This is a genomic window from Burkholderia sp. SJZ089 (assembly GCF_007828315.1).
In the GTDB taxonomy this organism is placed as follows: Bacteria; Pseudomonadota; Gammaproteobacteria; order Burkholderiales; family Burkholderiaceae; genus Burkholderia; species Burkholderia gladioli.
Map to the genome: position 1 here is coordinate 1 of NZ_VIUM01000029.1, position 84,714 is coordinate 84,714.

The following is an 84,714-nucleotide window of genomic DNA, read 5'->3' on the forward strand; positions in this document are numbered from 1 at the left end:
TCGGGCATCCGCCTGGGTTCGCCGGCGATGACCACGCGCGGCTTTGGCGCGAAGGAAGCCGAGATCGTCGGCAACCTGATCGCCGACGTGCTGGAGGCGCCGGAGGACGCGGCGACGCTGGAACGCGTGCGTGGGCAGGTGACCGAGCTGACCCGGCGCTTCCCGGTTTACAGCGGTCGTTCGTAATCCTCTGCCAAACCGGCATGTCGCCGCGATTGACGGCGATATGCACGAGATCGCGCGCCGTCCCGGCCGTTATCGGCCGGGGCGGCGCGCCTGCGTTTGAGGATGGTCGGGCCGCAAGGACCCTGCCGCGAGTCGATCCGGACGACGCGCGGCGGCATCGATCGATCCGGATTCGACGAGGCGGCGAATGCGCGGCAGGAACCCGTTCGACATGCATCAGCTCCGTACCTGGCTGGATGATCTGGTGGCCTATCTCGATGCCGCGCACCGCGACCGTGACGATCTCGACGCGGTGCGCGACGCGCTGGGCTGCGAAATCGTGCCGGCGCAGCCGCCTGTCGAGGCGGCCGGCTTGCCGAGCGCCGATGCCTGGCTGGCCGAAGCGGTTGCGCGCGCAACCTCCGCCGACGCGAGGCTGGCCGCCATCGCGCAGGGCATCGCGCGGCTCGCGCCGTCGTTGCGCTGGTATCGACGGCCCACCGAGGCGCCCGATGTCGCGTTCGAGCACGGGCATGCCAATGCGATCGTGATCGGCGGCGCGGGGCTCGCGACGCTCGGCGGCCTGATCGTCGGAATCTCGCTGCTGGCGCCCGGGGTGGCCTATCCCGTGCATCGCCATCCGCCCGACGAGGTCTATGTGGTGCTGTCCGACGGGCAATGGTGGCGCGATGGCGCCGGCTGGTGGACGCCCGGCGCGGGTCAACTGGTGCTCAACGACGGCGGCGTGCTGCATTCGATGCGCGCCGGCGACGTGCCCTTGCTGGCCGTGTGGTTCCTGAGCGGCGCGACCGCCGGCGGCGTGCCGGGCCCGCTCGACGAGGCCTGAGCCCCGCGCTGCCTCCTCAAGCCGCCGATTCGGCGCGGATGAAGTCGATGAAGGCCCGCAGCGGCGCCGGCACGAGCCGCCGCCCCGGGTAGTAGAGAAACGGCCCCGAGAACGAATCCCACCACGGCTCGAGCACGCGCTCCAGCGCGCCGCTGTCGAAATGCGGCCGAAGCCAATCCTCGAACAGATAGACCAGGCCGGTGCCGGCCAGGGCCGCATCGACGCCAAGGTCGAAGGCCGCGCCCAGCTCCACCAGCAATTGCCCGGCCGGCTCGATGCGCAGCTTCTCGCCGTCGCGCACGAAATCCCAGGGCAACGTCGCGCGGCCCGGAAAGCGGCCGAGAATGCATTCGTGCTGCAGCAGTTCGCGCGGATGCGCCGGTCGCCCACGTCGATCGAGATAGGCCGGCGAGGCGCCCAGCGCCATGCGCTGCACGCGTGGGCCGATGGGCACCGCGATCATGTCCTGTTCGAGCCGTTCCTCGTAGCGGATGCCGGCATCGCAGCCGACCGCCAGCACGTCGACGAAGCTCTCGTCGGCGGCCACTTCCAGGCGGATATCGGGATAGGCGGCCAGGAAACGCGGCACGATCGCGGGCAGCACCAGGCGCGCGGCGCTGAGCGGCACGTTCAGGCGCAGCGTGCCGGCCGGCCGGTCGCGAAAGCCGTTGACCACGTCGAGCGCGGACTGCACCTCGTCGAGCGCCGGCGCGAGCCGCGACAGCAAGCGCGCGCCGGCCTCGGTCGGGGCCACGCTGCGCGTGGTGCGGTTCAGCAGACGCACGCCGAGCCGCGTCTCCAGGCGCCGCACCGCCTCGCTGAGGCCCGAGGCGCTGATGCCGGTCGCCTGCGCGGCGCCGCGAAAGCCGTTCGCGCGCGCCACCGCGACGAAGGCATGCAGATCGGATAAATCGGCACTCATTGTGCGCTCCTTCGTACAACCCGTTCGAATTATGCTGGCTTATCGAGACAATCGCCAGCGCGTAAGCTCGGCTTTCACTTCAAGGAGCAGCCAGATGAACGCCTCGTCCCAGACCCAGACCACCTACCCACTCGGCAGCCGCACGGTGCACCGGATCGGCTATGGCGCCATGCAGCTGGCCGGCCGCGCCGCCTTCGGGCCGCCCAAGGATCGCGCCGCGGCCATCGCGGTGCTGCGCGAGGCCGTCGAATCGGGCGTCGACCACATCGACACCAGTGATTATTACGGCCCCTATGTGACCAACGAGTTGATCCGCGAGGCGCTGCACCCCTATCGCGACGAGTTGGTGATCGTCACCAAGATCGGCGCGCGGCGTGACGACCAGGGGGGCTGGTTGCCGGCCTATTCGGCCGCCGAGCTCGAGAGCGCCGTGCACGACAACCTGCGCCGCCTGAAGCTCGACGTCATCGACGTGGTCAACCTGCGCATCATGTTCTCGGCGCTCGCGCCGACCGAGGGCTCGATCGAGGCGCAGTTGAGCGCGGTTGCCGAACTGCAGCGTCAGGGGCTGGTGCGGCACATCGGGCTCAGCAACGTCACGCGCGCGCAGGTGGAGGAGGGCCGGCGGCTCTGCGAGATCGTCTGCGTGCAGAATCACTACAACCTCGTGCATCGCGCCGACGATGCCCTGGTCGACGCGCTGGCCGCCGACGGCGTCGCCTACGTGCCGTTCTTCCCGCTCGGCGGCTTCTCGCCGCTGCAATCCTCGGTGCTCTCGGGCGTGGCCGAGCGCCTGGGCGCCACGCCGATGCAGGTGGCGCTGGCCTGGCTGCTGCGGCGCTCGCCGAACCTGCTGCTGATTCCGGGCACGTCGTCGCTCGCGCATCTGCGCGAAAACCTCGCGGCGCGGCAGTTGGTGCTGGACGACCAGGCGATGCGCGAACTGGGCGCGATCGCCGGCGCCTGAGCGATTTGCACCAATTGGTGAAAACCGTCGAAGTGCATTTTGACCCTGTATCCAGGCATCGAAATGCACTTTCGGCAGCGATCGAGCGGTTTTTCCCCCATCTCGCGCAATGCTCGCGAGACGCGCCCGATGATGCGCCAAGCCCTTGTTTTCAGGGCTTGCGGTGATATCCCGGCCGATTTTTCCGTGGATTTCGCCGCGCCTGCCGGGCCATTCCCAGATGCGCGGAACGCTCAGGTCGATTACAGTGTTCGGTTATCACGGCGGCGGGACGTTCCCGCCGTTCCCAAGAACACCAGGAGTCGACCACATGAGCACCGGCAGCACCCCGACTTTCCCGATCGAACGCCACCCGAATCCCACCTCCGCGGAAAAGCGCGCCGAGCTGCTCGCCAATCCCGGTTTCGGCAAGATCTTCACCGACTACATGGTGACGATCCAATACACCGAAGGCCAGGGCTGGCATGACGCGCGCATCGAGCCGCGCAAGGCGCTCGAAGTCGATCCGGCCATGCTCGTGCTGCATTACGCGCAGGAAATCTTCGAGGGCATGAAGGCCTATCCGCTGCCGGACGGCAAGATCGCCCTGTTCCGCCCCGAGCAGAACGCCAAGCGTTTCCGCAATTCGGCCCGTCGCCTGGCGATGGCCGAGCTGCCCGAGGAGCTGTTCGTCAACGCGGTGCGCGAGCTGGTGCGCCTCGAGCGCGACTGGATCCCGTCGGCCGAGGGCAGCGCGCTGTACCTGCGTCCGTTCATGATCGCCAACGAGGTGGTGCTGGGCGTGAAGCCCTCGGCGCGCTACCTGTTCTGCGTGGTGGCCACGCCGGTGGGCGCCTACTTCAAGGGCGACGCGTCGAAGGGCGTGGCGATCTGGGTGTCGGATGCCTACACGCGCGCGGCGCCCGGCGGCACCGGCGACGCGAAGTGCGGCGGCAACTACGCCGCGAGCCTGGCCGCGCAGGCCGAGGCCACGCGCGAGGGCTGCGACCAGGTGGTGTTCCTCGACGCGGTCGAGCGCAAGTGGATCGAGGAACTGGGCGGCATGAACGTGTTCTTCGTGTTCGAGGACGGCTCGCTGCAGACGCCCCCGCTGACCGGCACCATCCTGCCCGGCATCACGCGTGCGTCGCTGATCGATCTGGCGCGCGATCTCGGCTACACGGTGCGCGAGGAGCCGTATTCGATCGAGCAATGGGAAGCCGATGCGAAGAGCGGCAAGCTGGTCGAGGCGTTCGCCTGCGGCACGGCCGCCGTGGTGACCTCGATCGGGCAGGTGAAGGGCCGCAAGCACAACTTCACGATCGGCGACGGCAAGGCCGGCCCGGTGACCCAGCGCCTGAAGCAGAGCCTGGTCGGCATCCAGACCGGCCGCGAAGCGGACCAGCACGGCTGGGTGGATATCATCGGCTGATGCCGAATTTCGATTCGCGATTGCCGGATCGATGAAAAGAGGGTTACAGGTGTTTGGCCTGTAGCCCTTTTTTATTGCAGCGGAGCAGACTGTCTCAACTACGCCGCGCCACCAGTGCCGATACCGTCTGCGCCGCTTCCTGCAGCGGCTCCAGGAACTCCTTCACCATCTGCCGGGCGGTATGTCGCTGGGCATTCCCGCTGATGTTCATCGCCGCGATCACGCGGCCGCGCCGGTTGCGGATCGGCGCCGACAGCGAGATCAGCCCCGCCTCGAGTTCCTGGTCCACGATCGCCCAGCCCTGCTTGCGCACCGTCGCGATCTCGTCCTTGAGCGCGGCCGGGTCGGTGATGGTCCTGGGCGTGTGCGCCTGGATCGGGCTCAGTGCCAGCACCTCGTCGAGCGCGGCCTCGTCGAGCGAGGACAGCAGCACGCGCCCCATCGACGTACAGTACGCGGGCAGGCGGCTGCCGATCGACAGGTTGATCGTCATGATCTTGTGGGTCGGCACGCGCAGCACGTAGACGATCTCGGTACGGTCCAGCACCGCGGCCGAGCAGCTTTCATGGATGTGCGCCGACAGTTGCTCCATCACCGGCTCGGCCAGGTTCCAGAACGGCATCGAGGTGAGATAGGCGAAGCCGAGATCGAGGATCTTCGGCGTGAGCCGGAACAGCCGGCCGTCGGCCTCCACGTAACCGAGCGTCTGCAGGGTCAGCAGGATCCGCCGCGCCCCGGCGCGCGTGAGCCCGGTGGTGGCGGCCACCTCGGTCAGGGTCTGCTCCGGCCGCTGCGCGTCGAAGGCGCGAATCACCGCCAGTCCGCGCGCGAACGACTGGACGTAGGAGTCACCGGGTTTGGCCTGAAGATCGTCTGTACTCATGGGCTGGGGGAGGTTCGATGCAAGTGCGAAGAGTAGCGCATGGGGTCGGTTCAAGCCAAGGACGAAAGCCGGCCGCGAACTTGACAGGCTTGCACCCCCTCCCTATGATCGCAAAACAGTTCGATATTCGATCTTATGTTCGTATATAGAACATCTTCGGAGCCAGGCCGCGAGTTTTCCGGCCTGGCTCCCGTTCCATCCGAACGAAGTTCCGGAGACAACCATGACCGATGCATTCCTCTGCGACGCGATCCGTACCCCGATCGGGCGATACGGCGGCTCGCTGTCCAGCGTTCGTGCCGACGATCTCGGCGCCGTGCCGATCAAGGCGCTGATCGAGCGTAACCGCGATGTCGACTGGAGCGCGATCGACGACGTGATCTACGGCTGCGCCAACCAGGCCGGCGAAGACAACCGCAACGTCGCGCGCATGTCGGCGCTGCTGGGCGGCCTGCCGCAATCCGTGCCGGGTTCGACGGTCAATCGCCTGTGCGGTTCCGGCATGGACGCGATCGGCATCGCCGCGCGCGCGATCAAGTCGGGCGAGGCGGGCCTGATGATCGCGGGCGGCGTGGAGAGCATGAGCCGCGCGCCCTTCGTGATGGGCAAGGCCAGCAGCGCCTTCTCGCGCCAGGCCGAGATCTTCGACACGACCATCGGCTGGCGCTTCGTCAATCCGCTGATGAAGCAGCAATACGGCGTCGACTCGATGCCGGAGACGGGCGAGAACGTCGCCACCGACTACGGCGTGAGCCGCGCCGACCAGGATGCCTTCGCGCTGCGCAGCCAGCAGAAGGCGGCGCGCGCGCAGCAGGACGGCTCGCTGGCGCAGGAAATCGTCGCGGTCACGATCGCGCAGAAGAAGGGCGATCCGCTGGTGATCTCGCGCGACGAGCATCCGCGCGAGACCTCGCTGGAGGCGCTCGCCAAGCTCAAGGGCGTGGTGCGCCCCGACGGCACGGTGACGGCCGGCAATGCCTCGGGCGTCAACGACGGCGCCTGCGCGCTGCTGGTCGCCGACGAGGAGAACGCCAAGCGCCATGGCCTGGTGCCGCGCGCGCGCATCCTCGGCATCGCCACCGCGGGCGTCGCGCCGCGCGTGATGGGCATCGGCCCGGCGCCGGCCTCGCAGAAGCTGCTGGCGCGCCTGGGCATGAGCATCGACCAGTTCGACGTGATCGAGCTGAACGAAGCCTTCGCCTCGCAGGGCCTGGCGGTGCTGCGCATGCTCGGCGTGGCCGACGACGATCCCCGCGTCAACCCGAACGGCGGCGCGATCGCGCTGGGCCACCCGCTCGGCGCCTCGGGCGCGCGCCTGGTGACGACCGCGATGTACCAGTTGCATCGCACCCAGGGCCGTTACGCGCTGTGCACGATGTGCATCGGCGTCGGCCAGGGCATCGCGCTGGCCATCGAGCGCGTCTGAGCCGCGCGAAGCCGACCCCGCCGAACGGCGGAACGCCCGGAGCATCGGGCGTTCCGCCGTTTTTTCAGGTGCGCGGCGAGAGCGCCGGCCCTTCCAGATGAAGATCTTCCGGTTCGAGCGCGTACAGCGCCGGATCGGGCGAGGCGCTGGGCGTGAAGCCCAGCCGCAGGTAGAAATCGATGGTGCCTTGCGAGGGCGTGGCCGACACATAGAGCCGCGCCGCGCCCATCGCGAGCGCCTGCGCGGCGGCCTCGCGATAGAGCTGCTCGCCCAGCCCGCAGCCGCGCCAGTCGTGGCTCACATGCAGGAACTTCAGTTGCCGCAGCTCGCCGTTCGCGCCGAGCGGCCGGCTGTCGACGATCACCGCCGCGACCAGCCGCGCGCCGTCGAAGCTGCCCAGGCACCAGCCGCCGCGATCGTGGCAGTCGAGCAGGAGCGGCGTGTAGTGCTCGGCCTCGCCTTCGGGCCAGCCATCGACATCGTGGAATTCCGGCACCAACTGCAGCGCGCCGTCGCGCAGCACGTACATGTGGTGGATGATCTCGCGCCGGTCGATGGTCCAGACCAGGGGCAGCTCGTCGCGCGCCAGCAGGCGCCCGGCCAGCGCGTCGCGCTCGGCGCGGCTTCGGCGGTTCACGCCGCCGCCCGATGCGCGGCGATCGCGTACATCAGCGGCAGCCGCGGCATGCCGGCGGGCGGCACCATGCGATGCCCGTCCAGTTCCTCCATGTCGTCGAAGCCCTTCCAGCCGTTCGCGTAGGGATATTCGTCCAGGCTGTCGATCGCGAGCCCGGCCGCGACCAGCGCATTCACCACCTCGCCGATCCCCCACATGAATTCGTAGCTCGGATGCGGGTTCGCGAAATCGACCACGCCCGGCTGGTCGTGCCGCGCGCCGAGCCCCGTGCCGGAAGCCGCCACGTAATCGCCGACGCCGGCCGCCTCCAGGTTCGCCTCGCGCTTGAAATAGTCGTAGCCGGGTTTCCAGTGCGGATCGAAGTACAGCGCGAAGGGATGGAATTCGACCATCGCGAAGCGCCCGCCCGGTGCCAGCAGGCCGGCGATGCCCTGGGCCCAGGCGCGCAGGTCCGAGAGCCAGCAGATCGCGCCGTAGGAGGTGAACACGCGCTCGAAGCGCTCGCCGCGCGCGGCGGCCTCGGGCATCCAGTCGAGCACGTCGGCGCGCTCGAAGCGCGCGGGCAGGCTCGCGTCGGCCGACAGGCGCCGCGCGAAGTCGATCGCCTCGTCCGAGATATCGACGCCGGTCACCTGCGCGCCCAGGCGTGCCAGGCTCAGCGTGTCCTGCCCGGCATTGCATTGCAGGTGCAGCAGCCGCAAGCCGGCGATTTCACCCAGCAAGTCGAGTTCTTCCGGAAACAGCGTCGAGCCGCCATCGCGGAAAAAGGCCGCCTGATCGCCTTTATGGCTGTTATGCGCGACGGTTGCCGTATTCCAGGACAGCCGATTCAGCTCGTGCAGTTCTTTTTTCATGGGAATGATTCTGCGCTTGAAGGGATCGGTCACGCCGCATCCTTGTTATGGTTTTCTCAGGTGGCGCCATCCTCGCATTATTTGATCGAGATCATGTGGAGGACAGAATCGAATAATTTATTCGCCTGATGGGTAAGGTTTTCCGCCTGGCTGCCGACAAAAAAGAGATGAGCCCGCGGCCGTCGCCGGGCCGCGTCGATCGGCGCGGCGCCCGGCGCGCGGCGCGGGCCGCCAGGACCAACCGACCCAGAAAGAAGCCGCGGCGCCACGAGCGCCGTGCGCCGGAGCCCGCGAATGCGCAATAACCAGCCGGTCACGCAGCACGAATACGAATTTCCCGAAGACTCGACCCTGATGTCGACCACGCGCGCCGATGGCACGATCACCTACGCGAACGCGACCTTCGTGCAGGTCAGCGGTTTCACGCCCGAGGAGCTGGTGGGTTCGCCGCACAACATCGTGCGGCACCCCGACATGCCGCGCGAGGCCTTCGCCGACATGTGGGCCACCATCCAGGGCGGCGAGCCGTGGATGGCGCTGGTCAAGAACCGCCGCAAGAACGGCGATCACTACTGGGTGCGCGCCAATGCCGTGCCGCTGATGCGCAACGGCGAGCCGCAGGGCTACATGTCGGTGCGCACCAAGGCCACGCCCGAGGACATCGCGGCGGCCGAGGCGCTGTACCGCGACTTCCGCGAGGGCCGCGCGCGCGGCCGGCGCTTCCACAAGGGCGTGGTGATCCGCGGCGGGATCGGGCGGCTCGGCTCGCTGCTGAAGACCATGTCGGTGCGCACCCGCATGTACCTGCCGATGGCGGCGCTGGTGCCGGTGGTGACGGGCGGTGCCTGGGCCTCGGGCGTGACGGGCTGGCCGCTGGCCGGCGTGGCGGCCAGCACCGCGGTGGCGACGGGCCTGATCGTGGCCTGGCTCGATGCGCAGATCGCGCGGCCGCTGCGCGCGGTGCGCCGGCGCGCGCTGCGGGTGGCCACCGGCGAGAGCCGCGACGGCCCGGCCGTCACGCGCGTCGACGAGATCGGCATGACCCTGCGCACCATCGACCAGCTCGGGCTGATGTTCCGCTGGCTGGTGGACGACGTCAGCGAGCAGGTGCTGAACGTGCAGCGCGCCAGCAGCGAGATCGCGCAGGGCAACAACGACCTGAGCGCGCGCACCGAGCAGGCCGCCACGGCGGTCCAGCAGACCGCGTCCTCGATGGCGCAGATGACGGCCACCGTCTCCAGCAACGCCGCCACCGCCTCCCAGGCGAACCAGCTGGCGGTGTCGGCCAGCGACGCGGCCTCGCGCGGCGGTCACGCGGTCGGCGAGATCGTCGGCACCATGAACGAGATCACCGACAGCTCGCGCCGCATCTCCGACATCATCGGCGTGATCGACGGCATCGCCTTCCAGACCAATATCCTGGCGCTCAACGCCGCCGTCGAGGCGGCGCGCGCGGGCGAGCAGGGCCGCGGCTTCGCGGTGGTGGCGGGCGAGGTGCGCGCGCTCGCGCAGCGCAGCGCGAACGCGGCCAAGGAGATCAAGACCCTGATCGAGAACAGCGTCGAGCGCGTCGCCTCGGGCTCGCGCCGCGTCGACGACGCGGGCCGCACCATGGACGACCTGGTGGTGCAGGTCAAGCGCGTGGCCGACCTGATCGCCGAGATCAGCTCCTCGACCGCCGAGCAGAGCGTGGGCGTCGAGCAGGTCGACCGCGCCGTGGTCGACCTCGACAACATCACCCAGCAGAACGCGGCCCTGGTGGAGCAGAGCGCGGCCGCCTCGGAAAGCCTGCGTCAGCAGGCCACCTCGCTGGTCGACGCGGTCGGCGTGTTCCGCTGAGCGCCTGGGAGCCTCGCGCCCGGCGTGCGCGGCCGGGCGCCTCCCTTTCTCGATCGACCGCGCGCATCGAGACGAACCAGGGCGGATCGCGATGGCGACCTATCGGGACATACAGACTTACGTGAAGGAGCGCTACGGCATCGTCGCGCAAAGCGGCTGGATCGCGCATGTGAAGGAGCTCAACGGCTTGCCGATCAAGAGCCTGCGCAAGACCACGCGGCTCAAGCAGTGCCCGCAGCAGTGGCGCGGCGCGATCGAGGAGGCGATGCGCCATTTCGGCTGGCTCGGCTGAGTCGGCTCGAGGCGCGGCGCGCGCCCATGAAAAAACGCCTTCGCGGCGGCTGCCGCGAAGGCGTTTCGTCGTCCGGAGCACGACGGGCCCGCGCTCGGGCCCGGCTGTGTCTCACACCGCGAGACACAGATACTTGATCACCACGTAGTCGTCGATGCCGTAGTGCGAGCCCTCGCGGCCGAGGCCCGATTGCTTGACGCCGCCGAACGGCGCCACCTCGTTCGAGATCAGGCCGGTGTTGATGCCGACCATGCCGTACTCGAGCGCCTCGGCGACGCGCCAGACGCGGCCGATATCGCGGCTGTAGAAGTAGGCGGCCAGGCCGAACTCGGTGTCGTTCGCGAAGCCGATCACTTCCTCGTCGGAGGCGAAGCGGAACAGCGGCGCGAGCGGGCCGAAGGTTTCCTCCTTCGCGACCTTCATGTCGGGCGTCACGCCCGTCAGCACGGTCGGCTCGAAGAAGCCGTGGCCGAGCGCGTGGCGCTTGCCGCCCGTGGCGATGCTGGCGCCCTTGGCGAGCGCGTCCTCGATATGCGCCTCGACCTTCAGCACGGCGGCCTCGTTGATCAGCGGGCCCTGCATCACGCCGGCCTCGGTGCCGCGCCCGACCTTGAGCTTCTCGACCGCGGCCGCGAGCTTGGCGGCGAACGCGTCATAGACCTTGTCGTGCACGTAGAAACGATTGGTGCACACGCAGGTCTGGCCGCTGTTGCGGTACTTCGAGGCGATCGCGCCCTCGACGGCCGCGTCGAGATCGGCATCGTCGAACACGATGAAGGGCGCGTTGCCGCCCAGTTCGAGCGAGACCTTCTTGACGGTCGGCGCGCACTGCGCCATCAGCAGGCGGCCCACCGGCGTGGAGCCGGTGAACGAGAGCTTGCGCACCGTGGCATTGCCGGTCAGCTCGCCGCCGATCGCCTTCGGGTCGCCGGTGACCACGCTGAACACGCCGGCCGGCACGCCCGCGCGCTCGGCCAGCACGGCCAGCGCGAGCGCCGAGAACGGCGTGGCCTCGGCCGGCTTGACCACGATCGGGCAGCCCGCCGCCAGCGCCGGGCCGACCTTGCGGGTGATCATCGCGGCGGGGAAATTCCACGGCGTGATCGCGGCGCAGACGCCCACCGGCTCCTTGGTGACGACGATGCGCCTGTCGCCGGCCGGGGTCGGAATGGTGTCGCCATAGACGCGCTTGCCTTCCTCGGCGAACCACTCGATGAAGGAGGCGGCGTAGAGGATCTCGCCGCGGGCCTCGGCCAGCGGCTTGCCCTGCTCGGTGGTGAGGATCAGCGCGAGATCGTCGGCGTGCGCGAGCATCAGCTCGTACCACTTGCGCAGGATGGCGGCGCGCTCCTTGGCGGTACGGCGGCGCCAGGCCGGCCAGGCGGCGTTGGCCGCCTCGATGGCGCGGCGCGTCTCGGCCGCGCCGGCCAGCGGCACGCTGCCGAGCAGTTCGCCGTTGGCGGGGTTGCGGACTTCGAAGCTGGCGCCGTTGGCGGCGCCTTGCCATTCGCCGGCCAGGTAGATCTGCTGGCGCAACAGCGAGGGATCCTTCAGTGCTGCGGTGAATGCGATGCTCATGCCTTGCCTCTGGATGCGGATGCCGTTGCGATGCGGTGAACGGGACCCGCCGCGTTCACGGCGCAACGCGGCTGGTCGGGCGATGCCGGTGGACCTCAGGCGGCGACGCCGACGGTTTCCTTCAGCACTTCCTCGAGGATGCCGAGCGCCTCGTCGAACACGGCGTCCTGGATCGTCAGCGGGAACAGGAAGCGCACCACGTTCGAGTACACGCCGCACACCAGCAGCAACAGCCCGCGCTCGAGCGCGCGCGCCTGCACGCGCTTGGTGAAATCGGCATCGGGCTCCTGCGTGCCGGCCTTGAAGAACTCGACCGCGACCATCGCGCCCGGGCCGCGCACGTCGACGATCTGCGGTACCTCCGATTGCAGCGCCGAGAGCTTCGCCTTCAGCTTGTCGCCGAGCGCGGTGGCGCGCGCTTCCAGCTTTTCCTCGTCGATGATGTCGAGCACCGCGTGGGCCGCGGCCACCGCCAGCGGGTTGCCCGCGTAGGTGCCGCCCAGGCCGCCGGGCGCGGCCGCGTCCATCACGTCGGCGCGGCCGACCACGCCCGACAGCGGCATGCCGCCGGCCAGGCTCTTGGCCATGGTGGTCAGGTCCGGCAGCACGTCGTGGTGCTGCATCGCGAACAGCTTGCCGGTGCGCGCGAAGCCGGTCTGCACTTCATCGGCGATCAGCACGATGCCGTGTTCGTCGCAGATCTTGCGCAGGCCGCGCACGAAATCGGCCGGCGCCGCGTAGAAGCCGCCTTCGCCCTGCACCGGTTCGAAGATGATCGCGGCGACGCGCTTCGGATCGATGTCGGCCTTGAACAACATGTCGATCGCCTTCAGCGAATCGGCCACGCTGATGCCGTGCAGCGCGTTCGGATAGGGGGCGTGGAACACGTCGCCCGGGAACGGGCCGAAGTTCAGCTTGTAGGGGGCGACCTTGCCGGTCAGCGCCATGCCCATCATGGTGCGGCCATGGAAGCCGCCGGCGAAGGCGATCACGCCCGGCCGGCCGGTGAAGGCGCGCGCCATCTTGACGGCGTTCTCGACGGCCTCGGCGCCGGTGGTGAAGAAGGCCGCCTTCTTGGCCTGGCTGCCCGGCGCGCGGGCGATGATCTTCTCGGCCAGCTCGACGTAGGACGCGTAGGGGACGATCTGGTAGGCGGTATGCGTGAAGCACTCGAGCTGCTCGGCGATCGCCTTGACCAGCTTCGGATGACGGTGGCCGGTGTTCATCACGGCGATGCCGGCGGCGAAGTCGATGAAGCGGCGGCCCTCGACGTCCCACAGTTCGGCGTTCTCGGCGCGCGCGGCGTAGAAATCGCACATCACGCCAACGCCACGCGGCGTGGCGGCGTTCTTGCGGGCTTGCAGGTCGGCATTCTTCACGGGGATCTCCTTCCAGTCGGTCGATTCGGTTCGGTCAAGCGTTGAGGGCCGCGGGAGCGCGGCCGATGGAGACGACTATAATCAGATTTGGCTCTGAAAATCAGAGCCATTCCTGTAAATATCTAGGAGCCAATTTTGAGGGCGAGCGTTTTGTCGGATTGGCTGGCGCAGCGGCTGGTGCGCGGCGGCGGCGCGCAGCCGGTCTATCGGCAACTGCATCGGCTGCTGCAGCAGGCGATCCTGTCGCGGGAGTTGCCGGCCGGCACGCGCGTGCCCTCGTCGCGGCTGCTCGCCACCGAGCTGGGGATCGCGCGCAATACGGTCACCCAGGTCTACGAGCAACTGGTGCTGGAGGGTTACGTGAGCTCGGCGACCGGGCGCGGCACCTTCGTGGCCGATACCTCGCCCGACGAGATCGTCGGCGCGGCCGAGCGCGATGGAGTCGAGGGGGGCGGCCGGGCCGGCGCCGCGTCGCCCGATCCCGGCTGGCCGGGCGCGGCCGGGGCGAGGGAACGTGAGGCCGCGTCCGGGCTCGATCTCGGCCCGGCGCCCGATCCGGTCGCCGAAGCCGGCATCTCGCCCGCCGCGGCGTTGCGGCGCCCGCTGGCGCGCACGCTGTCCGCGCGCGGCGCGCGGCTGGTGGCCGGCGCCGGCGTCTCGAAACGGCAGGGCGGCGCCTTCATGCCGGGCGTGCCCGACGTGTCGCGCTTCCCGGCCCGGGTCTGGACCCGCCTGCACAACAAATACTGGCGCCGCCTGCGGCCCGACCTGCTGACCTACGCGCCGGGCGGCGGGCTCGCCTCGATGCGCGAGGCGCTGGCCGACTACCTGCGCACCTCGCGCTCGGTGCGCTGCTCGCCCGAGCAGATCGTGATCACCACCGGCATCCACCAGTCGATCGACCTGGCCACGCGCCTGCTGACCGATCCCGGCGACGTGATCTGGACCGAGGATCCCTGCTACTGGGGCGTGCGCAGCGTGCTGCACGTCTCGGGGCTGACCACGCGGCCGATCCCCGTCGACGAGGAAGGCATCGCGCCGAGCGCCGAGGATCTCGCCACGCCCCCCAGGCTGATGCTGGTCACCCCTTCGCACCAGTACCCGCTCGGCATGGTGATGAGCCTCGCGCGGCGGCGCATGCTGCTCGAATACGCGCGCCAGCACGGCGCCTGGATCATCGAGGACGACTACGACAGCGAATTCCGCTACGGCAGCCGGCCGCTGGCCTCGCTGCAGGGGCTCGACGGCAGCGGGCAGGTGATCTACGTGGGGAGCTTCGGCAAGACGCTGTTCCCGGGGCTGCGGGTGGGTTACCTGGTGGCGCCCGAGCCGCTGGCCGAAAGCTTCGCGACCGCCAGCGCCGAGCTGTATCGCGAGGGGCAACTGCTGCAGCAGGCGGTGCTGGCCGAATTCATCGCGGAAGGGCATTTCGTGTCGCATATCCGCAAGATGCGCGCGTTGTATGGCCTGCGGCGGCAGACGCTGCTCGACGTGCTGGGGCGCCGCTACGGCGATGCGCTGCCGGCAGTGGGCGGCGACGCGGGCCTGCACCTGGTGATGCGCCTGCCCGACGGCGCCGACGATCGCGCCGTGGCGCAGGCCGCGCTGGAGCGCAATATCGTGGTGCGCGCGCTGTCCGGCTATTACGCCGATCCGTCGCGCGCGGCGCCGGGGCTGCTGCTCGGCTACGCCTGCGTGCCCGAGGACGAGATCGGGCCGGCCTTCGAGACGCTGGCCGAGGCGATCGACGAGGTGGTGTTCGCGAAGCGGGGCGGCTAGCGCCGGCCGGCGCGGCTTTTTTCTCCCCGCGTGGAATAGCCGGGCCGGGTCGAACGTTCAGTGGGGGCGCCAGTACCGCGTCGCGCGACGCCGGCCGGCATCCGTCCCGCCCATTCATTCGATACGAGCCTCCCAGCATGAAGCCCTTCCTGTCCGCGCTGAAACCGATCCACGCCGCCTGCCTGATGGCCGGCCTCGCCGGGCTCGTCAGCCTGCCGGCGCTGGCCGACGTGAAGATCGGCGTGACCGTCTCGGCCACCGGCCCGGCCGCCTCGCTCGGCATTGCGCAGAAGAATACGATCGCGCTGCTGCCCAGGGAGATCGCCGGGCAGAAGATCGACTACATCGTGCTCGACGACGCCTCCGATCCCTCGCACGCGGTGCAGAACGCGCGCAAGCTCAGCAGCGAGGATCATGTCGACGCGCTGGTCGGCTCGACCATCGTGCCGAACTCGCTGGCGATGCTCGATATCGCCGCGCAGTCCGGCACGCCGATGATCGCGCTGGCCGCGGCCGCCTCGATCGTGGCGCCGATGGACGCCAAGCGCGGCTGGGCCTTCAAGACGCCGCAGAACGATGCGCTGATGGCCGGCGCGATCGTGCAGAACATGGTCGAGCATCATGTGAAGACGGTCGGCTTCATCGGCTTCGCGGATGCCTATGGCGAGAGCTGGCTCAACGAATTCGGCAAGGCGGCCGCGAAGGCCGGCATCCAGCTGGTCGCCAGCGAGCGCTACGCGCGCAACGACACCTCGGTCACCGGCCAGGTGCTGAAGATCGTCTCGCGCAATCCCGATGCGGTGCTGATCGCCGGCGCCGGCTCGCCGGCCGCGCTGCCGCAGAAGACGCTCAAGGAGCGCGGCTACAAGGGCCTCTACTACCAGACCCACGGCGTGGCGAACGGCGATTTCCTGCGCCTGTGCGGCAAGGATTGCGAAGGCACCTTCCTGCCGGCCGGCCCCTTGCTGGTGGCCGAGCAACTGCCCGATTCGAACCCCGTGAAGGCGAGCGCGCTGGTTTATCGGCGCGCCTATGACGGTGCCTATGGCGCGGGCAGCACCTCGACCTTCGGCGGCAATGCCTGGGATGCGGGCCTGTTGCTGCAGCAGGCGATTCCCGTCGCGCTGAAGCAGGGCCAGCCGGGTACCGCGGCGTTCCGCTCGGCGCTGCGCACCGCGCTCGAGAACACCAGGGATCTGCGGACTTCGCAGGGCGTCGTCAACATGACGCCGACCGATCACTCGGGCCTCGACGAGCGTGCGCGCGTGATGGTCGAGATCGTGGGCGGCGGCTGGCGGCTGGTGCCGAACTGATCGCCGATGTGATCGGTCTGTATCGCCGGTGGCGGGCGCGCTTCCTCATTTTGTTTCGCCATCGCGCCTGCCGATGGAATAGCCCGGTAGCCTGGCGCGTTACCCAAGTGTCACCGCTTGGGTGTCGCGACTGGCTTACGGACTCCTCATGGATTTGCTTACCTTGTGGCTCGGCATGATCGCCGTGCTGCTGCTGTTCGGACTGCTCATGTGGCTCAGGCCCGAATGGTTCCTGTCGACCATCTGGGTGCACCCGCCGCATCATCTCTGCGACGAGGCGATTTCGCATTTGTATGGAGAAGGAAAGCGAGGGGAGGCGGCCGCGGAGAATGCGGCTCATCTATCGTCGACGGACAATACAGAAATCGAAGTGGCCGCGGCGCGAGAAGCTGTCGCGGCGAATGCACTGGATAGGGAGCAGGTGTGTCCTTTGAACCAGGGCGCGATATCGCTGCGGAAGTCGCAGGTCGAGTAGCGTGCCTGGGTCACGGCTGAAGCAGGTTCATGGATCTCGCGCCGTGCCGAACCGATATCAGTGGGCGACGGTGAAGGTCATGCGAAGGCCCAGCGAGCGCAGGATCTTCTGCACGGTCTCATATCGAGGGTGAGCGCCAGGCGTCAGCGCCTTGTGCAAGGTGACCCGTCCAAGGCCGGCTTCCGACGCCACCTTGGTCATCCCGCGCGCGCGTGCGACAGCGGCCACGGCAGCAAGGAACACTGCGGGATCGGGATCCTCGGCCGCAACCGCGAGAAATTCCGCCACGGTTTCGTCATTGTCGAGATAGTCGGCCGCATCGAATTCGGCGTAATCGGGCATCGCTTACTCCTTCAGTTCGCGCGCCATCTGGAGCGCGCGCTTGATGTCTTTTTTCTGTGTAGATTTATCGCCACCGCAGAGAAGGACATAGACGATCTCGGCGCGACGGACATAGTAGATGCGATAACCCGGCCCGAAGTCGACCTTCATTTCGCGGACGCCTTCGCCTATCACGCGGTACTCGCCAAAATTGCCTAGCTGGGCACTGATCAGGCGTGCGGCGATTCGGGCTTTGCCGCGCTGATCACGCAGGCTGGAAAGCCAGTTTGTGAATTCACTGGAGCGCAGCAAAGTTACCATGCCGAAGTGTACCCAATTGGGTACACTTCGGCAAGTGACTAATCCTGTCGAGATTAGGACGAGCCGTTTTGCCGTTTGCTTGGGTAACAGCAGCAGACCGATCGGCTGTGTCTGACGCCGCCCTCAAGCCGCCACCGCCTCGCGCGTCCCCGCCGCTTCCCGCTCACCGCCCATCCGCGTCTCGACCAAGCCGATCAGCGCCACCAGCATCTGATTGACCGGTGTCGCCACCCCCAGCGCCGCGCCACGCCGCACGATCGCGCCGTTCAGATGCGCGATCTCGGTGGCGCGGCCGCGCGCGAAATCCTGCGCCATCGAGGAATACTGGCCGCCCGGGATAGTCCGACGAATGCGCGCGTACTGGCTGCCGGCATCGAGATCCATCCGCACGCCCTCGGCGCGGGCGACGGCCAGGCATTCGGCGAGCACGTCGCGCATCGCCTGCTCGGCCGCCGGCAGGGCGCTGACCGCGCCGAACGGCAGTTGCACCAGCGCCGAGATGGCGTTGTACGAGCAGTTCAGCACCAGCTTGTCCCACAAGGCCGCGGCCACGTCGGCGGAAACCCGGGTCGGCACGCCGGCTTGCTCGAAGCACCGCGCCACCGCCCCGCTGCCGGCGGCGGTCCCGATGATCAGGTCGCCGCGCCCGTGATGCCGGAGATGCCCGGCATCGGCCATCTCGCAGGCCACGTAGACAGCCGCGGCGATCGCGGGGCGGCCCAGCGCGGCCTCGAGGGTCGCCGCGTTGTCGATGCCGTTCTGCAGCGACACCACGACCGCCTCGCGTTTCAGGTGCGGGCGCAATGCCGCGGCCGCCTCGACGGTATCGTCCGATTTCACGCAGACCAGCACCAGATCGGCCTCGGCGGCCACCGCCGGATCGGTGCTCGCCCGCACCGGGACGCGCTCGTCGAAATGCGCGGATTCGAAGCGCAGGCCCTGCGCGCCGATCGCCTCGACATGCCGCGCTCGCCCGATCAGCACCACGTCCTGGCCGGCCCGCGCCAGCATCCCGCCATAGAAGCACCCCACGGCGCCCGCGCCCATCACCACTACCTTCATCCTTGCTCTCCAGGTTCGCGTTCGCGTCCTCGCGGACCGAAACTGCTGGAATGGTAGTGGCGCAGCACTGTACAGTTCAGCCAAAAGCTGTGCGATTCGGTGCCGTACGTGGCTCGAAACGCCAATTTTTTCAGTTGAATCGAGGAATGGAGCCAAATGAAGCTCGACAAGACCGATGTGACGATCCTCAACGCGCTGCAGCGCAACGCGCACGTGAAGGCGGCCGAACTGGCCGAGGAACTGTCGATCTCGCCCTCGCCGCTGTACCGGCGCATCCGCCTGCTCGAGGAGGCGGGCGTGATCAAGGACTACGTCGCAGTGCTCGACCAGGACAAGGTGGGTTATCCCGTCAACGCCTACGTGTCGGTGGCGGTGGAGAAGTCGGCCGATACGCTGGCGGCTTTCGAGCGCGTGATCCGCGGCTGCGACGAGGTGATGGAGTGCTACCTGATGACGGGCGCCTACGACTACATGATCCGCGTGGTCGCGAACGACATCCCGGGCATCGAGCGCTTCGTGATGTCCAGGCTGGCCACCATCGAGGGCGTGCGCGACGTCAGCACGGCGATCACGCTGCGCCGCGTGCAGTACAAGACGGGCTTGCCGGTGAAGGTGGTGGAGCGCTGAGCGCGCCGGGCCGCTGGATGGGCCGGCCTGCGTGCTACATCCGGATCAGCACGGCGCCCGCCACCACCATCGCGCAGGCCAGCAGGCGCCGCGGGGTGGGCTGCTCGCGCATGGCGAACCAGCCGATGCCGATCGCGAAGATCGAGCTGGTCTCGCGCAGCGCCGAGACGGTGGCCACAGGCAGGTAGCGGTAGGCCAGCGTGACGATCGCATAGGCGCCCAGCGCGCAGGTGCCGGCGGCCACGCCGCGCCAGAGCGTGGCGCTCGGCGCCAGCAGCGCGCGCGGGCCGCCGCGCAGCGCGCAGACCAGCGCGAACTGCGGCACGTTCCACAGCAGGTAGACCCAGCAGATATACGACAGCGAATTTCCGGCCAGGCGCACGCCGATGCCGTCCACCACCGAATACGCGGCGATGAACACGCCGGTCAGCACCGCATAGGGCACGCTCTCGCCGGACAGGCGCAGGCCGCGCCGCAGCGCCAGCGAGATGATGCCGCCGGAAACCAGGGCGATGCCGGCCAGCGCGAAGGCCGAGGGCCGTTCGCCGAGCGCGGCGAAGGCGAACAGCGCGACCAGCAGCGGGGAACTGCCGCGCGCGATCGGGTAGATCTGGCTGAATTCGCCGCTGCGATAGGCGCGCAGCAGGGCCACGCAATAGCCGATCTCGAGCAGGGCCGAGGCCGCGATGTAGGGCCACGCGGCCGCGGCCGGCGCCGGCAGCCACAGCGCGCCGGCCACCCCGGCGACGAGGTAGGGCACGGCCATCGTCCCGAGCTGGATCACGCGATCCTCGCTGACGTGCAGGAAGGCATTCCAGATCGCGTGCAGCAGCGCGGAGAACAGCACGAGGGCAACGAGCAGATGGTCCATGACGGCGGGAGGCGGGAGAGGAGCCGGAAACGAGGAGCCGGTTTGCCGGCCCGCAGGCCTGGTTGGAATTGCGGCAATCGGAGGCAAAATGCGGCAAGCCGTGGATTATCGCAGCATGCTCCCGGTTTCGCCAAGTGTCCGTTTCGTGACGCCCGGCGCGGGTCGCGCCCGCGTTCGCCGCGGATTGTCGATAATGGCGCTTTCCCAACCACGACCACCACACCCTCGCCATGAACTCGAACCCGCAATCGAATCAGCCGCCGCGCCTGACCAGCCTGTCGCACGGCGGCGGCTGCGGCTGCAAGATCGCACCGGGCGTGCTGGCCGACCTGCTCAAGCGCAATGCGCCGCCCGCGCTGTTCCCCGACCTGCTGGTCGGCACCGAGACCGCCGACGATGCCGCCGTCTACCGGCTCAACGACGAGCAGGCGATCGTCGCCACCACCGATTTCTTCATGCCGATCGTCGACGATCCCTACGACTTCGGCCGGATCGCCGCCACCAATGCGCTGTCCGACGTCTACGCGATGGGCGGCAAGCCGATCCTGGCGCTGGCCCTGGTCGGCATGCCGATCAACGTGTTGCCGCACGAGACCATCGCGGCGGTGCTCAAGGGCGGCGAGGCGGTCTGCGCCGAGGCGGGCATTCCCGTCGCGGGTGGCCATTCGATCGACTCGGTCGAGCCGATCTACGGGCTGGCCGCGCTGGGCCTGGTGCATCCGTCGCGCGTCAAGCGCAACGCGGGCGCGCGCGCCGGCGACGTGCTGGTGCTCGGCAAGCCGCTCGGCGTCGGCGTGCTGTCGGCCGCGCTGAAGAAGAACCAGCTCGACGCCGCCGGCTACGCGGCGATGATCGCGGCCACCACCAAGCTGAACCGGCCCGGCGCGGAGCTGGCCGCGCTGCCGGGCGTGCACGCGATGACCGACGTGACCGGTTTCGGCCTGCTCGGCCATGGGCTCGAGGTGGCGCGCGGCGCGGGGCTGACGGCGCGCGTGCGTTACGCCGCGCTGCCCTGGCTGGCCGGCGCCGAGGCGTTCGCCGAGGCCGGCGTGGTGACCGGCGCGTCGGGGCGCAACTGGGCCGCCTATGGCGCCGAGGTGCGGCTCGGCGAGGGCCTGCCCTCGATCGCGCAGGCCCTGCTGACCGATCCGCAAACCTCGGGCGGCCTGCTGGTCGCCTGCGCGCCAGACAGCGTCGACGAGGTGCTGGCCTGCTTCCACGCCGACGGTTTCGCGCAGGCGGCCGTGATCGGCGAACTGGTCGACGGCGCGCCGCGTATCGAGGTGACCTGAGGAGGTGCACTGAGGCGCTGAACTGAGCCGCCGGCACAGGTCGACGCCCATCGACGGGAGCCATCGCGGCTCCCGTTTTCATTGCGCCGGGCGCCCGGAAATTTGGCCGGCCGCGCGCGACCGATAGAATCGCAATCCTGTCGTACGAATTCGCGGCCGGTTCCGCCGGTTCCGCTCGCTCCGGCGTTCGCCGCTTCGGGCTTGCCGGCGGCGCGTGCCGCGTGTTCGCTACGCTTGTGGCCTGGCTGACGGCGACCTCGATCGCCGCGGGCCGCGTCGTGTCCCCGCGTCACGACGAAACCGACGCGCGCGCCATGCCGGAGGGCCCGGTGCGGTGCGCGCGCCTCGCATGTCGATAGCCGTTCTCACCACTCCATTCATAAGGAACGACGATGCTGACTCGCTCGATGATTTCCGCGGCCGTGTTCTCGCTGGCCGCCTGCGCCACGGTGCCTTCCGTCGCGCAGAACTCCGCCACCACCCAGGACGCGCAGGACGGCGCCGCCCACGCGGGCGGCACGCGCGCCCCCAAGGTGATGATCATCACCATGTTCGGGCCGGAAGGGCAGGCCTGGACCGATCGGATCGGCCCCTGGACGCCGGTCAAGGTGGAAGGCCTCTCGCCCGATTATCCGAACGTGCAGTGCAACCGCCAGGACGTCTGCGTGGTGACCACCGGCATGGGTTACGCGAACGCGGCGGCCACCATCATGGCGCTGAGCTTCTCGCCGAAGTTCGACCTGCGCCGCACCTACTTCCTCGTCTCGGGCATCGCCGGCGTCGATCCGGCCCAGGGCACGGTCGGCACGGCCGCCTGGTCGCATTACCTGGTCGACTTCAGCCTGCAATGGGAGCTCGACGCGCGCGAGATCCCGGCCGGCTGGAACACCGGTTATCTCGGCATCAATACCAAGAGCCCGAGCGACAAGCCGCCGCTCGACTACAAGACCGAGGTGTTCGAGCTGAATCCGAAGCTGACCGAGGCGGCCTATGCGCTGTCGCGCAACGTCACGCTGGCCGACAACGCGCAGGCCCAGGCCGCGCGCGCGAAGTTCGACGCGGCGCCGGCCAACCGGCCGCCGGCGGTGGTCCGCTGCGATACCTCGTCGGGCAATACCTGGTTCTCGGGCACGAAGCTCGGCGAGCGCGCGCGCCAGTGGACCAGGATCCTGACCGATGGCAAGGGTACGTACTGCATGACGGCCCAGGAAGACAACGCCACCTACGAGGCGCTCACGCGCGCGGCGGCCACCAGGCGGGTCGACCTCTCGCGCGTGGCGGTGCTGCGCACCGGCTCCGACTTCGATCGTCCGTACCCGGGCCAGACCAGCGTCGACAACCTGCTCAACTACGCGGACCAGGGCGGCTTCACGATCGCGACCGAGAACCTGTATCGCGCCGGCAATCCGCTGGTGCAGGACATCGTCACGCACTGGAACGAATGGCGCGACGGCGTGCCGGCACGCTGATCGCGGTGCTTCATCCGCGCTTGGCGCCTCGTTGAAAAGAATCGGGCCCAGCCTTCGCGCCTTCCCGAGGAGCGACGGCCGGGCCCGACGGGCACGAGGCGGTGAAACATCGACGGGCGGCCCGCGAAGGCCGCCCGTTTTTCATTGGCGTGTCACTTGCTCTCGTTGCCGCGCGGCTGCGCGCGGAACGGGATCCAGACCGGCGTGGTCTGGTCCCAGTGGTCGAGTTGCGACGGTTTCGGTTCGTTCGGGTTCATGATCGTGACCTCCTTCCGGTGACAGGGTTTGCCGGGGATGCGCGGCGCCTGGGCCGCGCGCGGCTGGTTTAGCGGTTGGCCGAGGCGAGTTCGCTCGACGGGGCACCCGATTCCGAATGGGCGGCGCGTTGTTGGGCGAGTTCGATGCCTTGCGGATACGAGGTGCTCTTGCGCAGCAGGGCCAGGGTGCCGTCGCGCTGGGCTTGGGCGAGTTCGGCGCGCACCTGGGCGCGGGTGAGCGGGGCTTGCGTGGTGTTCGCGTGCATGGCGGGCAGGTCGCCGTAGCTGCCTGCGCGGCCAATGCCGCCATCGGCAAAGGCGGAAGCGGCGGTGGCGGACAGCACGAGAGCGGCGGCGGTGAGGGCGAGGCGGTTCATGTTCAACTCCTTGGGGATTCGGGAGCGCTTCCGGTCCGGTTGCGCGATGGAGTGAAATTTAGGTGCGCGCGCAGCATCGATAAATAAGGCCGTCGCGAATTGAATTGTCGTCGTGCTGGAACAATCGATTTCCGCACTGCGAATAGGGTCAGGCAAAAGCCTTGTCCAGACTGGATTCTGGCGATTCCTGGCGAGCCGGCGCCGGCGGCCGTTTTCGAATTGATGCATTTGGAGCAATAGTGTGATGCTCCGAAGTCGACGATTCCATTGAGCGTGCTGCGTTGCAAAAATACATCGCATCCGAGAGGATCGTGCCCTCGAATGTGCGCCCGGCGCGGCCGCCGCAGGCGGTTTCCGGACGCGCGCCGTGTGTCCCGGCTGGTATCCGGTGCGCATGACGACCACTCGATACCGAACCGTCTCGCCCATTACGGGACAGCGCAGTCAGCCGATCGAAGGCATTGCCGGTTGTGCCGATTTCATCATCGTCGCCGGCAATTAGTCACAAGCCGCGAGGTTTTTGCGGGCGGATACTCGCTGCACCGATTCGACTTCCCCTTCGAGGAGACTGGAACATGACCCAATCCGCCAAGCACTGGAGCGGCGTATTCCCCGCCGTCAGCACGCAGTTCAAGCCCGATTTCTCGCTCGACCTCGAGGCCACGCATCGCGTGATGAGCCATCTCGTGAAGGACGGCGTGTCGGGGCTGGTGGTGTGCGGCACGGTGGGCGAGAACACCTCGATGACGGTGGCCGAGAAGATCTCGGTGATCGAGGCCGCGCGCGACGCCTCGGGCGGCCGCGTGCCGGTGATCGCCGGCGTGGCGGAATTCACCACCGAATTCGCCAGGCAGACCGTGCGCGCCGCGGCCAAGGCCGGCGTGGACGGCGTGATGGTGATGCCGGCGCTGGTCTACTCGGCCAAGACCCACGAGACGGCCGCGCATTTCCGCGCCGTCGCCACCAGCACCGACCTGCCGGTGATGGTCTACAACAATCCGCCGATCTACAAGAACGACGTCACGCCCGACGTGCTGATCGCGCTGCAGGATTGCGAAAACATCGTCTACTTCAAGGATTCCTCGGGCGATACGCGCCGCTTCATCGACATCCGCAACGCGGTCGGCGATCGCTTCGTGCTGTTCGCGGGCCTCGACGACGTGGTGGTCGAGAGCATCGCGGTGGGCGCCCAGGGCTGGGTGTCGGGCATGTCGAACGCGTTCCCGAAGGAAGGCGAGACGCTGTTCCGCCTGGCCATGCAGAAGCGCTTCGACGAGGCGCTCGCGCTGTATCGCTGGTTCATGCCGCTGCTGCACCTCGACGCGCGTCCCGACCTGGTCCAGTGCATCAAGCTGTGCGAGGAACTGCTGGGCCGCGGCAGCGCGATCACGCGTCCGCCGCGTCTCGCGCTCGAAGGCGAGGCGCTCGCGCATGTGAAGAAGATCGTCGCCGAGGCGCTCGCGAATCGCCCCGCGTTGCCCGACGTCGGCCTTTGAGCAGGACCTGAGCAGGACGGGGCGGCCCGCGCCGCGCGCGTGGCCCGCCTCGCCCGATCCGCCGCAGCCGGAACCGCTTCGACCGGCCGGGCCGCCACCCTGGCCCGGCTCTCTCCCTCCCGCGCCGCTTCGGCGCCCCGAGCACCGTGCGCATCGCCTGCGCGCGGCGCGGGCGTTCGTCCCTGCGTTTCGGTTGCGTGACCCGCCGTCCGGCGGGCGACGCGCCGGCGCGCACGACCGGACGGCCTACATGGCAGGAGACAGACAGATGGCACAAGGCAAATTCCAGCGGCAACTCTCGCTGACCGACCTGACCTTCATCGGGCTCGGCGCGATCTTCGGCTCGGGCTGGCTGTTCGCGGCCAGCCACGTGGCCAGCATCGCCGGGCCGGCCGGCATCTTCTCGTGGGTACTCGGCGGCTTCGCGGTGCTGCTGCTCGGCATCGTCTACTGCGAGCTCGGCGCCGCGCTGCCGCGCGCGGGCGGCGTGGTGCGCTACCCGGTGTTCTCGCACGGCCCGCTGCTCGGCTACCTGATGGGCTTCATCACGCTGATCGCGTTCTCCAGCCTGATCGCGATCGAGGTGGTGGCGGCGCGTCAGTACGCGGCCGCCTGGTTCCCGGCGCTCACCGTGCCTGGCTCGAACGCGCCGACCCCCCTCGGCTGGCTGCTGCAGTTCGCGCTGCTGTGCCTGTTCTTCCGGCTCAATTACTCGAGCGTGAAGACCTTCGCGACGGCCAACAACATCATCAGCCTGTTCAAGTTCGTGGTGCCGCTGGCGGTGATCGTGGTGCTGTTCGTGTTCTTCAAGCCGCGCAACCTGCAGGCGGCCGGCTTCGCGCCGTTCGGGCTGTCCGGCGTCGAGATGGCGGTGTCGGCGGGCGGGGTGATCTTCGCCTATCTCGGGCTCACGCCGATCATCTCGGTGGCCAGCGAGGTGCGCGATCCGCAGCGCACGATTCCCGTCGCGCTGATCCTCTCGGTGCTGCTCTCCACCCTGATCTACGTGCTGCTGCAACTGGCCTTCCTGGGCGGGATCCCGACCGACATGCTGGCCGGCGGCTGGGGCGGCATCGATCGCGCGTTCTCCTTGCCCTACCGCGATATCGCCACGGTGCTCGGGGTCGGCTGGCTGGCCTACATGGTGGTGGCCGACGCGATGATCTCGCCGAGCGGTTGCGGCAACATCTACATGAACGCGGCGCCGCGCGTGGTCTATGGCTGGGCCAAGACCGGCACCTTCTTCAGCGTCTTCACGCGCATCGACGAGGCCAGCGGAATCCCGCGCGCGGGGCTGTGGCTCACGCTCGCGCTCTCGGTGTTCTGGACCCTGCCGTTCCCTTCCTGGGACGTGCTGATCAACGTGGTGTCGGCGGCGCTGGTGCTCAGCTACGCGGTGGCGCCCGTCTCGGTGGCCGCGCTGCGCCGCACCGCGCCCGACCTGCCGCGGCCGTTTCGCGCCGGCGCCTTCGCCGTGCTGGGCCCGCTGTCCTTCATCGTCGCCGCGCTGATCGTCTACTGGTCGGGCTGGGGCACCGTCTCCTGGCTGCTCGGCCTGCAGATCCTGCTGTTCCTGGTCTACCTGGCCTGTCGCCGCTTCGTGCCGACCGAGCACATGAGCCTGGGCGAGCAGGTGCGTTCCTCGGCCTGGCTGATCGCGTTCTACGCGCTGATCATCCTCGCCTCCTACCTGGGCAGCTTCGGCGGGATCGGGGTGCTGGGCCACCCGGCCGATACGCTGGTGGTGGCGGCAATCGCGCTGCTGACCTACTACTGGGGCGCCGCCACCGGCGTGCCGGCCGCCAAGCTGCGGCTCGACAACGACGAGTGAGACGGGGGCCCGTGTTGATGCCCGCCGCGTTTCCCCTCTTGCCGCGTCGGCGTTTCCGGCCGTCGCGGCGCTTCTTTTTCGAGCGTGCCGTGGCACTGGCGCGCCGACAGTCCGCCGCGGCCGCCGCGGCACGCGAACAAGGCCGGCGCACGGCCTGGAGAGAGTCGATGAGTATTGCTGAGGAAGTGAGGTTGTCGCTCGACGAGGTCGACACGCTCGCGCGCCGGGTGCTGACGCGGCACGGCATGACCGAGCAGAACGCGCGCGCGATCGCCGCGGTGATCGTGCAGGGCCAGCGCGACGAATGCCATTCTCACGGGATCTATCGCCTGATCGTCTGCGTGCGCTCGCTGCGCACCGGGCGCGTCGATCCGCGCGCGGTGCCGAGCCTGCGCCGGCTGGCCGGCAGCGTGATCGAGGTCGACGCGCACGGCGGCTATTCGCTGCCGGCCTTCGAGCTGGGCTTGCCGGCGCTGGTCGAGGCGGCGCGCCAGCAGGGGTTGGCGGCGCTGAAGATCCGCCGCTGCTACCACTTCTCGGCGCTGTGGCCCGAGGTCGAGGCGATCGCCGCGCACGGGCTGGTCGGCATCGCGATGTGCCCGAGCCATGCCTGGGTTGCACCCGCCGGCGGCACGCGGCCGGTGTTCGGCACCAACCCGATCGCCTTCGCCTGGCCGCGCCCGGACGGGCAACTGCCCTATGTGTTCGACTTCGCGACCAGCGCCGTCGCGCGCGGCGAGATCGAGTTGCACGCGCGCCAGGACAAGCCGATTCCCGAGGACTGGGCGATCGACGAGCAGGGCCGCCCGACCACCGATGCGCACGCGGCGCTGCGCGGCGCGATGCGGACCTTCGGCGGCCACAAGGGCTCGGCGCTCTCGACCATGGTCGAGCTGATGGCGGGCGCGCTGATCGGCGACCTGACCAGCCCCGAGTCGCTCGACTACGACGGCGGCGCGGGCGCCTCGCCGTATCACGGCGAACTGCTGCTGGCCTTCGATCCGGCGGTGTTTGCCGGCGAGGCGCTGGAAGCCGGTCGCGCGAGCGGCGAGCGCGTGCTCGGCGAGATCGCCGCGCAGGGCGCGCGCCTGCCCTCGCAACGCCGCTTCGCGGCGCGCGAGCGCAGCATCGCGCAGGGCGTGAGGGTACCGCGTGCCTTGTATGAGGAAATCCTGGGCCTGCTCGACTGAGCGAGCGTGGCGCTGAAGAACGACGGGGCGGCCAGTTGGCCGCCCCGTTCGCTTTGAGGATCGACGCGCCGCCCGGCGGGCGGCGTTCAGGCGCTCAGGCCACCCATTCGGTGACCATCGGCGTATCGAGCACCGGCGCGCGCTCGGCTTCCTCGAAGGTGCGCTTGCTGCAGATGGTGTCGAGCGGCGGGCGACCCGAGCCGTTCAGCAGCGGGCAGCGGTCGAACACCTCGGCCACCCAGTCGACGAACACGCGCACCTTCGGCGACAGGTGGCGGCTGTGCGGATAGACCACCGAGATCGGCATCGGCAGCGGCTTGTAGCCGGTCAGCACTTCCTTGAGCTCGCCCGAGCGCAGTTGCGGCAGCACCATGAACAGCGGCGGCTGGATCAGGCCGAAGCCCTCGATACCGCAGGTCACATAGGCGTCAGCATCGTTGACCGAGACCACGCTCTCCATCTTGACCTCCACCTCCTGGCCGTCGATCAGGAAGGCCCAGTCGATGTTGCGGCCGGTGCGGCTCGAAAAATAATTGACCGCGCGATGATCGGCCAGGTCGTCGATCGAGCGCGGCTCGCCGTAGCGTTCCAGGTAGGCCCGCGAGGCCACCGTCACGCCCTCGAACAGGCCGACGCGCCGTGCCACCAGCGAGGAATCCTGCAGCGCGCCGACCCGGATCACGCAGTCGACGCCTTCCTGCAGCAGGTCGACGGGGCGGTCCGACAGGCCGAGCTGGAGGTCGATGTCGGGGTAGCGATCGCGGAATTCGTTGAGCGCCGGGATCACCACCAGCCGGCCCAGCGAACCCGGCATGTCGACCCGCAGCTTGCCGTGCGGCTTGCGGTTGTTGATCTGGAAGCTGGCCTCGGTTTCCTCGACCTCGGCCAGGATCCGCACGCAGCGCTCGTAGTAGGCGGCGCCGTCGGGCGTGAGCGAGAGCCGGCGCGTGGTCCGGTGCATCAGGCGCACGCCGAGGAACGCTTCGAGGTTCTGAATGATCGTCGTGACGGACGCGCGCGGCAGGCTCAGCGTCTCCGCGGCCTTCGTGAAGCTGTTCGTATCGACGACGCGGGTGAAGACCTGCATCGCTTGAAGACGGTCCATCGCTACCTCCGGTACTGTTCGGCCCCGATCGGCCGGTCTGGAGCGGCTTTTGGGCAGCTCCGGGCGCCGATTGTTCGAGGCCCCTGAATTGTGTTGCCGGATTATAGGCATTTATCCTGATGTCTGCCGGACCCAGAATGCGCTCCATCTCGCAATGGACGCGCCTTGGCGCCTGACTCATGGATGCATCCGGTTTTCGCAATCTGCTGAATTCCGCTCCGGCCGCGCCGGAGCTGGCGGGCACCTCGCTCGCGGTCTCCGATGTCGAAATCGAAGGGCATGCCCAGGACATCGTATTGCGCCTTTATCGGCGCCCCGACAAGACCGGATTGCCAGTAGTGCTTTATTTCCACGGCGGCGGTTTCGTCCGTGGTTCGCTCGCGGACGCGGACTTCGCTTCGCGTTTCATCGCCGAGCGACTGCCGGCGCTGGTGGTCTCGGTCGATTATTCGCTGGCCCCGAAACATCCGTTTCCGGCCGCGCCCGAGGACGCCTATCGCGCGGTGCGCTGGGTCGAGACCCGGGCGCGCGCGTTCGGCGGCAATCCGCGCAAGATCGCGGTGGCAGGCCACGACGCGGGCGGCCAGATCGCCAACTGCCTGGCCTTCATCGCGCGCGATCGCGGCGAGATCTCGATCGCCGCGCAGGCGCTGTTCGGGCCGATGCTCGATCCGAGCATGACGCGCATGGGCGACGAACGCCAGCTCGGCTCCGACATCACGGTCAAGGAATGCGCCGCCTGCTATCGCGCCTACCTGCCCCAGCCGGCGCAGCGCATGCACCCTTATGCGGCACCGCTCGAATCGGCGCGCCTGGCGCGGCTGCCGGCCACCCTGATCGCGACCGCGCAGAACGACGTGCTGCACGTCGAGGCCGAGAAGTACGCCGCCCGCCTGATCGAGGCCGGCGTGCTCACCCAGGTGATTCGTTATCCCGACGTCACGCACGCGGAGCTGGGCAGTTACGCCCCCGCGCTGCAGGAGGCCGTGCGCTTCCTGACCTGCCGTTTCCAGGCGCAGACCTGAGCCGTTTACCTATTCCAACGCAACCGGAGATCTTCATGTCCATCCTACGTACTCCCCGCTCCCGCATCGCGGCAGCCGCGTTGGCGGTCGTTGTCGCCGTCGGCGGCGGCGCGTTCGGCGTGATCCGCGCCAGCGCCAGTGCCCCCCAGAACGCCGCGCCGCCGCTGCAGGAAGTCGACGTCGCGAACGTGCTGTCCAAGACCATCACCGACTGGCAGACCTACTCGGGCCGCCTCGAGGCGATCGAGCGCGTCGACGTGCGCCCGCTGGTGTCGGGCACCATCGTCTCGGTCAACTTCAAGGACGGCGCCCTGGTCAAGAAGGGCGACGTGCTGTTCGTGATCGACCCGCGCCCGTACCAGGCCGAGGTCGATCGCACGGCCGCGCAACTGGCCGCCGCGCAGGCGCGCGACGGCTATGCGCAGACCGACTGGCAGCGCGCGCAGCGCCTGATCGGCGACAACGCGATCGCCAAGCGCGATTACGACGAGAAGCAGAACGCCGCGCGCGAATCGGCGGCCAACGTGAAGGCCGCCGCCGCCGCGCTGGAGGCAGCAAAGATCAACCTGGGCTACACGCGCATCGTCGCGCCGTTTACCGGCCGCGCCTCGCGCGCCGAGATCACGCTGGGTAACGTGGTGTCGGCCGGCGCCTCGGCCGCGCCGTTGACCACGCTGGTCTCGGTGTCGCCGATCTACGCCTCGTTCGACGCCGACGAGCAGACCTACCTGCGCTACATCGGCAACCAGCGCGACGGCCGCAAGGTGCCGGTCGACCTGGGCCTGGCCAACGAAAGCGGTTATTCGCGCAACGGCGTGATCGACTCGGTCGACAACCGGCTCGATACCTCGTCGGGCACGATCCGCGTGCGGGCTCGCTTCGACAACGCCGACGGCACCCTGGTGCCGGGCCTCTATGCGCGCGTCAAGGTCGACGGCAGCGCCCCGCATCCGGCCCTGCTGGTGGACGACGCGGCGATCAATACCGACCAGGACAAGAAGTTCGTGTTCGTGGTCGACGCCCAGGGGAAGGTGGCCTATCGCGAGGTGCAGATCGGCTCGCTGCACGGCAACCAGCGCGTGATCGCCGGCGGCCTGCAGGCGAGCGACCGGGTGGTGGTCAACGGCACGCAGCGCGTGCGCCCGGGCGAACAGGTGAAGGTCCACATGGTGCCGATGACGGGCGGCGACGACGCGGCGGCTCCGGTCGCGGCGGCCTCGCAGCCCGCCGCCGGCAGCGCGTCGTCCTGATGGCCGTTTGAGAAAACGGCCCACTCGCGCATAACCAGAAAGAGCTTTTCATGAACATATCCAAATTCTTCATCGATCGTCCGATCTTTGCAGGAGTCCTATCCGTCCTGATCCTGCTGGGCGGCGTGATCGCGATGTTCATGCTGCCGATTTCCGAATATCCGGAAGTCGTGCCGCCGTCGGTGATCGTCAAGGCGCAATACCCGGGTGCCAACCCGAAGGTGATCGCCGAGACCGTCGCTTCGCCGATCGAGGAACAGATCAACGGCGTCGAGGACATGCTGTACATGCAGTCGCAGGCCAACAGCGACGGCAACGTGACCATCACGGTCACCTTCAAGCTCGGCACCGATCCGGACAAGGCCACCCAGCTGGTGCAGAACCGCGTGAACCAGGCGCTGCCGCGCCTGCCCGAGGACGTGCAGCGCCTCGGTATCACCACGGTCAAGAGCTCGCCGACGCTGACCATGGTGGTGCACCTGATCTCGCCGGACAACCGCTACGACATGACCTACCTGCGCAACTACGCGCTGATCAACGTCAAGGACCGCCTGTCGCGGATCCAGGGCGTGGGCCAGGTGCAGCTGTGGGGCGCGGGCGACTACGCGATGCGCGTCTGGCTCGATCCGCAGAAGGTGGCCGAGCGCAACCTGACCGCCGACGACGTGGTGCGCGCGATCCGCGAGCAGAACGTGCAGGTGGCCGCCGGCGTGATCGGCGCCTCGCCGTCGATCCCGGGCACGCCGCTGCAGTTGTCGGTCAACGCGCGCGGCCGCCTGCAGACCGAGGAGGAGTTCGGCAACATCGTTGTGAAGACGGCGCCGGACGGCGCGGTCACGCGCCTGCGCGACCTCGGCCGGATCGACCTCGATGCGTCCGAATACGGGCTGCGCTCGCTGCTGGACAACCAGCCGGCGGTGGCGATGGCGATCAACCAGTCGCCGGGCGCGAACTCGCTGCAGATCTCGGACCAGGTCCGCGCGACCATGAAGGAACTGCAGGCCGACATGCCCAAGGGCGTGGAATACCGGATCGTCTACGATCCGACGCAGTTCGTGCGTTCCTCGATCAAGGCCGTGGTGCATACCCTGCTCGAGGCGATCGCGCTGGTGGTGATCGTGGTGATCGTGTTCCTGCAGACCTGGCGTGCCTCGATCATCCCGCTGATCGCGGTGCCGGTGTCGATCATCGGTACCTTCTCGCTGCTGCTGATGTTCGGCTACTCGATCAACGCGCTGTCGCTCTTCGGCATGGTGCTGGCGATCGGGATCGTGGTGGATGACGCGATCGTGGTGGTGGAGAACGTCGAGCGCAACATCGAGAGCGGGCTGTCCGCGCGCGAAGCCACCTACAAGGCGATGCGCGAGGTCAGCGGGCCGATCATCGCGATCGCGCTGACCCTGGTGGCCGTGTTCGTGCCGCTGGCCTTCATGTCGGGCCTGACCGGCCAGTTCTACAAGCAGTTCGCGATGACCATCGCGATCTCGACGGTGATCTCGGCTTTCAACTCGCTGACGCTCTCGCCGGCGCTCTCGGCGATCCTGCTGAAGGGCCATGACGAGAAGCCCGACTGGCTCACGCGCGTGATGAACCGGCTGTTCGGCGGCTTCTTCCGCGGCTTCAACAAGGTGTTCCATCGCGGCGCGGAGAACTACGGCCGCGGCGTGCGCGGCGTGCTGTCGAGGAAGTCGCTGATGCTCGGCATCTACGTGGTGCTGCTCGGCGCCACGGTGCTGATGGGCAAGCTGGTGCCCGGCGGTTTCGTGCCGGCGCAGGACAAGGAATATCTGATCGCGTTCGCGCAGTTGCCCAACGGCGCCTCGCTCGATCGCACCGAGAAGGTGATCCGCCAGATGAGTTCGATCGCGCTGAAGCAGCCGGGCGTGGAAAGCGCGGTGGCGTTCCCGGGCCTGTCGGTGAACGGCTTCACCAACAGCTCGAGCGCCGGCATCGTGTTCGTCACGCTCAAGCCGTTCGACCATCGTCATGGCAAGGCGCTGTCGGCCGGCGCCATCGCGGGCGCGCTGAACCAGCAGTACGCGGGCATCAAGGATTCGTTCGTCGCCGTGTTCCCGCCGCCGCCGGTGCTCGGGCTCGGCACGCTGGGCGGCTTCAAGATGCAGGTCGAGGATCGCGGCGCGGTGGGCTACGCGCGGCTGGCCGATGCGACGCAGGACTTCATCAAGCGCGCGCAGCAGGCGCCGGAGCTGGGTCCGCTGTTCACCAGCTACCAGATCAACGTGCCGCAGCTCAATGTCGACCTCGATCGCACCAAGGCCAAGCAGCTCGGCGTGAACGTGACCGACGTGTTCGACACCATGCAGATCTACCTCGGTTCGCTCTACGTGAACGACTTCAACCGCTTCGGCCGCGTCTACCAGGTTCGCGTGCAGGCCGATGCGCCGTTCCGCCAGAAGCCCGACGATATCGGCCTGCTGAAGACGCGCAACGCGAACGGCGAGATGGTGCCGCTGTCCTCGCTGGTCACCGTGACGCCGACCTTCGGGCCGGAAATGGTGGTGCGCTACAACGGCTACACGGCGGCCGACGTGAACGGCGGCCCGGCGCCCGGCTATTCGTCGGGGCAGGCGCAGGCGGCGGTCGAGCGGATCGCGGCGCAGGTGTTCCCGCGCGGCGTGAAGTTCGAATGGACCGACCTGACCTACCAGCAGATCCTGGCGGGCAACGCGGGCCTCTTGATCTTCCCGATCAGCGTGCTGCTGGTGTTCCTGGTGCTGGCCGCGCTGTATGAAAGCCTGACGCTGCCGCTGGCGGTGATCCTGATCGTGCCGATGAGCATTCTGTCTGCGCTCACGGGCGTGTGGCTCACGCAGGGCGACAACAACATCTTCACGCAGATCGGCCTGATGGTGCTGGTGGGGCTGTCCGCGAAGAACGCGATCCTGATCGTCGAGTTCGCCCGCGAGCTCGAGCACGACGGACGCACGCCTTTCCAGGCCGCCGTCGAGGCGAGCCGGCTGCGCTTGCGCCCGATCCTGATGACCTCGATCGCCTTCATCATGGGCGTGGTGCCGCTGGTGCTGTCCTCGGGTGCCGGTGCCGAGATGCGGCATGCGATGGGCGTCGCGGTGTTCTTCGGCATGCTCGGCGTCACGCTGTTCGGGCTGATGCTCACGCCGGTGTTCTATGTGGTGCTGCGTACGCTGGCGGGTGGCAAGATCCACGTCGCGCAGAAGGATACGCCGCGGTATGACGTATCGGCCGCGGATGCTTGAGGACTCGATGATGAAAAACGACAAGACCATCCTGCGCCTGGCCAGGCTCGCCGGGCTCAGCGCCCTGATGTCCGCGCTGCTCGCCGCCTGCGCGGTGGGCCCCGACTACAAGCGCCCCGACGTGGCCACGCCGGCCGCCTTCAAGGAAGCGCCGACGCTGGCAGCCGGCGAGCAGGCCGGTACCTGGAAGCCGGCCGAGCCCGCCGACGGCGCGCATCGCGGCGAATGGTGGACCGTGTTCGGCGATCCGGTGCTCGACAAACTGGAGCAGCAGGCGCTCGACGCGAACCAGAACCTGAAGGCCGCGGCGGCCCGCGTCGAGGAGGCCCGGGCGGCCACCCGCGCGGCACGTTCGGCCTGGTTCCCCTCGCTCGACGCCGGCTTCGGGCCGACCCGCGAGGGCGCGTCCTCGGCCTCGCAGTTCCTGCCGCAAGGCTCGGGGCCGGTCAATGCCACGCTGTGGCGTGCCCAGGGCACGGTGTCCTACGAGGCGGACCTGTTCGGCCGCGTCGGCCGCAACGTGGAGGCCTCGCGGGCCGATGCCGCGCAAAGCGAGGCGCTGTTCCGCTCGGTGCAGCTGGCCTTGCAGGCCGACGTCGCGCAGAACTACTTCGAACTGCGCCAGCTCGATGCGGACCAGGACCTCTACCGTCGCACCGTCGACCTGCGCCAGGAATCGCTGAAGCTCGCGCAGCGCCGTTTCGACGAAGGCGACATCAACGAGCTCGACGTGTCGCGCGCCAAGAACGAACTGGCGACCGCGCAGGCCGATGCGGTGGGCGTCGCGCGCCGTCGCGCGGCCTCCGAGCATGCGCTGGCGATCCTGCTCGGCAAGCCGCCGGCGGATTTCTCGTTCCGGGAAACGCCGATCGTGCCGGTTGCCGTGCGGATTCCGGGCGGCCTGCCTTCGGCCCTGCTCGAACGGCGGCCCGACGTGTCGGCGGCCGAGCGGGCCATGGCCGCCGCGAATGCGCGGATCGGCCTGGCGAAGTCGGCTTATTTCCCGAAGCTCGACATCACCGGCTCGTTCGGTTATGAAGCCAACACGCTTGGCAGCCTGTTCATGTGGTCGAGCCGCACCTTCCTGCTCGGGCCGTTCGCCGGCACGGCGCTGTCGCTGCCGATCTTCGATGGCGGCCGCCGCGCCGCGGGCGTGCAGCAGGCTCGCGCGCAGTACGACGAGCAGGTGGCGAACTATCGCCAGCAGGTGCTGGTGGCGTTCCGCGAGGTGGAGGACAACCTGGCCGACCTGCGCCTGCTCGACGACCAGATTCGCGCGCAGGGCGATGCGGTCAGCGCCTCGCAGCGCGCGGCGAAGCTGTCGCGCACGCAGTACCAGGAAGGGCAGATCGCCTATATCGACGTGATCGACAGCGAGCGCTCGGTGCTGCAGTCGCAGTTGCAGGCGAACCAGCTGACCGGCGCGCAAGCCGTGTCGACGGTCAACCTGATCCGCGCGCTCGGCGGCGGTTGGGACACGCCGGCGACCGCGGTGGGCAGCGTGCCGGCTTCGGCAACCGCGCAGTCGGTGGCAGGGCGGTGAAGATGCGGCGAGCCGTGGTTCGGCTCGCCGGGTTCCGCATGAAACTGGAAACGGGCCTTCAGAGGCTCGTTTCCAGTTTACGGGCCTGCTTGCGCAAGCCCTCGAACACGGCATCGGCGAGATCGGCCGGGAAATCGCGGAGATACCGCCGATATCGATTCCTTCAGCGCGAGCCTCGCATTGCCGTCTTGTTGGATGCCTTCGCCGCCGGCGGATTGAGCGCCGCGACGCCCGCGACTTCCTGGGACCAGTAGGAAGGCAGCCCGTTGTACGGATTCGGCAGCTTCAGCGAGGTCACGTAGATGCCGCCCGCGCCGTGCGCCACGGCGAACTGCAGGTCACCGCTCAATTGCGCGGCGCTGGTGTTGTACACGATGTGGATGAAGCGGTCCGGCGAATAGGCCGCCTGCCAGGCGGCGGCGCTGTAGCTCGCGTAGTTCGCCTGCTTGTCCTCGTAGACCACGAAACGGTCCGCCACCGGCAGGCTCGCATAGATCTCGGGGATGTTGGTGCCGGGATTGTTGACCACCTGGTAGCTGGCGGACAGCCCCTTGATGTAGTTGTAGAGCGACTGATAGTACTGGAGGTGGGCGGCCGAACTGTCGTTCGCCATCTCGTCGATGAAGAAGCCGTCGACGGTATAGAAGGCGAGATAGGTGTTGATGTCGTTCGTGACGTCGGACAGCGAGCGGTTGCCGTAGGAGGTATGCACGTAGGCGATGACCTTGCCGCCCGCCGCACGAACCTTCGCGATCACGTTGGTGTAGGCCGGATCGACGGCGGTGCCCGGGCCGCTGTTCGGGTTGACGATGGCCGTGAGCGGCACCGAGGCGGCGTTGCTGGCCAGCGTCTTCCAGGCAGTCGCGCCCGAACCCGAGGGATAGAAGTAGGCCGGCACCACCAGGTCGGCCGCCTGTGCCGCGCCGCTCGCCACGCAGAACGAGGCGAGCAGCGAGCAGGCCGCCGAGGCGAAACGCCGGAATGCGCCCGGCGCGCGGGGGGGGCGGGCCCGGCTGCGCCGATCGATCAGGAGTGCAGGAGAAATGCCGGATGCTTGTTGCTGGATGCTCATGTTCAGCCTCGCATTTTTTCAGGTCTCGCCGCCACGCACGCGTGAGGGTCGTGCCGCTGGTGATGGGGTTCGTGCCCCTGGTTGCCGATGATTCGCTGCTTGCCGCTCCGGATTTCCCCGTCCGGTCATTCATGAATAGCAGTTTTGAAAAAGACTGCAAATCGCTGAAACCATCAAGAAGGTGCCTCTGGATCGCCGTCGGGCATATCGGTTTCGGCGATTTCCATTCGCGGATTGCTTGTTGGACGGGCCTCGGCGAGCGCATCTATCATCGCGGCGAGGGCCGCCGGCTTGCGCCCCGACATCGGTTTGCCGCGGCAATATCCGTGTTTACGACAGCCGGCCGGCAAGATCGAGCGTGTCGCGAGAGATAGGCGTCGCGCACCGTATTCGACCCCATTCGTCTGACCTGAAACGATCGAGAGCTTTTCCACGATGAGCGATTCCTCTTCATCCGCCACGCCGCCCCATGAAGCTGCCGACGCTGCTTCCGACCCATCGCTCGACGCGCCGGGCAGCTTCGGCGAGTTGATCGCCGCATTGCGCGCGAGTGCCGCCGAACGCGACCGACGCGGCGGTCACGCCGCGCGCGAAAAGGCCTGGATGGCCGCGCTCGGCCTGCAGACGCTGGCCGTGCCGCGCGCCTTCGGCGGTCAGGAAGCCGACTGGCCGATCGTCTACCAGACGATCCGCGCGATCGCGCGCGTCGACAGCGCGCTCGCGCATCTGGTCGGTTTCCAGGTGCTGCAGATCGTCAGTGTCGATGTCTGGGGCAGCGAGGCGCAGCGCGAGCGCTACCTGCGCGGCACCGTCGAGCAGGGCTGGTGGTGGGGCAATGCCGTCAATCCGCTCGACACGCGGCTGGTCGCGCGGCAGGACGGCGAGGGCTACCGGCTCGACGGCATCAAGGGCTTCTGTTCGGGCACGCGCGGCTCGGCGCGGATGACGATCTCGGCGCACGATCCGGCCACCGGCAAGCCGGTGTTCGCGGTGGTGCCCACCGGCCGCGACGGCATCACGGTGCATGAAGACTGGGATCCGATCGGGCAGCGCCAGACCGACAGCGGCAGTGTCTCGTTCAATGCGGTGAGGGTGGAGGCCGACGAGGTGCTGCATCGCTCGGAAACCCCGCCCACGCCGCGCGCGACGCTGCGCACGCTGGTTTCGCAACTGGTGCTGACCAACCTGTTCGTCGGGCTGGCCGAGGGCGCGTTGGCCGAGGCGCGCGACTACGTGAGCACGCGTGGCCGGCCGTGGATTCACTCGGGCGTGGCCAATGCGCAGGACGATCCGTACACGCTGCAGCGCTTCGGCGACATGCGAGTGCAGGCGGTGGCCGCCGAGGCGCTGGCCGATCGCGCCGCGCGCGGCCTGCAGGCCGCCTGGGATCGCAAGGAAGCGCTGAGCGCGGATGGCCGCGCCGAGGTCGCGCTGGCGATCTCGGAGGCGAAGATCGTCGCGCAGCGCGCGGCGCTCGACGCCGGCGAGGCACTGTTCGATGCCTGCGGCGCGCGCGCCACCGCCGCGCCGCTCGCGCTCGATCGTTTCTGGCGCAACGCGCGCACGCATACGCTGCACGACCCGCTCGACTATCGGCTGCGCGATGTCGGCCGTTATGCGCTGACCGGCGCCTTGCCCGAGGCGTCGATCTATACCTGAGCCCTTCTCTTCGCCTCGCTGCCGGCCATGCTTACGGCGACTTACAAGTATCGATTCCGTCACTGGAAACTATAGATTTCTATCGTTTTACAGCGCGAATCGATGGATGTAGCCTCGGAGACGTTCGGAAACCGGCGGCTGCATCGTCCTTGGCGATGCCGGTTCCCGCACGTCGGAAGATGCAGGAAGCACGGCACCCGTCACGCGGCAGGACCGCGAGCCGGGTCGCACGACAATCACAAAAACGATAACGACAACTTGTTTGCCGCCATTCAGGAAATCAACGGTCAATCAAACAGGAGAGATGGAGACATGAAGCAATCAATGATGGCTTGCCTGATCGCGGCCGTATTCGGCGCATGGGTGTCGGCACCGGCGTTCGCGGGCTCGCAGGAAATCCAGTCCGACCAGGCGGCGGCCGCGGCCAGCCTCAGCACCTCGGCGCCGCCGGGCTCGAACTTCAACCTGAAGCCCTGGACGCTGCAATTGCCGACGGGCTCGTCGGGCAGCGTGATGACGGTCAATGGCGACAGCCTCGCGGCCGGCTACACGAACCAGTACTACTTCTACACCGACAAGTCGGACGGCTCGATGGTGATGATGGACCCGAAGCAGGGCTGGACCACCTCGGGCTCGCAGCACCCGCGCACGGAAATGCGCGAGAACGCGACCTGGAGCACCTCGGGCACCAACAGGCTCGACGCCACGGTGACGGTCGCGCAGGTGCCCAAGACCACCACCATCGGCCAGATCTTCCAGGGCAGCGGGCCGAGCAAGCCGCTCTGCGAGCTGCAGGTGACCTCCGGCGGCGTCGCGCAATTGTTCATCGAGGATACCAACCAGGGCGGCTCGGGCCAGACCTACTCGATCGCCAACGTGACGATCGGCAAGTCCTTCACCTATGAACTGAGCCTGAGCGGCACCAGGATCACCGCGAAGATCAACGGCACGTCGAAGTCATTCACGATGGACTCGAGCTTCGATGGCGAGAGTTTCTACTTCAAGGCCGGCGATTACGACCAGAGCGCCGTGTCGGGCACGCCGCTGACCACGCCGGGGACGGTGGTGAAGTTCTACGCGCTGAGCCTGACGCACGGTTGAGACCGAGCGGGCAAGGCCGATCCGGCGCGGCCGGTTCCCGTGGATGCAGGATTCGTGGGAACCGGCCGCGCCGCGTTTACTCGTCGGGATTTCTCGCCATCCTTTGGGCGAACGATTCGAACGCCGACACATCCGCCCCCGTCAACAAGGCTTCCGCGTCCACCATGTCGTGCGCGGTCATCGGCACCTGCTGGCAATCGATCAGATGACGAACGCTGGGGTATTTGGACATGCGGGGCCGCTTGTAGCGCAACCGGAACAAGCGCGGCATCACCCGGTCCGGCTTGCCCAGATCGCCGATCTGCTGCACCGAGGCATCGAACCGGAAGCGCAGCCAGGCCGCCTGCTTCTCGTTGGCCGGCGCGGCGATGAAGTCGGTCAGCACCAGCATCACATACGGAATATCCCGCTGCGCCAGCGTCGGCCAGCCCCACATCTTCAGCACGTCCGCGTGTTCGATCGCGCCGGTGAAGCGCGTCACGTTGAAGGCCGAAGCGGTTTGCCGAATGGTCTGCAGGTGGCGCTGCCATTGCGCGAAGAAGCTCGCGCGCAGTTGCCTGGCGCGTTCGGTCAGCGGCGGCCCGACATCGACGGCGAGCGGATTCGGCACCGCGTCGGACACCAGCGGGCAGCGCGCGAACGGGCCCGCCGCGTGCACGAAGCGGCGCGCATGCGTGCGATCGCGCAGCTGCACCACGCGCAGCACGCCGGAGCAGAGCGGGCAGCGTGCCAGCCCGCGCAGCAGCGGCAGGTCGCGACAGAACTCGTCGACATGGACCAGGCGGTCCTCGACGGGATGCAGCGCGTATTCGAGCATCGGCCGTTCTTTCATTTCGATGACGGGAGTCGATGCCGCGTGGGCGGGGCTGCCCGCGCGACGAACCGGAACACGGAGAAACACGGTGGGATCCGGGAATCAGACACGTGTTGTGTGACAACAGGATGTTGACCCCGGCGCTTCTTCAGCGAATCTCGCGCGCCACCCGCTGCAGCGCCTCGAAGGCCCGATAGCGTGCCGCGTGCAGGGCCGCGATCCCGCCCTCGGCGCTCGAGTAGCTGCGGCTGATCCTCGACATGCCGCCCATCGCCGAACGCAGGTCGTCATACAGGCCGCCCGCCACGCCGCCCAGCATCGCGGCGCCGAGCAGCACCGGCTCGTCGGCCTCGGTGGCGAGCACCGGCTTGCCGGTGGTATCGGCCAGCAACTGGCGCACCAGGTCGAGCCGCCCGGCGCCGCCGCTGATCACGATCTTCTCGATCGGCGCGCCGGCCGCCGCCTGGGTGTCGATGATCTGGCGCAGCCCGTAGCCGATGCTGGCCAGGCCCGCCACGTAGAGCGCGACCAGGCTGTCGACGCCGGTTTCCATGTCGAGCCCGGCGATCACGGCGCGCGCGTGCGGATCGGCGAAGGGCGCGCGATTGCCGAGAAATTCCGGTACCACGTGCAGGCCGTCGGCGAGCTTCGCGGCCGCCGAGAGTTCGCCGCCGGCTCGCTTTGCCGCCAGTTCGGCCAGCCAGGCCGGCAGGGCCAGGCCGGCTCGCTCGGCTTCGGCCTGCGCCTCGGCGGCGGCGGGGTGCATCGCGATCAGCCGCTCGATCGCGGCGCCGGCCACCGACTGACCGCCTTCGTTGAGCCAGGAACCGGGCACCATCGCCGAGAAATACGGCCCCCACACGCCGGGCACGTAGACGGGCTCGCGCGTGGTGGTCATGGTGCAGGACGAGGTGCCGAACACATAGGCGAGGCAGGCTTCGGGCTCGTGCTGCGCGCCCACCGTGCCGATCCCGCCGGCATGCGCGTCGATCGCACCGGCGGCGACCGGCGTGCCGACCGGCAGCCCGAGCTCGGCGGCGGCCTGGGCGCTGAGGCCCTGGCCGAGCCGTGTGCCGGGTTCGACCACCTCGCGCCCGATCCGCGCGAAGCCCTCGTCGGCCAGCACGCCCAGGCCGATGCCGCGAAAATAGCTTTCGTCCCAGCGCCGCTCGTGGGCCAGGTAGGTCCACTTGCAGGTGAGCGTGCAGGTCGAGCGCGCCAGCTCGCCGGTCGCGCGCCAGGTCAGGAAGTCGCTCAGGTCGAAGAACTGCCAGGCGGCATCGAATACCGCGCGGCGGTTTTCATACAGCCACAGCAGCTTGGGCGTCTCCATCTCGGGCGAGATGCGCCCGCCCACGAAGTCGAGCACGGCGTGGCCGCGCGCGTTGATGCGCTCGGCCTGGTCGAGCGCGCGGTGATCCATCCAGACGATGATGTCGCGCTCGGCCTGTTCGGAAGGCCCGACCGGCAGCGGCTTGCCGCCTTCGCCGAGCACCACCAGCGAGCAGGTCGCGTCGAAGCCGAGCCCGGCCACCTGGGCCGGCGCGATCGCGGCCTGCGCCAGCGCCGCGCGCACCGCCGTGCAGACCGCCTGCCAGATGTCGGTGCTCGACTGCTCGACGATCGCGCCGCGCTCATGGAACACCTGGATGTCGTGCCGGGCCGAGGCGACCATCCGGCCGGCCGCGTCGAAGATGCCGGCGCGCGCGCTGCCGGTGCCGACATCGATGCCGATCACGTAGCGCGCGTCGGGGTTCGGGTGGTCCGTCATGTTTCGGGTTCCTGTCGATAAGGCGAGTCTGGGCGGCCGATCAGAGATCGACGCGGGTCGGCAGGATCACGAGGTCGCGGATCGTCACGTTGGCCGGGCGCGTCAGCATGAACAGCACCGCGTCGGCCACCTCGTCGGCCTGCATCAGGCTGCCGGCGGCCAGCGCCTCGTCCATCTTCGCCTTCGGCCAGTCGTCGAGCAGGGCGGTGACCACCGGCCCCGGCTGCACCGCGCCGACGCGCACGCCGTGCTGCATCACCTGGCGCCGCGTGGTGTGGACGAAGGCCTGCACCGCGAACTTCGAGGCCGTGTAGATCGGCTCCCAGACCACCGGCACCATCCCCGCGATCGAGCTGGTGAAGATGATATCGCCGCAACGCTGGGCCACCAGGTGCGGCAGCACCGCGTGCACCGAGCGGAACGCGGCGTTGATGTTGAGGTTGAGCATGCGGTCCCAGTCGTCGGGGTTGCCGGCCACCACCTCGCCGCCCACGTAGGCGCCGGCATTGGCGTGGAAGATGTCCAGGCGCCCCGCCAGTTCGAGGATGCGCGGCAGCATCGCCGACACTTCGGCGGGCGCGAGCAGGTCCACCACCAGGCTCAGCGCGTTGGGGCCGAGTTCCTCGCGGCAGGCGGCCAGTCGGTCCTCGGCACGATCGATCAAGACCACCTTCGCGCCGGCCTCGACCAGCGCGCGCGCGCAGGCCAGGCCGATTCCCGATGCCGCGCCGGTGATCGCGGCGACCTTTCCATTCAACGATTCAGACATGCGTGGTTCTCCAGGTGGGGGCTCAGGCGCGGCCGTGCGAGACACGCGAACGGCGCGCGAGCGAATCGACGATCACCGCGATCGCGAGCACCGCGCCGGTGATCATGAAGCGCAGCGAGGACGACAGGTTCAGCAGGGTCAGGCCGCTGGCGATCGACTGGATCACGACGATCCCCAGCACCGCCGACCAGGCGCTGCCGCGCCCGCCGAACAGGCTGGTGCCGCCGATCACGGCTGCCGCGATCGCGTTGAGGTTGACGTCGCCGGTGCCGGCCTGCTGGCTGGCCGAGGCCAGGCGTGCCGCGGTGAGGATGCCGCCGAGCGCGGCCAGGCTGGTGCAGAGCACGAAGGCGCTGGTGTAGATCGCGCCGACGTGGATGCCGGCGCGGCGCGCGGCCTCGTGGTTGCCGCCCACGGCATGCATCGAGCGGCCCCAGCGCGTGCGCGTCATCGCGTAGTGCATGGCGGCGGCCAGCGCGACGAACAGCGCGAACATCAGCGGCACGCCGCGGCCGCGATCGAGATAGGCGACCACCAGCTCGAGCAGCACCGTGATCACGGCCGCGCGCACCAGCACGCCGAGCGTCGAGGGCGCCGAGAGCCGGGCCGCGCGGCGGCGCTCGCGGGTGCGCAGGCCGAGCAGCACCAGCGCGAGGCCGGGCAGCAGCGCCAGCCCGTGCGAGACCGCGGCCGGCAGCACCCGTTGCTGGCCGAGCGTGACCAGCGCCGAGTCGTAGGGCAGGTTGATCGAGCCGGGCGGGCCCAGCACGTAGAGCTGCAGGCCGAGGATTGCGAGCAGCCCGGCCAGGGTGGTCACGAAGCTGGGCATGCCGAGCCGGTTGAACAGCAGCGCGTAGAGCGCGCCGATCAAGGCGCCCGCCGCCAGCGCGGCGAGGATCGCGAGCGGCACCGGCCAGCCCGCGTTGACCCACAGCGTGCCGACCAGGGCCGAGGCGAAGCCGCTGATCGAGCCGACCGACAGGTCGATCTGGCCGACCATCAGCACGCAGACGATGCCCAGCGAGATCACGCCCACCGTCGAGCAGTCGAACAGCAGGTTGACCAGGTTGTCCGCCGAGACGAACACCGGGTTGAGGCTGGTGAAGACGGTCCAGATGATGATCAGGCCGGCCACCACCGGCAGCGAGCCGAGGTCGCCCGCGCGCACGCGGCGGCCGAAGGCGGCGAGCGTCTCGCCCAGGCCGCTGGCATGCGCCACGCGCACGTCGGCGCGGTCGAGCAGCGGCGCGGGCTGCGAGGCTTGGGGGCTGTCATTGCGCATGATCGTTTCCTTGCAGGGGCTGCGTGTCGAGGTGCGCCTGGCGGCGGCCGGCGCGGCGCGAGACCGCGTTCTCGGTCGCGCCGGTGATGGCCGCGACCAGCGACGCATTCGACGAATCCGGGTAGAACACGCCGTTGTTGCGGCCCAGCCGCAGCACGACGATGCGGTCCGCCACGGCACGCACGTCCTCCATGTTGTGGCTGATCATGATCACGGCATGGCCGCGATCGCGTACCCGCTCGATCAGGTTGAGCACCTCGGCGGTCTGCGCCACGCCGAGCGCGGCGGTCGGCTCGTCGAGCATGATCAGCTTCGGGTCGAGCAGCAGCGAGCGGGCGATCGCCACCGTCTGGCGCTGGCCGCCCGACAGCGAGGCGACCACGTCGCGCACGCTCGGGATGCGCGCCGACAATTCATTGAGCAGGGTCCAGGCGCGCACTTCCATGCTGACTTCGTCGAGCCGCAGCGGGCTCAGCTCGCGGCCGAGGAAGATGTTGGCGACCACGTCCAGGTTCTCGCACAGCGCGAGATCCTGGAACACCGTGGCGATGCCGAGGTCGAGCGCGGTGCCGGGATCGGACAGCGTGACCGGCTTGCCGCCGAAGTGGATGCTGCCCGAGCTGGGCTGGTGCACGCCGGCGAGGATCTTCACGAGCGTCGATTTGCCGGCGCCGTTGTCGCCGACCAGCGCGACCACTTCGCCGGCGTGGACGTCGAGCTCGATATCGCTGAGCGCCGATACCGCGCCGAACTGTTTCGAGATGCCGCGCAGGCTCAGCACCAGCTCGCCGGGTGTCGCGCGGGTCGTCGTGGAGTCTTGGTTCATGAGGCAATGGCCTGTGAGTTGCGGCGCGGGCCCGGCTGCGATGCCGGCCCGCGCGGATTGCTGCCGGGAATTACTGGCTGATGCCGAGCTTCTTGCAGCCGTCGACGTAGCGACCGGTGCAGAGCTCCTTGGCGCTGGCGAAGCCCTTGTCGATCACCTCGGCCTTGAGATTCCTCGCCGTGATCACCGCGGGCGTGAACAACTGGGTGGGCGTCTTGTAGAGCGTGGTCTCGCCCTTGGGCGCCTGGCCCGACAGGAAGCCCACCGCCGCCTTGGCCGCCGCCGCCGCGACGATCTCGCTGGGCTTGAGGATGGTGTTGTACTGGTCGCCGGCGATGATCAGCTGCAGCGCGGCATTGGTCGCGTCGTTGCCGGTCACGCTCGGCAGCGGGTTCACGCCGGCGGCCTTGAAGGCGGCGATGGTGCCGCCCGCGGTGCCGTCGTTGGCGGCCACCACGCCGACGATCTGCGAGCCGAAGCGCGTGATCTGGCCGCTGACCCATTGCTGGGCCTTCGGCGGCGCCCATTCGGGCGTGTCGAACTCGGCCAGGGTCTTGTAGCCGCTGCCCTGCAGGCCGGCGTGGATGCCGTTGCGGATCAGGCCGGCGGCCGCGTCGGTGGGCGAGCCGTTCACCTCGAGCACGCCGCCACGGCCGGCCGGCACGCCGCTGTCCTTCAGATGCTGCACCAGCGATTGCGCGATCGACTTGCCGATCGCCTCGTTGTCGAAGGAGACGTAGTAGTCGGCCGGCGTGGCCGGGATCGGCCGATCATAGGCGATCACCTTGACGCCCTGGCCCTGCGCCATGTGCACCAGCGAGGCGGCCGCGGTCGAATCCACCGGGTCGATCACGATCACCTTGGCGCCCTGGGCGATCGCCGAGTTGAATTGCTGCTGCTGCAGCGCCACGTCGGCATTGGCGTTCTGGTAGAGCACCTTGCAATCCGGGCAGAGCTTCTGCATCTGCGCCTTGAAGCCGGGGAAGTCGTGCTGCTCGTAGCGCGTCGAGGCCTGGTCCGGCATCAGGAACGCCACCGTGCCGGACGGCGCCGCGAAGGCCGGCGTGATGCCGCCCAGCGCGAGGCCCAGCGCGGTGGCGCCGAGCGCGAGAGAGAAGGACTGGTTCATCGTATGTCTCCGTGTTGTCGAAAATGGCCGGCTTCGGATCTGCCGTTGTGTTGCAGCGGTGTGGATCGGGCGAGCATCGGGAGCAGGCTGCGATGCTCCGTGGATAATCTGCATGACGAATCGATGGATCCGTTCGTCGAGCGGTGCCGGCAAGCCGTGCCGGCGCGGCGCGAAGCGCTTCGGATCAGCCGAAGGCTTCGATGCCGGGCTCCTCGATCAGCGGCGGCGCGCTGGCGCCGCTCGCGCTGGCGGCGTTCAGGCGCTGCCAGGCGCGCCATCGCGACGGCGACATCGCCTTGAGCTGGAGGAACTGCCGGTTGAAGTTCGACAGGTTGTTGAAGCCGACCTGGTAGCAGATGTCGGTGATGCTCAGTTCGTCGGTCATCAGCAACTGGCAGGCGAGGTTGATGCGCAACCGGTTCACGTATTGCACGAAGGGCACGCCGGTATGGCGGCGGAAGTAGCGCGAGAAGGCGCTCGCGCTCTGCCCAGACAGCTCGGCCAGCTCGGTTTCGCGCAGCTCCTGCGAGAGGTTCTTGCCGATATGCGAGAGCACGTGGTTGATGCGCGATTCGGCGTAGCGCGCAGGGTCCGCGCAGTAGGCGGCGCTGGCCAGGCGCGCCGGCGCGGGGCTGCGCACCAGCAGCTCGAACAGCGAGACGAACAGCACGATGCGGCGCATGCCTTGCGCGCCGAGCATCTCGCGCAGGATCGGCGCGGCGGCCGCGCCGGTTTCGGGGCTGAACAGCAGGCCCCAGCGCGAGGCGTCGAGCAGGGCCTCGACGCGACGGAATTCGGGGAAGGCGGCGATCACGCGCTCGACGAACTCGGCGCCGAACTGCAGCACCAGGCAGCGCTCCTCGACGCGTTCCTCGCGCGGCACGTGGCTGACCCAGTTGTGCGGCAGGTTCGAGCCGGTCATCACCAGGTTGCCGGGCGCGAAATTGCCGATATGGTCGCCGACGAAATACTTGCCCGTGGTGGCCGTGATCAGGTGGATCTCGTACTCGGGATGGAAGTGCCAGCGCACCGTGCGATAGGGGTAGCCGTGCGACCAGACCTTGAAGGATTCGTCGCGCGGCACCGCCACCAGCTCGAGGTCGGGCTGGGCGAACTCGCCCGGCCGCCCGGCCTCGTGTGCATCCTCAATCCGCATCGCCTTCATCTGTCCTGGTCCTCCGGCACCGCCGCGTCTGCCTTCCCGCGTGTCTCGCCGCGCCGTGGCGCGGATCGGGGCTGCCGCCCGATGCATGAAAAATAGCCGCGGCGGGGCCTGGCGGCCACTGAAAATAAGACCGTTTACCGATACTTTTTTGCATTCGGGTTAGCCCGTAGCCAGGCCAAGGTCAACTTTCGTGCAATGCGGGGAGGACAGGGAAAGCAGGGCGCGAACGCCCTGGAAGGGCGCCGGAGGCAGGCGGGAGGAACGGTGCCGGCGGCGGCCAGGCGCGCCGGCCGGGGCTCAGTGCCTGCCGCCGGGGCGCTGCTGGCAGGCGCCGCAGATGCCGAACACGGCGTGGCTGTAGCCGAGGTAGCGGAAGTCGTGAGCCGAGGCGATGCGTGCCTGCTGGGCCTCGAACTCGGGATCGTGGATGTCCTGGATCGCGTCGCAGCGCGTGCAGACGAGGTGGATGTGCTGCTGGCCGCGATTGAGCTCGTAGATCACCTTGGCCATGCCCAGCGAGGAACCGAGGATCAGCGAGGCGTCCTGCAAGGAACCCAGCGCGCGGTAGATGCTCGACAGGTTGTAGGGCTCGTCGCGCTCGCCGAGTTGGCGAAACACCTGGTCGGCGGTGAAATGGGCGGTCGGCTCCTCGTGGAACAGCCGGTAGACGGCGACACGGGTCGCGGTTGGCCGCATATGGGCCTTTTTCAGATCCGAAAAGATCACGTTCATGGGTAGCGGCGGCGGTGAACGCGACGCACCTCCGGAATCGGGTGCGCCGGGCCGACGAAGCTTGACCGGCCAGACTTAGCTGAAAAATAGGGGCTGATCGATGGCGAGGGGGCGGTCGATGGCGGAGCGATCGGGGCGAATTGCGGTAAATTCGCGCCTGCGGGCCTTGGCCGGTACCGCGTCGCACGCGCCGGCCAGGGCGGCATGTCATGAACGCACGGGGATCGGGCCGATGAGAGTACTGCTGGTCGAGGATGACGGGATGATCGGCGACGAGATGGCGGGCGCGTTGCGCGACGCCAGCTACGCGGTGGACTGGGTGCGCGACGGCGCCGCCGCGATCGCCTCGGTGCGCGCGCAACGTTACGATGTGGTGCTGCTCGATCTCGGCCTGCCGAAGCGGGACGGCTTCCAGGTGCTGGCCGCGATCCGCGGTGCCGACAACCCAGTGCCGGTGGTGGTGGTGACCGCGCGCGACGCGGTGGAGGACCGCGTGCGCGGCCTCGACAACGGCGCCGACGACTACGTGCTCAAACCCTTCGAGATCACCGAATTGCTGGCGCGGATCCGCGCGGCGGCGCGACGCGGCGGCGGCACGGCCGCGCCCGTGCTCGGCAACGGCGTGGTGTCGCTCGATCCCGCCACCCACGAGGCGCGCGCGGGCGAGCGCTCGGTGCGTCTGTCCAGCCGCGAATTCGCCCTGCTGCATGCGCTGCTGCAGCGGCCCGGCGCGATCCTCTCGCGCACCGAGCTCGAGGATCGCATCTACGGCTGGAACGAGGAGGTCGAGAGCAACGCGGTCGAGTTCCTGATCTATTCGCTGCGCCGCAAGCTCGGCAGCGAGACGATCCGCAATGTGCGCGGCGTGGGCTGGATGGTGGCGAAGAACCAATGAAATATTCCCTGCAATTCCGCTTGTCGGCCTGGCTGTCCGTGATGGTCCTGCTGGCGGCCGCGGTGGCCGGCGTGGCCTCGTTCTGCGCCTCCTTCCACGAGGCCAACGAGCTGCAGGACTGGCAGCTCGAGCAGGTCGCGGCGATGATGACGCCGCACGTGCTCGCCGAGATGGAGCGCGACGGCATCGTCGGAAAACGGATGGAGACCGTGCATCACAAGCCCGAACTGGTGGTGCAGCGGCTCGATGCGAGTGGCGGGACGCTCGCGCTGCCGGCTTCGCTGCCCGACGGCGTGCAGGACGTGAAGGTGGCCGGCGTGGACTGGCGGCTGGTGGTGCGCACGCTCGACGCGGGCACGCGCGTGGCTGTCGGCCAGCAGACGGCCGGCCGCAACGACGTGGCCGAAAGCAGCGCGCTGGCCGCCACCGCGCCGCTGATCGTGTTCGTGCCGGTGCTGGTGCTGGTGCTCGGCTATGTGGTGCGCCACATGTTCGCGCCGCTGCGCGCGCTGTCGGCGCATGTGGACGGACGCGACAGCCGCGACCTGTCGAGCCTGTCCGATGCGGGGCTGCCCGACGAGATCCGGCCGTTCGTGGTCGCGCTGAACCGCTTGCTGGATCGCGTCGAGCAATCGGTGGCCGCGCAACGGCGCTTCATCGCCGACGCGGCGCACGAGTTGCGCTCGCCGTTGACGGCGCTGTCGCTGCAGGCGGAGCGCCTCGAGCCCTTGACGCTGGCCACGCCCGCGCACGAGCGCGTGCTGGCCTTGCGGCGCGGGCTGGCGCGGGGCAGCGCGCTGGTCGAGCAATTGCTGAACTTCGCGCGCGTGCAGGATGCGCCCGACGCGGCGGACCAGCGCCTGTCGGTGGCGCAGCAGTGCCGTGCCGTGCTGGAGGACCTGATGCCGCTGGCCTATCGCAAGCGTATCGATATCGGCGTGGTCGCGCTCGACGAGGGCGAAGTGCTGGCGCGCCCGCTCGACCTGCGCATGCTGGTGCGCAACCTGGTGGACAACGCGATTCGCTACACGCCCGAGGGCGGGCGCATCGATCTCGCGGTGCGCGCCGGCGAGGATCGCGTCGAGCTGTCGGTGGCCGACAGCGGGCCCGGAATTGCGCCGGCCGAGCGCGAGCGCGTGTTCGACGCGTTCTACCGGATCGTCGGCAACGAGGCGATCGGCTCGGGGCTGGGCCTGGCGATCGTGCGCACCATCGTCGAGCGGATCGGGGCGCGCATCGAGCTCGACGACGTCGAGCCGAGCGGGCTGCGCGTGACGGTGATGCTGCCGCGAGCGCGGTGAGCGGGCAGCCCGTCAGTGCATCCGCGTCGGCGAGGACGTCGTCGTGTTCAATCCGGGCCATCCGCCGCCGAGCGCGGTCGCCAGGTCGACCGCGGCCGCGATGCGTCGCGCATCGATCTGGTCCACCAGCTGCTGGTCGGCCAGCGCGATGGTTTGCGCCGTGACCACGTCGAGATAGCTGAGCGCGCCGGCCTGGAAGCGGTTCGTCGTCAGCCGCAGCGAGAGATCGGCCGCGTCGGCGGCGCGCCTTGCGCTGCTCGCCTCGTCCGCCAGCGCATGCAGCGAGCTCAGGTTGTCTTCCACCTGCTGGAACGCGCTCAGCACGGTCTGCCGGTAGTCGGCCACCGCGCCCTCGTATTGCGCGGTCGCGCCGTGCAAGGTCGCACGGCGTTGTCCGCCGTCGAACAGGGTGCCGACCAACTGCGGACCGAGCGACCAGAACAGGCTCGGCGCGCTCAGCCAGGGCGCGAATGCGGCGCTTTCGAGGCCGGCGCTCGCGCTCAATACCAGGTCGGGGAAAAACGCCGCGCGCGCCACGCCGATCCGCGCATTCGCGGCGGCCACGCGGCGCTCGGCCGCCGCGATGTCGGGCCGCCGCTCGAGCAGTTGCGAGGGCAGGCCGGCCGGGATCCGGGGCACGGCCAGCGCCTGCACGCGCGGCGCGATGGCGAAGCTGGCGGCGTTTTCTCCGACCAGGGTGGCGATCGCGTGCTGCAGGCGCGCGCGTTGCGCGCCGATCTCGCTGGCCTGGGTGCGTGCCGTTTCGTATTGCGCGCGCGCCTGCGCCACGGCGGACGCGTCGATCGCGCCATCCGCGAGCTGCTGTTCGAGTAGTTGCAGCGCGCGGCCATAGGCATTCACCGTGTCGTCGAGCAATCGCTGCTGCGTGTCGAGCGAGCGCATCGTGAAGTAATCGGTCGCGAGCTGCGTGCCGATCGCCAGCTTCACCGCAGCGAGATCCGCCGCGCTCGCTTGCGCGCCGGCCTGCGCGTTCGCCACCGAGTCACGGATCCGGCCGAACACGTCGGGCTCCCAACTGGCGGCGATGCCGCCCAGGTAGTCGGTGGTGGTCTTGCCGGCCAGCGAGGAACCCGCCTTGTTCCGCGAGATGCGCCCGCGGCTCGGCGTGGCGCCGGCCGTGACGGTCGGCAGGAAGCCGGCGCGCTGCACGTCGACGGCCGCGCGGGCCGCATCGAGCTCGGCGATCGCGCGTTGCACCGTCTGGTTCGAGATCGCGACGCGCGCCTCCAGGCGGTCGAGATCCGCATCGCCGAACACGGTCCACCACGGGCCGCGCGGCGCCGCGTCGGCCGGCGCGGCGAGACGCCAGCCCGGCTGCGCGGCAGGTGCGCCCGCGTAGGTGGCCGGCACCTCGACGGCGGGGCGGGTGTAGGCCGGCAGGCTCGAGCAGGCGCCGAGCGTCAGCGCGGCGAGCGCGGCCAGCAAGACGCGATGCACCGGGCGCGAAGCGTAGGTGCGTAATGGGGCGGGCATGATGGCACTCCTGTCAACGAAGCGCGGCCGAAGCCGCGCGAGGCGTCGCCGCGATCGGCCTTGCCTGCATGTCCGGTGCCGCCGCGCTCGCCGCCGCGGCCGGCCCCGGCTTCACGCGCGTCACGCTGGTCACCCGCACCGGCGTGCCGGCCGCCAGCGCATCGCCGGGATTGTCGATCACGCGATCCGAGGCGTTCAGGCCCGTCGCGATCTCGACCCGCGTGCCGAAGTCGCGTCCTATCCGCACTTGCCTCAGGGCCACGCGTCCATCGTCGGTCACCACGCCCACCGTCACGCCGTCGGGGCGGAACAGCAGGGCGCTGGCGGGCAGCTCGAGCGCCGGGCTGGGGCTCGCGATGCGCAGATGCACCTGCACGTAGGCGCCGGGCAGCAGCGCGCCGTCGCGGTTGTCGACGTCGATCTCGATGCGCAAGGTGCGCGTGGCCGGGTCGATCGCGCCGCTGCTGCGCGCTACGCGCGCGGCAAAGCGTCTGCCGGGGTATTGCGGCGAACTGAGCGTGACATCGGTGCCGGCCGTCACGTTGCCGGCGCTGTCCTGCGGCACGTCGACGAACACGCGCAGGCTGTCGGTCTGCTGCAGATGGAACAGCTCGCCGGTTTGCCCGGGCGAGCCGGGCGTGCCGCCTGCCGTCACCAGCGTGCCCACGTCGACCCGGCGCGCGGTGACCACGCCGGCAAACGGCGCCGTGACGGTCTCGAACGAGACCAGTTGCGCGAGATGCGCGACATTCGCCTGCGCCGCCGCGAGCAGCGCGCGCTTGGCCTCCATGTCGGCGCGCTTGGTGTCGGCGTCCTGCTGCGAGACCGATTGCGTCCTGAGCATCTGGGCCCAGCGCGCGGAGGTCGATTGCGCATAGACGTAATTCGCCTGCGCGAGCGCCTCGTCGGCGCGCGCCTGCTTGAGCTGGGCGTCGAGATCGGGCGCGGCGATGCGCGCCAGCACGTCGCCGGTCTTCACCCGGGTCCCGATATCGGTACGCCAGCTTTCGATGTAGCCGCTGGTTCGCGCGTAGATCGCGGCGTCGGCGAAGGGCGCCACCGCGCCAGGCAGGATCAGCGCCTGGTCGGCCGGCGCGCGGCCCGGCAGCACGACCGCGACGGGCAGTGCCCGCTGAGCGGCGGTCTGCGCCTGCTGCGCGGCGCGCGCAGACAGGCGCGGCACGATGCCGATCGCGAGCAGCGCGGCGAACACGGCGGCCAGCGCGAGCGGCAGCACGCGCGGCCGGCCGCGAGGCGTAGCGCCGGGGGCCGGCAAGGCGGCGTTCTCGGAGGGCGAGGCGTCCCGAGCGGCTGCGTCGGCGTGCGCCCGCTTGGCGGGATCGAGTTCGTGGTTATCGTTCATGATCGGGTCGAAGTGACGTTGGGCATCGGGGCGAGGTTCATCGTGCGTCGGCGCGGGCAGCGGCGGCCGTGCCGGCGCGCGCGCCGCGTCGCGCCAGCCAGGCATGCGCGAGGCCGAACATCACCGGCACGAACAACAGCGTCGAGACCGTGCCGAACGCGAGCCCGCCGATCACCGCGCGGCCCAGCGGCGCGTTCTGCTCGCCGCCGTCGCCGAGTCCGAGCGCCATCGGCAGCATGCCGATCAGCATCGCGAGCGCGGTCATCACCACCGGCCGGAAGCGCGTGAAGCCGGCTTCCAGCGCCGCCTGCCAGGGCGGCGCGCCCTCGCGCAGCATCTCGCGCGCGGCGTTGACCACCAGGATGCTGTTCGCGGTCGCGATGCCGATGCAGAGGATGGTCCCGGTCAAGGCGGGCACCGACAGCGTGGTATGCGTGGCGAACAGCATCCAGGCGATGCCGGCCAGCGAGGCGGGCAGGCCGCTGACGATCACGGCCGGGTCGATCCACGACTGGAAGTTCACCACCATCAACAGGTAAACCAGTCCGACCGCGAACACCAGCCCGGCCAGCAGCCCCGAGAACGAGGCATTCATGGCCTGCACCTGGCCGCGCAGCACGATCCGCGAGCCGGGCGGCAGCTGCGCGCGCGCCGCGTCCACCAGCTTCGTCACGTCCGCCGCGACGCCGCCCAGATCGCGCCCTTGCGTGGACGCGTAGATATCGAGCACCGGCTGCACGTTGTAGTGCGACACCACCGCCTGCTGGCTGGCGCGCGAGAAGCTGCCGAGCGAGCCGAGCAGGTTGCGCGGCGCGGCGCCGGCCGCGTCGCTGTCGCTCCCCTCCGCGGTTCGCGGCGAGGGCATCGGCAGGTTGGCCAGTGCCTGCAGCGAGTCGATCTCGTATTGCGGCGCCTCGATCGTGATCGGATAGCTCACGCCGTTGGTCGGATCCAGCCAGAAGTTCGGCGAAGTCTGCGAACTGCCCGACAAGGCGATCAACAGGTTCTGCGAGACGTCGCGCTGCTGCAGCCCGGCCAGGATGGCGCGCGTGCGGTCGACCTCGACGTCGATGGCGGGCTCGTCGCCGGGCTGCTGGATGCGCGCGTCGACCAGCCCCGGCACGCCGCGCAGTTGCGCGAGCAACTGGTTGGCCACCCGACGATTGGCGTCGAGCCGGTTGCCGACGATCTGGATGTCGATCGGCGAGGGCAGCCCGAAGTTGAGGATCTGGCTGACGATGTCGGCTGGCAGGAAGGCGAAGCTGACGCCGGGAAAGGCGGTGGCCAGCGTGTTGCGCAGGCGCGCGACGTAGCCGGCTGTCGGTGCGTGGCCTGCTTTCAGCGTGATCAGCACGGTGGCGTCCTGGGTGCCGATCGCGCCGCTCGAGTCGTAGCTGAGGTTGATGCCGCTGACCGGCACGCCGATATCGTCGAGCACCGAGGCGATCTGCGCGGGCGGTATCACGCTGCGGATCTTCGCTTCCACCTCGTCGGCGAGCCGCGCGGTCTGTTCGATCCGCGTGCCGGTCGGCGCGCGCAGGTGCAGGCGGATCTCGCCGGTGTCGACGGCCGGAAAGAAGTCGCGGCCGGCGAAGGCGAACAGCGAGGAGGAGGCGAGACAGGCCAGCACGAAGCCGGCGATCACCGCGCGGCGATGGCGGATCGCCCCGTCGAGCAGGCCCCGGTAACGCGCGCGGACCATGTCGAAGCGGTGCTCGAAGCCGCGCTGGAAGCGCGCGAAGCTGCCCCGCGCGGTACCCGACGGCGCGCGCAGCAGCCACATCGCGAGGGTCGGCACCAGCGTGCGCGACAGCAGGTAGGAGGCGACCATCGCGAAGATCACCGCTTCCGCCATCGGCACGAACAGGTAGCGCGCCACGCCGGTGAGCAGGAACATCGGCGCGAACACGATGCAGATCGACAGGGTGGAGACCAGGGTGGGCACGGCGATCTCGCCCGCGCCGGTCAGGATCGCGTCCTCCAGAGGCGCGCCGCGCTCGAGATGATGCGTGATGTTCTCGATCGCGACCGTCGCGTCGTCGACCAGGATCCCCACCGCCAGCGCGAGCCCGCCGAGGGTCATGATGTTGATGGTCTGGCCCAGCGCCGACAGCGCGAGCAGGGAGCTGAGCACCGCCAGCGGAATCGACACGGCGATGATCAGCGTCGCGCGCCAACTGCCCAGGAACAGCAGGATCATCAGCGCGGTCAGGCAGGCGGCGATCAGGGCCTCGCGCGCCACGCCCTGGATCGCCGACTTCACGAACACCGACTGGTCCGCCAGCGGCGTGATGCTGAGCGCCTTGGGCAGGCCGGCCGCGATCTGCGGCAACAACGCCTTGACCTCGCCGATGATCGACAGCGTGGAGGCGCTGCCGGTCTTCTCGACCGTCAACAACGCGGCGCGCTTGCCGTCGGCACGCACGATATTGGTCTGCGGTATGTAGCCGTCGCGCACGTGGGCGACGTCGCGCAGGTAGATCACGCCGCCGCCGGCCGTCTTCACCGGCAGATCGTTCAGCGCGGCGATGGTCTGCGTGCTGCCGTTCATCTGCACGTTGTATTCGCGCGCGCCGATCTTGGCCGAGCCGCCGGGCAGGATCAGGTTCTGCGCGTTGACGGCGTTCACCACGTCGATCGGCGAGAGCCCCTTGGCCTGCAGCGCGCGCGGGTCGAGATCCACCACGATCGAGCGCACCTTGCCGCCGAACGGAAGCGGCACGGCGGCGCCCTGCACGGTGGCGAGCTGGGTGCGGATGAAGCTGTTGCCCAGGTCGTAGAGCTGTTGTTCGGCCAGCGTGCGGCTCGACAGTCCCAGTTGCAGGATCGGCACCGTCGAGGCGCTGTAGGTGATCACGTTCGGCGGCAGCGTGCCGGGCGGCATCACGCGCAGGATCGACGAGGCGTTGCTGACGGCCTGCGCGATCGCGCGGTTGATGTCGGCGCCGGGGTGGAAGAACACCTTGATCACCGACACGCCGTTCAGCGATTGCGATTCGATGTGCTCGATGTCGTCGACGTCGGTGGTCAGGGCACGCTCGTAGATCGAGGTGATCCGGTGCGCCATGTCCTCGGCCGAGAAGCCGTTGTACTGCCAGACGATACTGACGACGGGGATGTCGATGTTCGGGAAGATGTCGGTCGGCGTGCGCAGGATCGCGAGCGGGCCGGCGATCGCGATCAGCAGCGCGAGCACGACGAAGGTATGGGGCCGGCGCAAGGCCAGCCGGACGATCCACATGGCGGTTCCTTCCGGACGGAGATACGTGGCGAGGGCGCCGTGGGCGGCGCGATGAGGAGGTGCCAGTGTGGAAGCGCGACGCGCACTCGTTGCTGACGCGATTATTACGAAGTTGTCATGTGGCGCGGATGTCGATTTCGTCATCGAGCGGTCAGGTTTGCCGCAAGCCGCGGTGGCCAGAATGATTGCGTGGCTCGGGCGGGTTTCGATGTGCGAAGCACGGCCGGGTCCGACCGTTCATCAATCATTCGGAGGTATGAGGATGTCCAAGTCGACACGCTGGTTCGCGGCCGCTTGCGCCGCATGTGCCGCATCGCTCGCGCTGTCCGCGCCGGCTTTCGCGAAGGTGGATAACAACGGGCTGACGCGCGACGAGGTGCGCATGCAGCTGATCGACGCGCAGCGCGCCGGTTGGGTGCCCAGCTCGGATGCGGATTACCCACCCTCGGCCGCCACCGTCGCGCGCAATCGCGAGCTGTACGCGATCGCGCACCATGCCGACGCGGAGCCCGGCATGCGCACCGCGGCGGTCGATGCCGCGCCTTGAGTCCGCGTCGAGCCGGCATCGAGCCCGCGCGCGGCGTCGCTCGTCGCCGGGTGTGGCCGCCGCGACATTCCCGGCGCTTCGGTGTCGCGTGGCGGCGGCTCAGGCGCGGGCGCCGCGTCCCGCCGCGCGCTGCGGTATCAGCAGCACGCCGAGCACGATGAAGACGGCCAGCAGCATGGTGGCGTAGAAGCGGCTCAGTTCCAGGCCGCCTTGCGCCACCGGCTTGTCGAGCCAGTCGCCGAGCGTGGCGCCGAGCGGGCGCGTCAGCACGAAGGCCGCCCAGAACAGCGCGGTGCGCGACACGCGCGCCCACAGCATCAGTACCGCAACCAGCGCCAGGCTCGCGCCGAAGATCGCCGCGCCGGTCTCGTAACCGAGCCCGAGGCCGCCGAGATCGTGGCCGGCGACGAAATCGCCGAGCGCGGTGCCGAGCGTCTGCGAGAACATGATGGTGGCCCAGTAGAACCATTCGGCGCGTGCGCCGGTCACGCTGTCCACCGAAACCGTGCCCTCGACGCGATACCAGGTCGCGAGGCTCGCGGCCAGCAGCGCGACGATGATCGATACGCCGCCGGCGTAGCCGAGCCCGAGCGAGCGATCGCAGAAATCGGCGAGCGTGGTGCCGAAGGTGGTGGTGGCGATGATGGTCGCCCAGTACAGCCAGGCCGTGAAGCGCGAGGCGCGGATTTGCGCCGCGACCAGCACCGCGAAGGCCGCGAGGAAGATCAGCGAGCCGACCAGGTAGCCGAGGTCGAGGGACATGGTGACCCAGTCGCCGCCGGTTTCCCCGAGCGTGGTGGCCGCGATCTTGACGGTCCAGAAGCCGAGCGTCAGCGCGGGAACCTTGCTGATCGCGTGTTCTGCCTTGGCGTGCATGCTTGCCCCTTGTCCTGGTCGATGGAAGCGAAGGGCAAGCGTAGCGAGGCGGGGCTTAACGAACGATTAAGGCAGCAGCCGGAAAGCCGCGCTTCCCGGCGATTTCCCGGCCTATTGATAGAGGTTCAGCGTCAGCATCGCCGAACGGCCCGGCGCCCATGCCGCGTAGATCGGGTAGGCGGTGGCGTAGTACTTCTTGTCGAAGAGGTTCTGCACATTCAATTGCAGGTCGATCGACTTCGTCACGTGGTAGGTGGCGGCGGCGTCGAAGCGTGCGTAACCCGGCGTCCATTTGCGCGCGGTGGCCGACACCGACGCGTAGGTCAGGCTCGACACCGTCGCGCCCGCGCCGAGCGTGAGCTTGGGCAGCGCGTCGTAGCGGGTCCACAGCGTGAAGTTGTGCTTGGGCACCATCACCATCGGCAGGCCCGAGGCGGTCGGGCTGCCGGCGCCGGCGTTGGTGGTGACGGCGTTCAGGTAGGAGTAGCCGCCGAACAGGTGCCACTTGCGCGTGACGTCGCCGGCGAAGCCGAACTCGAAGCCGCGCACGCGCTGCGAGCCGGCATTGACGGTGTGGCCGAGGCCGTCGGAGACGCGCGCATTGGTCTTGTCGGTCTGGAACAGCGCGGTGCTCAGCGACAGGCGCTGGTCGAGCACGTCCCACTTCGCACCCACCTCGATATTGCGCGAGCGCTCCGGCGAGAGGTCCTGGTTGGTGGCGGTGAGCTGGTCGTTGCCGCCGCCGATGCCGGCGTTCGCGCCGGGCGGATTCGACGAGGTGCCGTAGGAGGTGTAGAGGCTGAGCGTCTCGACCGGCTTGAACACCAGGCCGAACTGGTAGCTGAACAGGTTCGCGGTGTTGTTCAGGTCGGCCACGCCGGCCTGTTTCGCGCGCACGTCGTAGCGGTCGTAGCGCAGGCCCGCGTTGAAGCGCCAGCGTTCCGAGAGCCGGACCGTGTCGAACAGGTAGGCCGAGGCGACGTCGGTGCGCGTGTTGGTGGTCGCGCCGGGAAAGCCCTTGTCGCCGTTCAGGACCAGGTTGCCGGTCCAGGGGTTGTTGGGGTTCCAGCTGCCCAGCGGCGTGCAGTTGAAGGCCACCGAGCAGGGGCCGCCCGTGCGGATGTTGTTGCCCTTCGCGTCGCTGACGAGATATCCCTCGTAGCGGCTCTGCTCGTGGCTGAATTCGATACCGCCCGTCAGCGTGTGCTCCATGCCGAACAGGGTGGCACGGCCGGTCAGCTCGGTCTGGTTGGCGATGCTGTTGGTCGCGTACTTCCCGCTCTTGGCCTGCAGGGCGATGAGGTTCGAGCTCGGCGAGGTGAGCTGCGGGTTGGTGGCCACGTAGTCGAGCGTCGAGCGGCCGACCATGGTGGTGTTGCGCAGCTTCCAGCCGCCCTCCAGGCGATGCTCGACGCGCACCTCGGCCGTATCGGTCTGGCCGTAGCGGTAGTCGCGCGTGTTCAGGCCGTAGAACAGCCCGCGATCGGACGGCACCGGCGTGCCGCTGGCGCGGAACGGCACGCTGAAGTCGGGCATGTCCCAGGAGTTCAGGTGGTAGTAGCTGACGGTGACCTGGGTCGGCGTGTTCAGGCCGAAGGTGACCGACGGCGCGATGCCCCAGCGCTTGCTGTAGACGTCGGTGCGGCCCGCCTGGTCGCTGTCGTGGCCCATCACGTTCAGGCGCACGGCGGTGGTGTCGTTGAGCTTGCGATTGACGTCGAGCGTCGCGCGCTTGTAGCTGTCGGTGCCGAAGCCGAGGCTGGCATTGGTGAAGTTGTCGTTCTTCGGCGCCTTGGTGACGATGTCGATGCTGCCGCCCACCGAGCCGCGCCCTGCGTAGACGGAGTCGGGACCCTTGACGACGCTGATCTGCTCGATGTCGAAGGTCTCGCGATTCTGCACGCCGGAGTCGCGCAGGCCGTCGACGAAGATCGAGTTGCGCGATTCGAAGCCGCGGATCACCGGTCGGTCCGCCGAGGGATTGGCGGCCGCGTCGCCGCCCAGGAAGGTGATGCCGGGCACCGTGCGCAGCGCGTCGGCGAAGGTGGTCACGTTCTTCTCGCGGATCACTTCCTCCGGGATCACCGTGACCGAGCGCGGCGTGTCGAGCAGCGGCGCCGTGAACTTGTAGGACGGCAGCGTGCGCGTCTGCATCTCCGCTTGCGCGGTCACCGATATCGCGGGCAGGGTGCCGCCGCGAATAGAAGAGGACTGCGAAGCGTCGCGCGAAGGCGAAGCAACGGGCGCGGTGCCGGCCGACGGGGGCGCGGCCGGGCTGGTTTGCGCGGCGGCAACGAGCGGGGTGAACAACGCGGAACAGGCGAGGGCCGATACGAGGACGCGAGGCCTCGTGCGAAGAGCGGTGGACATGGGCGAGAGAGCGTTATCGAAAGCGGTTTCGTCGAGCCGGATATTCGACTGAATGTTGATATTAATGAGAATGATTCGTGATTGCGTTCCGGATTCTAGTGATCTCCCCGTGCTTTGTAAATGAATGCTTTCAAAAATCCTGGGGTTTGTTGACGAGTGCGAAACCGTGACGCGGTGCGCTGTCGTGCCGGATCGAGGCAATCGCGCGAGCGGGACGAATCGTCATATCGATGCGCGGCGCCCGGTGTCGATCACGGATGAATCATTGATTTGTTCGTGATGCGTTGCGCGGATGGACGAGATACCGCCAATCAGGGGCTGCCGGTTTGCAGGCGGTTCGCCGGGGCGGGCAGCGAGGGCAGGTTCAGCGATCGCTCGGCGCGATGGTAGGCCGCCAGGAAGGCCGGTGCATCGTCGCGCACGGCACCCATCCAATGCGCCAGTTCCTGTGCGCAGCCATCGTCGTCCGGATCCTGGAAACAGTTCGAGTTGGCCGGCATCTGCTGCGCCGACCAATACAGTGCGAACAGGCTCATCCGGTCGGCCGGCGCGAGGTGCAGGCTGACGTCGTTGCCGTCGGTGAGCCATTCGCGGATCGCGGCCGCCAGCCTGGCCTCGGTTTCATCGTCGGCATAGTTCAGGCCGTGCGTTTGATCCGCGCGGGCCTGGGCGAGATCGCGGCTGGCCACGGCGACCACGAAATCGATCGCGCGCGGCGCGCTCGCGTAGCCGGCCGGCGGGGTGCTGCCCAGCACGATGCCGGCCGGAAGCAGGGCGCCGGCGCAGGTCAGGGCGGCGAGCAGGCGGCGAAACGGAGCGGATGTCATGAGGCCGGCGCGGGATGAGCTGGCTGGCCACCGAAAGCCCGGAAGGCGAAGGTGGTCACTCGAAGCGAGCCAGCGTGGCGGCCGAAACTTAGAGAAAAAACAGGGCCGGATATGCGCGCGGCCGGCAGGGGTCTTAACGGGCTGTTAACTTCGCTTCCGGCATGCTGGCGACATGAGCCGATTGGGCTCCCGTCCACGTGGAGTGATTCGGACGGCGTCCCCCTTGACGATCCCGTTTCACTCTTTTCGACCCGGCCATGATGGCCGGGTCTTTTTTCTTCCGGCGTGCCCGGTGGGCAGGGTGGATTCAGGGTTTGCCGCCGGCGCGGTCGATCGCCGCCAGCAGATCGGCCAGCGCCGTTCGCGATCCGGGGACGTCGTGGCCGGCATCCGCCAGCGCCGTGGTGGATGCGGTGGCGATGGCTGCGATGAGCATGAGGGTGCGCAGCTTCATGGTGGCGTTCTCCAGGCTTGATCCGGGCATGGCGATATGCGATCCCGATGCCATGGATTCTGGAGAGCCGCGTCCGAGCGAGCGGTGAAGCGTGGATGATCTTTTCGTCACGATCGCGTCAATCCTGCCGGTTTGCCTCGCGCGGAAACCGCAGCGTGAACGCGGTGAGCCCGTCGCGGCTCGTCACGTCGACGCTGCCGCGATGCAGTTCCATGATCGAGCGGACGATGGCGAGGCCGAGGCCGGAGTTCTTCGCTGAACCTTGCCGAGAAGGGTCGACGCGATAGAAGCGCTCGAAGATGTTCTCGAGGTGGGCTGGTGGAATCGTCGCGCCGCTGTTTTCGACGCGGATCGTGCTGACGTCGTTCCGTTGCGCCACCTCGATCGTGATGGTGCTGTCGGGGACGGCATGTTCCACCGCATTCGACAGCAGGTTCGCCGCCGCGCGCCGCAGCAGCAGCGCATCGGCCAGCACGGTGCCGGTTCCGTCGATGCGGATGCGCAGATTCCTTTCGTCGGCGAGCGCCTGGTAATACACGACAATCCTGCCGAGCGTCTCGCGCGCATCGAGTCGCGTCGGCGACAGGTGCTGCGTGGCGTGATCGGAGCGGGCGAGGAACAGCATGTCGTCGAGCATCCGTTGCAGGCGCTCGCATTCCTCGATGTTGGATTCGATCAGTGCCTCGTAGTCGGCGCGCTCGCGATCGCGCGACAGGATGATCTGCGAGGCGCTGATGATGTTGGCGAGCGGCGTGCGCATGTCGTGCGCGACGTCGGACGAGAAGCGCGACAGGCGCGCGAACGCGCGCTCCAGTCGATCCAGCATGCGATTGACGGAGGCGCCGATATCGACGAGTTCGGCGGGGCCATGCGCCACATCGAGCCGCTCGTGCAGGCGGCTGGCCTCGATCTGCGAGGCCTGGCGCCCGATGTTGCGCACCGGGCGCAGGCCGAAGCGGGTGATCAGGTATCCCAGCGTGCCGACCAGCAAGGCACCGATCACGGTGGCCGCGACGATATCCAGGCAATAGGCGCGCAGCAGGGCGCTGCGATCGTCCGCGCTGCGCGCGATGGCGATCGTGATCCGGTTGCCGTCACCGAGCGGCACGGCACCGTGGATGCATTCGGCCGAGCCGATGCCGGCCGGCGCGCAGGCATAGGCGACGCCTGCCCGATGGCCCTGTGCGATGCCGGCACCCAGCGAGAGCCCGGCTTCCTCCGAGTGCTCGACGATGGGGGCGCCGCTCGCGTCGAAGACCCCGACGAACAAGCCGGAATGCGACAGCAGGGTTTCGTGAAACGCCGGCGCGGCGAGCCGCACGCCGTCGAGCGTGCGCGCCGCGCTGGTGAGTTGCGTGACCTGTTTGAGCTTGTCGGCGATCTCGATGTCGTCGCGTTGCCGCAACTGCGTCGACAGCGCCTGGTACAGGTAGCCACCGAGCATGGCCAGCACCGCCAGGCCCGCCATCGCGAACGCGGCGGCCAGGCGCGCGCCCAGCGAATAACGACGCTGCCGCGTCATGCGGATCGATCTTCCAGCACGTAGCCCATGCCGCGCACGGTATGCAGCAGCTTCGGCTCCTGGTGGTCCATCTTCAGGCGCAGGCGGCGTATGGCGACGTCGACCACGTTGGTGTCGCTGTCGAAGTTCATGTCCCAGACCTGCGAGGTGATGAAGGCGCGCGTGAGGATTTCCCCCTCGCGTTCGGCCAGCAATTGCAGCAGCGCGAATTCCTGCGCGGTCAGCTCGACACGCGCGCCGGCCCGCTTCACGCGCCGCTTCACCAGGTCGAGTTCGAGATCGGCGATCCGCAACGTGGTTGTCCCGACGTCTCGCGAGCGCCGGAGCAGCGAGCGGATTCGCGCGAGCAGTTCCGCATACGCGAAGGGTTTGGCCAGGTAGTCGTCGGCGCCGAGCTCGAGTCCCTCGACCTTGTCGGGAACCGAGTCGCGAGCGGTGAGCAGCAGCACCGGCGTCGACTTGCGCTGCCGAAGGCGGCGCAGCACTTCGAGCCCGTCGATGACCGGCAGCATCACGTCGAGGATCAGCAGGTCGAAATCCTCTTCGAGTGCCATGAACAGGCCGTCCTCGCCGTTGCCGGCGACCGCGACGCCATAACTGGCCTCGGTCAATCCCCGCTGCAGGTAGGTCCGCATTTTTTCTTCGTCTTCGACAATCAGGATGCGCATGGCGGGCAGAGGCTGGGGCAGTGGAGCAATGCGGCAAACGATAACGCCAAATCGGATGACGCGCCACGTCTGCCGAAGATGAAAAAACCGTCATCTGGGAGCCATCCGGCAGTCGTCGGTCCCTTCTTAATCTGCTCGACAGGCCCTACCCGGCCGGGCCGCGGCGATATCGACGCCGCGGCGTTCCAAATGAATCAAGGCGATCGGACGATCCTCGGCAATGCATACGAATCTGGGAAGACGAAATTTCGTGACGCGGCTTTGCGCGGCCGGCGTCGCGGGAGGGCTCGGCATGTGGCGGCCCGAAGTGTGGGCGCTCGAAGGTGGCGACCGCCCGCGCGTGCTCGCCGGATCCGAATTCGACCTGGCGATCGCGCGCAGCTCGGTGGAGATCGGCGGAAGGTCACGCCGCGCGACCACCGTCAACGGCACCCTGCCGGGGCCGGTCCTGCGCTGGCGGGAAGGCGATACCGTCACGCTGCGCGTGGCGAACCGGATGGACGAGGCGAGCTCGATCCACTGGCACGGCATCGTGCTGCCGTCGAACATGGACGGCGTGCCGGGGTTGAGCTTCGACGGTATCGCGCCGGGCAGCAGCTATACCTACCGTTTCAAGGTCCGCCAGCACGGCACCTACTGGTATCACAGCCATTCCTCGCTGCAGGAGCAGACGGGTGTGTATGGCCCGTTGATCATCGATCCGGCGCAACCCGATGCGAGGCGCTGCGAGCGCGATTACGTGGTGATGCTGTCCGATTGGAGCGACGAGGATCCTCGTCGCATCAAGTCCAGGCTCAAGAAGCAGTCGAACTACTACAACTTCCACCAGCCCACCCTGGTGGACCTGTTTCGCGACGCGCGGCGCGATGGCTGGCGCGCCACGCTCGCCGATCGGCGGATGTGGAGCGCGATGCGGATGAGCCCGACCGACCTGTCGGACGTCGGCGGCTACACCTATACCTATCTGGTCAACGGCGCGGCGCCGGACGACAACTGGACGGGCCTGTTCAATCCGGGCGAGCGCGTGCGGCTGCGGTTCATCAATGCCTCGGCCATGAGCTATTTCGATGTGCGCATCCCGGGGCTCAGGATGACCGTGGTCGCCGCCGACGGCCAGGACGTGGAGCCGGTTGCGGTGGACGAATTCCGGATCGCGGTGGCGGAAACCTATGACGTCGTCGTCGAGCCGGGTTCGGCCGAGGCCTATACGATCTTCGCGCAATCGATGGATCGCAGCGGTTATGCACGCGCCACGCTGGCTCGACGCGAGGGGCTGGCCGCGCCGGTTCCTGCGCTCGACCCCCGCCCGCTGCTGACGATGGCCGACATGGGCATGGATCACGGCGCGATGGCGGGAATGTCGCCAGACGCGATGCAGGGCATGGATCACGGCGCGACGGCGGGGATGTCGTCGGATGCGATGCAGGGCATGGATCACGGCGCGATGGCGGGGATGTCGCCGGATGCGATGCAGGGCATGGACCATGGCGCGATGGCGGGAATGTCGCCGGATGCAATGCAGGGCATGGATCACGGCGCGATGGCCGGCATGTCGTCCGACACGATGCAAGGCATGGACCACGGCGCGATGGCGGGCATGATCCAGCATCCCACGACGGAGCGCGGCAACCCGCTGGTCGATGCCCAGGCGATGGCGCCCACGGCACGGCTCGACGATCCCGGGGTCGGCTTGCGCGACAACAGTCGGCGCGTGCTGACCTATGCCGACCTGCGCAGCACGTTCCCGGATCCGGACGGCCGCTCGCCCATGCGCAGCATCGAACTGCATCTGACGGGCCATATGGAGAAGTTCGCCTGGTCGTTCAACGGCCTGAAGTTCTCCGACGCGGGGCCGATCCGGCTGCGCTACGGCGAGCGTGTGCGGCTCGTGCTCGTCAACGACACGATGATGGCACACCCGATCCACCTCCATGGCATGTGGAGCGATCTCGAGGACGAAGCGGGGCGGTTCCAGGTCCGCAAGCATACGATCGACATGCCGCCAGGCACCCGCCGCAGCTATCGCGTGACGGCCGACGCGCTGGGCCGCTGGGCCTATCACTGCCATCTGCTGTTCCACATGGAAACCGGCATGTTCCGCGAAGTGGTGGTGGAAGAATGAACAGCGTCGTGAAGATGTCGCTTCGTCCGCGCGCTGTTGCCTGCTTGTTCGGCATGACGGCTGCGCTCGGCATCTCCGGCGTTCATGCCGCCGAGGTGGAGATGCCCTCGACGGCCGCCGCGCCGGAGCCGATCGTGCAGCCGATGGCGCCGAGCCCGGCGTCGCCGGTCGCGCCCCTGACCGATGCGGATCGCCGCGCCGTCTATCGCGGCGGCGCGCTGCACGACATGGGCGATACCGAGCTGCATTCGTACTTCGTATTCGATCAGCTCGAATGGCAGCATCGCGCCGCCGGCGGCACCCTGAACTGGAACGGCAACGGCTGGATCGGCGGCGACCTGGACCGTCTATGGCTGCGCACCGAGGGAAGCCGCGTCGGCTCGCGTCTCGAGGATGCGGAAGTCCAGGCGCTCTGGGGGCATTCGATCACGCCCTGGTGGGACCTGGTAGCCGGCGTGCGCCACGATTTCCGGCCCTCGGAGGCGCAGACCTGGCTCGCCTTCGGCATCCAGGGCCTGGCGCTCTACAACTTCGAGTCGGAGGTGACGGCCTTTGTCGGCCAGCGCGGCCAGGCTTCGTTGCGCGTCGAGGGGCGCTATGACCTGCTGATCACCAATCGCCTGATCCTGCAGCCGTCGCTCGAGGCCAATCTGTTCGCGAAGGACGACGCGGCGCGCGGGCAAGGCGCCGGCCTCGGCGATACCTCGCTGGGCTTGCGCCTGCGCTACGAAGTGGATCGTCAGTTCGCTCCCTATCTCGGCATCAGCTGGGATCGTTCCTACGGCAACAGCGCGCGCATGGTCGTCCGGGAGGGCGGCCGGCGCTCGGAGTTGTCGGTGCTGGCGGGCGTTCGCGTGTGGTTTTGAGCGACGCGGCGCCCTGTCTTTCCCTCCGTTTTCCCGTCCTTCAGGAGTCCATCCATGTCGCGTCGTCTGATTCTGCCCGGCCTGCCGTTCGTCGTCTCGGCCCTGATCCTGGCGAGCACCGCATCCGCTCATCCCGCGCTGCTTGCCTCGACTCCCGCCAACCAGGTCGAGGGGCCGGCTCCCGAGCGCATCGAGCTGCGCTTCTCCGAGGATCTGATGCCGCGCCTGTCGGGCGCCGTGCTGGAAATGACGGCGATGCCGGGCATGGCCGGTCACGCACCGATGAAGATCGCCTCGACCGTGTCGGGAACCACCGACCCGAAAACCATGCTGATCGTGCCGAACCAGGCGCTGCAGGCGGGCACCTATCGCGTCGCCTGGCGGGCGGTGTCGGCCGATACGCATCCGGTGGCAGGCTCGGTGAGCTTCACGGTGCGATGAGCGCGATGGATGGAGCGCTGAATATCGCGATCCGCTTCGTGCTGTATGCGGCCGCGATGTTGCTGGCCGGGCTGCCGCTGTTCGCGCTGTATGCCTTGCGGCGCGAGGAGCGCGGGGCGCCGTGGTTCGTCGTGCCGTTCACGCGCGTGCTGGCCGGCGCGACGTGGCTTGGCCTGATCGCGTCGGTGGCCGCGCTGGCGGTGATGACGCGCGCGATGTCGGGGAGCGACGATCTCGACGCGAATCTCGATGTACTCGGCGCGCTGCTCGGCGGCACGGCCTTCGGCTCAGCCTGGTTTGCTCGCGTTCTTGCCTGCCTGGGCGCCTGTTGCCTGGCCAGGCGGCTGGCACGCCGGCCGGCGATGGCGACCTTCGCGGCAGCGGCGGCCGCCGGCCTCGTGGTACTCGGGTCGCTCGCCTGGGGCGGCCACGCGGTGATGGACGACGGCCGGCGCGGCGTGCTTCATCTGATGGCCGACCTCGTGCATCTCGCGGCGGCGGCGATCTGGCTCGGCGCCCTTGGCGGATTCGCGATTCAACTGGCGGCCGGCGGCGTGACACATATCGAAACGCTGGTTCGCACGTTGGCTCAGTTCGCCACGGTGGGTAGTGCCGCTGTGGCGGCCCTGATCGCGACCGGCATGGTGAATACCGTGATGGTGGTCGGCTGGCCCTTGGTCGGGTTCCCGGACAGCAGCTACGGCCGCGTGCTGCTGGTCAAGCTGGTGTTGTTCTGCGCGATGCTGGGGCTGGCGGCCTTGAACCGCTATCGCCTGGCTCCCGGGCTCGAGGCCCGCCTGCGCTCCGGGGACAGCTCGGGCGCGATGGCGTCGCTGCGCGGCAGCCTGTTGCTGGAATTGGTCTGCGCGATGGTGCTGCTGTTGGCGGTCGCGGTGCTCGGGGTGCAGGAGCCGAGGTGATATCCAGGTTTGAAACCAGGGCGCGATCCATCGCGGACGAGCGCATCGACACAGCTAAGTACCCCCTAAGCATCGCCTGCCTATGATCCGTGCTCGATGCGTGCCCGAAGTGCCGGGCCGCCCGTTCACGGAACCCCACCATGCGCGTATTGCTCGTCGAAGACGACCCCTTGATCGGCAGCGGGCTCGAGGAAGGACTCCGCCACGAAGGTTTCGCGGTGGACTGGGTGCGCGACGGCGATGCCGCCTCGCTCGCGCTGCGCACCACGCCCTATGGGCTGATGCTGCTCGACCTGGGCCTGCCCGGGCGGGATGGCCTGTCCCTGCTCAGTTCGCTGCGGCGCCGCGACGATGCGTTGCCGGCGATCGTGATCACCGCGCGCGACGCGCTGTCGGATCGCATTGCCGGGCTCGACGCCGGCGCCGACGATTACCTCGTCAAGCCCTTCGCGCTGGAGGAACTGCTGGCGCGCATCCGCGCCGTCAATCGCCGCCACTCGGGCCGCGCGCAGACCACCTTGTCGGCCGGCGCCTTGCGGCTCGATCCGGTGCGGCACCAGGTCTGGCTCGGCGGCGACGAGGTGGCGCTGTCGCCCAAGGAGTTCGTGATGCTGCACGAGCTGATGGCCGATCCCGGCGCGGTGATCTCCCGCGAGCAGTTCGAGGAGCGTCTTTACAGCTGGGGCGAGGAGATCGAGAGCAACGCGGTGCAGGTGCATATCCACAACCTGCGCAAGAAGCTCGGCCACGTCGCGATCCTGACCGTGCGCGGGGTGGGCTATCGGATCAGCGAGGCGGCATGAGCCGCTCGCCCTGGCGCCGCCTGGCCGGCTCGCTGCGCGGCCGGCTGCTGATCTGGCTGCTGCCGGCCGCCTGCGTGGTGGGCGTGCTGGCCAGCGCCGGCACCTACTGGGCGGCGGTGCGCGAACTCGACGTGCTGCTCGACGACCAGTTGCGCAGCGTATCGCGCCAGATCGAGATCAACCAGCATGGCTTGCCCGCCTTCGCGGGCCATGACGGCGCGGCACCGGCGCGCCAGCTCGACGATGCCGACGACGTGGTGCTGCAGCTCTGGCGCGACGGGCGGCTGGCCTTCACCACCGATCCCGGCATCGCGCTGCCGCCGCCCGGCGCGCCGGGGCTCGGCACGCTCGAAGCCAATGGCCAGCGCTGGCACAGCTACGTGCGCGAGAGCGCCGGCACCACGATCCGGGTCGCGCAGCCGCGCACGGCGCGCTGGGACGCGCTGGCGCGCATCGCCGTCCATCTGCTCTGGCCGGTGCTGTCGCTATTGCCGCTGCTGGCGGTGGCGCTGTGGTTCGGTATCGGCTACGGGCTGCGGCCGCTGCGGGCGATCGCCGAAAGCTTGCGGCAGCGCCACGCGACGCATCTCGATCCGCTCGATGCCGAGGCGGTGGCCGACGAGGTGCGGCCCCTCGCGGGCGCCATCAACGACCTGCTGCAGCGGCTCGACGCTTCGTTTACGCTGCAGCGCCATTTCATCGCCGATGCCGCGCACGAGCTGCGCACGCCGATCATGGGACTGTCGATCCAGGCGCAGTTGCTCGGCCGCGCCGGCAGCGAGGCCGAGCGCCTGCGCGTGATCGCGCAGATCCAGGCCGGCGCGACGCGGCTCGGCCATCTCGCCGAGCAGTTGCTGACGCTCGCGCGGCTCGAGCCTCAGACGCAGGCCGAGCCGTTCGCGCCGGTCGATCTCGCCGCGCTGGCGCGTTCGGTGGTCGGCGAACGCGCGCGCCTGGCCGATGCGCGGCGCGTCGATCTGGGCGCCGACGCGAGCGGCGCGCTGGTGGTGCCCGGCTGCGCCGATACGCTGCGCGTGCTGCTCAACAACCTGGTCGACAACGCGATCCGCTACGCGGGGGCGGGCGCCAGCATCGACGTGCGCACCCGGCGCGATGCCGGCGGCGTGCCGGTGATCGAGGTCTGCGATACCGGCCCGGGCATCCCGGCGGCCGATCGAGCGCGCGTGTTCGAGCGCTTCTATCGCGGCAGCGGCGCGCAAGGCGTCGCCGAATCGGGCAGCGGGCTCGGCCTGTCGATCGTGCAGCGCATCGCCGAGCAGCATCGGGCCCGCGTGGTCCTGCGCGACGGGCCGTGCGGGCTCGGGCTCGCGGTCGAGGTGCGCTTCGAAGGGCAGGCGCTGGCCGCTGCCGCTTGAAGTACCGCGGGGCTCGTGCCTGGTCGCGGCCGGGCACGAATGGAAAACGCGCGCCGGCACGCTCGGTGCCGGCGCGCGTCGAAGCCGCGGGCCGAGTGGAGAAACCGATCGCCTCAGGCGCCCGGCTTGCGCAGCGTCACACGCTGGATGTCCTTCACGATCACCAGGTAGCAGAGCACGGTGACCAGCGCATTCAGGCCGACGAACACCAGCGCGCCGTTGAACGAGCCGCTCGCGCCCACCAGGTAGCCGATCACGATCGGCGTGACGATCCCGGCGGCGTTGCCGAACATGTTGAAGAGGCTGCCCGACAGGCCGATCGCCTCCTTCGGCGCGGTATCGGCCACCACCGCCCAGCCCAGCGAGCCGATTCCCTTGCCGAAGAAGGACACGGCCATCAGGCCGATCACCAGCGCCGCGCTGTCCACGTAGTTGCAGCCGATGATGGCCATCGACAGCAGCATGCCGCCGATGATCGGGATCTTGCGCGCCATCGTCAGCGACACGCCGCGCTTGATCATGCCGTCCGACAGCATGCCGCCCAGCACGCCGCCGAGGAAGCCGCAGATCGCCGGCAGCGAGGCCAGCACGCCGGCCTTCAGGATCGACATGCCGCGCGCCTGCACCAGGTAGATCGGGAACCAGGTCAGGAAGAAGTAGGTGAGCACGTTGATGCAGTACTGGCCGATATAGACGCCGATCAGCATCCGGTTGCCGAGCATCTGGCGCACGTAGAACCAGCCGGCCAGGCGCTCGGGTGCGCCGGCCGAGGCGTTCCGGCCGTGCGTCTCGATCACGCCGCCGCCCTGCTCGATATGCTCGCGCTCGGCCTGGTTGACGCGCGGATGCTCCGCCGGGCTGCGCACCACGCGGATCCACACCAGGGCCAGCACCATGCCGGTCAGGCCCAGCCACAGATAGACGTGATGCCAGCCGAACGCGTGCGTGAGCCAGGCCATCAGCGGGGTGAACAGCACCGCGGCGAAATACTGGGCAGCGTTGAAGATCGCCGAGGCGGTGCCGCGCTCGCTGGTGGGGAACCAGCTCGCCACCACCTTGGCGTTGGCCGGGAAGGCCGGCGCCTCGGCGATGCCGACCGCGAAGCGCAGCACGAACAGCGCGGCGATGGCCGCCGCCGCGCTGCCGGCGAAGCCGATCGAGCTCTGCAGCAGGGTGAACAGCGACCACAGGAAGATGCTGCCGGCATAGACGCGCCGCGCGCCGAAGCGGTCGAGCAGCCAGCCGCTCGGCAGTTGCGCGAGCACATAGGCCCAGCTGAACGAGGAGAAGATGTAGCCCATCTGCACCGCGTCGATGCCGAATTCCTTGCGCATCGCCGTGCCGGTGATCGACAGCGTGGCGCGATCCGCGTAGTTCAGCGTCGTCACGACGAAGATCATCAGCAGGATCCAGTAGCGGACGGCGGTCCGTTTGGCCGTGGTGGCCGGATTGGCGGTGCGGGTCGCTTCCATGAATGTCCTGGCGAGAGCGCGAGAGGAAATGCGTGTTATATGCCTTGAGGCAAATGGTACGTCATCGTACAACTTGGGAGTGTAGTAGCCGCTTCAGGCAGCGGCCACCCGGGTTTTCCCTCTGATTACCCCACCGGAAATAATGGCTTTGGGTTCAATGGGATGAGCGGTTCGGGCGGATGCGCGGGCGCGAAGATTCTTATAGTCAGTCATCGTATCTGTTGGGCTACAATGTGCGCCACGAACTTTTTTGGACTGACGGAGCATAGCGATGCAATTGACTGGAGAGATGCTGATCGGCGCCGAGGCGGTAAAGGGCACGGCCGGCGAAGTGCGCGCCTTCGACCCGACGCGCGGCGAGACCATCGCCGAGCCGGTGTTCGGTTCGGCCGGCGAGGCCGAGGTCGAGCGCGCCTGCGTGCTGGCGCAGCAGGCCTTCGACGCGTATCGCTCGGCGCCGCTGGAAAGCCGCGCGGCCTTTCTCGAGGCGATCGCCGACGAGATCCTCGAGCTCGGCGACGCGCTGATCGAGCGCGCGCAAGCCGAAACCGGCCTGCCCGCCGCGCGCCTGCAGGGCGAGCGCGGCCGTACGGTCGGCCAGTTGCGGATGTTCGCGCGCGTGGTGCGCGACGGTTATTTCCTCGGCGCCTCGGTCGATCCGGCGATGCCGGAGCGCACCCCGCTGCCGCGCGCCGACCTGCGCCTGCAGAAGCTGCCGCTCGGCCCCGTGGCCGTGTTCGGCGCCAGCAATTTCCCGCTGGCCTTCTCGGTGGCGGGCGGCGACACCGCCTCGGCGCTGGCCGCCGGCTGCCCGGTGATCGTCAAGGCGCACGAGGCTCACCTCGGCACCTCGGAGCTGGTGGGCCGCGCGATCCAGCGCGCGGTGGCGCGCAGCAACATGCCGGCCGGCACCTTCTCGCTGCTGATGGGCCCGGGCCGCGTGATCGGCGCCGCGCTGGTCAAGCACCCGTCGATCAAGGCGGTCGGTTTCACCGGCTCGCGCCAGGGCGGCCTCGCGCTGGTGAACCTCGCCAACGCGCGCCCCGAGCCGATTCCCGTCTACGCGGAAATGAGCAGCATCAACCCCTTCGTGCTGTTCCCGGCGGCGCTGGCGGCGCGCGGCGAGAAGATCGCCCAGGGCTTCGTCGACTCGCTGACGATGGGCGTCGGCCAGTTCTGTACCAACCCGGGCCTGGTGATCGCGATCGACGGCCCCCAGCTCGATGCGTTCTCGAAGGCCGCCTCGGCCGCGCTCGGCGGCAAGCCGGCCGGCACCATGCTCACGCGCGGCATCGCCGAAGCCTACTCGAACGGCCGTGCGAAGCTGCAGGGCGCCGAGGGCGTGCGTCAGCTCGGCACCGGCGGCGCGGGCGAGGGCGGTTGCGCGATGTCGGGCGCGTTGTTCGACGTGAGCGCCGAAACCTTCCTGCGCGAGCATGCGCTGCGCGACGAAGTGTTCGGCCCGGCCTCGCTGATCGTGCGCTGCCGCGACCTGGACGAAGTGGCGACCGTGCTCGAATCGCTGGAAGGCCAGCTCACCGCCACCCTGCAGCTGGACGACGCCGACCTGGAGATCGCCCGCAAGCTGGTGCCGATCCTCGAGCGCAAGGCCGGCCGCCTGCTCGTCAACGGCTTCCCGACCGGCGTCGAGGTGTGTGACGCGATGGTCCACGGCGGCCCGTTCCCGGCCACCTCGAACGCCATGTATACCTCGGTGGGCGCCACCGCGATCGACCGCTTCCTGCGCCCGGTCTGCTACCAGGACTTCCCGGAAGCGCTGCTGCCGGAAAGCCTGCGCGAAGCCAATCCGCTCGGTATCGCGCGCCTGCGCAACGGCCGCGCCGAGTAAGCCGAATCCAGCCGACCCGCTGGCGTGATCCGCCGGCGGGCTGGTTTGGTGCTTGTGTCGGCTTCGATGCGGCGGCGTCGAAGCCGATTTTTTTGCCGTTTTTTTCGGGCACGTCCTTCTCCCGTTTTCCGCCGGGCCTCCCGCCATATCGCTTCGCAGCCCGAAGCAGCTTCGCCGGGCACGCGAGCCGAACCGGCCCCAGGCAATCCCGTGCGCCGTGCATGGGCGATGCGCCATCGCGTCCCGATCTGTGGCACCCTAGCGGCCATGCAGACGATTGTCCGATTTCCTCGATTCCCTCTCCCGATCCATTGGCGCCGCTCCTGAAGGGCGCGGCATCGTCTCGACTGATTCCTGACCATGTCCGCCGCGGTTCGGCCGACGCGGATCGGGACATCCGTCAGTCAAGGGCACACCGTGGCGGCTTCCCCGACCGGAGAACCTCCCGATGTCCGATCTTCAGGCAAACGCCTCGCGACCCGTCGTGCTGACGGGCGACCGCCCGACCGGCCCGCTGCACCTGGGCCACTATGTCGGCTCGCTGCGCACGCGCTTGCTGCTGCAGGATACGCACCAGCAGAACATCCTGGTCGCCGATACCCAGGCGATGACCGACAACGCGCACGACCCGGACAAGGTCCGCCGCAACGTGCTGGAAGTCGCGCTCGACTACCTGGCGGTCGGCATCGACCCGGCCAGGACCACCATCTGCCTGCAATCGGCGCTGCCCGCGCTGGCCGAGCTGACCCTGCTCTACCTGAACTTCGTCACCGTCTCGCGCCTGGAGCGCAACCCGACCATCAAGGACGAGATCCAGGCGCGCGGCTTCGGACGCGATATCCCGGCCGGCTTTCTCTGCTACCCGGTCGCGCAGGCGGCCGACATCACCGGCTTTCGCGCCACCGTGGTGCCGGTGGGCGAGGACCAGGCGCCCCTGATCGAGCAGACCAACGAGATCGTGCGGCGTCTGAACCGCCAGACCGGAATCGAGCTGCTGCCCGAGGTGGAGGCGCTGATCCCGACGCTGGGCCGGCTGCCCGGCATCGACGGCAAGGCCAAGATGAGCAAGTCGCTCGGCAATGCGATCTCGCTGGCGGCCTCCGAGGATGCGATCCGCGCGGCGGTCCGCCAGATGTACACCGATCCGAACCACCTGCGCGCCTCGGACCCCGGCACCGTCGAGGGCAACGTGGTGTTCACCTATCTCGACGCGTTCGACGACGACGTGGCCGAGGTCGAGCGGTTGAAGGCCGCCTACCGGGCCGGCGGCCTGGGCGACATGGTGGTCAAGCGGCGCCTGGAGGAGAAGCTGCAGGCCTTCGTCGCGCCGATCCGCGAGCGCCGCGAGCGGCTCGCGGCCGATTTGGGTTATGTGGTCGGCGTGCTGGCCGAGGGCACCGAGCGGGCGCGGGCCGTCACCCAGGCGACGCTCGATGCGGTGCGCGGCGCGCTCGGCACCTTCTCGCTCGACAGCGTGCGCGAGCTGTATGCGGCGGCGGCGCGGCCCGACGGCACGCCGGGCGCCTGAGGGGGCGAAGGGACGTCAGCGCTGCTGCTGGAACGCGAGCAGGTAGCCGTTGCAGTCGCTCAGCGCGAATTCGCGCGAGCCGTAAGGCATCTCCTGCAATGGCCAGGCGATCTCGGCCCGGTTCTGGAGCCTGGCATACAGGCCGTCGACGTCCGGCACCGTGAAATAGATGGTGCCGCTCAGCGCCGGGCCGGCGCGCCAGAGGTCCTGCGCCGTGAACAGCAGCTTGTCGCAGTCCAGCTCGGCCGTGAGCGTGTTGCCGGCCGAGGCGCCGACGCTGAAACCGAGCACGGATTCGTAGAACCGGCGAGTTTCGTCGAGGTCGTGGCAGCGCAGCAGCAGGGCGAGCGACATGGAGGTCTCCATCGGCTGGGATGGAGCGCATTCTATGTCAGGCCAGACGGCGCGCCCCCGCACGCGCTACAAAACACCACAAAAACAGACAGCCCGCGCCGGACGGCAGCGGGCTGTCTGCGTTCGTGCCTCGCCGGGCCGCTCGATACGCGGCCCGGCAGCGGCTTCGATCAGAACTTGTGACGCAGCGCCAGGCGCACGGCCACCTGGTTCGAGGTCGACGAGGGCGCGTCGGTGCCGAGCACGAAGCCCGAGTCGAGGATCGAGTTGGTGCGATCGCCCGTCACCTTCGAGAGCACGCCCTGCAGGTAGATGTCGGTGCGCCTGGACAGGTTGTAGTCCGCCATCAGGCCGACGGTGTGGATCTTCGGGCTCACGCGGCCGGCCGAGGAATCGTAGTTCTCCATCGAGAACACGTACTCGGCGCCGACGAAGAACGAGGCGCTCAGCTGCAGCAGGCCGTTCAGCTCGAAGTTCTGGTACTTGAGCGCATTGAGCGTGGTGCCCGGCGCGACAATCGCCCCCGGCGTGCCGAGGTAGATGTTGCCGGTCGGGTTCTTGTAGTTCGAGTTCGAGTAGGCGAAGCCGAGCGTGGTGATGCCGAAGGTGTAGTTCACGCCGACCCCGAACAGGCGCATGCGCTCGGCGATGAAGCTCGCGTCGTTGCTGGCGATCGCGCCGGCCGAGGTCCCGCCCGGATTGTTCGCCTGCAGGAAGGCGGCGCCCACCAGCAGGCCGCCGCGCGCGTATTGCGCGCCCGCGCTCCAGGTGCGGTTGTTCGAGAAGCCGGCGTCGTTGCTGAACGCGTAGGTGCCGCCGAAATGCAGGCCGTCGATGTCGGGGCTGGTGTACTTGATCGAGTTGTTCAGGCGGAACGAGTTGTCGGTGTTGTCGTTGTCGTAGGGATGCGAGAACAGGTAGCCGGCCCAGTTGCCGTTGGCCGTGGTGAACGCGAAGTAGTCGACCATCGAGTCGTACTGGCGGCCCAGCGTGACCGTGCCGTAGCGCTTGTCCTGCAGGCCGACGTAGGCCTGGCGGCCGAACATGCGGCCGCCTTCCTGGGCCTTGCCCGAGCTCGCGTCGAAGCCGTTCTCCAGCGTGAAGATGGCCGCCAGGCCGCCGCCCAGGTCCTCGGTGCCGCGCAACCCCCAGCGGCTGCCCTGCGCGTAGCCGCTCGTCAGCTCCACCGCGCCGCCCTTGCCGCCGATGTTGTTGGTGTAGTTGAGCCCCTCGTCGATCACGCCGTACAGCGTGACGCTGCTCTGCGCGAACGCGGGGGAGGCGACGGCCGCCGTGACGGCCAGGGCCGCGATGCTCTTTTTCATTTCGATCTCCAGATCTTTCTGTCTATGGTTGGTTTGAGGTGCCGGGAGCGAGCCTGGCGGATGCCCGCTCTCGCGCGCCGGTGGAACGACGCCCGCCTCCGCATGTGCCGCGTGCTCGGCATCATGCGGTCGTCTCCTGAGGGGCGGGCGATGAAACGGGGGAGCCGGCGGCAGCCGGGTAAGGCCGGCGCCGGCGAGCACGACGACGGAATCAGCCGATCGCGGCCGCGGTCGTGGCGCGGACCTTGCGCGTGGCCGGTGCCGCGGCGGCATCCTCGAGGATCAGGTCGGCGCCTTTCTCGGCGACCATCATGGTCGGCGCGTTGATGTTGCCCGAGGTGATGTTCGGGAACACCGAGGCGTCGACGATGCGCAGCGCCTCGACGCCGTGCACCTTGAGCCGCGCGTCGACCACCGAGGTGGCGGCATCGCTGCCCATCGCGCACGAGCCGCACAGGTGGTAGATCGAGCCCGATTGTTCTCGGAAGTACTGGAGGAAATCCTCGTCGCTCTGCACCGCCGGCCCGGGCGAGATCTCCTCGATCGTCATCGCGCGCAGCGAGGGCGCCATCATCAGCTTGCGGATCAGCTTGCTGCCCTGCACGGCCTCGGCCAGGTCCTTCTCGGTCGACAGCGCGTTGATGCGGATCTTCGCGGCGTCCTCGGCGCGCCCCGAGGCCAGCTCGATCGAGCCGCGGCTGGTGGGCCGGCACGGGTTGAACGCGATCAGGAAGCCCGAGTACGGCTCCGGCTTGATGCTGGCGCGGTTGCTCTTCGGGATCCGGTACGAGAGCGGATTGAAGTAGAGCTGGAGGTTGGGTTCGTCGAGCCCGTCGTCGCCGCGGAAGAAGCCGCCGGCCTGGTTCACGCTCATCGCCAGCGGGCCGCGCTTGTTCAGCAGGTAGCGCAGGCCGATCTTCAGCTTGCCGAACAGCGTGCCCATCTCGTCGTTGAGCGTGGGCCGGTTGGCCTTGAAGTAGAAGCTCACGCACAGATGGTCCTGCAGGTTCTGGCCGACCGCCGGCAGCGCGTGCACGCTCGAAATGCCGTGCCGCGCCAGCTTGACCGGATCGCCCACGCCCGAGAGCTGCAGCAGCTTGGGCGTATCGACCGCGCCGGCGCAGAGAATCACCTCGCGGCGCGCGCTGACGTGATGCTCGCGGCCCTGGTGCGCGTAGGCGATGCCGGTCGCGCGCTTGCCCTCGAAGCTGACGCGGCGCACCAGCGCCTCGCTGAGCAGCGTCAGGTTCTTGCGCGAGAGCGAGGGATGCAGGTAGGCCACGCCGCTGGAGCAGCGCTCGCCATCCCTGGTGTTCAGCTCGTAGATGCCGGCGCCCTCGAACTGCGCGCCGTTCATGTCGGGCGTGCGCGGCAGGCCCAGCTCGCCGCATCCGGCCAGGAACTGGTGGACGATCGGGTGCACGTCCGCGGTCATCGGCGTGACATGGATCCGGCCTTCGCCGCCGTGCCACTCGGGCGCGCTCCGCGCGAGCGGATGCGTCTCCAGGCGGCGGAAGTAGGGCAACACCTGCTCGTAGGACCAGCCGCGCTCGCCGCTGGCCGCGGCCCAGTCGTCGTAGTCGCCGCGCTGGCCGCGCACGTAGACCATCGCGTTGATCGCGCCCGAGCCGCCCACCACCTTGCCGCGCGGGCAGTAGAGCTCGCGCTCGCCGAGCGCGGGTTCGCGCTCGCTGTAGTACATGTAGTTGTACTTGCGGTTGTAGTAGGTCTTGGTGAAGCCCACCGGCACCGTGAACCAGAACGAATCGTCCTGCTGGCCCGCCTCGAGCACCAGCACCGTGTGGCGGCCGTCCGCGCTCAGGCGTTCGGCGAGGATCGAGCCGGCCGAGCCGGACCCGACGATGATGTAGTCGTATTCCATGTCTTGCTTCCTGCCTCTGCGCTGGGCGGGCTCAGCCCTTGGCGGGTGAATGGTCTTTCACGTCGGCCGGCTTGTCGGCCATCTGCAGGTGCAGGCGCTTGCCCGTGTAGGGCGTATGCGCGCGCACCACGTCCATGTCGAGCTCGATGCCGAGGCCCGGCTCGCTGGAGGGGATGATGTAGCCGTCTTCCCAGCGGATCGGCGTCTTCACCACCTCGGAGTGGAAGCCGCCCCAGGTCATGATGCTTTCCTGGATCAGGAAGTTCGGCGTGCAGGTCGCGAGCTGGATGCTGGCGGCCGCGCCGACCGGGCCGTTGTACAGATGCGGGGCGATCTGCGCGTAGTGCACCTCGGCCAGCGTGGCGATCTTCTTCGCTTCGAGCAGGCCGCCCACGCGCCCCACGTTCATCTGCAGGATCGAGGCGCCGCCCGCCTGCAGCAGCTTGTGGAACTCGTACTTGGTGGTCAGGCGCTCGCCGGTGGCGATCGGGATCGAGGTATGGCGCGCGACTTCGGCGATCGCCTCCTCCTGGCCCGGCGGCACCGGCTCCTCGAACCACAGCGGGTCGTACTTCTCCAGGCGCCTGGCCAGGCGGATCGCCGAGGACGGCACCATCTGGCCGTGTGTGCCGAACAGCAGGTCGGCCTGGCTGCCCACCGCCTCGCGGATCTTGCGGCAGAAGGTTTCGCAGCGATCGAGCACCGGCAGCGAGAGCTGGTGGCCCGAGTAGTTCGTGTAGGGGCCGGCCGGGTCGAACTTGACGGCGGTGAAGCCCAGCTTCACGTTCTCGGCCGCGCATTCGGCGGCGAGATCGGGATCGTCGTAGTCGTATTCGCCCTTGGCATTCTTCGGATACAGGTAGGTGTAGGAGCGCAGGCGCTCGTTGACCTTGCCGCCGAGCAGCTCGTAGACGGGCTTGCCGGCGGCCTTGCCGATGATGTCCCAGCACGCCATCTCCAGGCCGCTGGCCACGCCCATCATCGTCAGGTCCGGGCGCTGGGTGAAGCCGCTCGAATAGCAGGCGCGGAAGAAGCGCTCGACGTGGTGCGGATCGTGGTCCAGCAGATGGCGCTCGAACACGTCCTCGATCACGGGGATCATCGCGTCGGGATGGAAGGTGGCGGCGTAGATCTCGCCGACGCCCTCGATGCCGTCGTCCGTCCTGAGCTTGACGAACAACCAGTACATGCCGCCGACATGCGGCGGCGGGACCGCGACGCTGAACGTTTCGAGTGAGACGATTTTCATCAGGATTCCTTCTGTGCGCAGAGGCGGCGCTTGAGCACCAGCGCGGCGACGGCGCCGAGCAGTGCGATGGCCGCGATGTAGCCGAAATAGATCTGGTAGCCGCTGGCGCCCGGGAAGTTCTGGGTCGCGTAGCCGTTGATCAGCGGGACGAACACGTCGGGCGAGTAGCCGAGTACCGAGATCAGGCCGATCGCCAGGCCCGAGCAGTGCACCGGCACACGGCAGTCGTCGAGCAGCGACCAGTACAGGCCGCGCACGGCGTAGGTGAGGATGCCGATGAACAGCACCAGCGCCACCAGCATGAGCTGCGGCGTGTGGGCCGGCACCACCGCCAGGCCGACCAGCGAGAGCGCGGCCAGCACCAGCGAGACGGCCAGCACCGAGACGCGCGAGAAGCGATCGCCGAGGAAGCCGCCGCCGATGCCGCCCACCGGGCGCATCCACAGCTTGAGGGTGGTGATGAAGCCGGCCGCCGTGGTGCTGAGGCCGAAGCCGCCTTCATGCAGGTAGGCCGAGAAGCTGTAGGTGGCCCAGAACACCTGGTAGCCGCAGAACACGATCGCCGCGACCAGCCACAGCGAGGGGTTGCCGGCCAGCGTGCGCAGGTCGGCCAGCAGCGAGCCCTGGCGCGCGGCGGCGGCGCCCTTGGCGGCGGCGCGCGGATCGCGGATGAAGCCGATCGTCACGCCCAGCACGATGCAGATCACCGCGTACATGTGCACCACCAGCTTGAAGCCGCTGGCGTCGCTGCTGCCGCGCGACTGCGTCATGTAGGCGAAGATCGAGATCGCGATGGTGGCCAGCAGCGCCTCGACCAGGCCGCGGCCGCCGTCGAGCAGGCCGAAGAAGCGGCCCTGCTCGTCGGCGCCTGCGATCATGTTGACGCGCTTGATCACGGCGGCCCAGAAGGTCAGGCCGGTGGTGATGCCCCAGCCGCAGAACACCGCCACCAGCAGCGGGAACGACGGCGCGGTGGCGTAGACGAAGCCCAGCAGGCCGGTGCCGATCAGCGAGAAGCCGATCAGGAAGCGCGGCGAGATGCGATCGGCAAGCCAGCCGCTGGGCAGGTAGCTCACCAGGAACAGGGTGCCGAGCGAGGAATAGAGCACGCCGAGCTGCACGTCGTCGATATGGAAGAACGACAGCATGGTCGGCTGGTAGACCTGCCGCAGGTACAGCATCGGATAGATCGCGCCGGCCGCCGCGACCAGCAGCAGCAACTGCAGATAACGTTGCGCGCGGCCCGCGCGGGCGGCGGGCGCCGCGGCAAGGGCCGCGGCGGAGGAAGGGGATTGCGCCGACATGATGAGTTCTCCTGAGGAGGACGCGCCCGCTCGGGCTGGCGTCTCCGAATATTGTTTTCGTGCCTTGCGTTGAAATGGAGCGGCGCGCGTGTCGGGCGCACCGCCCGCCGGGACGTCAGTAGTGCATCACCACCAGGCGTGTCTGCGTGAATTCGAGCATGCCGTGCTTGCCGTCGTCGCCGCCGAGGCCGGAGCGCTTCCAGCCAGCGTGATAACCCTGGTACGGATCGGCCGGCGTGCGGTTGACGTACAGCTCGCCCGCCTCGATCGCGTTCGCGACACGCTGGGCGACGCGATGGTTTTCCGTGTAGAGCACCGAGGACAGGCCGAACTGGTGGTCGTTGGCCAGCGCGATCGCCTCGTCGAGGCTGTGGTAGCGCAGCACCGGCATCACCGGGCCGAAGCTTTCCTCGCGCACGATCTCCATCTCCTGGCGCACGTTCGACAGCAGCGTGGCGGGGTAGAAGAAGCCGGGGCCGTCCGGCAACTGGCCGCCGGTTTCCAGCGTCGCGCCCTCGGCGATCGCGCGCTCGACCATCGCATGCACGCGCTGTTGCGCCGCGGCGTTGGCGAGCGGCCCCATCGAGGCGGGGTTGTCGCGGCGGTCGCCGATCTTCACGGCGGCCATCTTCTCGCGCAGCAGGGCGAGGAAGCGGTCATGCACGCTGTCGTGCACATAGACGCGTTCGATCGCGGTGCAGAGCTGGCCGCAATGCGTGGTCTTGGAGGCGACCAGCGCGGCGGCGGCCTTTTCCAGGTCCGCGTCGGGCTCGATGATGGCCGGCGTCTTGCCGCCCAGTTCCAGCGAGGGCTTGGCGATGTTGCTCTTGCAGTATTCGAGCACGATGCGGCCGGCGTTGACGCTGCCGGTCAGCGTGATCATGCCGACCTCGGGCTGCGTGCAGAGCACCGCGGCGGTGGCGTGGTCCATCGCCAGGATGTTGACCAGGCCGGCGGGCAGGCCGGCCGCGTGGGCCGCGCGCGCGACCTCGAAGGCCGAGCACGGTGTGTGGTTGCTGGGGCGCACCACCACCGCGTTGCCGGCGATCAGGGCCGGCGCGATCTTGCGCATCAGCGTGTAGATCGGGTAGTTGAACGGGATCAGGGCCGCCACCACGCCGATCGGCTCGCGGTGCAGGAACAGGTTCTCGTTCGGCGAATCGCTGGGTATGATCTCGCCTTCGATGCGGCGCGCCCACTCGGCGTGATAGCGCGTGATCTCGGCGGCGTAGCGCGCCTCGTTGGTCGCGTCCTCGAGGCTCTTGCCCGATTCGAGCGCGAGCACGGCGCCGATCCGGGGCGCGCGTTCGATGATCGCGTCGGCGAACTTGCGCAGCAGCTCGGCGCGCGAGGCGGCGGGCAACAGGCGCCAGGCGCGCTGCGCCTCGCTGGCGGCGGCCACCGCCGCCAGCGCGTCGGCTTCGGAGGCCGCGCGCACGCGGCCGATCGATTCTCCGGTAGCCGGATCGATGACGCCGAGGAAGCCGGCATCGGCCGTCTCCACGAATCGTCCGTTGATGTAGTTCTGCTCGTCACGCATCGACAACTCTCCTCCAGGGCCGGGAAGGCAGCGTGGCGGTCGCGATACGGCGCGCCCGCTGGCACGCTGCCGGGCAGGGGCCATTGTTGTCATGCGGGGGAGGCATCACAAGCGACGATTTTTATCGTCCAACTTGCGAAAAACTCACGTTACTCGGCGGGGAGGGCGGGGAGCCTGGATCGGTGGGCGAGGCTCGCCGGCAAGGCGCGGCGCCATATCGGACCAGGACTGGAGGCATTCGGGTTAATCCCGAGGCCGCATGCGCGGTATCGAGCAATGTGAGGAAAATGCAAGCTCGCGAGGATTTCCGGGGCTGGCGATCCGGGTGTGGCCAGTCGGTATCGATCGGCTCCGGATTCAGGCTTCGGGCATCGCGCCGGCCGGCGAGGAGGGCCGCAGATTGTGCGTCGAGAGCCAGACCTGGTGCTGCAGCCATTCGCGGAACTGGGCGATGTGAGGATCCTGGGTCTGTTCCGGGCGGGTGACGAACCAATACGATTGGCGGCCGTCCACATGCACGTTCAGCACCTGCATCAACTGGCCCGCCGCGATCTCGCGCGCCACCATGTGGCGATCCGCGATGGTGATGCCGAGCCCGTCGACGGCGGCGCGGATCGCATGGTCGAGCAGGTCGAATTCGTAGCCGCCGCGGGTATCGACGCCATCGATGCCGGCCGCGGTCAGCCAGTGCTGCCAGGTCAGGTAGCGCTGGTCGTCGGCGGCCAGCACGTGCAGCAGGGTGAAGCGGTTCAGGTCGATCGGCCCGTCGTGCTGCACGCGTGCATAGAGCGCCGGCGAGCAGACCGCGATGTGCTGCTCGTGCATCAGCAGCACGTTGTCGAAGCCGTCCCATTCGCCGTCGCCGAAACGCACCGCGCAGTCGAGCAGGCGCGAGGTGCCGAGGCTGTCGGCCAGCCGCGTGGTCAGGCTCAGTTCGTATTGCGGATGTGCCTCGCGCAATTGCGTGAGGCGCGGCATCAGCCAGCGCGCGGCGAAGGTCGGCGGCACGTTCACGCGCAGCCGGTTCTGGTGCTGCTTTTCCTGGAGCCCGCGCACGGTCAGCTCGATCTTGTCGAAGGACTGCTGCAGCGCATGCAGCAGCACGCGGCCCGCCGAGGTCAGCTCGAGCTGGTGATGGCGGCGCGTCAGCAGCGATTCGCCGAGCTGGCTCTCGAGCTGGCGCACCTGGCGGCTGACCGCGCTCTGCGTGACGTTGAGCAGCTCGGCCGCGCGCGTGAAGCTGCCGGTTCGGCCGGCCAGTTCGAAGGCTTTCAGCGCGTTCAGCGCGGGCATCTTGCGTCTCACGGCGGGGGGCGGTTCGGGGTCGGGAGGCGCTCATTGTAGGGCGCGGGGCGAGTGGGAGGCGAGCGAGGGCGAGGCGGCGCGAAGGGCGCGACGCTCGGCAAGGGGGAAATCAGCTTGCCGCGAACAGGTCACGATGGTGCCCGGTCGGCTAGGGGATGTTGAATAGACATCAACGATGTACATCGACGGATTCAGCCACCCGTCAACCAAGCTGTCGAGGCTGGGGGCGACAAATCCAGTAGTCGTGGCCTTGCCCACCGCGCCCCAAAAACAAAACCCCCCGCTCCACCAGGGAACCAGGGGTTTTTCTCCGTCAGCGGCGCGCCGGCGCGAAGGCCGGCGACATCCCGGCTTACTGCGCGCCGAGCTTCTTGATCAGCACATCGAGCTCGGCCAGTTCGGCTTCGTTCAGGTCCGTCAGCGGGGCGCGCACCGGGCCCGCGTCGTGGCCGACCAGCTT

General features: G+C 68.7%; 71 protein-coding genes and 2 pseudogenes. 33 read left to right on the forward strand and 40 right to left on the reverse strand.

Features of this window, described 5'->3' with window-relative positions; genetic code table 11:
* Both glyA and FB600_RS34190 read left to right on the forward strand, forming a co-directional pair.
* Nucleotides 1-186: pseudogene (glyA, locus tag FB600_RS34185) on the forward strand (serine hydroxymethyltransferase); the annotation flags it as partial.
* A 211-nt stretch (nt 187-397) separates the two neighbouring features.
* Nucleotides 398-1,012, forward strand: a complete 615-nt coding sequence (locus FB600_RS34190) for a dimethylsulfonioproprionate lyase family protein (RefSeq protein ID WP_186467896.1) — start codon at nt 398-400, stop codon at nt 1,010-1,012.
* A 16-nt stretch (nt 1,013-1,028) separates the two neighbouring features.
* On the opposite strand, the gene FB600_RS34195 is transcribed toward FB600_RS34190, so the two are convergent.
* On the reverse strand, nt 1,029-1,934 hold the full coding sequence (locus FB600_RS34195; protein WP_145758082.1) for a LysR family transcriptional regulator: 906 nt from the start codon (nt 1,932-1,934) through the stop codon (nt 1,029-1,031).
* Nucleotides 1,935-2,028: 94 nt separating this feature from the next.
* On the opposite strand from FB600_RS34195, the gene FB600_RS34200 reads away from it, so the two are divergent.
* Entirely contained in the window at nt 2,029-2,901 is an 873-nt protein-coding gene (locus FB600_RS34200) for an aldo/keto reductase family oxidoreductase (RefSeq protein WP_145758083.1), read from the forward strand.
* A gap of 310 nt (nt 2,902-3,211) precedes the next feature.
* The gene (locus FB600_RS34205; RefSeq protein ID WP_145758084.1) at nt 3,212-4,312 is read left to right on the forward strand and encodes a branched-chain amino acid aminotransferase; all 1,101 of its coding nucleotides are present in this window, start codon (nt 3,212-3,214) and stop codon (nt 4,310-4,312) included.
* 94 nt (nt 4,313-4,406) lie between these two features.
* On the opposite strand, the gene FB600_RS34210 is transcribed toward FB600_RS34205, so the two are convergent.
* Nucleotides 4,407-5,195: an IclR family transcriptional regulator gene (locus FB600_RS34210; RefSeq protein WP_145758085.1), complete on the reverse strand. Its 789-nt coding sequence runs from the start codon at nt 5,193-5,195 to the stop codon at nt 4,407-4,409.
* Between the two features lie 223 nt (nt 5,196-5,418).
* On the opposite strand from FB600_RS34210, the gene pcaF reads away from it, so the two are divergent.
* Complete coding sequence (gene pcaF, locus FB600_RS34215; protein ID WP_145758086.1) at nt 5,419-6,621, forward strand: 3-oxoadipyl-CoA thiolase; 1,203 nt, start codon at nt 5,419-5,421, stop codon at nt 6,619-6,621.
* Nucleotides 6,622-6,685: 64 nt separating this feature from the next.
* Here pcaF and FB600_RS34220 read toward each other — a convergent pair whose 3' ends face one another.
* Together FB600_RS34220 and FB600_RS34225 are read right to left on the reverse strand one after the other, a co-directional pair.
* The gene (locus FB600_RS34220) at nt 6,686-7,258 is read right to left on the reverse strand and encodes a GNAT family N-acetyltransferase (RefSeq protein ID WP_105819615.1); all 573 of its coding nucleotides are present in this window, start codon (nt 7,256-7,258) and stop codon (nt 6,686-6,688) included.
* On the reverse strand, nt 7,255-8,112 hold the full coding sequence (locus FB600_RS34225) for a class I SAM-dependent methyltransferase (RefSeq protein ID WP_096752473.1): 858 nt from the start codon (nt 8,110-8,112) through the stop codon (nt 7,255-7,257). The genes FB600_RS34220 and FB600_RS34225 overlap by 4 nt, the downstream gene beginning before the upstream one ends.
* Nucleotides 8,113-8,406: 294 nt before the next feature.
* On the opposite strand from FB600_RS34225, the gene FB600_RS34230 reads away from it, so the two are divergent.
* A complete protein-coding gene (locus FB600_RS34230) occupies nt 8,407-9,951 on the forward strand; it encodes a PAS domain-containing methyl-accepting chemotaxis protein (RefSeq protein ID WP_013689297.1) in 1,545 nt (514 codons plus the stop codon).
* Between the two features lie 91 nt (nt 9,952-10,042).
* The gene (locus tag FB600_RS34235) at nt 10,043-10,243 is read left to right on the forward strand and encodes a hypothetical protein (protein WP_025101906.1); all 201 of its coding nucleotides are present in this window, start codon (nt 10,043-10,045) and stop codon (nt 10,241-10,243) included.
* 111 nt (nt 10,244-10,354) lie between these two features.
* Here FB600_RS34235 and FB600_RS34240 read toward each other — a convergent pair whose 3' ends face one another.
* Nucleotides 10,355-11,821, reverse strand: coding sequence for an NAD-dependent succinate-semialdehyde dehydrogenase (locus tag FB600_RS34240; RefSeq protein ID WP_098182510.1), 1,467 nt, complete (start codon nt 11,819-11,821; stop codon nt 10,355-10,357).
* Between the two features lie 95 nt (nt 11,822-11,916).
* Nucleotides 11,917-13,200: a 4-aminobutyrate--2-oxoglutarate transaminase gene (gene gabT / locus FB600_RS34245; protein WP_145758087.1), complete on the reverse strand. Its 1,284-nt coding sequence runs from the start codon at nt 13,198-13,200 to the stop codon at nt 11,917-11,919.
* Between the two features lie 135 nt (nt 13,201-13,335).
* Here gabT and FB600_RS34250 point away from each other — a divergent pair, with 135 nt between their 5' ends.
* From FB600_RS34250 to FB600_RS34260, 3 genes are all read left to right on the forward strand, one after another.
* Nucleotides 13,336-14,979 (forward strand): PLP-dependent aminotransferase family protein, encoded by a 1,644-nt coding sequence (locus FB600_RS34250; protein ID WP_145758088.1) that lies wholly within the window; start codon nt 13,336-13,338, stop codon nt 14,977-14,979.
* A gap of 185 nt (nt 14,980-15,164) precedes the next feature.
* The gene (locus FB600_RS34255) at nt 15,165-16,292 is read left to right on the forward strand and encodes an ABC transporter substrate-binding protein (protein WP_186021895.1); all 1,128 of its coding nucleotides are present in this window, start codon (nt 15,165-15,167) and stop codon (nt 16,290-16,292) included.
* A gap of 148 nt (nt 16,293-16,440) precedes the next feature.
* Entirely contained in the window at nt 16,441-16,767 is a 327-nt protein-coding gene (locus FB600_RS34260) for a hypothetical protein (protein WP_044274799.1), read from the forward strand.
* Nucleotides 16,768-16,824: 57 nt separating this feature from the next.
* Here FB600_RS34260 and FB600_RS34265 read toward each other — a convergent pair whose 3' ends face one another.
* The 3 genes from FB600_RS34265 to FB600_RS34275 all read right to left on the reverse strand — a co-directional run bounded on the left by FB600_RS34265 (nt 16,825) and on the right by FB600_RS34275 (nt 18,471).
* Nucleotides 16,825-17,109, reverse strand: a complete 285-nt coding sequence (locus FB600_RS34265) for an addiction module antidote protein (protein ID WP_036030606.1) — start codon at nt 17,107-17,109, stop codon at nt 16,825-16,827.
* A 3-nt stretch (nt 17,110-17,112) separates the two neighbouring features.
* Nucleotides 17,113-17,409, reverse strand: coding sequence for a type II toxin-antitoxin system RelE/ParE family toxin (locus tag FB600_RS34270; RefSeq protein ID WP_013689303.1), 297 nt, complete (start codon nt 17,407-17,409; stop codon nt 17,113-17,115).
* Nucleotides 17,410-17,532: 123 nt separating this feature from the next.
* Entirely contained in the window at nt 17,533-18,471 is a 939-nt protein-coding gene (locus FB600_RS34275; RefSeq protein WP_145758090.1) for a ketopantoate reductase family protein, read from the reverse strand.
* A gap of 156 nt (nt 18,472-18,627) precedes the next feature.
* Between FB600_RS34275 and FB600_RS34280 the strand changes: the two genes are divergently transcribed.
* Nucleotides 18,628-19,098, forward strand: coding sequence for an Lrp/AsnC family transcriptional regulator (locus tag FB600_RS34280; RefSeq protein WP_047839961.1), 471 nt, complete (start codon nt 18,628-18,630; stop codon nt 19,096-19,098).
* Between the two features lie 34 nt (nt 19,099-19,132).
* Here the strand turns inward: FB600_RS34280 and FB600_RS34285 are convergent, their stop codons facing one another.
* Nucleotides 19,133-19,969 carry a DMT family transporter gene (locus tag FB600_RS34285; protein ID WP_098151644.1) on the reverse strand — a complete coding sequence of 279 codons (837 nt, stop codon included), beginning with the start codon at nt 19,967-19,969 and terminating at the stop codon, nt 19,133-19,135.
* Nucleotides 19,970-20,199: 230 nt separating this feature from the next.
* Here FB600_RS34285 and selD point away from each other — a divergent pair, with 230 nt between their 5' ends.
* Together selD and FB600_RS34295 are read left to right on the forward strand one after the other, a co-directional pair.
* Nucleotides 20,200-21,261, forward strand: coding sequence for a selenide, water dikinase SelD (gene selD / locus FB600_RS34290; RefSeq protein ID WP_145758091.1), 1,062 nt, complete (start codon nt 20,200-20,202; stop codon nt 21,259-21,261).
* A gap of 392 nt (nt 21,262-21,653) precedes the next feature.
* The gene (locus tag FB600_RS34295) at nt 21,654-22,730 is read left to right on the forward strand and encodes a purine-nucleoside phosphorylase (protein WP_098151645.1); all 1,077 of its coding nucleotides are present in this window, start codon (nt 21,654-21,656) and stop codon (nt 22,728-22,730) included.
* A 325-nt stretch (nt 22,731-23,055) separates the two neighbouring features.
* Here the strand turns inward: FB600_RS34295 and FB600_RS34300 are convergent, their stop codons facing one another.
* Nucleotides 23,056-23,364 carry a DUF4148 domain-containing protein gene (locus FB600_RS34300; RefSeq protein ID WP_036054544.1) on the reverse strand — a complete coding sequence of 103 codons (309 nt, stop codon included), beginning with the start codon at nt 23,362-23,364 and terminating at the stop codon, nt 23,056-23,058.
* A gap of 575 nt (nt 23,365-23,939) precedes the next feature.
* On the opposite strand from FB600_RS34300, the gene FB600_RS34305 reads away from it, so the two are divergent.
* The 3 genes from FB600_RS34305 (at nt 23,940) to FB600_RS34315 (ending at nt 27,881) form a co-directional block, all read left to right on the forward strand.
* Nucleotides 23,940-24,860, forward strand: a complete 921-nt coding sequence (locus FB600_RS34305; protein ID WP_096752479.1) for a dihydrodipicolinate synthase family protein — start codon at nt 23,940-23,942, stop codon at nt 24,858-24,860.
* A 268-nt stretch (nt 24,861-25,128) separates the two neighbouring features.
* On the forward strand, nt 25,129-26,691 hold the full coding sequence (locus FB600_RS34310; RefSeq protein WP_145758092.1) for an APC family permease: 1,563 nt from the start codon (nt 25,129-25,131) through the stop codon (nt 26,689-26,691).
* Nucleotides 26,692-26,858: 167 nt separating this feature from the next.
* Complete coding sequence (locus FB600_RS34315; RefSeq protein ID WP_096752981.1) at nt 26,859-27,881, forward strand: Ldh family oxidoreductase; 1,023 nt, start codon at nt 26,859-26,861, stop codon at nt 27,879-27,881.
* 94 nt (nt 27,882-27,975) lie between these two features.
* On the opposite strand, the gene FB600_RS34320 is transcribed toward FB600_RS34315, so the two are convergent.
* A complete protein-coding gene (locus tag FB600_RS34320) occupies nt 27,976-28,986 on the reverse strand; it encodes a LysR family transcriptional regulator (protein WP_013689313.1) in 1,011 nt (336 codons plus the stop codon).
* A gap of 179 nt (nt 28,987-29,165) precedes the next feature.
* Here FB600_RS34320 and FB600_RS34325 point away from each other — a divergent pair, with 179 nt between their 5' ends.
* From FB600_RS34325 to FB600_RS34340, 4 genes are read left to right on the forward strand one after another with little or no spacing between them, the layout of a single operon-like run.
* Nucleotides 29,166-30,011, forward strand: coding sequence for an alpha/beta hydrolase (locus tag FB600_RS34325; protein WP_036030631.1), 846 nt, complete (start codon nt 29,166-29,168; stop codon nt 30,009-30,011).
* 35 nt (nt 30,012-30,046) lie between these two features.
* Nucleotides 30,047-31,261, forward strand: coding sequence for an efflux RND transporter periplasmic adaptor subunit (locus FB600_RS34330; RefSeq protein WP_098151646.1), 1,215 nt, complete (start codon nt 30,047-30,049; stop codon nt 31,259-31,261).
* 50 nt (nt 31,262-31,311) lie between these two features.
* A complete protein-coding gene (locus FB600_RS34335) occupies nt 31,312-34,497 on the forward strand; it encodes an efflux RND transporter permease subunit (RefSeq protein ID WP_013689316.1) in 3,186 nt (1,061 codons plus the stop codon).
* Nucleotides 34,498-34,507: 10 nt separating this feature from the next.
* Nucleotides 34,508-36,040: an efflux transporter outer membrane subunit gene (locus tag FB600_RS34340; protein ID WP_124076861.1), complete on the forward strand. Its 1,533-nt coding sequence runs from the start codon at nt 34,508-34,510 to the stop codon at nt 36,038-36,040.
* Between the two features lie 163 nt (nt 36,041-36,203).
* Here FB600_RS34340 and FB600_RS34345 read toward each other — a convergent pair whose 3' ends face one another.
* Complete coding sequence (locus FB600_RS34345) at nt 36,204-37,112, reverse strand: spherulation-specific family 4 protein (protein ID WP_098182515.1); 909 nt, start codon at nt 37,110-37,112, stop codon at nt 36,204-36,206.
* Nucleotides 37,113-37,285: 173 nt separating this feature from the next.
* A complete protein-coding gene (locus tag FB600_RS34350) occupies nt 37,286-37,546 on the reverse strand; it encodes a hypothetical protein (protein WP_124076817.1) in 261 nt (86 codons plus the stop codon).
* A 1-nt stretch (nt 37,547) separates the two neighbouring features.
* On the opposite strand from FB600_RS34350, the gene FB600_RS34355 reads away from it, so the two are divergent.
* Entirely contained in the window at nt 37,548-38,771 is a 1,224-nt protein-coding gene (locus FB600_RS34355; protein ID WP_098151647.1) for an acyl-CoA dehydrogenase family protein, read from the forward strand.
* 312 nt (nt 38,772-39,083) lie between these two features.
* On the forward strand, nt 39,084-39,872 hold the full coding sequence (locus FB600_RS34360; protein WP_261383532.1) for a polysaccharide lyase family 7 protein: 789 nt from the start codon (nt 39,084-39,086) through the stop codon (nt 39,870-39,872).
* A gap of 76 nt (nt 39,873-39,948) precedes the next feature.
* On the opposite strand, the gene FB600_RS34365 is transcribed toward FB600_RS34360, so the two are convergent.
* The 8 genes from FB600_RS34365 to FB600_RS34400 form a co-directional block, all read right to left on the reverse strand.
* Nucleotides 39,949-40,704 carry a hypothetical protein gene (locus FB600_RS34365; protein WP_096752485.1) on the reverse strand — a complete coding sequence of 252 codons (756 nt, stop codon included), beginning with the start codon at nt 40,702-40,704 and terminating at the stop codon, nt 39,949-39,951.
* Nucleotides 40,705-40,834: 130 nt separating this feature from the next.
* On the reverse strand, nt 40,835-42,457 hold the full coding sequence (locus FB600_RS34370; protein WP_145758094.1) for an FGGY-family carbohydrate kinase: 1,623 nt from the start codon (nt 42,455-42,457) through the stop codon (nt 40,835-40,837).
* A gap of 40 nt (nt 42,458-42,497) precedes the next feature.
* Nucleotides 42,498-43,226 (reverse strand): SDR family oxidoreductase, encoded by a 729-nt coding sequence (locus FB600_RS34375; protein WP_046582053.1) that lies wholly within the window; start codon nt 43,224-43,226, stop codon nt 42,498-42,500.
* A gap of 22 nt (nt 43,227-43,248) precedes the next feature.
* Nucleotides 43,249-44,508, reverse strand: a complete 1,260-nt coding sequence (locus FB600_RS34380; RefSeq protein ID WP_046582055.1) for a sugar ABC transporter permease — start codon at nt 44,506-44,508, stop codon at nt 43,249-43,251.
* The gene (locus tag FB600_RS34385) at nt 44,498-45,334 is read right to left on the reverse strand and encodes an ATP-binding cassette domain-containing protein (protein WP_047839974.1); all 837 of its coding nucleotides are present in this window, start codon (nt 45,332-45,334) and stop codon (nt 44,498-44,500) included. Before FB600_RS34385 ends, FB600_RS34380 begins: the two co-directional genes overlap by 11 nt.
* Nucleotides 45,335-45,404: 70 nt before the next feature.
* On the reverse strand, nt 45,405-46,463 hold the full coding sequence (locus FB600_RS34390; protein ID WP_098182520.1) for a sugar ABC transporter substrate-binding protein: 1,059 nt from the start codon (nt 46,461-46,463) through the stop codon (nt 45,405-45,407).
* Between the two features lie 184 nt (nt 46,464-46,647).
* Complete coding sequence (locus FB600_RS34395; RefSeq protein WP_042286185.1) at nt 46,648-47,628, reverse strand: AraC family transcriptional regulator; 981 nt, start codon at nt 47,626-47,628, stop codon at nt 46,648-46,650.
* A 297-nt stretch (nt 47,629-47,925) separates the two neighbouring features.
* On the reverse strand, nt 47,926-48,324 hold the full coding sequence (locus FB600_RS34400; RefSeq protein WP_230676364.1) for a Fur family transcriptional regulator: 399 nt from the start codon (nt 48,322-48,324) through the stop codon (nt 47,926-47,928).
* 268 nt (nt 48,325-48,592) lie between these two features.
* On the opposite strand from FB600_RS34400, the gene FB600_RS34405 reads away from it, so the two are divergent.
* Together FB600_RS34405 and FB600_RS34410 are read left to right on the forward strand one after the other, a co-directional pair.
* A complete protein-coding gene (locus tag FB600_RS34405) occupies nt 48,593-49,255 on the forward strand; it encodes a response regulator transcription factor (RefSeq protein ID WP_013689329.1) in 663 nt (220 codons plus the stop codon).
* Nucleotides 49,252-50,556 (forward strand): sensor histidine kinase, encoded by a 1,305-nt coding sequence (locus FB600_RS34410; protein WP_145758095.1) that lies wholly within the window; start codon nt 49,252-49,254, stop codon nt 50,554-50,556. The genes FB600_RS34405 and FB600_RS34410 overlap by 4 nt, the downstream gene beginning before the upstream one ends.
* A gap of 12 nt (nt 50,557-50,568) precedes the next feature.
* On the opposite strand, the gene FB600_RS34415 is transcribed toward FB600_RS34410, so the two are convergent.
* From FB600_RS34415 to FB600_RS34425, 3 genes are read right to left on the reverse strand one after another with little or no spacing between them, the layout of a single operon-like run.
* Nucleotides 50,569-52,050, reverse strand: coding sequence for an efflux transporter outer membrane subunit (locus FB600_RS34415; protein ID WP_145758096.1), 1,482 nt, complete (start codon nt 52,048-52,050; stop codon nt 50,569-50,571).
* Between the two features lie 13 nt (nt 52,051-52,063).
* Nucleotides 52,064-53,413: an efflux RND transporter periplasmic adaptor subunit gene (locus FB600_RS34420; RefSeq protein ID WP_145758097.1), complete on the reverse strand. Its 1,350-nt coding sequence runs from the start codon at nt 53,411-53,413 to the stop codon at nt 52,064-52,066.
* Nucleotides 53,414-53,450: 37 nt separating this feature from the next.
* Nucleotides 53,451-56,654: an efflux RND transporter permease subunit gene (locus FB600_RS34425; protein WP_098151652.1), complete on the reverse strand. Its 3,204-nt coding sequence runs from the start codon at nt 56,652-56,654 to the stop codon at nt 53,451-53,453.
* Nucleotides 56,655-56,910: 256 nt separating this feature from the next.
* Between FB600_RS34425 and FB600_RS34430 the strand changes: the two genes are divergently transcribed.
* Nucleotides 56,911-57,201 carry a DUF4148 domain-containing protein gene (locus tag FB600_RS34430; protein WP_036054512.1) on the forward strand — a complete coding sequence of 97 codons (291 nt, stop codon included), beginning with the start codon at nt 56,911-56,913 and terminating at the stop codon, nt 57,199-57,201.
* 99 nt (nt 57,202-57,300) lie between these two features.
* Here FB600_RS34430 and FB600_RS34435 read toward each other — a convergent pair whose 3' ends face one another.
* The 6 genes from FB600_RS34435 to FB600_RS34455 all read right to left on the reverse strand — a co-directional run bounded on the left by FB600_RS34435 (nt 57,301) and on the right by FB600_RS34455 (nt 63,918).
* Nucleotides 57,301-58,077 carry a hypothetical protein gene (locus FB600_RS34435; RefSeq protein WP_145758098.1) on the reverse strand — a complete coding sequence of 259 codons (777 nt, stop codon included), beginning with the start codon at nt 58,075-58,077 and terminating at the stop codon, nt 57,301-57,303.
* Between the two features lie 111 nt (nt 58,078-58,188).
* Nucleotides 58,189-60,447: a TonB-dependent receptor gene (locus FB600_RS34440; protein WP_145758099.1), complete on the reverse strand. Its 2,259-nt coding sequence runs from the start codon at nt 60,445-60,447 to the stop codon at nt 58,189-58,191.
* Between the two features lie 311 nt (nt 60,448-60,758).
* Complete coding sequence (locus tag FB600_RS34445) at nt 60,759-61,274, reverse strand: hypothetical protein (RefSeq protein ID WP_096752493.1); 516 nt, start codon at nt 61,272-61,274, stop codon at nt 60,759-60,761.
* A 307-nt stretch (nt 61,275-61,581) separates the two neighbouring features.
* The gene (locus FB600_RS37430; protein ID WP_186057338.1) at nt 61,582-61,728 is read right to left on the reverse strand and encodes a hypothetical protein; all 147 of its coding nucleotides are present in this window, start codon (nt 61,726-61,728) and stop codon (nt 61,582-61,584) included.
* Nucleotides 61,729-61,846: 118 nt separating this feature from the next.
* Complete coding sequence (locus FB600_RS34450) at nt 61,847-63,250, reverse strand: heavy metal sensor histidine kinase (protein WP_145758100.1); 1,404 nt, start codon at nt 63,248-63,250, stop codon at nt 61,847-61,849.
* Nucleotides 63,247-63,918, reverse strand: a complete 672-nt coding sequence (locus FB600_RS34455; RefSeq protein ID WP_046582068.1) for a heavy metal response regulator transcription factor — start codon at nt 63,916-63,918, stop codon at nt 63,247-63,249. Before FB600_RS34455 ends, FB600_RS34450 begins: the two co-directional genes overlap by 4 nt.
* Nucleotides 63,919-64,138: 220 nt before the next feature.
* Between FB600_RS34455 and FB600_RS34460 the strand changes: the two genes are divergently transcribed.
* The 6 genes from FB600_RS34460 to FB600_RS34485 all read left to right on the forward strand — a co-directional run bounded on the left by FB600_RS34460 (nt 64,139) and on the right by FB600_RS34485 (nt 70,446).
* On the forward strand, nt 64,139-66,040 hold the full coding sequence (locus FB600_RS34460; RefSeq protein WP_145758101.1) for a copper resistance system multicopper oxidase: 1,902 nt from the start codon (nt 64,139-64,141) through the stop codon (nt 66,038-66,040).
* Nucleotides 66,037-66,906: a copper resistance protein B gene (locus FB600_RS34465; RefSeq protein ID WP_145758102.1), complete on the forward strand. Its 870-nt coding sequence runs from the start codon at nt 66,037-66,039 to the stop codon at nt 66,904-66,906. Before FB600_RS34460 ends, FB600_RS34465 begins: the two co-directional genes overlap by 4 nt.
* 54 nt (nt 66,907-66,960) lie before the next feature.
* The gene (gene copC / locus FB600_RS34470) at nt 66,961-67,347 is read left to right on the forward strand and encodes a copper homeostasis periplasmic binding protein CopC (protein ID WP_098151659.1); all 387 of its coding nucleotides are present in this window, start codon (nt 66,961-66,963) and stop codon (nt 67,345-67,347) included.
* Nucleotides 67,348-67,352: 5 nt separating this feature from the next.
* On the forward strand, nt 67,353-68,267 hold the full coding sequence (copD, locus tag FB600_RS34475; protein WP_186048646.1) for a copper homeostasis membrane protein CopD: 915 nt from the start codon (nt 67,353-67,355) through the stop codon (nt 68,265-68,267).
* Between the two features lie 140 nt (nt 68,268-68,407).
* Nucleotides 68,408-69,070 carry a response regulator gene (locus tag FB600_RS34480; RefSeq protein WP_098151661.1) on the forward strand — a complete coding sequence of 221 codons (663 nt, stop codon included), beginning with the start codon at nt 68,408-68,410 and terminating at the stop codon, nt 69,068-69,070.
* Entirely contained in the window at nt 69,067-70,446 is a 1,380-nt protein-coding gene (locus FB600_RS34485) for an ATP-binding protein (protein WP_098151662.1), read from the forward strand. Before FB600_RS34480 ends, FB600_RS34485 begins: the two co-directional genes overlap by 4 nt.
* A 113-nt stretch (nt 70,447-70,559) precedes the next feature.
* Here the strand turns inward: FB600_RS34485 and FB600_RS34490 are convergent, their stop codons facing one another.
* Complete coding sequence (locus FB600_RS34490) at nt 70,560-71,918, reverse strand: MFS transporter (protein ID WP_025101919.1); 1,359 nt, start codon at nt 71,916-71,918, stop codon at nt 70,560-70,562.
* Nucleotides 71,919-72,189: 271 nt separating this feature from the next.
* Here FB600_RS34490 and FB600_RS34495 point away from each other — a divergent pair, with 271 nt between their 5' ends.
* Together FB600_RS34495 and trpS are read left to right on the forward strand one after the other, a co-directional pair.
* A complete protein-coding gene (locus tag FB600_RS34495; RefSeq protein ID WP_098151663.1) occupies nt 72,190-73,767 on the forward strand; it encodes an aldehyde dehydrogenase (NADP(+)) in 1,578 nt (525 codons plus the stop codon).
* Between the two features lie 448 nt (nt 73,768-74,215).
* Nucleotides 74,216-75,295, forward strand: a complete 1,080-nt coding sequence (trpS, locus tag FB600_RS34500) for a tryptophan--tRNA ligase (protein WP_096752498.1) — start codon at nt 74,216-74,218, stop codon at nt 75,293-75,295.
* Between the two features lie 15 nt (nt 75,296-75,310).
* On the opposite strand, the gene FB600_RS34505 is transcribed toward trpS, so the two are convergent.
* The 8 genes and pseudogenes from FB600_RS34505 to FB600_RS34540 form a co-directional block, all read right to left on the reverse strand.
* Nucleotides 75,311-75,649: a VOC family protein gene (locus FB600_RS34505; protein WP_098151664.1), complete on the reverse strand. Its 339-nt coding sequence runs from the start codon at nt 75,647-75,649 to the stop codon at nt 75,311-75,313.
* Between the two features lie 170 nt (nt 75,650-75,819).
* A complete protein-coding gene (locus tag FB600_RS34510; RefSeq protein WP_145758104.1) occupies nt 75,820-76,974 on the reverse strand; it encodes a porin in 1,155 nt (384 codons plus the stop codon).
* 211 nt (nt 76,975-77,185) lie between these two features.
* The gene (locus FB600_RS34515) at nt 77,186-78,856 is read right to left on the reverse strand and encodes a GMC family oxidoreductase (protein ID WP_098151666.1); all 1,671 of its coding nucleotides are present in this window, start codon (nt 78,854-78,856) and stop codon (nt 77,186-77,188) included.
* Nucleotides 78,857-78,887: 31 nt separating this feature from the next.
* The gene (locus FB600_RS34520) at nt 78,888-80,105 is read right to left on the reverse strand and encodes a mandelate racemase/muconate lactonizing enzyme family protein (RefSeq protein WP_096752501.1); all 1,218 of its coding nucleotides are present in this window, start codon (nt 80,103-80,105) and stop codon (nt 78,888-78,890) included.
* Nucleotides 80,105-81,409, reverse strand: a complete 1,305-nt coding sequence (locus FB600_RS34525; RefSeq protein ID WP_145758105.1) for an MFS transporter — start codon at nt 81,407-81,409, stop codon at nt 80,105-80,107. The genes FB600_RS34520 and FB600_RS34525 overlap by 1 nt, the downstream gene beginning before the upstream one ends.
* Before the next feature lie 115 nt (nt 81,410-81,524).
* Nucleotides 81,525-82,949 (reverse strand): aldehyde dehydrogenase, encoded by a 1,425-nt coding sequence (gene aldA, locus FB600_RS34530; RefSeq protein ID WP_145758106.1) that lies wholly within the window; start codon nt 82,947-82,949, stop codon nt 81,525-81,527.
* 357 nt (nt 82,950-83,306) lie between these two features.
* Complete coding sequence (locus tag FB600_RS34535; RefSeq protein WP_013689351.1) at nt 83,307-84,242, reverse strand: LysR substrate-binding domain-containing protein; 936 nt, start codon at nt 84,240-84,242, stop codon at nt 83,307-83,309.
* 364 nt (nt 84,243-84,606) lie between these two features.
* Nucleotides 84,607-84,714: pseudogene (locus FB600_RS34540) on the reverse strand (5-dehydro-4-deoxyglucarate dehydratase); the annotation flags it as partial.

Coding starts and splice junctions, on each gene's coding strand:
- FB600_RS34310 (WP_145758092.1), top strand. CDS start 25,129: ATGGCACAAGGCAAATTCCAGCGGCAACTCTCGCTGACCGACCTGACC.
- FB600_RS34360 (WP_261383532.1), top strand. CDS start 39,084: ATGAAGCAATCAATGATGGCTTGCCTGATCGCGGCCGTATTCGGCGCA.
- FB600_RS34420 (WP_145758097.1), bottom strand. CDS start 53,413: ATGAACGATAACCACGAACTCGATCCCGCCAAGCGGGCGCACGCCGAC.
- FB600_RS34205 (WP_145758084.1), top strand. CDS start 3,212: ATGAGCACCGGCAGCACCCCGACTTTCCCGATCGAACGCCACCCGAAT.
- FB600_RS34400 (WP_230676364.1), bottom strand. CDS start 48,324: ATGCGGCCAACCGCGACCCGTGTCGCCGTCTACCGGCTGTTCCACGAG.
- FB600_RS34195 (WP_145758082.1), bottom strand. CDS start 1,934: ATGAGTGCCGATTTATCCGATCTGCATGCCTTCGTCGCGGTGGCGCGC.
- FB600_RS34300 (WP_036054544.1), bottom strand. CDS start 23,364: ATGAACCGCCTCGCCCTCACCGCCGCCGCTCTCGTGCTGTCCGCCACC.
- FB600_RS34340 (WP_124076861.1), top strand. CDS start 34,508: ATGAAAAACGACAAGACCATCCTGCGCCTGGCCAGGCTCGCCGGGCTC.
- FB600_RS34405 (WP_013689329.1), top strand. CDS start 48,593: ATGAGAGTACTGCTGGTCGAGGATGACGGGATGATCGGCGACGAGATG.
- FB600_RS34375 (WP_046582053.1), bottom strand. CDS start 43,226: ATGTCTGAATCGTTGAATGGAAAGGTCGCCGCGATCACCGGCGCGGCA.
- FB600_RS34430 (WP_036054512.1), top strand. CDS start 56,911: ATGAGGATGTCCAAGTCGACACGCTGGTTCGCGGCCGCTTGCGCCGCA.
- FB600_RS34370 (WP_145758094.1), bottom strand. CDS start 42,457: ATGACGGACCACCCGAACCCCGACGCGCGCTACGTGATCGGCATCGAT.
- FB600_RS34210 (WP_145758085.1), bottom strand. CDS start 5,195: ATGAGTACAGACGATCTTCAGGCCAAACCCGGTGACTCCTACGTCCAG.
- FB600_RS34515 (WP_098151666.1), bottom strand. CDS start 78,856: ATGGAATACGACTACATCATCGTCGGGTCCGGCTCGGCCGGCTCGATC.
- FB600_RS34255 (WP_186021895.1), top strand. CDS start 15,165: ATGGCCGGCCTCGCCGGGCTCGTCAGCCTGCCGGCGCTGGCCGACGTG.
- FB600_RS34295 (WP_098151645.1), top strand. CDS start 21,654: ATGCTGACTCGCTCGATGATTTCCGCGGCCGTGTTCTCGCTGGCCGCC.
- FB600_RS34460 (WP_145758101.1), top strand. CDS start 64,139: ATGCATACGAATCTGGGAAGACGAAATTTCGTGACGCGGCTTTGCGCG.
- FB600_RS34415 (WP_145758096.1), bottom strand. CDS start 52,050: ATGCCCGCCCCATTACGCACCTACGCTTCGCGCCCGGTGCATCGCGTC.
- FB600_RS34525 (WP_145758105.1), bottom strand. CDS start 81,409: ATGTCGGCGCAATCCCCTTCCTCCGCCGCGGCCCTTGCCGCGGCGCCC.
- trpS (WP_096752498.1), top strand. CDS start 74,216: ATGTCCGATCTTCAGGCAAACGCCTCGCGACCCGTCGTGCTGACGGGC.
- FB600_RS34270 (WP_013689303.1), bottom strand. CDS start 17,409: ATGGTAACTTTGCTGCGCTCCAGTGAATTCACAAACTGGCTTTCCAGC.
- FB600_RS34480 (WP_098151661.1), top strand. CDS start 68,408: ATGCGCGTATTGCTCGTCGAAGACGACCCCTTGATCGGCAGCGGGCTC.
- FB600_RS34280 (WP_047839961.1), top strand. CDS start 18,628: ATGAAGCTCGACAAGACCGATGTGACGATCCTCAACGCGCTGCAGCGC.
- FB600_RS34520 (WP_096752501.1), bottom strand. CDS start 80,105: ATGAAAATCGTCTCACTCGAAACGTTCAGCGTCGCGGTCCCGCCGCCG.
- FB600_RS34365 (WP_096752485.1), bottom strand. CDS start 40,704: ATGAAAGAACGGCCGATGCTCGAATACGCGCTGCATCCCGTCGAGGAC.
- FB600_RS34235 (WP_025101906.1), top strand. CDS start 10,043: ATGGCGACCTATCGGGACATACAGACTTACGTGAAGGAGCGCTACGGC.
- FB600_RS34355 (WP_098151647.1), top strand. CDS start 37,548: ATGAGCGATTCCTCTTCATCCGCCACGCCGCCCCATGAAGCTGCCGAC.
- selD (WP_145758091.1), top strand. CDS start 20,200: ATGAACTCGAACCCGCAATCGAATCAGCCGCCGCGCCTGACCAGCCTG.
- FB600_RS37430 (WP_186057338.1), bottom strand. CDS start 61,728: ATGAAGCTGCGCACCCTCATGCTCATCGCAGCCATCGCCACCGCATCC.
- FB600_RS34330 (WP_098151646.1), top strand. CDS start 30,047: ATGTCCATCCTACGTACTCCCCGCTCCCGCATCGCGGCAGCCGCGTTG.
- copC (WP_098151659.1), top strand. CDS start 66,961: ATGTCGCGTCGTCTGATTCTGCCCGGCCTGCCGTTCGTCGTCTCGGCC.
- FB600_RS34200 (WP_145758083.1), top strand. CDS start 2,029: ATGAACGCCTCGTCCCAGACCCAGACCACCTACCCACTCGGCAGCCGC.
- FB600_RS34510 (WP_145758104.1), bottom strand. CDS start 76,974: ATGAAAAAGAGCATCGCGGCCCTGGCCGTCACGGCGGCCGTCGCCTCC.
- FB600_RS34485 (WP_098151662.1), top strand. CDS start 69,067: ATGAGCCGCTCGCCCTGGCGCCGCCTGGCCGGCTCGCTGCGCGGCCGG.
- FB600_RS34240 (WP_098182510.1), bottom strand. CDS start 11,821: ATGAGCATCGCATTCACCGCAGCACTGAAGGATCCCTCGCTGTTGCGC.
- FB600_RS34225 (WP_096752473.1), bottom strand. CDS start 8,112: ATGAAAAAAGAACTGCACGAGCTGAATCGGCTGTCCTGGAATACGGCA.
- FB600_RS34345 (WP_098182515.1), bottom strand. CDS start 37,112: ATGAGCATCCAGCAACAAGCATCCGGCATTTCTCCTGCACTCCTGATC.
- FB600_RS34385 (WP_047839974.1), bottom strand. CDS start 45,334: ATGAACCAAGACTCCACGACGACCCGCGCGACACCCGGCGAGCTGGTG.
- FB600_RS34465 (WP_145758102.1), top strand. CDS start 66,037: ATGAACAGCGTCGTGAAGATGTCGCTTCGTCCGCGCGCTGTTGCCTGC.
- FB600_RS34260 (WP_044274799.1), top strand. CDS start 16,441: ATGGATTTGCTTACCTTGTGGCTCGGCATGATCGCCGTGCTGCTGCTG.
- FB600_RS34390 (WP_098182520.1), bottom strand. CDS start 46,463: ATGAACCAGTCCTTCTCTCTCGCGCTCGGCGCCACCGCGCTGGGCCTC.
- FB600_RS34435 (WP_145758098.1), bottom strand. CDS start 58,077: ATGCACGCCAAGGCAGAACACGCGATCAGCAAGGTTCCCGCGCTGACG.
- FB600_RS34325 (WP_036030631.1), top strand. CDS start 29,166: ATGGATGCATCCGGTTTTCGCAATCTGCTGAATTCCGCTCCGGCCGCG.
- FB600_RS34265 (WP_036030606.1), bottom strand. CDS start 17,109: ATGCCCGATTACGCCGAATTCGATGCGGCCGACTATCTCGACAATGAC.
- FB600_RS34315 (WP_096752981.1), top strand. CDS start 26,859: ATGAGTATTGCTGAGGAAGTGAGGTTGTCGCTCGACGAGGTCGACACG.
- FB600_RS34305 (WP_096752479.1), top strand. CDS start 23,940: ATGACCCAATCCGCCAAGCACTGGAGCGGCGTATTCCCCGCCGTCAGC.
- FB600_RS34505 (WP_098151664.1), bottom strand. CDS start 75,649: ATGTCGCTCGCCCTGCTGCTGCGCTGCCACGACCTCGACGAAACTCGC.
- FB600_RS34495 (WP_098151663.1), top strand. CDS start 72,190: ATGCAATTGACTGGAGAGATGCTGATCGGCGCCGAGGCGGTAAAGGGC.
- FB600_RS34190 (WP_186467896.1), top strand. CDS start 398: ATGCATCAGCTCCGTACCTGGCTGGATGATCTGGTGGCCTATCTCGAT.
- FB600_RS34380 (WP_046582055.1), bottom strand. CDS start 44,508: ATGCGCAATGACAGCCCCCAAGCCTCGCAGCCCGCGCCGCTGCTCGAC.
- pcaF (WP_145758086.1), top strand. CDS start 5,419: ATGACCGATGCATTCCTCTGCGACGCGATCCGTACCCCGATCGGGCGA.
- FB600_RS34395 (WP_042286185.1), bottom strand. CDS start 47,628: ATGAAGGCGATGCGGATTGAGGATGCACACGAGGCCGGGCGGCCGGGC.
- FB600_RS34320 (WP_013689313.1), bottom strand. CDS start 28,986: ATGGACCGTCTTCAAGCGATGCAGGTCTTCACCCGCGTCGTCGATACG.
- FB600_RS34455 (WP_046582068.1), bottom strand. CDS start 63,918: ATGCGCATCCTGATTGTCGAAGACGAAGAAAAAATGCGGACCTACCTG.
- FB600_RS34450 (WP_145758100.1), bottom strand. CDS start 63,250: ATGACGCGGCAGCGTCGTTATTCGCTGGGCGCGCGCCTGGCCGCCGCG.
- FB600_RS34410 (WP_145758095.1), top strand. CDS start 49,252: ATGAAATATTCCCTGCAATTCCGCTTGTCGGCCTGGCTGTCCGTGATG.
- FB600_RS34490 (WP_025101919.1), bottom strand. CDS start 71,918: ATGGAAGCGACCCGCACCGCCAATCCGGCCACCACGGCCAAACGGACC.
- FB600_RS34285 (WP_098151644.1), bottom strand. CDS start 19,969: ATGGACCATCTGCTCGTTGCCCTCGTGCTGTTCTCCGCGCTGCTGCAC.
- FB600_RS34440 (WP_145758099.1), bottom strand. CDS start 60,447: ATGTCCACCGCTCTTCGCACGAGGCCTCGCGTCCTCGTATCGGCCCTC.
- FB600_RS34535 (WP_013689351.1), bottom strand. CDS start 84,242: ATGCCCGCGCTGAACGCGCTGAAAGCCTTCGAACTGGCCGGCCGAACC.
- FB600_RS34445 (WP_096752493.1), bottom strand. CDS start 61,274: ATGACATCCGCTCCGTTTCGCCGCCTGCTCGCCGCCCTGACCTGCGCC.
- FB600_RS34230 (WP_013689297.1), top strand. CDS start 8,407: ATGCGCAATAACCAGCCGGTCACGCAGCACGAATACGAATTTCCCGAA.
- aldA (WP_145758106.1), bottom strand. CDS start 82,949: ATGCGTGACGAGCAGAACTACATCAACGGACGATTCGTGGAGACGGCC.
- FB600_RS34425 (WP_098151652.1), bottom strand. CDS start 56,654: ATGTGGATCGTCCGGCTGGCCTTGCGCCGGCCCCATACCTTCGTCGTG.
- FB600_RS34275 (WP_145758090.1), bottom strand. CDS start 18,471: ATGAAGGTAGTGGTGATGGGCGCGGGCGCCGTGGGGTGCTTCTATGGC.
- copD (WP_186048646.1), top strand. CDS start 67,353: ATGGATGGAGCGCTGAATATCGCGATCCGCTTCGTGCTGTATGCGGCC.
- FB600_RS34335 (WP_013689316.1), top strand. CDS start 31,312: ATGAACATATCCAAATTCTTCATCGATCGTCCGATCTTTGCAGGAGTC.